An 83,273-nucleotide genomic window follows, 5' to 3' on the forward strand; every position below is an offset into this window, starting at 1 on the left:
TCGCCCGACGCGAGCAATGGCAGGCACGCAGCGGGGGATTTGTGGTGCAGGGCTACGGGCAATTGTGGCGGCGCAATGGATTCAGGCCGATCGACAGCCCACGGCATCCGTTCCACTGAATGTTTGAGAATCACCGAGTTTCCGGGGGAGTGGGCCAGTCCCTCCCACAAGTGGAGCTGTGTAAGGAATTAGTGCATGACCCGACACCACGCCGAACTCCTGATGTACGTCGCCCCCGAGCCGATCCGCGCCGCCAACGAGCGCTGGCTGGCACGGATCCTCGAGTTGCTGGGCCACACTCGCCTGAGCGCCGAGGGCCTGTCGCTGCCTGAACTCTGGCGTTCGCCTGACCTGCTGCTGACCCAGACCTGCGGCTACCCGCTGATGACGGCGTTGCGCGAGCAGGTACGGATCGTCGGGCGTCCGCGCTACGAGTTGCCCGACGCCAGCGCCGGCAATCATTGCAGCCTGATCCTTGCACGCGCCGATGATCCGCGCTCAACCCTGGCGGACTTTCGCGGCAGTCGCGGGGTGATCAACAGCGAAGATTCGAACAGCGGCATGAACCTGTTGCGTCAACGCCTGGCGCCGCTGCATCAGGATGGGCAGTTCTTCGCTTCGGTCGCGCTCAGTGGCGGTCACCGCGAGAGCCTGCGCTGGCTGCGGGAGGACCGCGCCGATCTGGCCGCCATCGACAGCGTGACCTACGCCTATCTGGCGCAGCATGCGGCGGCGGAAGTCGGCGGACTGCGGGTCATCACGCGCAGTGCGTTCAGCCCGACGCTGCCGTTCATTACGGTTGCCCGTGCAACGGATGCACAGGTCGAGCAACTGCGCGGAGCAATGAACCAAGCGCTGCGGGAACTGCCGGACGTGGGGCAAACCCTCGGACTTGTCGAAGTGCTTGCGGCCAGTGAAAACGATTACCGGATCGTTCTGGATTATGAGCGTGAGGCCGCAGGCCTGGGGTTTGGTCGCTTACGTTGACCGTTGTTTTTTATATTTCAATGTGGAATATAAAAATAAGATTTAAATATTATTAATGCATAAGGCTCCTTGCTAGGATCGCGCCACCGGACTACCGGACATTCAGCGACCCTCACCCAGGAGCCCTTATGTCCGGCGCCCACTCATCCCATTGCAAGTCTGTGGACGCGCTGTTCCGCGCCCACTACCGCTGGTTGTGCGAACGCCTGCGCCGGCACACCGGTGACGCGGCCAGCGCCGAAGACATCGCCGCCGAAACCTTCGCCCAACTGCTTCAGGCCCCGGGCCTGACCGCCATTCGTGAACCCCGCGCGTTGCTCACCACTATCGCTCAACGCCTGCTGTACCAAGCCTGGCGGCGCGGCGATCTGGAGCGGCGGCACCTGCAACAACTGCAACTCGACGGTCCCGATCACGCCACTTCACCGGAAGAACTGGCGCACTTGGCCCAGACCCTGAACCGTCTGGATCACAGCCTGCAACGCCTGCCGGGCAAGGTGCGTTCGACCTTTCTGCTGGCGCGGATCGATGGCCTGACCTACCCGCAAATCGCCGCCGAGCTGGGCATCTCCCAGCGCTCGGTCAGCGTGTACATGACTCGTTCCCAGGCCTTGTGCGACCGCCACAGCGCCAACCAATCCGTGACTCGTCCCCAACTCCAAAACAAGAGGTCTGCATGAGATCGATCAAAAAACTGCTCGGCGGCTCGCTGCTGGCCCTGACGCTGACGCTGACGCTGACGGCCGGCCATGCCATGGCGGCGGCGGAAAAAACCGCGCCGATCCACTTCGGTGACATCACCTGGGAAAGCGGCAGCTTCATCACCGAAGTGCTGCGCCTGATCGTCGAAAAAGGCTACGGCTACCCGACCGACACCTTGCCGGGCAGCACCGTCAGCCTGGAAGCGGCGCTGGCGAAGAACGACATTCAAGTGATCGGCGAAGAGTGGGCGGGGCGCAGTCCGGCGTGGGTCAAGGCCTCCGCCGAGGGCAAGGTGTTCGGCCTCGGCGACACTGTGAAGGGCGCCACTGAGGGCTGGTGGGTGCCGGAGTATGTGATCAAGGGCGACCCGGAACGTGGCATCAAACCGCTGGCGCCGGAACTGAAATCCGTCGCTGATCTGCCGCGCTACAAGGACGTGTTCCGCGATCCTGAAGACCCGAATCGCGGACGCTTCCTCAACAGCCCGACCGGCTGGACGTCGGAGATCGTCAACAGCCAGAAGCTCAAGGCGTATGCCCTGACCGACAGCTTCGTCAACTTCCGCACCGGCTCCGGCGCGGCGCTGGATGCCGAGGTGGCGTCGTCGATCAAACGCGGCAAACCGGTGCTGTTCTACTACTGGTCGCCGACGCCGCTGCTCGGCCGTTTCAAACTGGTGAAGCTGGATGAGCCGCCGTTCGACGCCGAAGCCTGGAAGACCCTGGCCGATGCCAACAACCCCAACCCGAAGGGTACTCGCTCGATGCCGGCGAGCCTGGCGATTGGCGTGTCGGCACCGTTCAAGGCGCAATATCCGGAACTGGTGACGTTCTTTGAAAAGGTCGACCTGCCGATCGATCTGCTGAACCAGACCCTGGCCGGGATGAGCGAAAAGCGCCAGCAACCGCGCCAGGTCGCCGAGGCGTTCCTGCGCGATCAGCCTCAGGTGTGGAAAGCCTGGGTGCCGGGGGAAGTGGCGAGCAAGGTGTCCGGGAGTCTGTAGTTCTTTTCTGAAATTTTCGTAGTGCTGTTCTGATGCCTTCGCGGGCAAGCCGCTTCCACATGGGTTTTGTATGTACACAAACATCCAGTGTGGCAGTGGGCTTACCCACGAAAGCGTCCGCCGTCTCGACACGCATTCGCTGAACCGTTTCTTGTCCGAAAACCCCGCCGTACTGGCCGACTAGTGGCCTTGCGCAAGGCTTTGCGCTGTCTATGCTCACTCATAACTAACCATGTCGACCGCCATATCACGGCGTCTTGCTTCAACTTGGTCAGTTGCCAATCAAAGCTGCCAGAGTGCGCAATCCAAGGCACCGACACTTAACCGGCAAGGAGCATGTTTTTTTAAATGGAAGTTCTTCTGCATGTTAGGGCTGGCCCGCCACCGGGCTATCAAGAGACGGATGTCTTGATTAGAGCGTCGTTACATGGACTCTCCGATTAACCATCGTTTATCACCTGACAACTTCCTCCTGTGGAGGAATGCGTGTGCCTGTTCTGTGGACCGTCGTTTTCGATCTTTGAAAGACCTGAACTTTCATCCAATCAAAAGACCGCACGAAAGGTGATAGAGACATGTTCAACCTACATCACAAGGCTGACTTGCAGGAAATCGAGCGTTTCAGCTGTGCCTTGACCGAAACCAACGCCAAGCTGGCGGCGATCAGCCGTTCGATGGCGATGATCGAATTCACCCCGGACGGCATTGTTCTGGATGCCAATGACAACTTCTGCAAGACCATGGGGTACACCGCCGAAGATGTGCGTGGCAAACATCACCGGATCTTTTGTGAAGAGGTGTTTTACCGCAGCGAGGAGTACGCAAAACTGTGGCGCGACCTGGCCCGTGGCGATCCCATCAGCGGCACTTTTCTGCGCCTGGACAAGAGTGGTCGGGAAATCTGGCTGGAAGCCAGTTATATGCCGGTGTATGACCAGGACAGGCAAGTTCGCAGCGTGATCAAAGTGGCCTCGGACATCACTGCACGGGTCAACAAGGAACACGAAGAGGAAAGTATGCTGGCGGCGATCGGTCGTTCGATGGCGGTGATCGAGTTCACCCCGGAAGGCAATGTGATTACCGCCAACGAAAACTTCCTCAAGACCATGCAATATTCGCTCGGCGAAATCGTCGGGCATCATCACAGCTTGTTCTGCCATCGTGTCGAAGCCGAGTCGGCGCAATACAAGGCGTTCTGGGCCTCGCTCAATCGCGGCGAATATCACTCCCACCGTTTCGAGCGCAAGAACAAGTCCGGGCAGACGGTTTACCTCGAGGCCTCCTACAACCCGCTGTTCGACGCCAAGGGTCGCTTGTACAAGGTGGTGAAGTTCGCCAGCGACATCACCCATCAGATGACCACGTTGCAGACCGCTGCCGAATCGGCCCACAGCACTTCGGTACAAAACGACGCCTGCGCGCAAAAAGGCTCACAGGTCGTGCAGCAAACGGTGCAGATCATTCAGGACATTTCCCGCGATCTGAACGAAGCGGCGCTGAGTATCGATGCGGTGAGCAAGCAGTCGGACATCATCGGCACCATCGTCCAGACCATTCGCGGAATCGCCGACCAGACCAACCTGCTGGCGCTAAACGCAGCCATCGAAGCGGCGCGGGCCGGCGAGCATGGGCGTGGGTTTGCGGTGGTGGCGGACGAAGTGCGCAGCCTGGCGGCACGTACCAGTCAGGCGACCGTGGAAATCGTCGAGGTGGTGCGCAAGAACCACGATCTGTCGTTGAGCGCGGTGTCGAGCATGCAATCGAGTCTGAGCCGCACCGGGCTGGGCGTGGAACTGGCGAACGAGGCGGGGGATGCGATCCGCGAAATCCAGCAGGGCTCGCGGCATGTGGTGGATGCGATCAGTCAGTTCAACGAAACCCTGCAACTGAACTGAATACGCCTGGACACCGAAGCGAATGAGGGAGCAGATCGGCTCCCTCATTCGCAAGGGCGAGCTCAGAGAGACGCGAGAAACTTCTGCGCGACCTTGTCGCTGTCCTTGGCGTCGTTGGCGTTCGGGTTCTGCTTTTGCGCCTCCGCCAGTTTCATCTTGTCCTGCAAGCGCTCGGCGATCTCTTTGCCGATGGCCAGTTGTTTCTCCGGCGGCATGGCTTTGATGTCGTCCTCGGTCAGGCCCATTTCCTTCAGGATACTGTCGCGCAAACGCTGTTCCGGCGTTTTGCTCATGTAGTCCTTGAATTCTTCGGTGGCCGTGGTGCCGGTGGTTTTGCTTTGAGAGGCATCGGCGGTTTGCAGACCGACGCGGGTCTTGGCGAACGCTTCGTCGACGTTGTCGCTGATGCGCGTGGCTTCGCTGACTTGCTGGGTCGCCAGTTGCGTCGCCGATTCCTGCACTTTGGAGGTGGCTTCGGCGGTTTGCGCCTGGGCCTGGTTTTGCAGGGTTTGCAACATCGCGCCATGCAGGCCGCTTTGCAGACCGGCAGCGGCGGTGGTCGTCGCGTCGTCATTCAGATGCTTGGGCAGGTGAATGATGGGCTGTTGTTTTGCACTGACCAACATGATGAGTAGACCTTGTGGTAATGACTGTCAGGGCAACCGCAGCAATTACCGTGCCTTTTTAATAATTGCTTTTATTTCAATGAGTTAAATTTCGGTAGGCGAGGGCGGAGCGGTCATCTCTTGCCGATGGGCGGCAGGCGATGACCGTCGCCCGTCACACCACCGGGTCCGGCAGCGCCGACGCCGGCAGACCGAACACCCGGTCGAACAGCCAGTTGAAGGCGAAGGTGTAGCAGGGGATGAACACGATCAGCGCCAGATCCAGCAGGAACGCCTGCACCAGGCTGATGTTCATCCACCAGGCGATCAGCGGGATCAGGAACACGATCAGCGTCAGTTGGAAACCGACGGCGTGGGCGATGCGTCGTTTGACCGTGCGGGTGCGCGATGTCTGGCGAATTTCCCAGCGTTCGAACAGCGAGGTGTAAATGAAATTCCAGGTCACGGCGATGGTGGTGATGATTACCGCCAAGGGGCCGGTGCTACCGGGCGAAGTGCCGGACAACAGCGCCAGGCCGAGGGCGGAGAAGGTCATGCCGATCACTTCATAGAGCGACACGTAGACCAGTTTGCGTTTGACGCCTTGCATGGGGTTTGCCTCTTTCGTATGACGGGGGTGGCGAAGGCGGCGAAAGATAGCTTCAATAGTGATGACAGAAAAAGTCAGAAGCTTTCAGATTTATTGACAGGTTGATGAAGTGAATTTCAACAGCGACAGCATCGAATTGTTCCTCGCGGTCATCGAACGTGGATCGTTCTCCGCCGCTGCCCGAGCCTTGGGCAAAGTCCCTTCGGCGGTGAGCATGGGCATTGGCAACCTGGAGGCCGAACTCGGCTATCCGTTGTTCGACCGAAGTCATCGCGAACCGCAACCCACGGCGATGGCCCTGTCATTGCTGCCTCACGCGCGGCTGATTGCCGGGCAGCTCAAGCAATTGCAGGTGCATGCGGTGGAGCTGTCGTCGGGGCTCGAGAGCAAGCTGTCGATCGGGGTGGTTGCGGACATCGACCGGCGGCGTTTGATGGCGGCGATCAAGGTGATTGCCGAGCGTCACCCCTTGCTCGATATCGAGGTACTGACCGCGCCCCAGGATGATGTGCTGGGGCTGTTGCACAGCGGTCGGGTCAGCCTCTGTCTGGCGTTCGCCGGTTTGAGCATGAACGCGCTGGAGCGGTTTCAGTTCGTCGGCAGCGAACGGATGATTGCCACGCTGGCGGCGGACAGTCCGCTGTTGCAGGGGCAGAATCTGTTTCTTGAGGATCTGGTGCATGTGCGGCAGATCATTGTCGCCAGTCGGGACTTGCCGATCAGCGAAACCCGGCCGCTGGTGGCCGAATCCCATTGGCGTACCGATAATCTGGAGACGGCGCTGGAGATGGTCGAGGCGGGGTTGGGCTGGGGCAATTTTCCGCTGTCGGTGGTGCAGTCGCGGCTGGATTCGGGGCGGCTGAAACGACTGAATTTTCGCAACATCGAGAACGGCCTGATCCTGCCGGTGCATGCGGTGTGGCTCAAGCGCCAGCCGTTGCAGAAAGGCGCGTTGGCGCTGGTCGAGTGCCTCGGTCGCTGAGATTCGATTGAGCGGGGAGCGGACAAGCCCGCTCCCGTCAGGGTCAGCTGCTTTCGCGTACCTTCAATTCGAAACCCATGTCCTCCACCGGCCGCGCCACGCTGTTGCCGGCCATCAGCGTCAGCATCTGCTCCGCCGCGCGCCGGCCAATCGCCTCGCGCGGGGTGTTGATGCTGCTCAGGCGGGGGACCATGTGCTCCGACATCGGCAGGTCGTTGAAACCGAGGATCGCCACCTGCTCGGGAATCCGGATGCCGTGGCGCAAGGCTTCGAGCAGCGCGCCCTGGGCCAGGTCGTCGTTGCCGAAGAAGATCGCGTCGACATCCGGATGCGCCGCCAGCAGTTGCAGGAACAACTCGCCACCCAGGCCCACCGACGAAGCGCGCGGCGTCAGCACTTCGAGATCCGGGTCATAGCGACCGGCCTTCTGCAAGGCTTTGCGGAAACCTTCGCCCCGCAGCAGGGTGCGCTGATCGAGTTGCGCGCCGATGTAGGCCAGGCGCTGGCGGCCACGGGACAGCAAATGCTCGGCTGCCGTTTCACCGGCGCTGAGTTGGGAGAAGCCGACGCAGTTCACACCGGCGGCGCTGTCCAGCTCCATCATGTAGACGCAGGGAATATTGCTGGCCTCGATCATCCGCCGCGAACTTTCGGTGCGGTCGAAGCCGGTCAGCAGCAGGCCGCGCGGCTGGTAGGCCATGTAGTTGCGCAGGAGTTTTTCTTCTTCATCGCGCGAGTAGTGGAAGTTGCCGATCAGCACCTCGAAGCCCTTGGGCGTCAGGACTCGATGGATGGCTTCCAGGGTGTCGATGAACAACAGGTTGGACAACGAAGGCACCAGCACCACCACCGAATGGCTCTGGGCCGAGGCCAGGGCGCGGGCGGCGGGGTTGACCACGTAGTTGAGTTCAAGGGCGGCTTTCTGGACTTTTTCCACCAGTTCGGTGGCGACCGTACTCACCCCACGCAACGCGCGCGAGGCGGTAATCGGGCTGACTCCGGCCAGTCGGGCGACTTCGTTGAGAGTGGGACGGCCGGTGGTGCGGGTATTTTTATCGTTTTTAGGGGTGGTCATCGGGCGGCTTGCCAAACAAAAATCAAGGCACTAAGGTAGCGCTGTCCAGATGCAGCTGCAAATGCGTGAGCGGGGTCCTGCCTGATCCTCGCTTTTTGGCGTCCGGAGCGAACCTGCTGCAACCCAAAAAAACGACAAGAAGGCGTCGGCAACTTCTGCCTGTGCACTAGAGTCATAGCTAGCAAAGGTAGCGCTGTCTGCGCGCTGAGGTGTTACATGAATCATCCCATCACCGCCCTGGTCATCATGGGCGTTGCCGGTTGCGGCAAGACGTGCGTCAGCGAGGCCCTGTGCCAATTGAGCGGCGCCACTGCCATTGAAGGCGATACTTTTCATCCGGCCGCCAACATCGAAAAGATGAGCGCGGGGATCCCCCTGAACGACGAAGACCGTGCCGGCTGGCTCGACAGCCTGTGCGACGAACTGCGCCGCGTCGACGCCCGTGGCGAACGCCCGGTGCTGACCTGCTCGGCCCTCAAGCACATTTACCGCGAACGCCTGCGCAGTGCCTTGCCGGGCCTGGGTTTCGTATTCCTTGAGCTGACGCCCGAAGTGGCCGCCGAGCGTGTGTCCCACCGCCCCGGCCATTTCATGCCGGCCACGCTGATCGAAAGCCAGTTCGCCACCCTCGAGTCGCCCAAGGGCGAGCCGCTGACCCTGGCATTGAACGCTTCGGTCCACAGCGTCGAGGAACTCGCGGCCCAGGCTCACCAATGGTGGCAGGCCAACGGCCTGAAACAGGCGGTATGAGTGTGCTTGTGAAGATAGCGCTGTCCTTTCGGCTTCTGTTCAACCCGCTTTAATAACAACAACAAACCAGGAGACACCCCCAATGTTTGGCATGTCCCATGACGCCTACCTGCTGCTTGACGCAGTGGTCACGGTGATCGGACTCATCGTCCTGATTACCAAGTTCAAGCTCCATCCCTTCATTGCCCTGACCATTGCCGCCGCGTTTCTCGGCCTGACGTCCGGCATGCCGATCGGCACCATCATCAAGGCGTTCCAGGACGGCTTCGGTGGCGTGCTCGGTTTCGTCGGCATCATCCTCGCGCTGGGCACCATGCTCGGCAAAATGATGGCTGAGTCCGGCGGGGCGGATCAGATCGCCCAGACCCTGATTCGCGCGTTCGGCAAGGACAAGGTCCAGTGGGCCATGATGTTCGCTGCGTTCCTGGTGGGCATTCCGTTGTTCTTCGAAATCGGCTTCGTGCTGCTGATTCCGCTGGTGTTCATCGTCGCCCGGCGTACCGGCGTGTCGATCATCAAGATCGGTATCCCGCTGCTGGCCGGTCTGTCCGCCGTACACGGCCTGGTGCCGCCGCACCCGGGTCCGCTGCTGGCGATCGGCGTGTTCGGCGCGGACATCGGCAAAACCATTCTCTACGGCCTGATCGTCGCCCTGCCGACCGCCATCATTGCCGGTCCGATCTTCGGTACGTTCATCGCCAAGCACATTCCGGGTCACCCGAACCAGGAGCTGGTGGATCAACTGGCCCGTGAATCGGACTCCAGCGATCTGCCAAGTTTCGGCATCACTCTGGTCACCGTGCTGCTGCCGGTGTTCCTGATGCTGCTGAAAACCTTCGCTGACGTGGCGCTGCCGGACGGCCATTTCTTCCGCACCTGGATGGACATGATCGGTCACCCGATCTCGGCGCTGCTGCTGGCGTTGCTGCTGTCGCTGTACACCTTCGGCTACAAGCAGGGCATCGGTTCGAACCAGATGCTCAAATGGCTCGACGCGAGTCTGGCGCCGACCGCTGCGATCATTCTGATCATTGGCGCCGGCGGCGGCTTCAAGCAGATGCTGGTAACCAGCGGCGTGGGCGACGTGATCGGCCACATGGCGGTCAGCGCGCAGATCTCGCCGATCCTGCTGGCGTGGCTGGTGGCAGCGGTGATCCGCATCGCGACCGGTTCGGCCACCGTGGCGACCATCACTGGCGCAGGCATCGTGGTGCCGGTGGTCGGGATGATTCCGGGCGTCAACCGTGAACTGCTGGTACTGGCCACCGGTGCCGGCTCGCTGATCCTGTCCCACGTCAACGACGCCGGTTTCTGGCTGGTGAAGCAGTACTTCAACATGACCGTGGCGGAAACCTTCAAGACCTGGACCGCAATGGAAACCATCCTGTCGGTGGTCGGCCTGGGCTTTATCCTGTTGCTGTCGCTGTTCGTTTAAGCGATTGCCAGGCACAAAAAAACCGCAGCGATGCGGTTTTTTTGTGCCTGATGATCAGGCGCTGGTTTTGGCGACCAGGCCATCCGCCCGGAACATCCCGCGAATCCCGCGCACGGCCTGGCGAATCCGGTCCTGGTTCTCGATCAGCGCGAAGCGCACGTGATCGTCGCCGTACTCACCAAAGCCGACACCCGGCGAGACGCAGACCTTGGCTTCGGCCAGCAGCTTCTTGGCGAACTCCAGCGAACCGAGGTGCGCGTAGGCGTCGGGAATCTTCGCCCAGACGTACATCGAGGCTTTCGGGTTCTCGACCATCCAGCCCAGTTCATGCAGCCCTTTGACCAGCACGTTGCGGCGCTGGCGATACTGTTCGGCGATGTCGCGCACGCATTGCTGATCGCCTTCCAGCGCGGCAATCGCGGCGACTTGCAGCGGGGTGAAGGTGCCGTAGTCGTGGTAGCTCTTGATCCGCGCCAGAGCGCTGACCAGTTCCGGGTTGCCGACCATGAAGCCGATCCGCCAGCCGGCCATGTTGTAGCTCTTGGACAGGGTGAAAAACTCCACCGCGATGTCCTTGGCGCCCGGCACCTGCATGATCGACGGGGCTTTCCAGCCGTCGTAGACGATGTCGGCGTAGGCCAGGTCATGCACCACCAGCACGTCGTACTGCTTGGCGAGGGCGATCACCCGCTCAAAGAAATCCAGCTCCACGCACTGCGCGGTGGGGTTGGACGGGAAGCCGAGAATCATCATCTTCGGTTTCGGGATCGAACCGCGAATCGCCCGCTCAAGCTCAGCGAAGAAGTCCACGCCCGGCACCAGCGGCACCGACCGCACCTGGGCGCCGGCAATCACGGCACCGTAGATGTGAATCGGGTAGCTCGGGTTCGGCACCAGCACGGTATCGCCCTGATCCAGGGTCGCCAGCATCAGGTGCGCCAGGCCTTCCTTGGAGCCGATGGTGACGATGGCTTCGCTTTCCGGGTCGATATCGACCTCGTAGCGTTCCTTGTACCAGTTGGAAATCGCCCGGCGCAGGCGCGGAATGCCCTTGGAGGTGGAGTAGCCGTGGGTGTCTTCGCGCTGGGCCACCGTGACCAGTTTTTCGACGATGTGCGGCGGGGTAGGGCCGTCGGGGTTGCCCATGCTCAAGTCGATGATGTCTTCGCCACGACGTCGGGCGGCCATCTTCAGCTCGGCGGTGATGTTGAAAACGTAAGGGGGGAGTCGATCAATGCGCGCAAAGCGGCGCGGCGAACCTTGTTCAGCCATTGTTGCCTCGGATAACGTAAGCGCCCGGAACCGTCCGAGCGACGCTGGTCACTGCGGTGACCTGTGGCGGAAGATAAGGGCAGTGATGGCGAACTGTCCAGCGTGCAGCTAAACAATTTTTTCCCAAGGAATGTGGTTGATGGAATTCACCAGTGGCTTCTTGCTGAGCCTGTCGCTGTGCCTGGATATCGGCGTGGCCAACATCGCGATGATTACCCTGGCGATGCAGCGCGGTTACTTCCAGGGCTTTGCCCTGGGGCTCGGCACCTGCGTCGGCGACCTGATCTACGCGGTTCTGGCCCTGGCCGGGATGACCGTTCTGCTGCAATACGAAACCGTGCGCTGGGTGCTGTGGATCGGTGGTTCGGTGCTGCTGATCTATTTCGCGGCGAAGATGGTTTATTCGGCGATCCACCATGAGGCGCTGCTGGCGGAGACGGCCGAGGTCGGCCAGAACTCCCACCGCAAGGAATTCTTCCGAGGGATTTTTCTGGCGATGTCGTCACCCAGCGCGATTCTCTGGTTTGCGGCGGTGGGTGGCACCCTGATCGCGCGCTCCGGCGGAGGGGGCCCACTCAGTTCGGCGCTGTTCCTCGGTGGCTTCCTGAGTGCCGGGCTGCTGTGGTCGGCGGGCCTGTGCTTCGCCGCCAGCCACGGCGGCAAGCTTTTGGGTGACAAGTTGTTGCGCTACTCCTACATGGCATCGGCGGCGATCTTCTGCTATTTCGCGATCTACGTGATCGTATCTGGCTATAACGAGTTCATCGGCGCGGCTGCCGTCGAGCAGTTGCACACGTTGTGACGTTGCGAATCGGGTTTGGCTTCTATACTCCAGCCGAACCCTCTTCTTTTGCTTCAGGAGTCGCGTCATGGATGAGCAGAAACGCGTCGAAGTGGCTGAACCTCGCTTCGAACATGGACACTTCCTGCTGATTGCAGGTCTGGGCGGTCGATTCACTCAGGAAACCACCCACGGCATCCCGGCGTTATGGGAAAAATTCCTTCCCCATCTGGGCCATATTCCCGGCCAGAAGGGCGATGTCACCTACGGCGTCTGCTGCAATTTCGACGGCAAGGGTGGCTTCGACTACATCGCCGGGGTGGAGATCAAGAACCTCGACGATCTGCCGCAGGACAAGTACCGCTGGATCGAGGTGTTGCCCCGGCAGTACGCGGTGTTTGAACACAAGGGTTCGCTCGAACACCTGCCGCAGACCCTGCAATACATCTACAAGACGTGGCTGCCGGCGTCCCACTACGTTGAACTCAACGCTCCGGAGATCGAGCGCTACAGCGCGGATTTCAACCCTGTTCGGCAGACAGGCACGCTGGAAATCTGTGTGCCGGTCCAGACCCGTGACTGAACGGCAACCGGCAGCGCGAAGCCCTCTCGCGCTGCCGGTTGGACCCTATTTGCCCTTGCCGATCCGGCGCGCCCGCAACAGGTCGATGGACAAGGTAATGAAGCCGAAAACACTGATGCCCAACACCATCAACAAGCCGATCTGAATGCTGCTCATAAGCGGTTTCCCCCAAGGATGATCTGAGACGGGCGTCAGCAATAGCCCCTCCCGCTATCGAAGAAAAGCGCTTATACGCAGGCTTTACGCACCGCGCGTGGATCGATATGAACACCTTATTCCTTTATCCTTGGCGCTCTTGTTTTCGCTGATTTCGAGCCGCCATGAACACTGTCATCCGCCACGTCACCGCTGCTGACCTGGATCGCTGCTACGCCATTGAAACCCTTGCCTACGAAGGCGATGAAGCCGCAACCCGGGAAAAAATCGCCACGCGCATCGCCACCTGGCCGGACGGGTTCATCGTCGCTGAAGTGGATGGCGAAGTGGCCGGGTTCATCAACTCCGGCGCGGCGTTCGATGTGCAGATGTCCGACGAAGCCTTCAAGGAACTGATCGGCCACGACCCGGCCGGCCCCAATGTGGTGATCATGTCGGTGGTGGTCCATCCGGACTATCAAGGGCTGGGCCTGGCGAAGCGCCTGCTCGGCGAGTTCATCGAACGCATGCGCGCCCAGGGCAAGGCGACCATCCACCTGATGTGCAAGGAGCGGCACATCCCGCTGTACGCCGGGTTTGGCTTCGCCTACATCAAGCCGTCCGAGTCCGACCACGGCGGCATGGCGTGGCACGAGATGATCCTGACCCTCTGAAGAACCGTGGGAGCCGGGCTTGCCCGCTTGTTAGTAGAGAGAGTTTTGCACTCGGGCCGGGGCTTCGCGGTCGTAAGTCTCGGCATCGAACTGGCCGTCGTTCAGGCGCTTGTGAAAAGCCCCGGCGCTGGGCAATGCCGAGCGGGGAACGTGGCTCTCGGGGTTCCACGCATCCGAGCGCACAAACGCTTTCGCACAATGGAAAAACGCCGCTTCCACGTTCACCAGCAACACCGTGCGCGCCGGTTTGCCGTTCACCGCGAAGCTTTCCAGTAGCTCGGGATCGGCGCTGATGGTCGCGGTGCCATTGACCCGCAACGTTTCACCGATCCCCGGAATGATGAACAGCAGCGACACGCGCGGATCGTGCAGCACGTTGCGCAGGGTGTCGATGCGGTTGTTGCCCGGGCGATCCGGCAGCGCCAGGGTGCGTTCGTCGATGATCCGCACGAATCCCGGCGTATCACCGCGCGGCGAGTTGTCGAGGCCATCGATCCCCACCGAGCTGACCACCAGCAAGGGCGAGAGCCGCACCATCGCCTGATAGTCCTCGTTGAGGAAATCGATCTGTTTGCGTACCGCGCGTTCATGGGGCTGGCCGTAGATGGCTTCCAGCGCTTCGATTGAGTCGATCATCTGCGTCCCTCGATTCTTTGCAAGGCAGCCTCAGAAAAACAGCCCCATGCGCCGTTCGTAACCGATCCGGCCCTTGTACGCCTCGCCGCTGTCGACGAAGCCGTGTCTGGCGTACAGCGCAATCGCCGCGTCGTTGTCGGCATCCACCGACAGCTCCAGCCCCTTGATCTCTGGCCAGGCCTGGCGCGCGACCTCGGGCAGCGCTTGCAGGCAGGCCTTGCCGTAACCCCGGCCCTGGGCACGATGATCGACCTGCAACGCGTGCAGCGTGGCGCTGTGTTCATTGGCCCAGGCCGGCAGCACCGGCGGTCGCTTGAGCAGCAGGAAGGCCACCGGCACGTCCTCGGCCAGCAGGGCGAAACCCTTCACGCCCAGGCCAGGTTTCGACAGCAGGGTGTGCAAGGCACCATGGATGTCACCGGAGAATTTGATCTGCTCGGGGTGGATTTCAATCGCCTCGACCTGCTGCCGCTGGGTGGCATTCAGGCTGTCGTAGGGTACGAGTCGGGCTGTCACTGGAGTGTCCTTGTTCCAACGCAAAATGAGCCTCGGATTCTAACGATTCCAGCGGATGCAGATTTTTTTATTTCGCCTGTCGATCCATGCAAACGGCAAACGACTAAGGGTGTCTTCAAACAAAAACAACGGAGAACACCATGAACGCTAAAACTCAAATCCAGACCCTGATCGACACCTATCGCGATGCTGTCATGACCAAGAACGTGGACAAGGTCATGGCCCTGTACGCCGATGACATCGTGTCCTTCGACGCGATCAAGGCCCTGCAATTCAAGGGCAAGGAGGCCTACCGCGCCCATTGGATCGCCTGCATGGAAATGTGCCCCGGCCCGCACATCTTCGAGTTCCATGAAGTCGCCATCGAGACTTCGGAAACCCTCGCCTTCGCCCACTGGGTCGCCAATTGCGGCGGCACCAACGAGAAAGGCGAGACCCAGAGTTGCTGGATGCGCGCCAGCGCGTGCTACCGGCAGATCGGCGGGACGTGGAAGATCGTCCACGAACACTGGTCGGCGCCGTTCGATCCGATGAGCGGCGCAACTTTGTTCGACGTCACGCCCTGAGCACTGCGCGGTTCGCCAAAGTGCCGATCTGCGGCCATAGTTGATCCGTCCGATGCAGGAGAAAGCGATGAAATATCTATGCCTGGTCTACAGCGACGAGCGTCTGTTGCACACGTCGCCCGACAGCCCGGAAGACGCCGAGTGCTGGGCCTACGCCGAGTCGATCCAGGGCAGCGGCCGGATGGTCGCCGCCGAAGCGCTGGAGTCGGTGCAGACCGCCACCACCGTGCGGATGCGCAACGGCAAGCTGTCGATCACCGATGGCCCGTTCGCTGAAACCAAGGAGCAACTGGCGGGCTTCTATCTGATCGACGCCCGGGATCTCAACGAAGCGATACAGGTCGCCGGCAACATTCCGGCGGCCCGGGTCGGCAGTGTCGAAGTGCGCCCGGTGCGCCAGTTGAACGTCTGACCGATGACGGATGCAGCGATCCAGGCGCAGGTCGCGCAGGTCTATCGCGACGACTCGCGGCGGATTCTGGCGACGCTGATTCGTCTGCTCGGCGATTTCGACCTCGCCGAAGAAGCCTTGCACGAGGCGTTCTTCGTCGCGGTCGAGCGCTGGCAGCGCGACGGCGTGCCGGACAATCCGCGCACCTGGCTGGTGTCCACCGGACGCTTCAAGGCCATCGACGTGTTGCGCCGCCGCGCGCGGTTCAAGGCTTCGCAGCCGTTGTTGCTGGCGCAACTGGAGGAACTGGAGCAAACCGAGTGGAGTGACGAGGATTTGGAAGACGACCGCCTGCGGCTGATCTTCACCTGTTGTCACCCGGCGCTGGCGGCGGATGCGCAAGTGCCGCTGACCCTGCGTGAAGTCTGCGACCTGACCACGGAGGAAATCGCCCGGGCATTTCTCTCGGCGCCGGCGGCGATTGCCCAGCGCATCGTGCGGGCCAAGGCGAAGATCCGCGACGCGAAAATCCCTTATCAGGTGCCCAGCCTGAGCGAGTTGCCCGAACGCCTCGACAGCGTGCTGCGGGTGATTTATCTGGTGTTCAACGAAGGTTACTCGGCGTCGGTCGGCGCCCAGGTCACGCGTGAAGACCTGACGCGTGAGGCGATTCGTCTGGGGCGGCTGTTGATGGAGTTGCTGCCGGAGCCGGAGGTCATGGGCCTGCTGGCGCTGATGCTGTTGCACGAGTCGCGACGCCCGGCGCGGACGTCGCCGCAGGGGGAGTTGATCTTGCTGGACGATCAGGATCGCCGGTTGTGGGACGCGCAACTGATTGCCGAAGGTTGTGCGCTGGTGGAACGGGCGCTGACCACCCGGCGGTTCGGGCCGTATTGCCTGCAAGCGGCGATTGCGGCGGTGCATGCCGAGGCGGCGACGGCGGGGGATACGGATTGGGAACAGATCGTCGGGCTGTACGACGTGCTGTTGCGGGCGGTGCCGTCGCCGGTGATCGAACTCAATCGCGCGGTGGCGGTTGCCAAGCGGGACGGGGCGCTGGCCGGGCTGGAACTGATCGAAGGGATTCTGCAGCGCGGGGAGTTGCAGGATTACCACCTGGCACATTCGGCGCGGGCGGAGTTTTGCCGGCAGTTGGGGCGGGTGGAAGAGGCGCGGGAAGCGTATCGGCGGGCACTGGAATTGACGCGGCAGGAGCCGGAGCGGCGGTTTATCGAGGGGCGGCTATCGGCGCTGGATCGCTTGCCCTCACCCTAGCCCTCTCCCGGAGGGAGAGGGGACCGATCGGGGGATATTGGCGAAATCCGCCGACCTGAGCGATTGGCGGTGAATCGGTAATCGATCAGGTATTTCAGGCCGACGCATACTGAAAGTCCCCCTCGGTCCCAATCCTGCAATCAACTCAATCTCTCGGGTCGACGCATACCGCAAGACACCACGGTCAGCGCCCTCTCGCCCCGTGAGAGGGCCGGGGTGAGGGGCTCTTGCTTTTACCGGGAGGCGGCTCAAGCCTGCTGGCGGGTCGCCGCCATGACAATCTCGCGAATGCACACGCCCTGCGGCTGCTCATAGGCATAGGCAATCGCCGTCGCCACGTCCTCGGCGCCCAGCACCGTGCCACCCATCTCCTGTTTCCACGCCTGATAGCCGGTCTTGATCGCCTCATCCGTGGTGTGGCTCAGCAACTCGGTCTCCACCGCCCCCGGCGCGATGGTGGTCACCCGCACGTTATGCGGCGACAACTCTTCGCGCAGGTTTTCCGACAAACCATGCACCGCGAACTTGGTGCCGACATACGCCACATGGTTCGGGAACGTCTTGCGTCCGGCCACCGAGCTGACGTTGATGATCGTGCCGTGCCGGCGCTCGATCATCCCGGCCACCACCGCATGCACGCCGTTGAGCAGTCCCTTCACGTTGACGTCGAGCATCTGCTCCCACTGCGCCGGGTCCTGTTTGCTCATCTCGCCGAGCAGCATCACCCCGGCGTTGTTGATCAACGCATCGGCCGGGCCGAACCGGGCTTCAGCCTCGGCGACAGCGGCCAGCAACGCGGTGCGGTCGGTGATGTCGACCTGGCGGCTGAGGGTGTCCGGCAGCTCCAGCGCTTGCAAGCGTTCGATGCGTCGGGCCAACAAAAGCAGCGGATGACCGGCGGCGCTCAAACGGCGGGCGGTGGCTTCGCCGATGCCCGAACTGGCGCCGGTGATGATGATCAATGGCTTGCTCATGACTGCACTCCTGAAATAAGAAAAACAAATAACCAGATACGGAGCGCAGTATATTTAGCGTCTCCGAGGCTGAAAAATGCCTTATTTCTCTGTCTGCTATCGGAATCTCCTATGGATATCCGCCATCTCAAGGCCTTTCTCGCGGTGTTCGAGGAGCGCAACATCACCGCCGCCGCGCAACGGTTGTTCATCAGCCAGCCGACGCTGTCGGTGACCATCAAACAGCTTGAAGAGGAACTCGGCGCGACGCTGTTTGTGCGTCAGCCAAGGGGGGTGGAGGTCAGTGCCGAAGCGCGGTTGTTGTACCCGCAGGCGCGGCGCATGGTGGCCGAATCCGAGGCGCTGAGCCGGATGTTTCGCAGCCGCGAGGACCGCGTGCCGCTGACCCTCGGCATCGAAGGCGATATCGCCGCCCGTCATATCGAAGCCTTTGTGCGCATGGCCCGGCAGGCGCTGCCCAACCTGTTGCTGACCCTGGAGGAGGGCTGTCACGGCGACGGTCGCCTGGCGGTCGAGGACATGTGCTGCGAGGACGAACTGTTCCTGCCGCTGTGGGAAGAGTCGTATGTGATGGCGTTGCCGGTGGATCACCCGATGGCGATGGCGGGCGCCGGATGGACGCCGATCGAAGACTGGATCACCTGTCCGCAGCATCCGTCGCACCAGCGGTTGATGGCGTTGTACGGGCGCTCACCGGCGGCGGTGGCGGGGCATGCCGGGTCGTTGCAACAGGCGTTGCACATGGTTGCGGCGGGGGTTGGCGTGGCGATGTTGCCGCAGTCGCTGGTGCACGGGCAGACGCGGGTGGTGGAGCGCGCGTGGCACTTGCCAGCACCGACCCGGCGGGTCGGATTGTGTTACGCGGCGCAGGCGCTGGAGTTGCCGGCGCTGCGTGGGTTGCATGAGTTTTTCCAGGTGAATCGACCGGCGGCGATCGAGGCGGCGTGAGCCCGAGGGGCATGGGGGAGGCGGGCGAACGTCTTCGCGGGCAAGCCCGGCTCCCAGAAGCTCGGCTGTTGTCCCTGAACAAGGGAACAACACCAAACCGGTGGGAGCCGGGCTTGCCCGCGAATGGCCGCGCCGCTATTCCAGCATCTTGCTCAACAACCAGCTCCCCGCCGGCCCCGGCGGGTACAGCCGCGACCACAGGGCATCGACAAACACTGGTTTCGGCCAGCCGCGCACCTTCAACTCGACCAGCGTGCCGTTGCCGAAACGCTCCACCAGCCAGCGCGGCAGTGGCGCCCAGCCGAAGTTCTTTTCGGCCATCTCCAGCAGCATCAGGTAACTCGGCGCCGACCACACCCGGCCCTTGGCGCGGCTGTCGTAGGGATTGACGATGGTTGCCAGGCGTAATTCACGATGCTGCTCCAGCACGGTTCGATCGATGTGCCCGAGCGTCGCCAGCGGATGCCCGGCACTCGCGAACAGGGCGATTTCCGTGCGTTCGGCGACGGTCGAGGTCACCAGGTCTGGCGGATAGCTGTCGCGCATCTCGGCGAAGGCCAGGTGCGTGCGGCCGCGTTGTACCAACTCGATCAGGTCGTCGCACTCGGCGATCAGGCATTCCAGTTCCAGATCCGGATAGCGCTGCTCGAACTCCACCAGCGCCGCCTCGAAACGGTAGGACTGATAGGTGTCGGAAATCGCCACCGTGAGCTTCGGCTCGACGCCCTGGGCCAGTTGCCGCGCGGTCATTTCCAGACGACTGGTGGCCGACAGGATCGCCTCGGCCCGCTGCAACATCACATGGCCGGCCGGGGTCAGGGTCGGTTTGCGGCTGCTGCGGTCGAACAGGATCAGATCCAGGTCGATCTCCAGGCTCGCCACCGCCGCGCTGATGGTCGACTGACTGCGCCCCAGTTTGCGCGCCGCCGCCGAAAACGAACCCTGAGTGGCGGCCTGCACGAACGCCAGCAACACTTCCTGAGAAGCCATGAACTATCGCCTTGATCGATGGTTATTGGTTATGAAGTATCGGCAGGAGGCTGGATCATGGCAACCATCTTCAACGCGTCTCTTTAACCAGGAGCCTGGCCATGAGCGCCAACAAATCCATCACTGAACGTATTTTCCAGGCCATCGGTTTCGAACTGCTGGCAATTCTGATCTGTACGCCGCTGCTGGCGTGGATCATGGGCAAACCGTTGCTCGACATGGGGGTGGTCACCCTCGCCGTGGCGATTCTGGCGCTGGCGTGGAACGTGGTGTTCAACGGTTTTTTCGACCGCATGCTCAAACGCTGGAACATCGCGCACAACGCCTGGGTGCGGGTCGTGCATGCGCTGCTGTTCGAGGGCGGATTGATCGTGATGGGCGTGCCGTTGATTGCCTGGTGGCTGTCGGTCAGCCTGTGGCAGGCGTTCCTGCTCGACATTGGCGTGCTGCTGTTTTTCCTGCCGTACACCTATGTTTACCACTGGGCGTATGACGTGGTGCGCGAGCGCTGGATGATGCGCAACGTCTGTCAGAACTAAGGGCAAAAAATCGCAGCCTGGACAGCTCCTGCAGGGTTCAGGTGCAGGAGTCGGCACAGGCTGCGATCTTTTCAGCGTTTAGAGAAACATCCCGCCCGACGCTTCCACCCGCTGGCCATTGATCCACTGCGCCCCCGGCGACAGCAGCAGTGCCAGTGCCCCGCCAATGTCATCCGGCTGTCCGGCACGGCCCAGCGCGGTGTTGCTGGCGACCATTGCATTGAGCGCCGAGTTGTCGCGCACCGCGCCACCGCCGAAGTCGGTCTCGATCGCGCCCGGCGCCAGGATGTTCACCGAAATCTGCCGCGCGCCCAACTCCTTGGCCTGGTAACGGGTCAGCACTTCCATCGCGCCTTTCATCGCCGCGTAGGCGGCATAACCGGGCAGGGTGAAGCGTGCCAGACCGCTGGAGATATTGATGATCCGCCCGCCATCGTTGATCAGCGGCAACAGTGTCTGGGTCAGAAAGAACGGCCCCTTGAGCTGAACATTCATCAGCAGGTCGAACTGCGCCGGGGTCGTCTCGGCGAAGGACGCATGCACGCCAATCCCGGCGTTGTTGATCAAGAAATCGAAGCGCTGACGATCAAACAGCTGCAATGCCTGCTCGATCTGCACGGCGAAATCGGCAAAGCCTTCGCTGCGGCCGACGTCCAGTTGCAGCATCACGGCTTTGGCGCCGAGTTTTTCCAGTTCCAGCACCAGCGCCTGGGCTTCATCGGCGCGGCTGTTGTAAGTGCCGATGATGTCCACGCCCTGCGCGGCGAGGTGCAGCGCTGCGTTCTTGCCAAGGCCACGGCTGGCACCGGTGATCAATGCGATTTTGCGGTTCATAGGGGCTTCCTCGATTGCAGTGATGAGTGGATGACGCAAAGTTTATTTATCCGCTGGATGGTGATAAACAGAGCGAAACCGGAATCACTGGTCGGTATATCCGAACAATACCGAGGCTATCCATGAACAAACTGGAACTGCTGCGCACCTTCGTCCGGGTCAGCGAACTGTCGAGTTTTACCCTCGCCGGAGAGAGCCTCGGGCTGCCGCGCTCGACCGTGTCCGAGCATGTGCAGGCGCTCGAAAGCCTGCTCGGTGCGCGCCTGTTGCAACGCACCACGCGCAAGGTCCAAGCGACGCAGGACGGCCTGGCGCTGTATGAGCGGAGCAAGGATCTGCTGTCGCACATGGACGAAATCGAAAACCTGTTCCGTCAGGACGAAGCCTCGCTGACCGGGCGGATTCGCTTCGACATGCCGAACATCCTCGCGCGGCGCGTGGTGATGCCGCGTCTGCCGCAGTTCACTGATCGGCACCCGAATCTGGAGCTGGAAATCAGCAGCACCGACCGCCGCGTCGATTTGCTCAGCGAGGGTTTCGATTGCGTGTTGCGGGTCGGCGCGCAGCCGGATCAATCAGTGGTGGCGCGACATGTGTGCGACTTCGCGATGGTCAATTGCGCAAGCCCGGCGTACCTGGCGCGCTACGGCGTGCCGCAGAGTCTGGAGGATCTGGCCCGGCATCGGCTGGTGCATTATGTCGGGGTGCTGGGATCGCGCTCGGAAGGATTCGTCTACGAGGAGGCGGGTCAGGTTCGCCGTCTGGCCATGGCCGGCAGTGTGACGGTCAACAGCACCGACGCTTATGAGTCGGCGGCGCTGGGCGGCTTTGGTCTGGTGCAGGTGCCGCGAACCGGCATGCACGGCTATTTGCACAATGGCGAACTGGTGGAGGTCTTGCCGCAACACAACGCCCCGGCCATGGGCGTTTCACTGCTGTACGCGCGGCAACGGCATTTGCCCTTGCGGGTGCGGGTGTTCATGGACTGGCTGACGGAGGTGATCCGCTCCAGCCTCTGAACCCTGCACAAAACGATGATTGTGGGAGCGGGCACGCCCGCTCCCACAGGCCGGGTCAGAAGATCTGGGTGAACAACCAATACAGGCTGCCCGACAGCAGGATTGCCGCCGGCAATGTCAGCACCCAGGCCATCAGCAGGTTGCGGATGGTCTTCATCTGCAAGCCGCCACCGTTGGCGACCATGGTCCCGGCCACGCCGGATGACAGCACATGGGTGGTCGACACCGGCAAACCGAACATGTCGGCGGCGCCGATGGTCAGCATCGCCACGGTTTCCGCCGAGGCGCCCTGGGCGTAGGTCAGGTGGGTCTTGCCGATCTTTTCACCGACCGTGACCACGATGCGCTTCCAGCCGACCATGGTGCCCAGTCCCAGGGCAATCGCCACGGCGATCTTCACCCACAGCGGAATGAACCGCGTGGCGTTGTCGATCTGTTGCTTGAACAGTTGCAGCTTGTTGGTGGTGTCGGCGTCGAAAGTGCCGACCTTGTTCTTGTCCATCAGGCGAATGGTTTCACTGGCCAGGTACATGTCGTTACGCACGTTGCCCATGGCTTCGGCCGGCACCTTCGCCAGCGAGCCATAACCCTTCACTTCGTCACCGATGTGCCCGGTCAGCGACGCGAGGGCCGGGATCAACTGCGGCGTGACTTCCTTGCTGCGCACGTAATCCGAGAGCACCGGACGCGGATCGGCCGGGGCCGGCAGCGGTGCACTTTTCACCAGCGCTTGCTGGGTGACTTCGGCCACGGCGGCGAACTGCAACGCCTGATCGGCAGGCATGGTGCGGTTCAGGGCGTAGGCCATTGGCAGGGTGCCGACCAGAATCAGCATGATCAGGCCCATGCCTTTCTGGCCATCGTTGGAGCCGTGGGCGAAGGACACGCCGGTGCACGTCAGGATCAGCAGGCCGCGAATCCACCATGGCGGCGGGGTGTTGCCTTCGGGCGCCTTGTACAGCGAGCGATTTTTCACGAACGCACGCAGGGCCAGCAGCAACAGCGCCGCGCAGCCGAAGCCCACCAGCGGCGACAACAGCAAGGCGTAACCAATCTTGGTTGCCTGCGCCCAGTCCACGCCGCTGGTGCCGTCGCGACCGTGCATCAGCGCGTTGGCCACGCCGACGCCGATGATCGACCCGATCAGCGTGTGCGACGAAGAGGCCGGCAGGCCCAGCCACCAGGTGCCGAGGTTCCACAGGATCGCGGCGATCAGCAGGGCGAAGATCATCGCGAAACCGGCGGACGAGCCGACCTGCAGAATCAGCTCCACCGGCAGCAGGGCGATGATGCCGAACGCCACCGCGCCGCTGGACAGCAGCACGCCGAGGAAGTTGAAGAAACCCGACCACACCACCGCAAAGTGCGGCGGCAGCGAGTGGGTGTAAATCACCGTCGCCACGGCGTTGGCGGTGTCGTGGAAACCGTTGACGAACTCAAAGCCCAGGGCAATCAGCAGCGCCACGCCGAGCAGCAGGAACGGCGTCCAGGTGGTGACCACCGTGCCCAGTTCGTGCATGTCGTGCATCAGGCTGTAGGCGGTGAACAACAGCCCCATCGCCAGCACCGCGAAAAACACCACGTAGGTGAACGGGCCGGTTTTTTTATCGAGGGCCGGCCTGCCACTGGCAGCAGAGGCCTGGCTGGCGGTCAGGGAGGGAGTAGCCATGAGGGGACAATCCTGAGCGAGGGAAGGAGTGTCGCTCATGATCGTTTCTAAATATTACAGAAAGGCTGCGGCAGATCAGTGTTTGGCGGATTAGCCGGTTCATTGATCCGAATCCACGGCTGCATGCGCGGTCCTTGGTTGTCGCAGGAGCCCTCAGTAATCCCCGCGCTTGCGGAACGCCCAGCGCCCGGCAATCACGGTGAAGGTCGCCACCAGTGCCACCAGAATCCAGAACCCTTCCGGATCCTGCGCCAGCGGCACGCCGCCGACGTTCATGCCGAAGAAACCGGCAATGATGTTGATCGGCAGCGCCAGCACCGTGACCACGGTCAGGGTGAACAGCGTGCGGTTGCTCTGTTCGTTGAGGTTGGCGGCGATCTCTTCCTGCAACAGCTTGATCCGCTCGCCGAGGGCGGTGAGGTCGTTGATGATCAGCGCAAACTCCTCGGTGGACTTGCGCAGTTCCTTGACGTCCTCCTTCTGCAACCACGACGGCGGGCGGTTGAGCAGGCGCAGCAGCGAACCCGGTTCCAGCGCCAGCAGCCGTTGCAGGCGCACCAGCACCCGACGGTTGGCACCGAGTTCGGCGCGATTGGTCGACAGCCGTGAGGAGAGCAATTCGTCCTCGACCTGATCGACGCTCTGGCTGGTCTTGCGCACGATCTGGGTCAGCACTTCGCCCTGGTCGCGCAGCAGATGCACGAGCAATTCCGACGGCGAACGAAAGCGCTCGCCGGCCTTCACCGAAGAGCGCAGTTTGTCCACCGAATGCAGCGGTTGCAGGCGTGCGCTGACGATCAACTTGTTACGCACGCAGACCCACAGTGTCGATACATCCGACGACACCATGCTGCTGAGGTTGAACACCACATCGTTGACCACCGCCAGCAACGCCGAGTCGACGTGCTCGATGCGGGTCGAACGCGAACCTTCGTGCAGCGCCTCGAAAAACTCCTCGGGCAATTGCAGATGGCTTTTCATCCAGCGCTCGCACGCGGCGTGGGCCAGGTTCAGGTGCAGCCAGAGAAACTCGTCGCTCTCGCTCTCGCTTTCGTCCTGCAAGCAGCGCAGGGCGGTTGCCGAGTCGACTTCGCGGCCACGCTCGCCGGGGCGGAAACGGAAGCCGTAGAGCAAGCCAAACAGGTCAGGGTCGCGATGACTGATATCGAGGCTGTGGTTCATGAAGGCTCGCTGCAAGGAGGGCGGCTGGGGCGGGATCGACAGATTCACCTGAGCCGCATCATCGCAATGTCACATGACCGTTGTGTGACAGCAAAGTGACGTCAAATCAGCCACTTACCGGCTGTCGGAGAATTCTCAAGAAAGGCTCTGGCACGCCGATCTCAGGTGCGTTAGGTTGCTCGCCTCTGGCCATGAGCCAGAGGTTCGCCGACACGGATGTCCGGCCATAATCCACGTCTTACCGGACGTGCTCATCCCTGTCTCGAGTACCTGCGATGTCTTTGCAAAAATCCCTGAGAGCGCAAATTCTGGCCCTGTTGAGCGGCAGCCTGCTGGCGATGCTGCTGATCGCGCTGGCCTGCTTTCACTTCCTGTCCAACGGCGTGCAGAACTACAGCCAGTTGATCGGCGGTCCGCTGCACACCTCGCAGTTGATCGACGAAGCCAACCTGCAATTCAAGGTCCAGGTACAGGAGTGGAAAAACGTCCTGCTGCGCGGCAAGCAACCGGCTGACCTGGGCAAATACTGGGGCCAGTTCGAAGATCGTCAGCGCGATGTGCAGGGGATTCTCGGCGAGCTGGCGAATCAGCAAGGCCTCGAGCCGGCGCTGAAAACCCGCATCGAGCGGCTGCGTGACGAGCATCGTCAGCTCGGCGCCGCGTACCAGAAGGGCCGTGACGCCTTCGTCGCTGCCGGTGGTGACCCGACGGCCGGTGATGTGGCGGTCAAAGGTGTCGATCGCGCCACCAGCGATCAGATGAGCGAACTGGTGGCCGAATTGCGCAAGCAGGGCACCGAGCAATCGGCGCTGATCAGCGCCAGTGCCGAGCGCACCGTATGGCTGGGGCTGCTGGTGATGCTCGCCTCGGGCCTGTTGATCGGGCTGTTGAGCCTGTGGCTGGTCAACCGCAATCTGGTCGAGCCGATCCGCAAACTGATCGACTACGTGACCCAGTTGAGCCGTGGCCGACTGGCCGAGCGTGTGGTCAGCCATCGTCAGGACGAGTTGGGTAACCTGGCCGCTGCGGCCAATACCCTGCGCGATTTCCTTGCCGAAACCTTCACTCATCTGCAACGCAGCGCCAAGGATCTGGACAGCGCCAGCGGCGAATTGAACGCCATTGCCACGCTGATGGCCGGTGGCACCAACGAGCAGTTCAGCCGCACCGATCAAGTGGCGACGGCGATGAACGAAATGTCCGCGACCGCCCAGGAAGTCGCCCGCCATGCGGCCGATGCCGCGCGTGCCGCCGACGATGCCGATCAGTCTGCCCAGCAAGGTGAGACGGTGATGCAAAGCACCATCCACAGCATCACCCAGATGCGCGGCGAAATCGCCAATACCGCCACGGTGATCCGTCGCCTGGAAGCCGACAGCGGCCGTATCGGCAAAGTGCTGGAAGTGATTCGCGGCATCGCCGAACAGACCAACCTGCTGGCGCTCAACGCCGCCATTGAAGCGGCGCGGGCCGGTGAAGCCGGGCGTGGTTTTGCGGTGGTGGCCGATGAGGTGCGCAACCTGGCGCAACGCACGGCGGAGTCGATCATCGAGATCAACCAGATCATCCACAGCGTACAGACCGGCGCGGTGGACGCCGCCCAGGCCATCGACAGCGGCCAGACCCGCAGCGACGAAAGCGTCGAGCAAGTGACCCAGGCCGGCGCCATGCTCGAGCGCATCACCCTCGCGGTAGAAGCGATCCGTGACATGAACCGCCAGATCGCCACTGCCGCCGAAGAGCAGACTTCGGTGGCCGAAGACATCTCGCGCAACCTGACCGAGATCACGGCGATCGCCAGCACCAACCTCGACAACGTGCAGCGCACCGAAAGCGCCAGCCAGAATCTGCATGGTCTGTCGGGGCAGTTGAACGAAGTCACCGCACGCCTGAGCGCCTGATGCCCTGGCTGTGTACCGGCGCGGATACCGAGTCGGTACACAGTCGATCTCAATTCATCGCACCTGCCGCCGATGGCCGGTGATCTATAACCGGCATTGGAGATTTCCCATGGTCAGCATCACGTCCGTTTCGATCAACCAGACCCTTACCACGTCGACCAGCAAGACCTCGATCAGCGATACCGGCGAGGACACCTCGGCCAGCGCGACGGCCAGCACGGGTGTGAGCGCAGACACCAGCAAAGTGGCAGCAGGCGGCGCGGCTGCGGCGGGGGACAGCAGCTCCAGCAGCAGTGGCGAGTCGGACACGGTGAAAGAGCTGCGCAAGCAGATCGCCGAATTGCAGAAACAGTTGCAGGAGCAGCAGCAAGCCCTGCAAGCGGCCCAGGCCAAGCAGGAAAGCCAGGATGCCAAGGCTGCCGAGGTGGCGGCGGCCCAGTCGCAGATCGCGGCGACCTCGGCGTCCTTGCAGACGGCGACGGCGGCGTTGTTGCAGGCGTTGCAGGATTCGGACAGCAGCACTTCGGGAGCGTTGGTCAGCACTTCCGCGTGAGGCGTTTTCCCCTCACCCTGACCCTCTCCCGGAGGGCGAGGGGACTGACCAGACTCCAGACGCAAAAAACCGCACGACTCAACCAGAGTCGTGCGGCTTCGTTTTAACAAAAATCAAGTGTCCTGCTTATTGCTCAACACCTTGCCGGTCGTTGCATCAAAGTCCACGTCGAACTCTTTGCCATCGGCTGTTTTCAATTCAACTTCATACTCATAACCATTGAAGTGGTTATCCAGATCGGTGTCCGTAATGGTCGCCCCCGGATGCAGTTTCAGGGCTTCGGCGTTCATCGACTCCAGCGACTTGATCTTGCCGGACTTCACCAGTTCGGGGATCTGGTCGACGCGAACGTCAGCCTGAGCCAGGCCAGCGGTGAGGGTCAGGGCGGCAGCGGTAAACAGGGCAGTCAGGGTTTTCATCGGTTATTCCTTTGGGTGGCTCGTTCAAGTGCGTTCAGGTTAATCACCGCAACTTAATTCACCCTTAAAAAGCGCTACGAGTGTTTGCGTCGTTTGTTCAATCGCCGTTCGCGAGCAACTTTCATGCTCTGTCTTCGATTAATGGAGGTAGGCATGAAACGCATCTTTTCGTGGCTGTACGCGCCGTTGTTCTGGGGCGGATTCATCGGCGGCGCAATAGGCTTGGTGGGGTATTCGACCTGGTGGCTGTTGCCGCTGTTTGCTGTGGCGCTGGTGGTGTCGTTCAGCGCCGAATGGCTGTTGCCTTATGAGGTGAACTGGAATCGTCCGGCCGGCGATCGTCTTCGTGACATGCTCCACGCGTTGGTCAACGAAGCGCTGAATGCCGTCGGCCTGCTGGCATTGCCGGCGCTGGTGACACTGTTGTCGATTGAAGGGGCATGGCCGTCGAACTGGCCGCTGTGGCTGCAAGTCGGCCTGGCGATTTTCATCGCCGATGCGGGCGTGAGCCTGATGCATTACGCCAGCCATCGCGTGTCGTGGTTGTGGCGGCTGCATGCGATTCATCACAGCGTCGAGCGGCTCTATGGTTTCAACGGTTTGATGAAGCATCCGCTGCATCAATTGCTGGAGGCGACAGCGGGACTGCTGCCGTTAATGGTGCTGGGTATTCCGTCCGAGGTGGCCGTGTTGCTGGCATTCGCCATTGCGATCCAACTGTTATTGCAGCATTCGAACGTCGACATGCGCGTCGGCCCGTTGCGCTGGATCTTCGCCTGGGCGCCGCTGCACCGCTTTCATCACATGAAGTACGGGCGCGCTGGTGACGTCAATTTCGGGCTGTTCCTTACCCTGTGGGACTGGCTGCTGGGCACTGGTTTTTACACGGAGCATTACCGGATCGGCGCGGGCGACCTGGGCATCGGCAGTCGCCTGGATTTTCCCCGGGACTATGTGGCGCAGTTGCTCGATCCCTTCGAAACGGCAACGCTGGGCAAGGAGCCGAAAGTACCCGACGGCTTGAGACGTTGAGTCAGTCCAGCAAGCGCAGTTCGATGTGTTGCAGCGCCTGGCGGGCGGTGACGCCGAAGAGTTTTTTCAGGCTGCGGGAGAAGTGTGCGGAGTCTGCAAACCCGGCGGCGTGGGCGGCGTCGGTGACCGCATGGCCCACCAGAATCGCCGCGATCGCCAGTCGCAATCGCCGCCACAGCACCAGTCGTCGTACCGGCAGGCCGACCTGACTGACGAACAATCGCTGCAATTGGCTCATGGACAGGTGCGCCGCCTCGGCGACGGCGCTGGCGGCGACTTTGCTCGACAGCGATGCATCGACGGTGGCGAGCGCTCGTTCGATTCGCGGATCATTCAGCGTGCGGCGTGGGCATTGGCTCATTGCACGATCCAGGGCCGTCAGCGACAACTCAATGTCGAACAGTGCATCGCGCAACGCCCAAGCCTCAAACCGCAACGGTTCGGCGTACACCGTGAACACGGGGTCCGGCGCTTCGAGAATCGCATGGCGGGTCTGCGAGGCAATCAGCAGGCGTGAGGTGGTGACGGGTGTGTCCTCGACCAGAACCGTCATTGGCCGGTCGGGCGCGAGTATCAGTTGGTGTGCGTAGTGGGAGTGGGGCGCAGTGCGCCCCGACATCCCGTGGATCAGGCCATAGTCGTGCCCCAGCCAGAGGCGGCCTGTCCACGGGGTGTCCGGTTGCATCAGAAACCGTTGTTCTTCAACACCTGATCCACACTGGCGGCGGCCGGGCGTTTAAAGAATTTCAGCAGTTCGCTGGCGCGGTTGGTGAAAATGCCGTCGACACCTGCGTCCATGACCTTCTTGTAGTCCACCGGCTCGTCGACGGTGTAGACGTGAATCAGCAGGCCCTGGTCGTGGGTGTACTTGTTCATCCACGGCTGCACCAGATCCGAATAACTCTGATCGCCGCCATGGGTCAGCTTGGCCGACGGGCCGGTGCCGATGGCGCCCTGGGCCTTGGCGTAGTCGATCCATTGCTTGAATTCAGCTTCGGATTTCGGCTCCTGTTTGCCGTAGAAGGTGTTCTTGTCTTTCTCACCGGAGTCGGCAAACGACACGCTGGATTTCGGCTCGATGCTGCCTTCACCGACCCACAGCAACAGGATCTTCGGCACCTGCGGCATTTCCTTTTGCAGCAGTTCGAGGCTGTTCTTCTCGAAGGTTTGCAGGATCACCTTGCCGTTGCCCTGACCGACCGCGACTTTGCCTTTCGTCGGTTTGGCATCGGCCGGGATCAGCCAGCCGCGCGCCTGGAGTTTTTCCTTCAGGTCATGCTCGATGCCAGGGAACAGTTGTGGTTCCTTGGTTTCGATGTACAGGCCGGGCTTGTGCTTGGGACTGGCCTGGGCGATGTCGATGATTTCATCGAGGGTGAGGATTTTCAGCCCGGCGTAGGACGGGCGCGCGCGATCCGGGTAGGCCTTGTTGTACCAGCTACCGGCGTCGAGGGTTTTCAGTTCGGCCATGGTGAAGGCGTTGGCCGGGCTGTCCTTGCGCTCCGGGAACTTGGTGGCGACGTCGGTGGTGCGTTGCAGGTTGTTGTCGTGCAGGGCGAACAGCACGCCGTCCTTGCTGCGTTGCAGATCCATTTCCAGATAGTCGGCGCCGAGGTCGCGGGCCAGTTTGTAGGATGCTGCGGTGGATTCGGGGGCATCGAAGGACGCGCCACGGTGGGCGATCACCGCCGGGTGCGGAATGCCATGGGCCTTGGCCAGCGCGTCGGGACCGGACTGGGCGGCGTGGGCCTGACCCAGACCGAGCATCAGGCTCAGCAGCAGGGCGCTTTTGGTGAAAGTGGCGGGCATGTCGAGGTCCTTTCGCAGGTATTTTCGAAGATGTACCTTTTAGCAACTCAAACGAAAACGTGCTATCGCGATACCGACATAAACGTACTGAAAGCGAAAATTTCCGCACTTTTGTGCGTTTGTTTGCAGTACGCTTGGCCACGGCAATCACCCCGGCAGAGGGTGTGCCTCACCGCCCTGCGTGTAGACCATCGATCTTTTTCGTGAGGTTTACCATGCGCATCACTTCCCAACTCATCTGCCAGGCTGCCGACGACCTCAAGGGTTTTGTCGGCCTCAATCGCAAGACCGGCCACTACATCGTGCGCTTCAGCGAAGACTCGTTCGGCATGGACGTGGCCGATGACGGCATCATTCCCACCAGCGAATTCGTCTGGACGCCGGTCACCGAGCAGACCATGACCTTGAGCCGCGAGCGGATTCAGTTGCTGCTCGATCAGAACATCGATGAGCGGATCAACATCAGCGAGCCGTTGCGGGTTTACATGAGCAAGCGGGAAGTGCCGGAGATTGAGGCGGTGCGCAGTCTGCTGAAGGGATGACGGTTCGGGCCTTTTTGCGGGCAAGCCCGACTCCCACATTGGTATGTGTTGCCCCTGTGGAAGCCGGGCTTGCCCGCGAAGGCGATCTGATGGGCACCGCCGGATCTCAGCCAAACCGATAATCCCGCTCAACCCGGCACACCCGTGTGTGACAGGTCGCATACCACGTCGAACGCCCGCGCTCGCGAATCAGTCGATGTTCGGGATGTTCCTTCCACGCCAGAATCGCCGCTTCACTGGCCCAGTACGAAACCGTGATCCCCACGCCATCCGTGCCCCGTACCGATTCAACGCCGAGAAACCCCGGCTGCTCGCGAACCAGTTCCAGCATGCGCTCGGCGGCTTCGGCGTAACCCTGATCACCCTCGGTGCGGGTCGAGGTGAAAATCACCGCGTAATACGGCGCCTCGGGTGTCTCGCTCATCATGACCGGCGCTCTGCACAAGCGTCGACAAACGCCCGCACCAGCGGTGGCATCTGCCCCTTGAGAGCCGCGCGTTCCGGCTGAAACAGGGTGGCGACAAAAAACGGGTGACCCTTGAGTTCGATGGCGCGCAGGTCACCCGCCGAATCGTGGCCCACGGCGTGCAGGCCGTGGCTCAGCAGTGGTTGCTCGAACTGCGGATTCACACCGAAGCGGCAGCGATAGCCTTCTCGAATCTCCGACGTTTCGTACGCCTGGGCGATCAACGAGCCGGGCAGCAGATGAATGTTGTCCACCGCTTCCACCAGCGCACAGGTCAATGGCGTGAGCACGGCACGTTCGGCGTTGGGCGCAACTTCGCCATGCTCGGCATCGGTCCAGCCAAGGACGTTGCGGGAAAACTCCAGCACCGCATGCTGAAAGCCACCGCAGGTGCCGAGGAAAGGTCGCTGCTGCTCGCGGGCAAAACGAATCGCCCGCAACGCGCCGTCTTCGCTTTTGTAAGGGGTGGCCGGAACACCCCAGAATCCGTCGTAATTCTCCAGCGGCGTGTCGACGTGAATCTGTTCCGTTGCCAGCCATTCAAATTGCATGTTGCGACCAGTGAATTCAGCCACCAGGCCGAGGGCGACGGGAATGGCCTGGTGGGCGGTGACGTGCGGATCGTGATCGCCGATCAGGGCGATGCGCAGGGCTCTGGATTCCATGAGGACTCGCTGTGCTTGTTGAGGGATGGAAGCCACTATAGATTGGCGTTCACGCACTCAATATTGGCGTTTGCCCAAGTGATCAATGCATCGACGCACTATCAACTCGACTACCCGGATCTGGCGCTGATTCTCGCGCTGGTGCGTGGCGGCGCTCTGGCCCGGGCTGCGCAGCTGTTGAAGGTGGATGTGTCGACGGTGTTTCGTGCGGTGCGTCGACTCGAGGCGGCGCTCGGCCAGCAATTGTTCGAAAAAAGCCGCGCCGGGTATCTGCCCACGAGCCTTGCGCGGTCGCTGGCGGAGCAGGCCGAGCGCGCCGAACAGGCGCTGGAAGCGGCGCGCATTGGCGTGGAGCAGGGCGGCGAAGTGGTCAGCGGCACGGTGCGCCTGACCTGTACCGATTCGGTGCTGCAAGGTCTGCTGCTGCCGGCGCTGGCGCAGTTCATGCCGAACTACCCGGCGCTGACCCTTGAGCTGAGCACTTCCAACGATTTCGCCAACCTCAGCCGCCGCGATGCCGACATCGCCCTGCGTCTGACGCGCTCACCGCCGGAGCATCTGGTCGGACGCCAATTGGCGAAGGTTTCCTACCGGGTCTGCGCCAGTGCCCGCTACCTGCAAGGCGTCGATCCTACGGATCTGGCGGCGTTGACCTGGATCGCCCCGGACGATTTCCTGCCGGATCACCCGACCATCGCCTGGCGCCGCCAGCATCTGCCCGGGGTGACACCGGGTTATCGTTGCAACAGCATGTTGTCGGTGACTGAACTGGTGCGGGCCGGGCTCGGGGTGGCGGCGTTGCCCGACTTTCTGATCAACGAGGATTTACAGGCCTTGAGTGAGCCGCTGCATGGCTACGACACGGCGTTGTGGCTGCTGACCCGCCCGGATTGCCGGGCATTGCGCTCGGTGGTGACGTTGTTCGATGAATTGGGGCGGGCGTTGCGGTTGGCGTGATACGGGTAGCCCGAGAAGGGGGCGGGCCGATCCAGCGGCCCGACACAAATTTGATCCCCCCGTTAACCGGGCATCACCCCGGCGCCCGCTCATTGGCAAACATGCTCACCGCCTCAACCGCTTCACCGGCGCCATCACGAATCTGCAAAATCACCGTCCCCGCCTGATCCGCCAGTTCCACCCCCTGTGCCGCCCGGCCACGGGTGCCGTCCATGCTTTTGATCGCCTGACGGGTTTCGCTCTGGATCAGACCGATCATGTTGGAAATCTCCGCCGTCGAACCGCTGGTGCGCGCCGCCAGTTGCCGAACTTCGTCCGCCACCACGGCAAAGCCGCGTCCCTGTTCACCGGCACGAGCTGCCTCGATGGCGGCGTTGAGCGCCAGCAGATTGGTCTGATCGGCAATCGAGCGGATGGTGTTGACGATGGCGGTGATCTGTTCGGAGCGCTCACCGAGTTGTGCGATCAGGGTTGAAGATTCGGCGATGTCATCGGCGATCTCGCGCATTTCGCTGGCTGCCTGCTGGATCACTTGAGTGCCTTGTTCGGCGACTTTCCGGGTCGCCACCGAGATGTGATAAGCGGCGCTGGCGCTACGCGCATCCTGCTCGTGCTGCTCGACCCTGGCAGTGACGTCCGAGGCGAATTTCACCACTTTGCTCAACCGGCCCGAGGCGTCGTAGACCGGGTTGTAATTGGCCTCCAGCCATACCGTGCGCCCGTGTTTGTCCACGCGTTCGAACTGGCCCTGGAACAACTCGCCCTGATTCAGTCGGCGCCAGAAATCCTGATAGGCGCTGCTGTTGACCAGTTCCGGGGTGCAGAACAAGCGGTGATGTTTACCCTTGAGTTCGGCCAGGGTGTAACCCATGCGCGTCAGAAAATTCTGGTTGGCCGTAAGAATGTTGCCGTCGAGATCGAATTCGATCACGGCCATGGCACGGTCGATCGCCTGCAGCTTGGCGTTGGCTTCGCTTTCCTGCTGCACCTTGGCGGTGACATCCATTGCGTACTTGACCACTTTCACCACGCGGCCCGAGGTGTCCTTGATCGGGTTGTAACTGGCTTCGAGCCAGATCGGCCGGCCCTGGCTGTCGACGCGTTCGAAAGTGCCGGACTGGAACTGGCCGTTTTTCAATCGTGACCACAGCTCGCTGTACTGGCTGCTGCGGGAAACCTCCGGCGTACAGAAGCGGCGATGGGACTGACCGATCACCTGTTCGGCGGTGTAACCCATGGTCTTCAGGAAGTTGTCGTTGGCACGCAGCACCACCGCATCGAGATCGAATTCAATCACCGCCATGGAGCGGTCAATGGCATCGAGCAGGCTGGCTTGCTGGGCGACGGTCTGTTGCAGGTCGTCGAGGGCGGACTGGTGACGGTTGAAGAACATCTTGGCTGCGCTCCGGAAATAGGGCTTGAGGTGTTGTCCCTGTTCCCGCACTGGCAGGCCGAACGTGGATGGCGTTCGACGTGGACTGCATAATGCCAGCATCCTGGTTGGCGAGCAGATCTTATACAAACTGTTTGTTCATGTACAAGAAAGCGTATGCGACAGCTTTTGTACAAGTTTTGTCAGACGCTGGAATGGCCCAACGCTACGCTGATTGTGTTACGGCCCGTGTGTTTGGCGGTATACAACGCTTTGTCGGCATCGTCCAGCCAGTCGAGTGCGTCGGGGTAAGCGCGTTGATAGCGCGCCAGTCCGATGCTCAGGCTGACCCGTAATTCGGGTACATCGGGGTGGCGGTATTGGTGCAGGGCCTGGCGCAGTTGCTCCATCAATGCTTCGGCCTTGGTCAACGGCAGGTTGGGCAGGATCACGCAGAATTCGTCGCCGCCATAGCGGCCGGCCAGATCACGCTGGTCCAGCAGGGATTTCAGTTCACGGCTCAGCTGGCGCAGTACCGTGTCGCCGACGATATGGCCGTAACTGTCGTTGATCACCTTGAAATGATCGATGTCGATCAGCGCCAGTGTGGCCTGGCTGTTGTGCTCGTGGCATTGCTGGAATTTCAGGTGCAGCAGGTCTTTCCAGGCGCCGTGGTTGAGCAGACCGGTCAGGCTGTCGGTGCGACTGAGGGCGCTGAGGGTGCGTTTGTGTTCCCCGAGTTTTATCGCCAGACGGTAACAGACCATGCCCAGGGCCAGCGGGTAGAGCGTCAGCATGGGCAGGCATGCCCAGACCTGAATCGGTGTGGTGGTGAGGCTGAACTTCACCCCGAAAATCGACCAGCCCAGCAGCACGCCAATCAGCTGAGCGAGGGCGCCAAGCATGCACAGTCGCTGACCGCCGGCCGCCACGTTGTTCATGGTCATCATCGACAGGATGGTGACGGTGGTCAGCGGATTGAATTGAAAGCTCGCGGCCCAGAAACCACCGAAGACCGAGTCATACAGCAGGTTGCGGCGTTCGGCGCGATAGGGAAATGCCGAGCGGGTCGACACCTGATAGGCCACATGAGGCCAGGCCAGACCATTGAACAGCAACAGAGCCCAGAGCCAGGCCGGCGGGTTCAACGGGTACAGCGCGGCACCGACACTGAACATGCCAATGCCCAGGCCAATGGCCCGTGGAAGGTAGATGCGCCTGGCGAATGACAAGCCTTTGCCGCGTTGGTTTTCCATGATGTTCTGCGCCAGATTCATTCTGAAACACTTTGCAGTGTAAAACTCTGACTGACCGGTCGTCGGCCAATTGGCAGACATTGTCATTTATTCCAGCGGGAATATTCAGTGTCCTTGTGAGCCATTTAACCGGGATAAAGGCTCGCGCAGTCCCGGTCTAGAGCTGGTAGCAGGCCAGAAACATGTCCAGCGCGGCCTCGACCACGGTGCTTTGCGTGGCGCTGTCGAGGGTGGGTTGGCCCATGGAAATCTGTGGCCAGAAGGCGAAGGCTTTCAGCAGACCTTGTACCTGATGCGCGGCGAATTCCGGGTCGACCGGTTTGAGTCGGCCAGCGGTCTGGGCGGCGCGGATCCACACAGTCACGCTTTCTTCGCGTTCGCGCATGCGCGCCACCATGTTCTGCGCGCGCTCCGGGGAGTGAATGGTGGCGGCGATGGCAACCCGCGCCAGGTTGAGAAAGTTTTCGTCGGCCATCAGCTGCAATTTGGCCAGCAGGATCTGGCGCAGTTGGTCGCGCAAAGGTTGCTCAGGTTGATAGGCCAATGATTGCTCGGTGCTGATCCGTGCCCACAACTGGCCGAGAATTTCGGCGAACAGCTCCTCTTTACTCGGGAAATGGTTGTAAACGGTGCGCTTCGATACCCCGGCGGTCGCCGCAATCCTGTCCATGCTGGTGATGTCGAAACCGTTGGCGCGAAACTCGGTGATGGCCGCCTGAATGATGGCTTCGCGTTTACGGTCGGTGAGGCGCTGTGGAGCTGTCATAAATTCGATTCGGCAGAAAAAAGAGGAAATTACACTCGGCAGTTTACTTGTCATCCGGTTTGATGCAACCTAGAAACTACACCGATCAGTGTAATGTTGTCTTAATCGGTGCACCCTAAAACCAGATGTCCGGCTGATGCGTGCGTGCCTTGGCCCTTTATCGTCCCACCGTGGAAAACCGTGAATTGTTCGGTTTTTCTGGAGTCATTCATTCATGGCCAATTCAATTTCCTCCGCGAATCACGACTCGACAAACGCGGCATCCACGCCTGAAGCGTCCCGGCAGGATCAGGGACTGTTCCGCAACCATGCCCCGGTGCAACGGGAAGGCGTACGCAAGATGCTACGAATCATGTGGAACATGATCTTCCACAAACCCCACAACACCCGCCCCGCAGGGGCCATCCCGGTGCAGCCCCTGACCCGCGAAGACCTGCTGGCGGCGCCCAACCACAGCGTCTACCGCCTTGGTCACTCGACCCTGCTGCTGAAGATGCAGGACAAATTCTGGATCACTGACCCGGTGTTCGCCGAGCGCGCTTCTCCGGTGCAATGGGCCGGCCCGAAACGCTTCCACCAGCCGCCGATCAGCATCGATGAGTTGCCACCGATCGAAGCGGTGATCCTGTCGCACAACCACTACGACCATCTCGACTACGAGGCCGTGCTCAAACTCGCGGCCAAGACCAACGTCTTCCTGACCCCGCTGGGCGTCGGCGACACCCTGGTCAAATGGGGCATCGACGCCGACAAAGTCCGCCAGTTCGACTGGTGGCAAGGCACCGAAGTCGCCGGCATCCGCTTCGTCGCCACCCCGTCGCAACACTTTTCAGGGCGTGGCCTGTTCGACAGCAACGCTACCCTGTGGGCGTCCTGGGTGATGATCGACGGCGACAAGCGCATCTTCTTCAGCGGCGACAGCGGCTACTTCAACGGCTTCAAACGCATCGGCGAACAATACGGCCCGTTCGACCTGACCCTGATGGAAACCGGCGCCTACAACGTCGAATGGCCCCACGTTCACATGCAGCCCGAAGAAACCCTGCAAGCCCACATCGACCTCAAGGGTCGCTGGCTCTTCCCGATCCACAACGGCACCTTCGACCTGGCCATGCACGCCTGGCACGAACCTTTCGACCGCATCCTCGCCCTGGCCTGGGAGCGCAGCGTCTCCATCACCACCCCGCAAATGGGCGAGGCCTTCAACCTGGCGCAACCGCAGCGGGGGAGTACGTGGTGGCTGGCGGTTGAAGGGGAGGGTGAGGTTGTTGTTCAGAGCGCTTGAGGCTTTGACCTGATTCGCTCTGCGGAGCGAATCAGGTCACTTCCGTCGCCGGTTCCCGACAACCGATTAATGTAGTGCTCAATCGTGATTATCGGCACCTCTCGAAACTTGCCACGAAGGATCTCTTTCAGCTTTACCAAAGAAAGCTCAAGCTTGCGTGCTGCCTCTGCTTCACAGGTGCCAAGCGTTTTGATGAGCTCGGCCAGTTGGCTAACGCGTTCCGATTTACCTCGCATATCCTCGGCATCGGCAAGTTCTAAAGACTGATAAACATCACGTTCGCTTTCTTCAATTTTGATCATGTCCTTGAGCCTTCATTCAGCCATCGCAAAATCCCCACGCTCCACACTCTCCGTTGTCACCCCCTTCAAACTCGCACTGCGCCCCGGCGCAAACCCCGGGAAGAACACCAACCCCTGTGCCTCAAACCGATAGGCCAGCGCCAACCGTGTCGCGTCCGCCACGTCTTGCTGCGCTTCAAACCGCTGAATGTCGTCTACCGATACCTCCGCCTCCCGCGACAGCTGCTCGACGCTCCAGCCGAGCATTACCCGGGCCTGCACGCAATGGGTCGGGGTGAACTGGAAGAGGGCGATACGTTCGAGAATGAGGTTCATCGCTAAAGAGGCCATGGTGTGCTCCGGGCTCGAGAGTGCTGATGGAAAATGTACTGTGTTTTTGTACAGTTGTTTTTGGCCGGGATCAAACGCATTTTTTGATTTGCCCTGCTTCGCCGCCTTCAACCAGACGGACGGTGCCTGACCGAGGATGCGGCGGGACATGGTCGAGAATGCCGCCGGGCTTTCGTCGCCGAAATCCAGGGCGATTCGCGTCACGGCTTCCCCCGCCGCCAGCCGTGCCAGCGCCTGTACCACGCAGGCTCGCTGGCGCCATTGGCTGAAACTCAGGCCGGTTTGCTGTCGGAACGGTCTGTTGAAGGTGCGTAAGCTTACGTGTAAGTCAACCGTCCATTGCAGGGGTGGCAAGTGGGCATTCGGCTGATACAGAAACTTCTGACACCGCTCCCAGTAATTTTCCGTCAGACGGAAGGGGGATATGCAAGGGCAACGGCGCACTGCGCGCCAATTCGTGCAGCAGCAAATCCATCAGCGTTCCATTGCGGCTGGTCTGGTCTCCGTTTATCGCGTTGGAGTCGAGCCTCGATTCCTTCATGCAGTGCAGTCATAATCCGCCCCGAATTTCCCAGCGTCGGTTTTCATGCCCCGACGCTGCCCCCACTCCATTCAAGGATCGATCAATGCTCAAGGGACTGATGCGCCTCGCACCCTGCGCCGCTGTGTTGTGCTCTCTGATTTCCACCGCTCACGCCGACGAGGGCAAGCGCGTATTCACCGGCACCTTGGGCAAAACGCCGATCGTCGTCGAACTCAATACCGCACAGCAGGACGAAGTGACCGGCCGTTACTTCTACGAGAAGTACCATCGTGACCTGCCCCTCAGTGGCGCGTTGCTGGACAGCACGCTGACCCTGGTTGAAGGCAACAATCGTTATGGCGACGACAAACCGCTGCCGACCTTGAAGCTGGAAGAAACCGCCGATGGCTGGCAGGGCGAGTGGCAAAGTCCGCAGGGCAAGAAGCTCGCCGTACAACTGTCTGAAGCCAAACTTGCCGCGCCGTCATCCAATGCGCTGCCTTTTATTGCCGCGCTGCCGGCCAGCGATCCGTACGAATATTTGCGTGTCCAGGGGCTCAAGCTCAAACCGCTGAAGAAGCAGGACTTCATGGGCTACACCCTGCAATGGTGGACGGAGCCGGACTCGAAGATTTCTTTGTTCAGCGTGGAATCCGGTCTACCGAAAGATGACCTGCAACGGGTCAATCAGCAGTTGCTCGGGCGCTTGTGGAGCGAGGTCATCAGCTATCACGGTTGTCAGTTGATGGGCGGGGAAAACGTCGAGTTCATGCAACAGGCGGAACCCAAGCTGATTTCGCCAGCGGTGGTCAGCCTGAACATCTCCACCAGTTATTACTGCGGCGGCGCGCACCCGGACTTCGGCGATTCGCCGCTCAACATCGACGTCAACACCGGCCACCCGTTGTCGCTCGAAGATGTGCTGTGGGTCGGCAAAGGACAGCCGCTGCTCCATGCCGAGCGCGACAGCCTGGGAGACAAACCGTTGAACGAAAGCGAAAGTGCCGCGCGCTCGACTTATCAGCGCGAAGTCCTGGTGCCGTGGCTGATCAAACAATTCACCGCGTTGTACCCCGAAGAAATGAAGAAGCCGACTCAGGAAGACGACTGCGACTTCACCGATGAAAGCATCTGGGGTTATTCGTCCTGGCACTTCACCGCGAAAGGCTTGTACCTGGGCCCTTACTTCGCCCGCGTACAACGCTCGTGCGATTCGCCGGACTGGTCGATCCTGCCGTATTCGGTGGTCAAACAGCATCCCGGCGCGGTCAAACTGCAACTGCCGCAGAACTAAGCGTCACGCCAGCCCCGGTGCCTCGCGCACAATGAAGTGGTCGAGGTTCTCGATATTCACACTGAACACCCCGAACGTCTGTTCGGGGTTTTTCTTGCTCGGCACTTGCTTCAACTCCGGCGTCACGCCGTAGAAGAAACAGAACAACTCTTTATCGCTGTCGATCGCGTGCTTGATCTCTTCGAGAAACGCCTTGCGCTTGCGGTAGTTGTCGATCAGCTTCTTGCTCAAATAGACGTTCACCGAATACGGCTTCTTCTTCGCCTCATCCGCCTGCTTGAACCAGACCTTCTGCTCGAAATCGATGCGAAAACTCTGGGTGTAATCCTTGATCTCCTTGATCTTGCCCCAGTAAATCAGCCCCTTGTTATCCAGCAGATACTCGATCTTCTTGAAAAACGAGCCATAAGGCGCCGTGTGCTCGCCGACCTTCAACGGCATGCGCTTGAGCAATTCCTTGTCGGCGAAGTTCGACACAAAACACTCCACCGGGTGGGCGAAGACACTGGTCTTGTCCGGCGCCGTCTCACGGCTCGCCGACTCTTTAGCACTTACCCCAGCGACCCGAACCGGATCATCGCGCAACACATCCGCTTCCACATTGGGCGCCGCAGGCTTGCGCACATACTCACGCCGAGTCAGCAACAACTCCGACGGGAAATGCTCCTCCGGCCCGCCATCCCCCTCACCATCAGACGCCTCAACGCCCGACCCCGGAGTCTTCAAACTCACATACGGACAGCCCGCCACATGCTGCGTAGTGGGCAGGTTTTTGAAATGCGGGGTGCGCACGTAATTCACATTCTTGGCGTTGAACGTGCCCAACTCGTTGGACGCCTCGAATGCCGAGCGACAGGCATCGTTGGGGCACTGGAAGTGCTCTTTCGCGGAATCGAACGCCACCGTCTCATCGAAATTCAGATCGCGAACGTCATAGATCGACAACTTGTCGTCGAGGCCGAGGCAGTAGGCGAGGTCGAATTTCATGGTGGGGCTCGGGTCCTTGAGTGGGGGATTAATAGCGGGAGGCAAGTTATGCCGCACGTGTGGGGGATTATAAATAGTGGCTTTTCGCCCTGTTACGTATTGAAACCCTTTTGTACTTTGGGGATTATAGGAATTTTCCTACATCCATAGTCGATAAAGGGCAGCATTCGTGGTGATCAAAGCAGTTTCGAAGGAACGAATAAGCAAAGCGATGCTGGAGTTTGATCATAAATTTCGGAGCAAGCGCGAGTGGCACGGTTGGGAAAATAACCAAGCTCATCGCTATGCTGTTCACGCGGGTGGCGAACTGTATCCGGCAAAGAAAATCGTTTCATTGGCAACTGGTATTGCTGTAGGAGCTTTTTCCGGGGGGCATCCGACCAACAGCTACCTAGAAAGGCGAGGCTTCACCGTTGTTGAATTACCGCGTGGGGAAGGCAAGCCTATATTGCAGTTCGTACCTAAGGCGGTTTACGACCGAAAAACCGAGATCAACGGACCATTTGGCGGAAGCAGACAAAATGGTATTGCAGGATCCACTACCTACCCGGTGATCTTTTTGTTCACGGGCGATAGCGGTGAGCAATATGGGTACGCTGACGATTGGGACGATGACGGGGCATACCTTTACACCGGCGAAGGACAGCGCGGACCGATGACTTTGACTCGTGGAAACCGAGCCATTGCTGAGCATGCGGAGGATGGCCGAGCTCTGCATATGTTCAGGTCACTTGGTAAAGGAAATGGCTACGTTTATGTGGGCGAGTTTTCTTGTGCCGACATGTTTGAGCGTACCCAACCGGATGTGAGCGGCGCCGCTCGGACGGCGATTGTTTTTCGGTTAGTTCCCGTCGGGATTCCGAATGGAGTGATCGAGGTTGAAGCAGAGGATGAGGACAAAACTGACCTCCCAGCCTCTCTAGCAGCCGCGCGTCTGGCTGCACTAGCTGCATGCAAGCCAACCAGTGATGATTTAGCACAATCTGCTCCGCGTAAGATCTATCAGCGCAGCCGAAAGGTTGCACACTATGTGCAGATGCGCGCCCAAGGAGTATGCGAGAGTTGTGAGCGGCCTGCTCCCTTTATGAAAAAAGATGGCACACCCTACTTGGAACCGCATCATGTAAACCGGGTCTCCGATGGCGGGTTAGACCATCCACGTTATGTGGGGGCCGTGTGTCCAAGCTGCCACCGGGAAATTCATTCTGGAGTGCACGGAGCATTGGTGAATGAGAGGCTAAAGCAGCGGTTGGAAGTAATCGAACGCTGATTAATTGTAGCTATGCCCAATCGCAGGCTGAGTTTTTAGCGTTGCCCCATTGCTTCGTCTTTTTCCCTACTTATTCGAATGCCGAGGGTTGAAAACCCTCGGATTTACTAAGTTGCCTTTACGATTTTTGCGAAAGTCGAGTCGTGATTGGCGACAATTTAGCGAGTGCGTGCATTTTCTGGAGTTCTAGCCAATCGACCGCGTCGATGACTGTAGTATTTGCGCGATCTTCCGCCACCACGGTTGAACCATCAGCGTTCTCTGCTGTGTCTGACCGTGTAACAAACACGGCATATCCCGCAGCCGAATCCAGCCTTCATCCTGCCAATGCAGCAGACTCAACGACATCTCTGGCCAGTTCAACAGGCTCAATGTTGGTCGATCTGAGCTCTCCGAAGGATCAGCATCTCGCAAAGCAGTTACTACCTGATTGGTCAACCACTCACGTAGCAAACGATTCTCGGGGATGTAGTGATACACCAACAATGCATATACGCCGGATTCGCTGAGCATCAGTTGCTTTTCAGGTTGTCGGTAGTACTCGATCCACAACAAGCGGTGTTGATCGTTGTCCAGTTTGTTGATCATTCGATCACTCAGATGTACGCCCATCAATCGGCCAATATCGCGAGCGCAGAACCATGCTTGGTTTTCGATTAGAACAGCATGAAGGGCCAGATTGTGGCGAGAGAAAACTGTTATAGAAAATGGATCAGACACGACCGACTTCCATATTTTGGTGCCGGTGTGAAACGTTGCTTCTGGCATATCGATGACCTCTACGTTTGAATTTTTGGAGGGCCGGCTCCAACGTAGAGTGGACTTAAGAAATCCCAACGAGCGGGGCAACCACACGCTACGCGGATCAATCATCAGAATGATCGTGCGTTTGTGTCATTGGCCAAGCTTTCTACGTTGGGCGTTTCTTAGGCACCTGCGATAGAGCTTAGAGGTGCGGATATCGAGCAGCAATGCGGAAGAGGCTGCGCGTTCTGTAGGAGATTTTTTGCTGTGGCGTAGGGGTTAAAAGGATTATTCATCGCCCACTAAAAAGCCCCGATCAAATCGGGGCTTTTTACTTTCTCAATTCGACGACTCAAAAGGCAATCGTCAAATCGTGGCGAGCGAGACGATTAGTCCCAGCTCAGAGCACCACCAGTTTGGTACTCGATCACGCGAGTCTCAAAGAAGTTCTTCTCCTTCTTCAAGTCCATAATCTCGCTCATCCAAGGGAACGGGTTAGTCGTCCCTGGATACTCTTCCTTCAAGCCGATCTGCGACAAACGACGGTTAGCGATGAACTTCAGATAGTCCTCCATCATCGCCGCGTTCATGCCCAGTACGCCGCGAGGCATGGTGTCGCGGGCGTATTCGATTTCCAGTTGAGTGCCTTGCAGGATCATCTGAGAGGCTTCTTCCTTCATTTCGGCATCCCACAGGTGCGGGTTTTCGATTTTGATCTGGTTGATCACGTCGATGCCGAAGTTCAGGTGCATGGATTCGTCGCGCAGGATGTACTGGAACTGCTCGGCGACGCCGGTCATTTTGTTGCGGCGGCCCATGGAGAGGATCTGGGTGAAGCCGCAATAGAAGAAGATGCCTTCCAGGACGCAGTAGTAGGCGATCAGGTTGCGCAGCAGCTCTTTGTCGGTTTCGACGGTGCCGGTGTTGAATTCCGGGTCGGAGATGGCGCGGGTGTATTTGAGGCCCCAGGCGGCCTTTTTCGCGACCGACGGGATCTCGTGGTACATGTTGAAGATTTCGCCTTCATCCATACCCAGCGATTCGATGCAGTACTGGTAGGCGTGGGTGTGGATCGCCTCTTCGAAGGCCTGGCGCAGGATGTACTGGCGGCATTCCGGGTTGGTGATCAAGCGGTACACGGCCAGGGCCAGGTTGTTGGCTACCAGGGAGTCGGCGGTGGAGAAGAAGCCGAGGTTGCGCATCACGATGCGGCGCTCGTCGTCGGTCAGGCCTTCCGGGTTTTTCCAGAGGGCGATGTCGGCGGTCATGTTGACTTCTTGCGGCATCCAGTGGTTTGCGCAGCCGTCCAGATATTTCTGCCAGGCCCAGTCGTACTTGAAGGGCACGAGCTGGTTGAGGTCGGCGCGGCAGTTGATCATGCGCTTTTCGTCAACGGCGACACGGGCGGCAGAGCCTTCGAGTTCGGCGAGGCCTTCGGCGACGTCGAGCGAATCCAGTGCAGCCTTGGCGCGGGCCACAGCGGCCGAGTCTTCGGCGGTCACGGCGCGGGCTTCGAGGGCGGCGGCACCGCCGGCGCTGTCGAGGCGGTCCATGTTGGCTTCAGCGGCGTGGCCGGCGTTGGCGCCTTTCACTACGGCTTCTTCACTGTCTTCTTTGTCGAATTCGTCCCAGCTCAGCATGACGTGTCGTCTCCTGCGTGAGGGCCAGATGCCCGTGTGAAACCTGATGGTTGGTTTTTCACACGGCCGTACTGGCCGCGTTGGATAGCGTTTTTTGCAGCGATGCGACGCAGGCAATAAACATGGATTTTGTACGGGGTTCCGAGAGCCTCTGATGGGCGCAATCAGCGTTGGACGCTGCTGCGGGGCTTCAGATTGGCTGTTGATCCCTGTAAGGGAATATTGCTGACCCGATTAGGGCGGCATTATAGGGAAAAAAATATGCTTGTGGGGGGAGGCGAATCGGCGCAGGTGCGTGAAACGGGAGGGTGATTTCAGTCGGAGCGAGGGTTTACAGGGCTTTGATCGAGATTGGCTGTGCGGGATTTTTTTTCAATTATTTTTCTGCCGGGCGACGATTGTTCAAGAAACGATCAAAAAAACACCATTTTCACTACATGTTGTGTTTCGCAATCCTTTTTTACGTCTCTAGACACAACTGAGCCCGACCGAAGCCGGGCTGGAATCGACGCTCAGCGAGGCGCTGAAATGATCGATTCGGTGCAGTCTGAATCATCAATTGGTGCAGCCGTTGCCCATGATGCTGTAACGCAGGATGTGACGCTGGCCGGTGGAGTCGTCGTACTCCATTTTCATCGGAACCACTTCGCAGACATTGGGTACTTCGCTCATGGATACAACTTTGGCGATGTCCAGATGAGTGGAGTAAGTGTATTCCTCGATGGCCGGTTGTTGCTGTGCGACATCAGTCGGGACCTCGTCTGCCATGGCGGTTGCGCACAGACTGCTGAGGGCCAGAACCAATAAAGCTTTCATTTCAAAGTTACCTTCTTGAGGTCGAGTGGGGTCACGCAACCTTTTTGGGGTTGCGTGTGGAACTTCATTGCTTTGATTCATTACTTGGAGCGCTGGATTAACGGCCTTCGTGGGGGCTGTAACGTTGTTAATCGCTTTGCCTTGTCGGCGAGGTGAATTTTAGGGAGGCGGGGGAGGGGTAAACAGCCGTGGTTTTGATAAACACCTTTGGCAGATTTGGTAACAATCGCGCCGCAGAATGAAAAAACGCCGCTTCGCCAGTGCCGGCGGGGCCGTGGATGTTGGGGCTGGCGGGTATGCCCACGTTTTGCAGGGGCTTGTTACTACCATCGTCGAATGGTTCTATACGGTCGCCCCGGCTACAACAGGGTCATACAAAAACAACTATTACACCGAGGTAGGAAAGATGAGTGCGGCTTCCCTGTATCCCGTTCGTCCCGAGGTAGCAGCCAATACGCTGACCGACGAGGCGACCTACAAAGCCATGTACCAGCAGTCGGTCGTCAACCCTGACGGCTTCTGGCGCGAGCAGGCCAAGCGCCTCGACTGGATCAAGCCTTTCACCACGGTGAAGCAGACGTCGTTCGACGATCACCATGTCGATATCAAATGGTTTGCCGATGGCACCCTGAACGTTTCCTACAACTGCCTCGACCGCCATCTGGCCGAGCGTGGCGACCAGATCGCGATCATCTGGGAAGGTGACGATCCTGCCGAAAGCCGCAACATCACTTATCGCGAACTGCATGAACAAGTGTGCAAGTTCGCCAACGCCCTGCGCGGTCAGGACGTGCACCGGGGTGACGTGGTCACCATCTATATGCCGATGATCCCCGAAGCCGTGGTCGCCATGCTGGCCTGCACCCGGATCGGCGCGATTCACTCGGTGGTGTTCGGTGGTTTCTCGCCGGAAGCCCTGGCCGGTCGCATCATCGACTGCCGCTCGAAAGTGGTGATCACCGCTGACGAAGGCATCCGCGCCGGCAAGAAGATTTCCCTCAAGGCCAACGTCGACGACGCCCTGACCAACCCGGAAACCAGCAGCATCCAGAAAGTCATCGTATGCAAGCGCACCGGTGGCGACATCAAGTGGAACCAGCATCGCGACATCTGGTACGAAGACCTGATGAAAGTGGCGGGCACCGTTTGCGCGCCAAAAGAGATGGGCGCCGAAGAAGCGCTGTTCATCCTTTATACCTCCGGCTCCACCGGCAAGCCGAAGGGCGTGCAGCACACCACCGGCGGCTACCTGTTGTACGCGGCGATGACCCACGAGCGCGTGTTCGACTACCGTCCGGGCGAAATTTACTGGTGCACCGCCGACGTCGGCTGGGTCACGGGGCACTCTTATATTGTCTACGGGCCACTGGCCAACGGCGCGACCACGCTGCTGTTCGAAGGCGTGCCGAACTATCCGGACATCACCCGGGTGGCGAAGATCGTCGACAAGCACAAGGTCAACATCCTCTACACCGCACCGACCGCGATCCGCGCCATGATGGCCTCCGGCACTGCCGCCGTTGAAGGTGCCGATGGCAGCAGCCTGCGCCTGCTCGGTTCGGTGGGCGAGCCGATCAACCCGGAAGCCTGGGACTGGTATTACAAGAATGTCGGCAAGTCCCGTTGCCCGATCGTCGATACCTGGTGGCAGACCGAAACCGGCGGCAACATGATGAGCCCGTTGCCGGGCGCGCATGCGCTGAAACCGGGTTCGGCGGCGCGTCCGTTCTTCGGCGTGGTGCCGGCACTGGTCGACAACCTCGGCAACATCATCGAGGGCGAGGCCGAGGGCAATCTGGTGATTCTCGATTCGTGGCCGGGCCAGGCGCGCACGCTGTACGGCGACCATGACCGCTTCGTCGACACCTACTTCAAGACTTTCCGTGGCATGTACTTCACCGGTGACGGCGCGCGCCGGGATGCCGATGGCTACTACTGGATCACCGGGCGCGTGGACGACGTGCTCAACGTTTCCGGCCACCGCATGGGCACCGCCGAGATCGAAAGCGCGATGGTCGCCCACCCGAAAGTCGCCGAAGCGGCGGTGGTGGGTGTGCCGCACGACATCAAGGGACAGGGCATTTATGTCTACGTCACCCTGAAGAATGGCGAGGAGCCGACCGAGCAACTGCGTCTGGAGCTGAAGAACTGGGTGCGCAAGGAGATCGGCCCGATTGCTTCGCCGGACGTGATCCAGTGGGCACCGGGGCTGCCGAAGACCCGTTCGGGCAAGATCATGCGCCGCATCCTGCGCAAGATCGCCACGGCGGAGTACGAAGGCCTGGGCGACATTTCCACCCTGGCCGATCCGGGTGTGGTGCAGCATCTGATCGATACGCACAAGACCATGAACGTCGCGTAAGCAGCGGGTCTGCAGCCTGAAAAGCCCCGTCCGGCATCACGCCGGACGGGGCTTTTTGTTTTCCAATAATTATCGGTTTCGCCCGTCAGACCTTTCTCGCTGTTACCTGTCAGCCTTCAAGTAACTGAATGTGTAACCGCCCGCTGCGCAACGGGGCGATGGGAAACGTCGCGCCCTGTTTCGGGGCCGGGAAAATCCCTGTGAAAAATAAGACATCACCCCGCGCTTGCCGGATTAGAAGGGTTTGCGAATAATAGGCCCGCAATTTGCAGCGTAGATCGGTTCACTGTCTTTTGCTCTTGCATGAAATTGCAGGGCTGTCAATGTGCTCAAGCGGGTTTCTCGATGCATCTGTAATTAGTTGTCGCATTGAAGAAATATCGGCTTCGGGCCTGTCGTTAGAATGCCGATCACTCGCTCGCCGTGGCTCGTGTTGAAATCGCATCCGGTTTCAACGGGAAAAATCCTACGGACGCAGCAACGCTTTTCAGTTCCACCCATTCGCATATTGGGCTGTCGCTCACTCTGCCGTTTTTGCCCTTTACCGATGGAGTTCCAAGATGAAGAAACTCGTGCTGCTTGGCGCCCTGGCACTGTCCGTGCTGTCCCTGCCATCCTTCGCGGATGAGAAGCCCCTGAAGATCGGTATCGAAGCGGCTTACCCTCCATTCGCTTCCAAAGCCCCGGACGGCAGCATCGTCGGTTTCGACTACGACATCGGCAACGCCCTGTGTGAAGAAATGAAGGTCAAGTGCCAGTGGGTCGAGCAAGAGTTCGACGGTCTGATCCCGGCCCTGAAAGTGCGCAAGATCGACGCGATCCTGTCGTCCATGTCGATCACTGAAGACCGCAAGAAGTCCGTGGACTTCACCAACAAGTACTACAACACCCCGGCCCGTCTGGTCATGAAGGAAGGCACCGCAGTCAGCGAAGGCCTGACCGAGCTGAAAGGCAAGAACATCGGCGTGCAGCGTGGCTCGATCCACGAGCGTTTCGCCCGCGAAGTCCTGGCCCCGCTGGGTGCCGAGATCAAGCCATACGGCTCGCAGAACGAAATCTACCTCGACGTGGCCGCCGGCCGCCTCGACGGCACCGTGGCTGACGCTACGCTGTTGAATGACGGCTTCCTGAAAACCGACGCCGGCAAAGGCTTCGCGTTCGTCGGCCCGGCCTTCACCGACGTCAAATACTTCGGCGACGGCGTAGGCATCGCGGTTCGCAAGGGCGACGCCCTGAAAGACAAGATCAACACTGCCATCGCGGCCATCCGCGAGAACGGCAAGTACAAGGCTATCCAGGACAAGTACTTCGACTTCGATATCTACGGCAAGTAACACGTCGCAGCGACAAGTCAGAAATGGCGCAAGCAACAGGATCTCTGCGGTTTGCGCCATTTTTTCATCCCAACTTTCGAGGACCTGAATCATGTTGAAAGGCTACGGGGCTGTCATCCTCGATGGCGTATGGCTGACGCTTCAGCTCGCCTTGTCGTCCATGGCTCTGGCCATCGTTCTCGGGCTGATCGGTGTCGCGCTGCGCCTGTCGCCGGTGCGCTGGCTGGCCTGGCTGGGCGACCTGTACGCGACGGTGATTCGCGGGATTCCCGATCTGGTGCTGATCCTGCTGATCTTCTACGGCGGCCAGGACATGCTCAACCGCGTCGCGCCGATGCTCGGTTATGACGAATACATCGACCTCAACCCGCTGGCCGCCGGTATCGGCACCCTCGGTTTCATTTTCGGTGCGTACCTGTCGGAAACTTTCCGTGGCGCGTTCATGGCGATCCCGAAAGGCCAGGCTGAAGCCGGCATGGCCTACGGCATGAGCAGTTTCCAGGTGTTCTTCCGGGTGATGGTGCCGCAGATGATTCGTCTGGCGATCCCCGGCTTCACCAACAACTGGCTGGTACTGACCAAGGCCACCGCGCTGATTTCCGTGGTCGGTCTGCAAGATATGATGTTCAAGGCCAAGCAGGCGGCCGATGCCACCCGCGAGCCTTTCACCTTCTTCCTTGCAGTGGCGGCGATGTACCTGGTCATCACCAGTGTTTCGTTGCTGGCACTGCGTCACCTTGAGAAGCGCTACTCGGTAGGCGTAAGGGCGGCTGATCTATGATCTTCGACTACAACGTCATTTGGGAGGCCCTGCCGCTGTACCTCGGCGGCCTGGTGACCACCCTCAAACTGCTCGCGCTGTCGCTGTTTTTCGGTCTGCTGGCGGCGTTGCCGCTGGGCCTGATGCGCGTCTCGAAGAACACCGTGGTCAATGGTGCCGCGTGGCTCTACACCTACGTGATTCGCGGCACGCCGATGCTGGTGCAACTGTTCCTGATCTATTACGGTCTGGCCCAGTTCGAAGCCGTGCGCGAGAGCTTCCTCTGGCCGTGGCTGTCCAGCGCAACGTTCTGTGCGTGCCTGGCGTTCGCGATCAATACCAGCGCCTACACCGCCGAAATCATCGCCGGCAGCCTCAAGGCCACGCCGAACGGCGAGATCGAAGCGGCCAAGGCCATGGGCATGTCGCGGGTCAAGATGTACAAGCGCATCCTGCTGCCGTCGGCCCTGCGCCGAGCGCTGCCGCAATACAGCAACGAAGTGATCATGATGCTGCAGACCACCAGTCTGGCGTCCATCGTGACTCTGATCGACATCACCGGCGCGGCCCGCACCGTCAACGCGCAGTTCTATCTGCCGTTCGAGGCGTACATCACCGCCGGCGTGTTCTACCTGTGCCTGACCTTCATTCTGGTGCGCCTGTTCAAGCTGGCCGAGCGTCGCTGGCTGAGCTACCTGGCCCCACGGAAGCACTGATATGGAACGCATCGACCACGTTTTGCCGTGGAGCCACCTGGGCAGCGAGCGCCGAATCTCGGTATTCCGCTTCGGTAGTGGCGAGCGCAAGGCCTACATCCAGGCCAGCCTGCACGCCGATGAGCTGCCGGGCATGCGCACCGCCTGGGAACTGAAAAAACGCCTCGGCGAACTCGAAGCCCAAGGCCGGCTCAACGGCGTGATCGAACTGGTGCCGGTGGCCAACCCGTTGGGTCTGGGGCAGTTGCTGCAAGGCAATCACCAGGGCCGTTTCGAGGCTGGCAGCGGCAAGAATTTCAACCGTGATTTCGTCGAGCTCAGCGCGCCAGTGGCCGCCGAACTGCAAGGCCGGTTGGGCGACGATCCGCATGCCAACATTGCGCTGATCCGTCAGACGATGGCCGCGCATCTGGCGGCATTGCCCGAGGCGAGCAGCCAGTTGCAAGGCATGCAGCGGGTGCTGCTCAGTCATGCCTGCACCGCCGATGTGGTGCTGGACCTGCATTGCGATGCCGAAGCCGCGCTGCACATGTACGCGTTGCCGCAGCACTGGCCGCAATGGCGTTCGCTGGCTGCACATCTGGATGTGAAGGTTGGCCTGCTGGCGGAAGACTCCGGCGGCAGCTCCTTCGACGAAGCCTGTTCGTTGCCGTGGCTGCGTCTGTCGCGGCTGTTTCCGGACGCGCAGATTCCGCTGGCCTGCCTGGCGACTACCATTGAGCTGGGTGGTCAGGCCGATACCGACCGCGCCGATGCCGAGGCCTGGGCCGAGGGCATTCTGGCGTTCCTCGCCGAACAAGGCCTGATCAGCGGCGAGTGGCCGAACCCGGCGCACGAACCCTGCGAAGGCATGCCGTTCGAGGGCACCGAATTGCTGCTGGCGCCGCACCCCGGCGTGGTGAGCTTTTTGCGCAAGCCCGGCGAATGGGTCGAGGCCGGCGCCGAGATTTTTGAAGTGATCGATCCTGTATCCGATCGGGTCAGCACGGTATGTGCTGGTACGTCCGGGGTGCTGTTTGCCATTGAACGGCTGCGCTATGCCCAACCCGGTTTCTGGCTGGCCAAGGTGGCGGGGCGCGAAGCGCTGCGTCACGGGCGCTTGCTCAACGACTGACTGACTGTTTTTGTGAGAACCGACCGCATGTACAAACTTGAAGTCCAAGACCTGCATAAACGCTATGGCAGTCACGAAGTGCTCAAGGGCGTGTCCCTGAAAGCGGCAGCCGGCGATGTGATCAGCATCATCGGCTCCAGTGGCTCCGGCAAAAGTACCTTCCTGCGTTGCATCAACCTGCTGGAGCAGCCGCACGCGGGCAAGATCCTGCTCAACAACGAAGAGCTGAAACTGGTGGCGAACAAGGACGGCGCGCTGAAGGCTGCCGATCCGAAACAGCTGCAACGCATGCGTTCGCGCCTGTCGATGGTGTTCCAGCACTTCAACCTGTGGTCGCACATGACCGCGCTGGAAAACATCATGGAAGCGCCGGTTCACGTGCTGGGTGTGTCCAAGGCCGAAGCCCGCGAGAAAGCCGAGCACTACCTGAACAAGGTTGGCGTGGCCCATCGTAAGGACGCGTTCCCCGGCCACATGTCCGGTGGCGAGCAACAGCGTGTGGCGATTGCCCGTGCGCTGGCGATGGAGCCGGAAGTGATGCTGTTCGACGAGCCGACGTCGGCCCTCGACCCTGAATTGGTCGGCGACGTGCTGAAAGTCATGCAGGCCCTGGCCCAGGAAGGCCGCACCATGGTGGTGGTGACCCACGAAATGGGCTTCGCCCGTGAAGTGTCGAACCAGTTGGTGTTCCTGCACAAAGGCGTGGTGGAAGAGAGCGGCAACCCGCGCGAAGTGCTGGTCAATCCGCAATCGGAACGTCTGCAACAATTCCTCTCGGGCAGCCTCAAGTAAACGCTCCCGTTATGCACCAAATTAGGTCATGCTGCGCAGCGCGCCAGATGGTCTAATTTGGTTGCAGCCGTTTTCGGTTTTTTCCTCTGTTTATGTTTCGGATCGCCCGCCATGACTGCCCATCGAATTGGTTTCCTGATTTGGCCCAGCACTAAAGCCTTGACGCTGGCGCTGGCGGAGGAGGCCTTGCGTGTTGCTCAGCGGGTGCATCCGGATGTGGTCTACGAGTTGTCGTTCCTGCAGGCCGAGCCGCCGAGCGAAGGCGAGTGGCAACTGCCCGGCGAGCCCTGGGCCGGCAAGCTGGAAAACTTTCAGAAGCTGTTTCTGCTCGCCGATGAGCCGCCGGCCACCCTGGCGCCAGCCCTCAGCAGCGCGCTCAAGCAAGTGGTGCGTGCCGGGTGTGTGATCGGTGGTTTGTCGGCCGGTGTGTATCCGTTGGCGCAACTCGGTCTGCTCGACGGTTATCGCGCCGCCGTTCACTGGCGCTGGCAGGACGATTTCGCCGAGCGCTTCCCGAAAGTCATCGCCACCAGCCATCTGTTCGACTGGGATCGCGATCGCCTGAGCGCGTGCGGCGGCATGTCGGTGCTGGATCTGCTGCTGGCGGTGCTGGCCCGGGATCACGGCGCCGAACTGGCTGGTGCAGTCTCTGAAGAGCTGGTGGTGGAGCGCATCCGCGAGGGCGGTGAGCGTCAGCGCATTCCGTTGCAGAACCGCCTCGGCTCCAGCCATCCGAAGCTCACCCAGGCCGTGTTGCTGATGGAGGCCAACATCGAAGAGCCGCTGACCACCGACGAAATCGCCCAGCATGTGTGCGTGTCCCGTCGCCAGTTGGAGCGGATCTTCAAGCAATACCTCAACCGTGTGCCGAGCCAGTACTACCTGGAGCTGCGCCTGAACAAGGCCCGGCAGATGTTGATGCAGACCAGCAAGTCGATCATCCAGATCGGCCTGTCCTGCGGTTTCTCCTCGGGGCCGCACTTCTCCAGCGCCTACCGCAACTTCTTCGGCGCCACGCCACGGGAAGACCGCAACCAGCGACGCAGCAGCAGCCCGTTCGAATTGTCGTCGGTGCCACCCGAGCGCGGCTGACCTGACACGCAAAAGCCATGGCATCACTGCCATGGCTTTTTTCATTGCGGGTTATCTCAATCTTCGATATCGCCCCCCGGACGGTTCACCGTGCCCGGTTGGCCGGCGATGTCGTCGACGTTCAATGTGAGCCCGGTTTCCTCGTAATAGGTCCGGATCCGTCGGCGGGCCTGTTCGGAGAGCGGGTTGTTCTGCAGGTCGTAGCGGTCGCCGACATACGCCGGGACGTCCATCAATTCATCGGCGATGTCAGTGATGAGGTTGTTCGACAGATCGACTTCGCTCCAGTTGTGGTTGGTCAGCACACCGGGCGGAATCTCGCTCAGGCCGGCATTGCTCAGATCCAGATCGGTCAGGCTTTGCAGGTTGCTCAGGTCGGGTGTCAGCGCCAGCGGGTTGTCGTGCAGATGGAGGATTTGCAGGTTGTCCATGCCGGCCAGGCTGGTCACCGATTGCGCTGTCAGCGTCAGGTCGCAATCGGGCAGGCTCAGCGAGGTCAGGCGCCCCATCGAGAAAACCGCCTCGGGGATGTCCGGCAGGAAATAACCGCGAATATCCAGGCTGTCGAGGTTAGGGAACGCATCGAGGAATTGCCCGATCCGTGGCGTGTGATCGCCGTAGCCGAGCAGGAACAGCTCCGGGACGTGGCTGAAGTCGGCATTGAGACTCGGCAACTCGCCCATGATCGACAGACGCGAGGCGAACCCATGACTGGCGACCTCGGAACCCTCGACCGGAATATTGCGCCAGCACCTGAGCAGCGCGTCCCTGAAGTTGTTGCGCTTTTGCGCTTCGAGCAACAGTTCGGCATCGGTAAGTGCTTGCAGGGAGTCTGGGTTGATGAGCGGGACATCGTTGCTCCAGGTGTCGAGACCGAAGATCAAACCCTGCAACTCGGCTTCCCGTCGCGTCAGTTCGTTGCGTCCTTCAACCAGCGTGCCGGGCAGGTCATAGATGAATCGGCTGGCCTGCTCGTCGCTCAGTTTCGGGTACAGCGATTGGGCGCGCGTGAGGTCGCTGCGATCGGCCAGTACGCCGAGGTCTTCGCCGAGCTCCTGATAACAGACCTTGATCCGCTCACGCGTGGCCTGGGTCAGCGGATTGTTGCCGAAGTCGAAACCGAAGGTGGTCGTGGCCGGCAGTTTGAAGATCTGTTCGGGAATGGTGGTGATCCAGTTGCTGTGGAGGATCACGGTTTTCAGCGCGGGATGGTCGGTGAGTCCGACGGGGATCTCGGAAATCCCGGTGCTCGACAGGTCGACCAGTTCCAGCTTCGGCAGGCCGCGCAGGTCGGGTGCCATACCCAGCGGGTTGTTGTAGAGATCAAGTGCCGTCAGGGTTTTCAGCGTGGTCAGCGTCTTGTTGCCCGCCGCATCCAGTACCGTGCCGCAGTTGCTCAGGGCCAGCGTTTCCAGCGCTGGCATGCGAGTGATTGACGACGGAATCCGGTCCACCGCCAGGTTGCGCAGTTCGAGGACTTTCACGCCGGTGAAGCATTCAAGGAAGCGCTCGTTCATCCGCAGCCTGGCGTGGCCGTCGAGGCTGAGTATGGAGACATGACTGAAGTCGGCGCTCAGGGCTGGCAGCTCACCGTTGAACGGCATTACTTGTCTGAATTCATTGTTGCGGATTTCGGGACTCGCCGAGCGTCGGCTGCGCCAGAACGCTTGCAGTTCCTCGCTGAACAGCTTTCTGGCCGCCGATTCCGTGGCTTTTTCTCTCTCGTTGAACGACTCGCCGGTGGCCGGATCGCGTTCAGGCACTTCACCGACCCAGCGTTGCAGGTCGCCGCTCAGTTGGCGGATCTCCGCCTCCCATTGCTGGAGCTGGGTCTGGGTGTCCTCCAGTGTGCCGGGCAGCAGATAGAGCACGCGGTTGGCGGCTTCATCGTTCAGATCCGGGAACAGGGCGATGGTGCGGTCGATGTCTTTTTGGGCGAACCACACGCCAAAGTCCTGGCCGTTCACGCGAAAGCGTTGCCTGATGCGCAGGCGACTGGCCGATGACAGCGGGTTGCCGGCAAAGCTGAAGTGCTTGTGAGTGACCGCCGGGGTGTTGAACAGGTCGTCGGGCAGTTCGCTGATCAGGTTGTCATCGAATGTGCCGCTGGCAATGTGCAGGTGATCGAACAGCCCATCCGGCAGGCTGGAAATGCCGGTGTCGGTCAGCCGCAGGTGTTTCAACAGTGGCAAGCCATCCAGTTTGGGTGCGCTGCCCAGCGGGTTGTTGCTCAGGTCCAGGTATTGCAGTTGCCCGAGGGATGAAAGCGTCGCTTGCGATTCGGGCGTCAGTTTCAGCGCGCAACTTCTCAGCAGCAGATGGCCCAGTTGCGGCATGCGACGGGTGGCTGTCGGTAGTTGGCCCAGGCTGAAGTTTTGCAGTTCCAGTTGATGCAGTCCGGTAAACCCTTCGAGGAAGGCATCGACTCCACTCACCGCCGCGTTGCCGTGCAGGGTCAGGTTGGACACATGGCTGAAGTCCGTCGACAGCGCCGGCAGGTCGCCGATGAACGGCACCTTCCATTGCATGTTCTGCGCCCGTTGCCTTGGCGAGTCCGCCGATCGGGCGCGCCACAGCTCTTCCAGGTGATCGGCGAATTCCTGTCTGGCCGCGTGCTCGGCGATCAGTTGCGGCGTATTGAGGGGTTGCCCGGACAGCGGATGGGTTTCGGGGATGGCGGTTTTCCAGGCCGCCAGATCGCTGGTCAGTTGCTCGATCTCGGCTTTCCAGTGCCTGAGCTGGCTGCGCCCGTGCTCCAGATCGCCGGGCAAGCCGTAAAACACGTCGCTGGCTTCTTCGTTGTCGAGGCTGGGGAACAGCGCTTTGGTCGCGTCGATGTCGGCCGGGTCGGCGAGTACGCCGAAGTCCTTGCCGTGCTCGCGGGAATACACCTTGATCCGTTCCAGGGTACTGGCGGTCAGCGGGTTGTTCGAACAGTCGAAGTTTTCGCTTTTGCGTCCGGGCAGCTCAAAGAAGGCCTCGGGCAGTTCGGTCAACTGGTTGTCGCTGACGATGACCGTTTGCAGTTTCGGATGCGCGGCCAGTTCGGGCGGGGCTTTGCTGATCCCGGTATTCGACAGGTCGAGGTAGGACAGCTCGGGCAATGTCTCGACCTTCGGCGCCTTGCCCAGCGGATTGTTCGGCAGCTCAAGCGATTCCAGGTTCGGCAAGGCTTCAAGCGCGGTCTGCAACTCGCTGTCGAAAGAAATGCCGCAATCGTTCAGGACCAGCGATTCGAGGCGCGGCAGATCACCGAGTGTTTGCGCCAGTTGATCGAGCGCGAAATTGCGCAGGGTCAATTGGCGCAGGCCGGGGAAACTGCGCAGGAACGGCGAGGTGGCGCGCAGGCCCTTGTTGCCACCGAGGGACAGGCCGGTGACGTGATCGAAGTTCACGCTCAGTTGCGGCAGGTCACCGGTGAAGCCTGGGTCTGCGCTGAACACCTCGGCCCGGTTCAGCGGGTTATCGCTGGAGCGCTGGCGCCACAGTCGTTGCACCTGCCAGGCAAAGGTTTCCCGCGCGTGCAGCTCGTTGAACTGCTCGTTGGCATTGAGGGGTGTGCCGCTCACTGTGTCGCGATCCGGGATGTCACCGCTCCAGGTGTTCAGCTCGTTCGCAAGCCGGGCGAATTCCTCCTCCCACTGGCTCACCTGCAAACGGCCCTGCAGCAGCGAGCCGGGCAGGCGATACAGCAACGCGTTGGCCTGGCGGTCGTTGAGATCCGGAAACAATGTTTTGATCCGGTCGATATCCGCACGGTCAGCCTGCACACCAAAGTCTTTGCCGGTCTGGTTGAAGTGGACTTTGACCTGTTCCCGGGTGGCGGTGGACAACGGGTTGCCGGAAAAATCGAACCCGGCGGAACGCTCGACAGGCTGCTGGAACAGGACGTCCGGCAGGGCGGTGATTCGGTTGTTGCGCAGCCAGACGCTTTTCAATTGTGGGTGTTCGAACAGCCCGACCGGCAACTCGGAAAGGCCGGTCTTCGACAGGTTGAGGTGGTGCAGTCCCGTCATCGCGCGGATGTCCGGGGTGGCGCCCAGTGGGTTGGCCTGCAGATCGAGCGCGGTCAGTTCGGGCAGCGATGCCAGCAGCGTCTGGTTCGTCGGCGTCAATGCAATCTGGCAATTGCGCAGGCGCAGTTGGCGCAGGGACGGTGTCGTCGCCACGGCCTCGGGCAGGTTACGCAGATTGAAGTGGCGCAGATCCAGGCGCAGCAATCGCGGGAAATGGGCGACGAACGCATCCACCGAACCGGAGCCGCCGGTGCCGGCCAGTTCCAGGCTGGCGACATGGCTGAAATCGGCGCTCAGCTCGGGCAGGTCGCCCAGCAGCGGCTCGGGGAAGCGCATCCGGTAGCCGTAGGCTTCGCGGCTTTCCCGGCGCCAGCATTTGCGCAGCTCCCTGGCGAACAGGTCGCGGTTGCGGCGGGCGGCTTGGAATTGTTGCGTCGTCAGTTGCTGGCCGGTGACGGGATGGATTGGCGGGGTATTGATCCGCCATTGGTCCAGGTCGTTTTCCAGCTGGGCATATTCCAGGCGCAGGCGAGCCAGCTCGGCTCGGGCGCCATCCGGATGATTGAGTAATGTGTACTCCATGGCCGCCAGACCTTCTTCGGTGATGCCGGGAAAGACCTCCCTGATCAAGTCCTCCAGCTCCCGCGAGTCGCCGCGTCTGATCAGCGGGTAGCCCTCCGAACCGATCAGGCGCAGCGTGTCGTTGACCACGGGTTTTGCGGGTTCGGAGGACATCAGCAGACGCAGCTCGCCGCGCTCGTGCGGATTGTCACGAATGGCGTGTTTGAGTTTGTCGCCTTCACCAATCTGTAAACCCAGTGCCTGGCGTTCGCTGTCGGGCAGGGCTTGCAGGACGCTGTTGTAGAAATCCATCGAAGCATTCAGCTCCTTGCCCTGATCGTCGTACGCCTGCCAGGTGCCATCGGTTTTGCGCACCAGCACTTTCTGCACGCGGGCCTGGGTTGGGCCGGTGCTGTCGACGAGTTTGCCTTCGGGGGATTGTTCGCGAACTTCCAGGCGAATGTCGTTCGACCAGCCCGGCAAGCGCTGCAGGCTGTGCAGCGCCAGGGTGTCGCTGTCGGGGTTGTGGACCGAGTCCAGTTCAAGCCCTTCGTAGGCACGGGTAATGCGCAATTGCTCGCGGGCCTCGCTGGCAAGCGCCTGCTGGTGCTGCGGCCAGCGCCCGTTGTCGATCTCCAGCAGCTCGTCACCGGTGGCGGTTTTCAGCAGCTCCTCGGTGATGCGGATGGGGAGGCCGGGTTCATGCCGCAAGACTTTCGCCACCCGTGGATCGTCACTGCGTTGCTGCGTGGCATAACGGCGGTTGAACAGATCGGCGCGATGCTGCCGGGCGAATTGCGCGAGCCTGGCCCGGAGTTGGCGGACGCGAGCCTCAAGGGCAATCTGCTCACCCTGGCTCTCGCCAAGTAACGTGTTGATTTGCGATTCGTCGAGCGATTGCAGCAGCGTCTTGAGCAGGTCGCCGTCGGTCAGTTGACTCTGCCGGAGGTCCGTCAGCGGCAGGTTTTCGGCCGTGGAGGATTCCCAGAGCGTTTCGCCCTTGGCGTTGAGCAGGCGCAGTCGCCGGGTGTCCGGCAACAGTTTCTGCTCCTTGAGCAACTGGAGTTGGGTCGGTTGATCTGCGCCGAGGTATTGCTCGGGGCTGTCACTGGCGATCCGCTCGATGAAGCCTTGCAGCTCCTGATCGATCCGAAAGCGCTGGATGCTGTCGGCGAGCAGGGGCGGCACCGACTCGCGATTCACATGCATTTTGCGCAGGGCATTTTCCGGGTAGCCGCTGACCTTGAGAATGCGTTCGCGCTGAGCGGGGGAGAAGGGTTCGACGCTGTGGCCGATGCGTTTCAACGCGGTGGCGGTATCCCATTGCAGAGGTTGCTCAAGCTCGGTGTGGAAGGCGCCTTCGCCGTTATGGTGCGCGATGGGTTGGTAGGCGTCTGTACGCCTGGGATGTTGGATCCGGTACTTTTCCGGGTGAGGGTGATCGGTCAGCGCGAAGTGCGCGTCATGGTTGGCGAGCAGTGTCTTGCCGTCGTGCCGGAGCAAGCCCTGGGCGTCGGGCTCGACGACCTCTGCCGGCGGGGCGGGATGCTCGTAGGGTTTCAGATCTGGCTTCCAGTATAGGGTTTTGCCATTGCGCAGTTTCACCGGTTGGAAGCGGTCGGCCAGTGAAAGGATCTCGGCGGGCAAAATCTTCGGCAGCTCTTGCATGGCAATGGCGCCGCCGACGCCGAACGCCCCAAGTTGAATCAACGACTCCAGCGCACTGAAGAGATGCCCGGAGGCCTCATCGGTCAAACCTTCAGCCCAATCGACAATGCCCTCGAATACGTCGTCGAGAAACTGATACGCCATGTAGGCCATCATCACCTGGCCCAGGAACGGTACGAAGGGCATCAACACGAACGAAGCCAGTTCAACGATCGCGGACGCGACCTTGACGAAAGAGTCCCAGATCGCCCAGCGCGCATTGCGGTCGACGGTGGCGGTGGGGACGGCGATTGCCGCTGCGTCGTTGAGGATCTTGTTCAGTTTGCGCTGATAGAGATGCTCCAACAGCTCGCCGCGAATGGGCGTGGCAACCAGTTGCAGCCTGGGATTTTCGATGGGGGTATCGCGCCAGGGTGGCAACGAACTGCCGGCCTGCGGCTCGTGGAACGTCACTTCGCTGAGGCGGCGTCCGAGGTCGGCGAAGAAGTGCCCGCGCTGGTCATGGTCGACGAAGCGGCTGAAAAACTGCTGATATTCCGGCGCGCGCAGCTGGCGGGTCAGTTCCTTCAGCATTTCGCGGCTCGAGGCGTATTCCTTGATCGGATGTTCGGGATCGTCCGGCACATAGGCCACGACCCTGATCGACTCGCGATCCTGCTCCAGGTCCGGGGCGAACACGAGAATGCCGGTCAGCGTCTTCGACATCATCGTCAGGTCGTGGCACAGCAGCGCCTGGCCGTCGACGCGCATGCCTTGCAAACCATCGAGCAAACCACCGATCAGGCGCACGTACATTTCACTGACGTCACCGCTCAGTTGCGCCATGTGCAGGGCCGCCTGAATGGCGGCTGTTTCGCTGGCGTCGATGTGCAGGCGCAAAACGGCGGCGGCGACCGGATTTGTGAAACCGAGGTTTTCTTCGAGCGAGGCCTTGAAGCTGGCGCCGATATCGAGCTCGCGGCACAGCCGGGCGAACGCCGCGATGCTGATCTTCGCCTTGATCTGCGGCAGCGTTTCGAACTGACCTGACGCGGACGGTTTGCTGATGAACGTGGATTCGGGCGCGTAGGCATCTGCCTCGGTTTCGCTAGCTTCGAAGTTATGCAGTGCCGCATCCAGCAGCGACACCGTCCAGGTCTGCGCACCGGTGGTGATCGGGATGCCAGAGGTTTTCAGCGGAATATAAAGACGCAGGAAAGTGTTCCTGACATCCAGGTCCAGGCCGAATCTGTTTTTCAATGCCTGGGTGAGCAGCGGTTCGGCGTAGGCAGCGGCGTCCTGCAGGTGTTCGAGTTTTTGATCGAGGGTGTTTTGTGCGGCCATGCGCCGGGCAATGACGCCCCGCAGCTCGTCGTTCCGTTCCCTGGGTGCGTTCTTGAGTTTTTCGGAAAGCGGGTGGCGGGCACTCTTCAGCGCCGCGCGGCGCTTGGCCGAAGCCTTGCCGAGCCATTCGGGGAAGGCATGTCTGAGCGGTTCGTAGTGTACGGCGGGGTTGAGCGGTTTGACGGCGGAGGGGGAGCCGGGGACTGCGTGCATCGAGTGCATCCTTGTACGTCGGAAAGACCCCAGCAAATCAGAGATCGGCAGCGCGGATGCGGTACATATGTATGACCGTCGGCCGCTGCGCAATTGATATGCTCCCGGGTCTGCTGCAAATGCCGGCGGCAGTTTAAACTGCGCCTTTGCGACGCTATATGTCGCATTGCCGTAAACCCGGGAAAATCCGGGGTTTGCGCTATAAGAAGTTGTCGCTTGGCGACAAGGCCGGGCAGAAAACTGTCCTTACAATCCCCCCATCGCTCGCCAGTTTCAGGCGAGTGTTCGTCTTCAGGAGACTCCGATGTCCGTTGAGCACGCTGCGGTACAACGCGCCGATTTCGACCAGGTAATGGTTCCCAACTACGCGCCTGCCGCTTTCATTCCGGTGCGTGGCGCCGGTTCCCGCGTCTGGGACCAGGCCGGCCGCGAGCTGATCGACTTCGCCGGCGGGATTGCCGTTAACGTATTGGGCCACGCGCATCCGGCGCTGGTCGGTGCCTTGACCGAGCAGGCGAACAAGCTGTGGCACGTGTCCAACGTGTTCACCAACGAACCGGCCCTGCGCCTGGCGCACAAGCTGATCGACGCCACGTTCGCCGAGCGCGCGTTCTTCTGCAACTCCGGCGCCGAAGCCAACGAGGCCGCGTTCAAGCTGGCCCGTCGCGTGGCGTTCGACCGTTTCGGCAGCGAGAAATACGAGATCATCGCCGCGCTCAACAGCTTCCACGGCCGTACCCTGTTCACCGTGAACGTCGGCGGTCAGTCGAAGTACTCCGACGGTTTCGGCCCGAAGATCACCGGCATCACCCACGTGCCTTACAACGATCTGGCAGCGCTGAAAGCCGCCGTTTCCGACAAGACCTGCGCCATCGTGCTGGAACCGATCCAGGGCGAGGGCGGCGTGCTGCCGGCCGAACTGGCTTACCTGCAAGGCGCCCGTGAACTGTGCGACCAGCACAACGCGCTGCTGGTGTTCGACGAAGTGCAGACCGGCATGGGCCGTACCGGCAAGCTGTTCGCCTACCAGCACTACGGCGTGACGCCGGACATCCTGACCAGCGCCAAGAGCCTGGGCGGCGGTTTCCCGATCGCGGCGATGCTGACCACCGAAGCACTGGCCAAACATCTGGTCGTCGGTACTCACGGCACCACTTACGGCGGCAACCCGCTGGCGTGCGCCGTGGCCGAAGCGGTGATCGACGTGATCAACACCCCTGAGGTGCTGAGCGGCGTCAACGCCAAGCACGACAAGTTCAAGACCCGCCTGGAGCAGATCGGCGAGAAATACGGCCTGTTCACCCAGGTGCGTGGTCTCGGTCTGCTGATCGGTTGCGTGCTGAGCGATGCCTGGAAAGGCAAGGCCAAGGACATCTTCAACGCCGCTGAAAAAGAAGGCCTGATGATCCTGCAAGCCGGCCCGGACGTGATCCGTTTCGCCCCGAGCCTGGTGGTTGAAGACGCCGATATCGACGCCGGCCTGGAGCGTTTCGAACGCGCCGCCGCAAAACTGACGCAAGCCTGATAGACATTTCGACGCCTGACTGTTCAGGCGTCGGACCCAATTTTTTGTTTCGGGCAAGAACAAAAATGTGGGAGCGGACTTGCTCGCGAAAGCTGTAGGTCAGACAGCGATTCTGTTGACTGACACGCCGCCTTCGCGAGCAAGTTCGCTCCCACAGTCTCCTGCGGAGACGGCCCGGGATTTTTCTTCTGTAAGTTCTGAGAGAAAGGAGTGACACCATGCTGGTGATGCGCCCCGCGCAAATGGCTGATCTGGGCGAGGTACAGCGTCTGGCTGCGGACAGTCCGATTGGTGTCACTTCCTTGCCGGATGACGTGGAACGTCTGAGCGACAAGATCGCCGCCAGCGAAGCCTCGTTCGCCGCCGAAGTGAGCTTCAACGGTGAAGAGAGCTACTTCTTCGTGCTTGAGGACAGCACCACCGGCACGCTGGTGGGTTGCTCGGCGATCGTCGCTTCGGCCGGTTATTCCGAGCCGTTCTACAGCTTCCGCAACGAAACCTTCGTGCATGCGTCCCGCGAGCTGAAGATCCACAACAAGATCCACGTGCTTTCGCAGTGCCACGATCTGACCGGCAACAGTCTGCTGACCAGCTTCTATGTGAAGCGCGAATTGGTCGGCTCGCCATGGTCGGAGCTCAACTCCCGTGGCCGTCTGCTGTTCGTTGCCAGCCATCCCGAGCGTTTCGCCGATTCGGTGGTGACCGAGATCGTCGGCTACAGCGATGAAAATGGCGACTCGCCGTTCTGGGACGCCATCGGCCGCAACTTCTTCGACCTCAACTACGCCGAAGCCGAGCGCCTGTGTGGCTTGAAAAGTCGCACCTTCCTCGCCGAGCTGATGCCGCATTACCCGATCTACGTGCCGCTGCTGCCGGATTCCGCTCAGGAAGCGATGGGCCAGGTGCATCCGCGCGCGCAGATCACCTTCGACATCCTGATGCGTGAAGGCTTCGAGACCGATCACTACATCGACATTTTCGACGGTGGCCCGACCCTGCATGCACGGGTTTCCGGGATCCGCTCGATCGCCCAGAGCCGTGTGGTGCCGGTGAAGATCGGTGAACCGGTCAAAGGCATCGGTCGCCAGTATCTGGTGGCGAACGGGCAATTGCAGGATTACCGCGCGGTACTGCTCGAGCTCGATTACGCGCCGGGTAAACCGGTGACCCTGGATCTGGAAGCGGCCGAAGCCCTGGGCGTCGGTGAAGGTGCCAGCGTGCGCCTGGTGGCGGTTTAACGCCTTAGCGAGTTTCACGGGTGGCGAAGGCGGCCCGTTTGAGGAGATAGCATGATTGTTCGTCCCGTACGCAGCAGCGATTTGCCCGCTCTGATCGACCTGGCCCGCAGCACCGGCACCGGTCTTACGACCCTGCCGGCCAACGAAGAGCGCCTGACCCATCGGGTCGGCTGGGCCGAGAAGACCTTTCGCGGTGAAGCCGGCCGTGGCGATGCGGACTACCTGTTCGTGCTCGAAGACGACAACGGTCGCGTGGTGGGGATTTCCGCCATCGCCGGCGCCGTCGGTCTGCGTGAGCCGTGGTACAACTTCCGTGTCGGCCTGACCGTCAGCGCGTCGCAGGAACTGAGCATCTATCGCGAAATCCCGACGCTGTTCCTGGCCAACGACCTGACCGGCAACTCCGAGCTGTGCTCGCTGTTCCTCCACGCCGATTACCGCACCGGTCTGAACGGCCGCATGCTGTCCAAGGCGCGGATGCTGTTCATCGCCGAGTTCCCGGAGCTGTTTGGCAACAAGATCATCGCCGAGATGCGCGGTGTCTCGGATGACGCCGGACGTTCGCCGTTCTGGGAAAGCCTGGGCCGCCATTTCTTCAAGATGGAATTCAGCCAGGCCGATTACCTGACCGGCGTCGGCAACAAGGCGTTCATCGCCGAACTGATGCCGAAATTCCCGCTGTACACCTGCTTCCTTTCCGAAGGCGCGCGCAACGTCATCGGCCAGGTTCATCCGGACACCGAGCCGGCGCTGGCGATGCTCAAGAGCGAAGGCTTCAGCTATCAGGGCTATGTCGACATCTTCGACGCCGGTCCTGCCATCGAATGCGAAACCGGCAAGATCCGCGCGGTGCGTGACAGTGAAGCGCTGGTGCTGGCTGTCGGTACGCCGGGCGACGACGCAACGCCGTTCATCATCCATAACCGCAAACGCGAAGACTGCCGGATCACTGCCGCTGCGGCGCGTCTGGCCGCCGGCACGCTGGTGGTCGATCCACTGACCGCCAAACGTCTTCAACTCAACGCAGGCGATCAGGTTCGCGCCGTGGCGTTGTCCGCTGCTCGGGAGTCGAAATAATGAATTCGCTATACATCGCAGGTGAATGGCTGGCCGGTCAGGGCGAAGCCTTTCAATCGCTGAACCCGGTGACCCAGCAGGTGCTGTGGTCGGGGGAGGGCGCCACCGCCGCGCAGGTCGAGTCCGCCGTGCAGGCCGCGCGTCAGGCGTTTCCGGACTGGGCGCGCCGCACCCTGGACGAGCGCATCAGCGTGCTCGAAGCCTTCGCCGCCGCCCTGAAGAATCACAGCGACGAACTGGCCCGCACCATCGGTGAGGAAACCGGCAAACCGCTGTGGGAGGCGGCGACCGAAGTCACCAGTATGGTCAACAAGATTGCGATCTCGGTGCAGAGCTACCGCGAGCGTACCGGCGAGAAGAGCGGCCCGCTGGGCGACGCCACCGCCGTGTTGCGCCACAAGCCCCATGGCGTGGTCGCGGTGTTCGGCCCTTACAACTTCCCGGGGCACTTGCCGAACGGTCATATCGTGCCGGCGCTGCTGGCCGGTAACAGCGTACTGTTCAAGCCGAGCGAGTTGACCCCGAAAGTCGCCGAACTGACGGTCAAGTGCTGGATCGAGGCCGGTCTGCCGGCCGGCGTGCTCAACCTGCTGCAAGGCGCCCGCGAAACCGGGATCGCCCTGGCGGCCAATCCGGGCATCGACGGCCTGTTCTTCACCGGTTCCAGCCGTACCGGTAACCACCTGCACCAGCAATTCGCCGGGCGCCCGGACAAGATCCTCGCGCTGGAGATGGGCGGCAACAACCCGCTGGTGGTCGATCAGGTCGCTGACCTCGATGCGGCGGTCTACACGATCATTCAGTCGGCGTTCATTTCCGCCGGTCAGCGTTGCACCTGCGCCCGCCGTCTGCTGGTGCCGCAAGGGGCGTGGGGCGACAGCCTGCTCAAGCGTCTGGTGGAAGTCAGCGCGACCATCGAGGTCGGTGCGTTCGATCAGCAGCCGGCGCCGTTTATGGGTTCGGTGATTTCCCTTGGCGCGGCCAAAGCGCTGATGGATGCCCAGGCGCATCTGCTGGCCAATGGCGCGGTGTCGCTGCTGGCGATGACACAGCCGCAGGCGCAGTCGGCGTTGCTGACGCCGGGCATCGTTGATGTGACGGCGGTTGCCGAGCGTTCCGACGAAGAGTTTTTCGGCCCGCTGCTGCAAGTGATCCGCTACGCCGATTTCGCGGCGGCGATTGCCGAAGCCAATGACACGGCGTTTGGTCTGGCCGCTGGCCTGCTGTCGGATTCCGAGGCGCATTACCAGCAGTTCTGGCTGGAAAGCCGTGCCGGTATCGTCAACTGGAACAAGCAACTGACCGGCGCCGCGAGCAGCGCGCCGTTCGGCGGCGTCGGCGCCTCGGGCAACCATCGCGCCAGTGCTTACTACGCGGCGGATTACTGCGCATACCCGGTAGCCTCGCTGGAAACCCCGAGCCTGGTGCTGCCGGCGGCCCTGACGCCGGGCGTGAAGATGGCGTGATGCCCTTCGCAGGCAAGCCCGCTCCCACAGGATGTGTGCTGGATACACCATCCCGACCTGTGGGAGCCGGGCTTGCCCGCGAATGCCGCGACGCAGTCTCGAAACTTAGTAACTGAAGCCTATAACAACAGATTCTCGTGGAGCCTCGCTGATGAAATCCTATGAAGTCAATTTTGACGGTCTAGTGGGGCCGACCCATAACTACGGTGGTCTGTCCTACGGCAACGTGGCGTCCCAGAGCAACAGCCAGCAGTCTTCCAACCCGAAGGAAGCTGCGCTGCAAGGCCTGGCGAAAATGAAAGCGCTGATGGAAATGGGCTTTCAGCAGGGCGTGCTGGCACCGCAGGAGCGCCCGGATGTGGCTGCCTTGCGCCGTCTGGGCTTCAGTGGCACCGATGCTCAGGTGATTGAGCGCGCCGCGAAAGAAGCGATGCCGCTGCTGGTCGCCAGTTGCTCGGCGTCGAGCATGTGGGTGGCCAACGCCGCTACCGTCAGCCCGAGCGCCGACACCGCTGACGGCCGCGTGCATTTCACCGCTGCCAACCTCAACTGCAAATATCACCGCAGTATCGAGCACCCGACCACCAGCCGTGTGCTGGGCGCGATGTTTGCCGATCAGCAGCACTTCGCCCACCACGCCGCACTGCCGGCGGTGGCGCAGTTTGGCGATGAAGGCGCAGCCAACCACACGCGTTTCTGTCGTGAGTACGGTGAAGCCGGCGTCGAATTCTTCGTGTTCGGTCGCAGTGCGTTCGACACCCGTTACCCGGCGCCGCAGAAATACCCGGCGCGCCAGACCCTCGAAGCGTCCCAGGCGGTTGCCCGTCTGCACGGCCTGCGTGATGACGGCGTGGTCTACGCTCAGCAGAATCCGGCGGTGATCGATCAGGGTGTGTTCCACAACGACGTGATCGCGGTGGGCAACGGCGAGGTGCTGTTCTATCACGAGGACGCGTTCCTCGACACCGACAACATGCTGGCGGAACTGGCGAGCAAACTCGCCAAGGCCGGCGGGAAATTCCAGTCTGTCTGCGTACCGCGTTCGGCGGTCACCGTGGATGACGCGGTTCGTTCCTACCTGTTCAACAGCCAGCTTCTGTCGCGTCCTGACGGCTCGATGCTGTTGATCGTGCCGGAAGAATGCCGCAGCAACGAGCGTGTCTGGAATTACCTGCAAGGCCTGACCAGCTCTGGCGGAGTGATCCGCGAGGTGAAGGTCTTCGATCTCAAGCAAAGCATGCAGAACGGCGGTGGCCCGGCCTGCCTGCGACTGCGCGTCGCGCTCAACGAGACCGAGCTGGCGGCGGTCAATCCAGGCGTTATCATGACGGCCCCGTTGTACGGTTCGTTGACCGCATGGGTTGAAAAGCACTACCGCGACCGCCTGAGCGAAAACGATCTGGCGGACCCGCAGTTGCTGCTTGAATGCCGGACGGCACTGGATGAACTGACGCAAATCCTTAAACTGGGCGCGGTTTATCCATTCCAGATCAATTGATGGCCGGCGCGCCGCCCGAGCGCGGCGCGCGGTTCGTCTACCCCAGAGAGTAAAAGACATGAGCGATTCCCTGCAGCTGATCCTTGAAGACACCGACGGCACGCAGCTGCAAACTTCCTGCACCCGCTTCGCGGTCATGTGGCAAGGCAAGGAAGTCTGGATTCAGCAGGACGGCCGTGGCCAATTGCTGATCGGCGTGGACGTCGAAGAAGATGATGCCGAGTATGCCAACCTGCTGTTGCGCCCATTGGCGACTAATCTGGTAAGTCTGCAACTGGAAATGGAGCCGGCCGACCTCGGCGACGACGAGGGACATGTTCACGGCCCGGACTGCAAACACGATCACTAAGGAAACCGCTCTATGCTCGCCCTCGGCAAACTGCTTGAACTGACCCTCGCCGGCCGCGAACCGGCGGAGAAGACTCAACTGACTGTCGAAGGCGTGCGCATGCGCTGGTTGAGCGAAGGCGCGCTGGAAGTCCGGCCGCCGGAAGTACGCGACAATGGCCTGGATCTGCTGCTGTCCGCCGGGATCCATGGCAACGAGACAGCACCGATCGAACTGCTTGATCGGCTGTTGCATGACATCGCACGCGGCGATTTGAAGCCGCGCGCACGCATTCTGTTCCTGTTCGGCAATCCCGAGGCGATTCGCAAGGGCGAGCGTTTCGTCGAGCAGGACGTCAATCGGCTGTTCAATGGCCGTCACGAGCAAAGCAGCGGTTCCGAAGCCCTGCGCGCCTGTGAGCTCGAGCGCCTGGCTGCGAGCTTCTTCAGCGTGGCGGACCGCCAGCGCCTGCATTACGATCTGCACACGGCGATTCGGGGTTCGAAGATCGAGCAGTTCGCCCTGTATCCGTGGAAAGAGGGACGTCAGCATTCCCGTCGCGAACTGGCGCGCCTGCGCGCCGCCGGGATGGAAGCGGTGCTGTTGCAGAACAAACCGTCGATCGTGTTCAGCTCCTACACCTACGACAAGCTCGGTGCCGAGTCCTTCACGCTGGAATTGGGCAAGGCGCGGCCGTTCGGGCAGAACGCCGGGGTCAACGTCTCGCTGCTGGAAACCCGTCTGAAGCAGATCATCGAAGGCAACGAGCCGGATCCGGCCCAGGAAGGCCTGGACGGTTTGCAGCTATTCAGTGTGGCGCGGGAAATCATCAAGCACAGCGATGCGTTCCGCCTGAACCTGCCGGCGGACATCGAGAACTTTTCCGAACTGGATGAGGGCTATGTGGTGGCCGAGGACCTGGCAAGCACGCGCTGGGTCATTGAAGAGCAGGGCGCGCGGATCATCTTCCCCAACCCCAAGGTCAGGAACGGCTTGCGCGCAGGCATCCTGATCGTGCCGGCGACTGACGAAGGCCTGGCCTGAGCCGATTTTTTAGCTGGCATATATCGAATGTGGGAGCGGGCTTGCTCGCGAAAGCGGTCTGACTGACACACCGCCTTCGCGAGCAAGCCCGCTCCCACATCGGGGTTTGAAACTAGACCGCTACCGCGCGCGGCTCGCTACGACGCAGCGCACGCACCTTCATCAGCGTATCGGCGCAGGTTTTCGCCGCTTCCTGACCCTTGTGTACGAAATGCTCGAAGAAGAACTTCTGGTGTTCTTCGCCGGCGTGGAAGTGATGCGGGGTCAGGGACACCGAGAACACCGGCACTTCGGTTTCCAGTTGCACTTGCATCAGGCCGCTGACGACCGACTGAGCGACGAACTCGTGACGGTAGATCCCGCCGTCCACCACCAGGGCTGCCGCAACGATACCGGCATAACGACCGGTCTTGGCCAGCAACTTGGCGTGCAGGGGCATTTCAAAGGCGCCGCCGACTTCGAAGAAGTCGATATCCGATTCCTGATAACCCTGGGCGAGCATTTCGGTGACGAAGCCGTGACGGCTCTGGTCGACGATTTCTTTGTGCCAGCAGGCCTGGATGAACGCGACGCGCTCGCCCTGAGGGTGTTTGATCTTGCTGTCGATAGCGGTGGGTTGCATGTTCTGACTCCTGTTTGTGTGAAAAACAGGGCATTTATGAATCGAAAGGGATTCGAGGGTACGCACGCGCACAACACACGCGGACGGCCCTTTGGCGTCAATCCCGTTCTCTCTTCATCCGGACTATGACCGTCGGCCCCGGAATCACACCGGGTCTGCTGACCTTGCCGCTGACCACGGGTTGACCCGTGCCCATCGCCAAGCGCTCGCGGGCTATGCGCATTGCGCGCAATTACCGCCGGTGGGGAATTACACCCCGCCCTGAGAACGTTTGTGCCGCCCGTTCTTGGGCGGCGCAGCGTTTTTAACACAGATTGGCGAGCCGTGCATTGCGCCTTTACGATGATTGCCATCGAGTTTTTTGACGTAAGGAAACGACTTTTCCTCGAAGCGGGGTTGATTAATCGGCGCTGTGGCCGCAGTAATTCCCCTTCGAAAGGGATTTCCCCTGCTGACTTTGAGGCCAGGTTCATGAGCGTTATCGATCTTCGCAGCGACACCGTCACCCAACCGACCCCGCAAATGCTCGACGCGATGACCCGCGCGGATACCGGTGACGATGTGTACGGCGAAGATCCGACGGTCAATCGTCTGGAGGCCGAACTGGCAAAACGGCTGGGTTTTGCGGCGGCGCTGTTCGTTCCGACCGGCACCATGAGCAACCTGCTGGGCCTGATGGCGCACTGCGAGCGCGGTGACGAATACATCGTCGGGCAACAGGCGCATACCTATAAATACGAAGGCGGCGGCGCGGCGGTGCTGGGCTCGATCCAGCCGCAACCGCTGGAAGTGCAGGCAGACGGCTCGCTGGATCTGGACCAGGTGGCGGCGGCGATCAAACCCGACGATTTCCACTTCGCCCGTACCCGTCTGCTGGCCCTGGAAAACACCATGCAAGGCAAGGTGCTGCCGCTGGAATACCTGGCCCGCGCCCGGCGTTTTACTCAGGACAATGGCCTGGCCCTGCATCTGGACGGTGCCCGTTTGTATAACGCGGCGGTCAGGCTCGGCGTCGATGCCCGGGAAATCACCCGGTATTTCGATTCGGTTTCGGTGTGCCTGTCCAAAGGCCTCGGCGCCCCGGTCGGCTCGGTGTTGTGTGGTTCGGTCGAGTTGATCGGCAAGGCGCGCCGCTTGCGCAAAATGGTCGGCGGCGGCATGCGTCAGGCCGGGTTGCTGGCGGCGGCGGGGCTGTATGCGCTGGATCATCACGTCGAGCGTCTGGCGGACGACCATGCCAACGCGCAGTTTCTGGCCGAAGGCCTGCGCGGCGCCGGTTTTTCCGTCGAGCCGGTGCAGACCAACATGGTCTACGTGCAGATGGGGGATCGCGCGGAAGCGATCAAGGCGTTTGCCGCCGAGCGCGGGATCAAATTGAGCGCTGCCGCCCGTCTGCGGATGGTCACGCACATGGACGTCAATCGCTCGCAAATCGAGCAAGTGATCGCGACATTCGTCGAGTTTTCGCGCAAGTGACAGCGTTAGCCGTCCAATTGACCGTATCTATCGTATAAACACGCTGTACCCCGCGCGCAGGGCCGATATAATGCGGCCCTTTGCCGTCGTTTCGTCTGTTGACGTTTCGCACAGGCCTTTGGCCGCAGCCTCCGTGGAAGAACCTAATGAAAAGCGCAGAAATCCGTGAAGCCTTCCTTCGCTTCTTCGAAGAGCAAGGCCACACCCGTGTAGCCTCCAGCTCTTTGATTCCGGGCAACGACCCGACCCTGCTGTTCACCAACGCGGGGATGAACCAGTTCAAGGACTGCTTCCTGGGTCAGGAAAAACGCGCGTACACCCGCGCCGTCAGCAGCCAGAAATGCGTGCGCGCCGGCGGCAAGCACAACGACCTGGAAAACGTCGGTTACACCGCCCGTCACCACACATTCTTCGAAATGCTGGGTAACTTCAGCTTCGGCGACTACTTCAAGCGCGACGCCATCACTTACGCCTGGACGTTCCTGACCTCCGACAAGTGGCTGAACCTGCCGAAGGAAAAGCTTTGGGTCACCGTCTACGCCAGCGACGACGAGGCGTACGACATCTGGACCAAGGAAGTCGGTGTGCCGGCCGAACGCATGGTGCGCATCGGCGACAACAAAGGCGCGCCTTACGCGTCCGACAACTTCTGGACCATGGGCGACACCGGCCCGTGCGGCCCTTGCACCGAGATTTTCTACGATCACGGCGCCGACATCTGGGGTGGCCCACCGGGCTCGCCGGAAGAGGACGGCGACCGCTACATTGAAATCTGGAACAACGTATTCATGCAGTTCAACCGCACCGCCGATGGCGTGTTGCACCCGCTGCCAGCGCCGTCGGTGGACACCGGCATGGGCCTGGAGCGGATCAGTGCCGTGCTGCAGCACGTTCACTCGAACTATGAAATCGACCTGTTCCAGAGCCTGCTGGCCGCGTCGGCCAAGGCCATCGGTTGCACCAACGACGAACAGGCTTCGCTGAAAGTCGTGGCTGACCACATCCGTTCCTGCGGCTTCCTGATTGCCGACGGCGTGCTGCCGTCCAACGAAGGTCGTGGCTACGTGCTGCGCCGGATCATCCGTCGTGCCTGCCGTCACGGCAACAAACTGGGCGCCAAGGGCAGCTTCTTCTACCAGATCGTTGCCGCGCTGGTGGCCGAGATGGGCGAAGCCTTCCCGGAGCTGAAATCCCAGCAGGCGCACATCGAGCGCGTGTTGAAAGCCGAAGAAGAGCAATTCGCCAAGACCCTGGAGCAGGGCCTGAAGATCCTCGAGCAGGATCTGGCCGAGCTCAAGGGCGACGTAGTACCGGGCGACGTAGTGTTCAAACTCTACGACACCTATGGCTTCCCGATGGACCTGACCGGCGACATCGCTCGCGAACGCAGCCTGACCATCGACGAAGAAGGTTTCGAGCGCGAGATGGAAGCGCAGCGTGTGCGCGCACGCTCCGCCAGCTCGTTCGGCCTGGACTACAACAGCCTGGTCAAGGTTGATGTCGACACCGAGTTCACTGGTTATCACGCCACCAGCGGTGCGGCGAAAGTCGTTGCGCTCTATAAAGATGGTCAGTCCGTTGACGTCTTGAGTGAAGGGCAGGAAGGTGTGGTCGTGTTGAACACCACGCCGTTCTACGCCGAGTCCGGCGGCCAGGTGGGCGACTGCGGTTACCTTCAGGCCGGCAGCAGCCGTTTCGACGTGCGCGACACCACCAAGACCGGCGGCGCGTTCCTGCACCACGGCGTGCTGGCGTCGGGCAGCCTGATCGTTGGCGCACCGGTGGAAACCCATGTCGAAGCCGACGTGCGTCACGCCACTTCGCTGAACCACTCGGCCACCCACTTGCTGCACGCTGCATTGCGCAAAGTGCTGGGCGATCACGTTCAACAGAAGGGCTCGCTGGTCGACAGTCAGCGCCTGCGTTTCGACTTCAGCCACTTCGAGGCCATCAAGCCTGAACAACTGAAGGCGCTGGAAGACATCGTCAACGCCGAGATCCGCAAGAACTCGGCGGTGGAAACCGAAGAGACCGACATCGACACTGCCAAGAAGAAAGGCGCGATGGCACTGTTCGGCGAGAAGTACGGCGACAGCGTGCGCGTGTTGAGCATGGGCGGTGATTTCTCCGTCGAGCTGTGCGGCGGCATCCACGCCAACCGTACCGGCGACATCGGTCTGCTGAAAATCATCAGCGAAGGCGGCGTGGCCTCGGGCGTGCGTCGTATCGAAGCCGTGACCGGCGCTGCGGCGCTGGCGTACCTGAACGCGGCGGAAGAACAACTCAAGGAAGCGGCCAGCCTGGTCAAGGGCAGTCGTGACAACCTGATCGACAAGCTGTCGGCTGTGCTGGAGCGCAACCGTCTGCTGGAGAAGCAACTCGAGCAGTTGCAGGCCAAGGCGGCCGCCGCTGCGGGCGACGATCTGTCGGCTTCGGCAGTGGACGTCAAGGGCGTGAAGGTTCTGGCCACGCGTCTGGACGGCCAGGATGGCAAGGCGCTGCTGGCGCTGGTCGATCAGCTGAAAAACAAACTCGGTCGCGCAGTGATCCTGCTCGGCAGTGTCCATGAGGAAAAGGTCGTACTGGTCGCAGGCGTGACCAAGGACCTGACTGGCCAACTCAAAGCCGGTGATTTGATGAAACAGGCTGCTGCGGCAGTGGGCGGGAAGGGCGGTGGTCGTCCGGACATGGCGCAGGGCGGCGGTGTCGACGCCGGCGCACTGGATGGCGCGCTGGCGCTGACCGTTCCATTCGTCGAGCAGGGTTTATAAGACGGCCCGTCGGGTCCGCAGTCTAGTGGCGGGCCTGACGGCTGTTCGAGTGATTATTGGGCGCCCTTCATGGGCAGAGGCGGCTTTGAAATGGCTTTGATCGTACAGAAATTTGGAGGCACCTCGGTCGGCACTGTCGAGAGAATCGAGCAGGTCGCCGACAAGGTTAAGAAATTCCGCGATGCCGGCGACGACCTGGTGGTTGTGCTGTCTGCAATGAGCGGCGAAACCAACCGTCTGATCGATCTGGCCAAGCAAATCAGTGGCGAAGATCAGCCGGTTCCGCGCGAGCTGGACGTGATCGTCTCCACCGGTGAGCAGGTGACGATTGCCCTGTTGGCCATGGCGCTGATCAAGCGCGGTGTGCCGGCGGTGTCGTACACCGGCAACCAGGTGCGGATCCTGACGGACAGTGCGCACAATAAAGCGCGTATCTTGCAGATTGATGACCAGAAGATCCGTGGTGACCTGAAAGCCGGTCGCGTGGTGGTTGTCGCCGGTTTCCAGGGCGTCGACGAGCACGGCAACATCACCACCCTCGGTCGTGGCGGTTCCGATACCACCGGTGTGGCGTTGGCCGCCGCGCTGAAGGCTGACGAATGCCAGATCTACACCGACGTCGATGGTGTCTACACCACCGACCCGCGCGTGGTGTCCGTGGCGCAGCGTCTGGACAAGATCACCTTCGAAGAGATGCTGGAAATGGCCAGCCTCGGTTCCAAGGTGCTGCAGATCCGCGCCGTGGAGTTCGCCGGCAAGTACAACGTTCCGCTGCGCGTACTGCACAGCTTCAAGGAGGGTCCGGGCACCCTCATTACTATTGATGAAGAGGAAACCATGGAACAGCCGATCATTTCCGGCATCGCCTTCAACCGCGATGAAGCCAAGCTGACCATCCGTGGCGTGCCAGACACCCCGGGCGTGGCGTTCAAGATTCTCGGCCCGATCAGTGCCGCGAACATCGAAGTCGACATGATCGTGCAGAACGTCGCGCACGATAACACCACCGACTTCACCTTCACCGTGCACCGCAACGACTACCAGTCCGCGCAGACCGTGCTGGAAAATACCGCTCGCGAGATCGGTGCCCGTGAAGTGGTTGGCGACACCAAGATTGCCAAGGTCTCGATCGTCGGCGTCGGCATGCGTTCCCACGCAGGCGTGGCCAGCCGCATGTTCGAATCCCTGGCCAAGGAAAGCATCAACATCCAGATGATCTCGACTTCGGAAATCAAGGTTTCCGTGGTGATCGAGGAGAAGTATCTGGAACTGGCTGTGCGCGCCCTGCACACGGCTTTCGAACTGGACGCTCCGGCCCGCCAGGGCGAGTGATGCGTTGTCCGAAGGGCGCGGTCTGACCGCGCCCTTTATTTTTGAATGGCGCGAAGTGCAGAACTGTTCTTTTGCTCGCGCTGGTCAATACTCAGGCATGTAGGGCTACGATCGCTCCGGTTGTAGGTCGGGTGCCTTTTTTTTGCAGACTGTTGTCCCTGAACTGAATTGCGTGAGGAGAAAGGTATGCTGATTCTGACTCGTCGGTGCGCAGAAAGCCTGATTATCGGTGATGGCGAAATCACCGTGACCGTGCTCGGCGTTAAAGGAAATCAAGTGCGTATCGGCGTCAACGCCCCGAAAGAGGTGGCCGTGCACCGTGAGGAAATTTACCTGCGTATCAAGAAAGAGAAGGACGAAGAACCAAGCCATTAATTTTTATCGTTTTTTATGTTTGCAAACGGGGAAGAAGCTGGTTAATATACGCCCCGTGTTGCGGAGAGCTGGCCGAGTGGCCGAAGGCGCTCCCCTGCTAAGGGAGTACACCTCACAAGGGTGTCGGGGGTTCGAATCCCCCGTTCTCCGCCATTATTTGCTTAGTACGTCGTAATCTGGCTTTTTCTGTAAGTTGTTGAATTTATTAGAAAAAGTGGTTGGAATAGAGATTAGACGGGCTATAATGCGGCGCAACAAATGCACTCGTAGCTCAGCTGGATAGAGTACTCGGCTACGAACCGAGCGGTCACAGGTTCGAATCCTGTCGAGTGCACCATTTAAGAGTTAGTTGCAGCGATGTAAGTAACTCGGCTTCAACCAGTTGTGATCTGGTCTAAAAACACAAAATGCACTCGTAGCTCAGCTGGATAGAGTACTCGGCTACGAACCGAGCGGTCACAGGTTCGAATCCTGTCGAGTGCACCATTTAAGAGTTGGTTGCAGCAATGCAGTTGACTTGGTTTCAGCCAGTTGTGGTCTGGTCTAAAAACACAAAATGCACTCGTAGCTCAGCTGGATAGAGTACTCGGCTACGAACCGAGCGGTCACAGGTTCGAATCCTGTCGAGTGCACCATACATCAGAAAGCCCGCGTTTAACGCGGGCTTTTTGCTGTCCGGGATTTGGCTTTTCCCGTGACACATCCTTTCTCGTCAAAATCGATTTGTGCGCTGCGGCCTCGTTTGAGGTCGTATCGATAGGTCGTGCTCGAATTGCGCAGGCTGACCTTGTCCGGTTTGCCCAGTGCGCTTTCAACATCCTGCTGGCTCATGCCGACGATGATTCTGCGATTGATGATGGCTTCGCGGCGTTGTCGGGCGTCGATCAGATTTCCACATTTATCCTGCGCCTGACCCGCGACGTTCATTTCCCGGCTTCTGGTTTTCATTCCGGATGTTTCTTCATGTTGGGCTTCGGGCAGCAGCGTGATGATCGAGCCCGGCGAGTAGGGATGTACCTCGTGCAGCGAGAGATGCTCGTCGTTCGCGCAACTCAGCGTGGTGAAGGTGATGCCGCCGTCCGCAGCCTGGCAGCGGTGCAGAGTGGTTGCATTCGCAGCGAGCGGCAGGCAGAGCAGGGTGGTCAACGTAATCCGGGGTGTGATTGATGGCATTCGGCGTCCTCCATGACGATCCATGCACAAGGGTAGTCGCTACATTTTTCGCTGCCGGTGTGTTTTCTTTTCAGGATAAGTCGTCGCACTTGCATGGGTCAGGACAGCGCTCAGGTTTGTCTCGCAAGCGCTTGTTTCAGCCACGATTTTTTAACGTTTAAAACCGTCAGGCGGTGTATCATTGCGCCCGTCAGCCCCGCCGGGGCTTATGGAAAACCTCCATGGACTTACCCAGTAGTTACTCAGTACCCCGTTTTACCAATCATGAATTGACTGATTGATCCTTCCGGCGTGCCCCGCTGCTGGGAGTGGAGTTCGCCTATGTCCGAAATCGAAGTAAAGAAAACACAGGAAAGCCTGCAGGATCGCCTGGCTCAGGTCGTCGAGTTGCTGCAGCGCCAGCGGGTCGTCGAAGACCTGACTCACCGCCAGGAAGGCCCGCATCATGACCGGGTCGAGAACCTCGTCCACCGGCAAAATCTCGTCGAGCTGCAACGCAAGCTCGATGATCTGCACTCCGCCGACGTCGCCTACATTCTTGAAGCCTTGCCGCTGGACGACCGTCTGACGCTCTGGCAACTGGTCAAGGCCGATCGCGACGGCGACATTCTTCTCGAAGTATCCGACTCCGTCCGTGAAACGCTGATCGCCGACATGGACGATCACGAGCTCCTGGCTGCGGCCAAGGACATGGATGCCGACGAACTTGCTGACCTGGCTTCCGAGCTGCCGCGAGACGTCGTCCATGAGCTGATGGAGACGCTGGACCAGCAACAACGCGAGCGCGTGCGTTCGGCCCTGTCCTATGACGAGGAGCAGGTCGGTGCGCTGATGGACTTCGAGATGGTGACCATCCGTGAGGATGTCAGCCTCGAAGTGGTTCTGCGTTACCTGCGGCGTCTCAAGGAGCTGCCGGGCCATACCGACAAATTGTTCGTGGTCGATTACGACGGCGTGCTCAAGGGTGTGCTGCCCATCAAGCGCCTGCTGGTCAACGATCCGGAAAAACAGGTTTCGGACGTCATGGCCAGTGATCCGGTGAGTTTTCACCCGGATGAAGACGCTTATGACGCCGCTCAGGCGTTCGAACGTTACGACTTGATCTCGGCCCCGGTGGTCGACAAGAACGGCAAGCTGATCGGCCGTCTGACCATCGACGAAATGGTCGACCTGATTCGTGAAGAGAGCGAAACCGAAGTCCTCAACATGGCGGGTCTGCGCGAGGAGGAGGATATCTTCGCCTCGGTCTGGAAATCCCTGCGCAACCGTTGGGCGTGGCTGGCGATCAACCTGATCACCGCATTCGTCGCTTCCCGGGTGATCGGCCTGTTCGAAGGTTCGATCGAGAAACTGGTGGCGCTCGCGGCATTGATGCCGATCGTGGCGGGTATCGGTGGCAACTCCGGCAACCAGACGATCACCATGATCGTTCGCGCCATGGCGCTTGACCAGGTCAGCACCGGCAACACGTCGCGCCTGATGCGCAAAGAGCTGGCAGTGGCGTTGATCAATGGTCTCGTGTGGGGCGGGGTGATCGGCGTGGTGGCCTACATGCTCTATGGCAGTTGGTCGCTGGGTGTAGTGATGACGGCGGCGATGACCTTGAACCTGCTGCTGGCGGCGCTGATGGGGGTATTGATCCCGATGACCCTGGCAAAAATGGGGCGCGACCCGGCCATGGGGGCCAGTGTGATGATTACGGCGATGACCGACAGCGGTGGCTTCTTCATCTTCCTGGGGCTGGCGACAGTCTTCCTGCTCTGACCGAACTCGTTTATGAAAAAGCCCGCCAATTGGCGGGCTTTTTTACGCGAGGCAAAAAGCAGCGAGGTCAAATTCCGGGCAAAAAAAAGCCAGCATTCATGCTGGCTTGAGATGTTCGGGTCGAATCAGGATGCGTCTGCGGCCATTTCGGCGTCGTGGGCAATCAGCGACACCAGCGCATTCTGCTGACGATGGGAAAGCTGACGGAAGCGTTGCAACAGCTCGCGCTCGTGCAACGACAGCTCCGGACTGTCCAGACGCATGCTGAGCTCTTCGCCCAATGCGCCTTCCTGAATGAGACTCTGCTCGAGGCGAGCAATGATCTCGGAGTTCATGCTGCGATGATGATTGCGAGCCACCTCGGCAATGCGTTCACGCATTCCGTCTGGCAGGCGTACGACAAACTTGTCAGCCGTGCGGCTGGAATAAATTGCCTGTTTCAATGGGCGCATATATTTAAACCGGTTAGTTCAGGGGAGCGGTTCTCGGGATTGGCCGCAGGATGTGTGGTAGGACAAGCATCCGGACCAAATGGTTCAACCTGAATTGTTAAGAGGCCCGCATCATGCCTCAAAATTGCCAGATCATTGGCGTCAATTCTGTGACAAATATTGAGCTGGGTAAAGGCGTAATGCCAGCACCAATTATCAGAAATGCGGACTGGTTTGAAAAGATTGCCTTGGCCCGTATGACTGACCGCGTCCAAGTGCGCGTCCGTTGATGCCCAAAGGCGTCAGAACGTGCATGCTATGCGGCTTCGATCCTTGTTCCTTACCTTGTACAGGATAGTGGCAAATGGCCGATTTACTAGGGCAGACACGTGCTGGAGGGCGTTTTCAGGATGGATGGCAGGCTTGTTTATCTGATGGGGCCGTCGGGGTCGGGCAAGGACAGCCTGATCGAAGCTGCACGTGAGCCATTGCGTGGGTTGAACTGCGAAATCATCCGACGGGTGATCACTCGCTCAGCGGAATCGGTGGGCGAAGACGCAATCGGTGTCACGCCTCAAGAGTTCGAGCGTCGCCAGCACGCCGGCGATTTTGCCCTGGCCTGGCAGGCCAATGGCCTTGCCTATGGCATCCCGACAGACATCGACGAATGGTTGAAAAGCGGTCGTCATGTGCTGGTCAACGGCTCTCGCGCCAATTTGCGGCAAGCACTCGATCGCTACCCGACGCTGTTGCCGGTTTTGCTGACGGTCAAGGATGAAGTGTTGCGTGAGCGCCTGCTGAAGCGGGGCCGAGAGACGCCTGAGCAAATCGATGCAAGGCTCGCCCGCAACGCTCTGTTCAAGGACAGGAGGTCAACTGACAAGCCTGTGCATTTGATCGATAACTCCGGCGACCTGGCGGACGCCGTCACGCAGCTTCTGGACTTGATTCGGCTCAACGCAGTAGCGGATCGAACTTGATTTTGCGCCCGGCCACCAGTGCCAGCACGAACAGCATCGCAAACACACCACAGCCAATCAGGGGCAACGTGACCTGGGTTTCCTCGAACAGCCAGAAATGCGAGGCGCCGCTCAACAGGGCAAGGATCAGAAATCCTGCGGCCGACTTGGACATGTTGTACTCCTGAAGATGATTCAAAAAACCAGACGTTCGGTGGAACCCGTCGACATGGCCTGCGCAGGCTCATTGACGGTCTGCGGCGCGAAACCGCTCTGATCGCTCAATACCGCCCATTGCGGCGCTTTCTGCACTTGCAGGTAGTGCGGCATGCGCTGGGCCACCGGCTCGGCCTTCTCGGGAACAAAGTGAAAGCCAACCAAAACCGCCAAAGCCAGGGCATTTGAGAGCAAGAGAGTGCTGTTCATGAGACGAGTCTCCGTTTGTTCTTTTATAAGAACCGGAGAAGCAGCCGACGTGCCAACAGTCTAACCGCTGTTAAGTCCTTTAAAAACAAGCATTTAGAATGGTTTTTCGGTGTCGTCGGATTGCATTCTGCAATGATGGCTTTTCGGGCTAGTGCAAATTGCACGGTAAATGATCCCGCAACATTGCAGGCCGCCTGCCTACACTTAAAAAGCCCTACGGACGACATGACAAATCAGGGGCCTGCCGTTAACATGCACGCCGTCTGTCGTACCGACAGTCCTGTGTCCCAGTAGCTCAATTGGATAGAGCATCCCCCTCCTAAGGGGAAGGTTGGCAGTTCGAACCTGCCCTGGGACACCATATTTTTAAGGCTTTGCCATCCAAAACCCTGCTTCAGAAAATATTCATGGGTGCATAGCGGGTGCATTCAACTCAAAGAACTTGGCCAAGGAAAGGTTATGCATCCCACACTTGCGAAGCTTGTAGCTGAGTTGAATCTGGCATACGCAGATGTAGTCGACCTCATCCCGGATAATGCACTCAATCTCGCGACGTCTAACGTGGGCATGGGTGCTGTCACTCGAACTGATTTACTGCGCCGCATCACCAAGATTACAGACAGAATTGAGGCTGCTGATCCGCCAGATATTGGTGACGAGGACGCGCATCTGCATCAGCTAGGGTCTGGATTGCAATGGCTGCGAACTAACACCCTCCAGCACATAATGGGCGGAAATCCAGCTGCACTCCCTGCTTATTACCTCACGATGGACGCCATCGAAAGGGCGGTAGAGCCTTTCACAGAAAGTGATAAGGGTCTCGCTGTAGAGAGCGCTAAGGCCCTAAAGAGGGTAACAAGCCAAATTCGTGGGATGGAAAGCCGTCTAAGAGACCTCTCACCTAAAACCTCTTCTGTTCAATCAATGGTTGAACGCATTGAGCGGGCTTATGAAGCCGCTGATCAGCTCCCTGCCGATCTTGAAACCTTGAATGAGGCAAGGCAGCGCATCAGCGCGATTTCCGTAGACGCGGAAAAAGACCGAGCACAGATAGTCGTCGCAAAAGAAAACGTTGAAGCCGCACACGATAGTCTGCATTCGATTGCGGAAGAAGCTGCGTCGATTCTGAAACAGTGTGAATCTGTCTATTCGTCTGCAACCAGTGTCGGGTTGGCAGCGGCATTTGCTGAGCGCTCAAAGAGTCTTAGTAATTCGATGTGGTTTTGGGTCGCAGGCTTGGTTACAGCGCTCGTAGTTGGCGGCGCATTTGGGAGCAGTCAACTCAAATCGCTTTCCAGCCTTTTGTCTCAGTCCGATGCACCCGTCGCGTTGATCGGGTTGAACATTATGCTTTCGGTACTCTCTGTGGGAGCACCCGTATGGTTCGCTTGGTTAGCTACTAAGCAGATTGGACAAAGATTTAGAATCTCGGAAGACTACGCTTTCAAAGCGGCCGTTTCTCGTGCTTACGAGGGATACCGTAGAGAGGCTGTTCGCATAGATTCAGAACTCGAGGGTCAATTGCTTCGATCCGCGCTACAGAGGTTAGATGAACAGCCGCTGCGCCTTGTGGAGCCGACAAGCTACGGAAGCCCTTGGCATGAGTTGCTGGCTTCGGATTCAATAAAGGATGCCCTCAAATCCGTGCCAGGATTTGCAGAGAGTCTTTCTAGGTTCACGAAAGAGGCGTTGGATGGGATCAAGGTGAAAAAAAACCTCCCCCCTGCTGCTAATAACGCTATAAATTCCGTGTTAGATGCATCCGAAAAGTCAGCGGGGTAGGGCATCCCTAATTCTTAGAACTGTCGTGGTTGAGCAGTTGGCGTGTAGTGGTCTAATGAAACCGGACACCCATTTAGG

Annotated in this window: 76 protein-coding genes, 5 tRNA genes, 4 pseudogenes and 1 riboswitch (1 of these 86 cut by a window edge); of the genes and pseudogenes, 53 read left to right on the plus strand and 32 right to left on the minus strand. The window is 60.4% G+C overall.

The annotated features are described in order from the left end of the window. From KVQ74_RS20035 to KVQ74_RS29640, 6 genes and pseudogenes are all read left to right on the plus strand, one after another. A protein-coding gene (locus tag KVQ74_RS20035; protein ID WP_217832891.1) for a fatty acid desaturase crosses the window boundary here: on the plus strand, nt 1-119 show its end. Its footprint begins 823 nt before the window's first position; the window shows 119 of its 942 coding nt (coding positions 824-942); its start codon lies beyond the left edge, outside the window; its stop codon occupies nt 117-119. A 76-nt stretch (nt 120-195) separates the two neighbouring features. Continuing rightward, nucleotides 196-987: a phosphate/phosphite/phosphonate ABC transporter substrate-binding protein gene (locus KVQ74_RS20040; protein ID WP_217832892.1), complete on the plus strand. Its 792-nt coding sequence runs from the start codon at nt 196-198 to the stop codon at nt 985-987. Nucleotides 988-1,115: 128 nt separating this feature from the next. Then, nucleotides 1,116-1,667, plus strand: a complete 552-nt coding sequence (locus tag KVQ74_RS20045; RefSeq protein WP_217832893.1) for a sigma-70 family RNA polymerase sigma factor — start codon at nt 1,116-1,118, stop codon at nt 1,665-1,667. Further along, the gene (locus KVQ74_RS20050) at nt 1,664-2,692 is read left to right on the plus strand and encodes an ABC transporter substrate-binding protein (RefSeq protein ID WP_217832894.1); all 1,029 of its coding nucleotides are present in this window, start codon (nt 1,664-1,666) and stop codon (nt 2,690-2,692) included. Before KVQ74_RS20045 ends, KVQ74_RS20050 begins: the two co-directional genes overlap by 4 nt. A gap of 575 nt (nt 2,693-3,267) precedes the next feature. Then, a pseudogene (locus tag KVQ74_RS29635) lies at nt 3,268-4,038 on the plus strand (PAS domain-containing protein); the annotation flags it as partial. A 117-nt stretch (nt 4,039-4,155) separates the two neighbouring features. Continuing rightward, nucleotides 4,156-4,587, plus strand: a pseudogene (locus KVQ74_RS29640) (methyl-accepting chemotaxis protein); the annotation flags it as partial. A gap of 62 nt (nt 4,588-4,649) precedes the next feature. On the opposite strand, the gene KVQ74_RS20060 reads toward KVQ74_RS29640, so the two are convergent. Together KVQ74_RS20060 and KVQ74_RS20065 are read right to left on the minus strand one after the other, a co-directional pair. Continuing rightward, nucleotides 4,650-5,213 carry a hypothetical protein gene (locus KVQ74_RS20060; protein WP_217832896.1) on the minus strand — a complete coding sequence of 188 codons (564 nt, stop codon included), beginning with the start codon at nt 5,211-5,213 and terminating at the stop codon, nt 4,650-4,652. Between the two features lie 154 nt (nt 5,214-5,367). Beyond that, entirely contained in the window at nt 5,368-5,802 is a 435-nt protein-coding gene (locus tag KVQ74_RS20065; RefSeq protein ID WP_217832897.1) for a PACE efflux transporter, read from the minus strand. Between the two features lie 109 nt (nt 5,803-5,911). On the opposite strand from KVQ74_RS20065, the gene KVQ74_RS20070 reads away from it, so the two are divergent. Next, nucleotides 5,912-6,784, plus strand: a complete 873-nt coding sequence (locus KVQ74_RS20070) for a LysR family transcriptional regulator (RefSeq protein WP_217832898.1) — start codon at nt 5,912-5,914, stop codon at nt 6,782-6,784. A gap of 43 nt (nt 6,785-6,827) precedes the next feature. On the opposite strand, the gene KVQ74_RS20075 is transcribed toward KVQ74_RS20070, so the two are convergent. Further along, nucleotides 6,828-7,859 (minus strand): HTH-type transcriptional regulator GntR, encoded by a 1,032-nt coding sequence (locus KVQ74_RS20075; RefSeq protein WP_217832899.1) that lies wholly within the window; start codon nt 7,857-7,859, stop codon nt 6,828-6,830. A 216-nt stretch (nt 7,860-8,075) separates the two neighbouring features. Here KVQ74_RS20075 and KVQ74_RS20080 point away from each other — a divergent pair, with 216 nt between their 5' ends. Both KVQ74_RS20080 and KVQ74_RS20085 read left to right on the plus strand, forming a co-directional pair. Next, nucleotides 8,076-8,609 (plus strand): gluconokinase, encoded by a 534-nt coding sequence (locus KVQ74_RS20080; protein ID WP_217832900.1) that lies wholly within the window; start codon nt 8,076-8,078, stop codon nt 8,607-8,609. 82 nt (nt 8,610-8,691) lie between these two features. Continuing rightward, complete coding sequence (locus KVQ74_RS20085; RefSeq protein WP_217832901.1) at nt 8,692-10,044, plus strand: GntP family permease; 1,353 nt, start codon at nt 8,692-8,694, stop codon at nt 10,042-10,044. Nucleotides 10,045-10,098: 54 nt separating this feature from the next. On the opposite strand, the gene alaC is transcribed toward KVQ74_RS20085, so the two are convergent. Beyond that, nucleotides 10,099-11,316, minus strand: a complete 1,218-nt coding sequence (gene alaC, locus KVQ74_RS20090; protein WP_217832902.1) for an alanine transaminase — start codon at nt 11,314-11,316, stop codon at nt 10,099-10,101. Nucleotides 11,317-11,455: 139 nt separating this feature from the next. Between alaC and KVQ74_RS20095 the strand changes: the two genes are divergently transcribed. The 3 genes from KVQ74_RS20095 (at nt 11,456) to KVQ74_RS20105 (ending at nt 13,489) form a co-directional block, all read left to right on the plus strand. Further along, nucleotides 11,456-12,118 (plus strand): LysE family translocator, encoded by a 663-nt coding sequence (locus KVQ74_RS20095; RefSeq protein WP_217832903.1) that lies wholly within the window; start codon nt 11,456-11,458, stop codon nt 12,116-12,118. A gap of 67 nt (nt 12,119-12,185) precedes the next feature. Then, nucleotides 12,186-12,680, plus strand: a complete 495-nt coding sequence (locus KVQ74_RS20100; RefSeq protein ID WP_217832904.1) for a GyrI-like domain-containing protein — start codon at nt 12,186-12,188, stop codon at nt 12,678-12,680. 320 nt (nt 12,681-13,000) lie between these two features. Next, entirely contained in the window at nt 13,001-13,489 is a 489-nt protein-coding gene (locus tag KVQ74_RS20105; protein ID WP_217832905.1) for a GNAT family N-acetyltransferase, read from the plus strand. 30 nt (nt 13,490-13,519) lie between these two features. Here the strand turns inward: KVQ74_RS20105 and KVQ74_RS20110 are convergent, their stop codons facing one another. Both KVQ74_RS20110 and KVQ74_RS20115 read right to left on the minus strand, forming a co-directional pair. Further along, nucleotides 13,520-14,125: a pyridoxamine 5'-phosphate oxidase family protein gene (locus KVQ74_RS20110; RefSeq protein ID WP_217832906.1), complete on the minus strand. Its 606-nt coding sequence runs from the start codon at nt 14,123-14,125 to the stop codon at nt 13,520-13,522. A gap of 30 nt (nt 14,126-14,155) precedes the next feature. After that, complete coding sequence (locus KVQ74_RS20115) at nt 14,156-14,641, minus strand: GNAT family N-acetyltransferase (protein WP_217832907.1); 486 nt, start codon at nt 14,639-14,641, stop codon at nt 14,156-14,158. A 140-nt stretch (nt 14,642-14,781) separates the two neighbouring features. Between KVQ74_RS20115 and KVQ74_RS20120 the strand changes: the two genes are divergently transcribed. The 3 genes from KVQ74_RS20120 to KVQ74_RS20130 all read left to right on the plus strand — a co-directional run bounded on the left by KVQ74_RS20120 (nt 14,782) and on the right by KVQ74_RS20130 (nt 16,873). Beyond that, complete coding sequence (locus KVQ74_RS20120) at nt 14,782-15,207, plus strand: YybH family protein (RefSeq protein ID WP_217832908.1); 426 nt, start codon at nt 14,782-14,784, stop codon at nt 15,205-15,207. 67 nt (nt 15,208-15,274) lie between these two features. After that, nucleotides 15,275-15,619, plus strand: a complete 345-nt coding sequence (locus tag KVQ74_RS20125) for a YciI family protein (RefSeq protein WP_217832909.1) — start codon at nt 15,275-15,277, stop codon at nt 15,617-15,619. 3 nt (nt 15,620-15,622) lie between these two features. Further along, on the plus strand, nt 15,623-16,873 hold the full coding sequence (locus KVQ74_RS20130) for an RNA polymerase sigma factor (RefSeq protein WP_217832910.1): 1,251 nt from the start codon (nt 15,623-15,625) through the stop codon (nt 16,871-16,873). Between the two features lie 248 nt (nt 16,874-17,121). On the opposite strand, the gene KVQ74_RS20135 is transcribed toward KVQ74_RS20130, so the two are convergent. After that, nucleotides 17,122-17,847, minus strand: a complete 726-nt coding sequence (locus KVQ74_RS20135; protein WP_217832911.1) for an SDR family oxidoreductase — start codon at nt 17,845-17,847, stop codon at nt 17,122-17,124. 111 nt (nt 17,848-17,958) lie between these two features. Here KVQ74_RS20135 and KVQ74_RS20140 point away from each other — a divergent pair, with 111 nt between their 5' ends. Further along, nucleotides 17,959-18,795: a LysR family transcriptional regulator gene (locus tag KVQ74_RS20140; protein WP_217832912.1), complete on the plus strand. Its 837-nt coding sequence runs from the start codon at nt 17,959-17,961 to the stop codon at nt 18,793-18,795. Between the two features lie 135 nt (nt 18,796-18,930). On the opposite strand, the gene KVQ74_RS20145 is transcribed toward KVQ74_RS20140, so the two are convergent. Then, a complete protein-coding gene (locus KVQ74_RS20145) occupies nt 18,931-19,785 on the minus strand; it encodes a LysR family transcriptional regulator (protein ID WP_217832913.1) in 855 nt (284 codons plus the stop codon). A 101-nt stretch (nt 19,786-19,886) separates the two neighbouring features. On the opposite strand from KVQ74_RS20145, the gene KVQ74_RS20150 reads away from it, so the two are divergent. Beyond that, nucleotides 19,887-20,324: a multidrug/biocide efflux PACE transporter gene (locus KVQ74_RS20150; RefSeq protein WP_217832914.1), complete on the plus strand. Its 438-nt coding sequence runs from the start codon at nt 19,887-19,889 to the stop codon at nt 20,322-20,324. Nucleotides 20,325-20,402: 78 nt separating this feature from the next. On the opposite strand, the gene KVQ74_RS20155 is transcribed toward KVQ74_RS20150, so the two are convergent. Next, entirely contained in the window at nt 20,403-21,158 is a 756-nt protein-coding gene (locus KVQ74_RS20155; protein ID WP_217832915.1) for an SDR family NAD(P)-dependent oxidoreductase, read from the minus strand. A 122-nt stretch (nt 21,159-21,280) separates the two neighbouring features. Between KVQ74_RS20155 and KVQ74_RS20160 the strand changes: the two genes are divergently transcribed. Continuing rightward, nucleotides 21,281-22,177, plus strand: a complete 897-nt coding sequence (locus KVQ74_RS20160; RefSeq protein ID WP_217832916.1) for a LysR family transcriptional regulator — start codon at nt 21,281-21,283, stop codon at nt 22,175-22,177. A gap of 55 nt (nt 22,178-22,232) precedes the next feature. Here KVQ74_RS20160 and KVQ74_RS20165 read toward each other — a convergent pair whose 3' ends face one another. Beyond that, nucleotides 22,233-23,846, minus strand: coding sequence for an inorganic phosphate transporter (locus KVQ74_RS20165; protein WP_217832917.1), 1,614 nt, complete (start codon nt 23,844-23,846; stop codon nt 22,233-22,235). Between the two features lie 153 nt (nt 23,847-23,999). After that, nucleotides 24,000-25,028: a transporter gene (locus KVQ74_RS20170; protein ID WP_217832918.1), complete on the minus strand. Its 1,029-nt coding sequence runs from the start codon at nt 25,026-25,028 to the stop codon at nt 24,000-24,002. A gap of 857 nt (nt 25,029-25,885) precedes the next feature. On the opposite strand from KVQ74_RS20170, the pseudogene KVQ74_RS29645 reads away from it, so the two are divergent. The 3 genes and pseudogenes from KVQ74_RS29645 to KVQ74_RS20180 form a co-directional block, all read left to right on the plus strand. After that, nucleotides 25,886-25,996, plus strand: a pseudogene (locus tag KVQ74_RS29645) (hypothetical protein); the annotation flags it as partial. 228 nt (nt 25,997-26,224) lie between these two features. Next, entirely contained in the window at nt 26,225-26,929 is a 705-nt protein-coding gene (locus KVQ74_RS29650) for a methyl-accepting chemotaxis protein (protein WP_404822710.1), read from the plus strand. A gap of 109 nt (nt 26,930-27,038) precedes the next feature. Beyond that, a complete protein-coding gene (locus tag KVQ74_RS20180; protein WP_217832920.1) occupies nt 27,039-27,482 on the plus strand; it encodes a hypothetical protein in 444 nt (147 codons plus the stop codon). Nucleotides 27,483-27,595: 113 nt separating this feature from the next. On the opposite strand, the gene KVQ74_RS20185 is transcribed toward KVQ74_RS20180, so the two are convergent. Next, a complete protein-coding gene (locus KVQ74_RS20185) occupies nt 27,596-27,901 on the minus strand; it encodes a PepSY domain-containing protein (protein WP_007917758.1) in 306 nt (101 codons plus the stop codon). A 153-nt stretch (nt 27,902-28,054) separates the two neighbouring features. On the opposite strand from KVQ74_RS20185, the gene KVQ74_RS20190 reads away from it, so the two are divergent. Further along, nucleotides 28,055-28,933 carry a sterol desaturase family protein gene (locus KVQ74_RS20190; protein WP_217832921.1) on the plus strand — a complete coding sequence of 293 codons (879 nt, stop codon included), beginning with the start codon at nt 28,055-28,057 and terminating at the stop codon, nt 28,931-28,933. A 1-nt stretch (nt 28,934) separates the two neighbouring features. Here KVQ74_RS20190 and KVQ74_RS20195 read toward each other — a convergent pair whose 3' ends face one another. Beyond that, on the minus strand, nt 28,935-29,618 hold the full coding sequence (locus KVQ74_RS20195; RefSeq protein ID WP_217832922.1) for a helix-turn-helix transcriptional regulator: 684 nt from the start codon (nt 29,616-29,618) through the stop codon (nt 28,935-28,937). Further along, a complete protein-coding gene (locus KVQ74_RS20200) occupies nt 29,618-30,742 on the minus strand; it encodes a glycerophosphodiester phosphodiesterase (RefSeq protein WP_217832923.1) in 1,125 nt (374 codons plus the stop codon). The genes KVQ74_RS20195 and KVQ74_RS20200 overlap by 1 nt, the downstream gene beginning before the upstream one ends. A gap of 215 nt (nt 30,743-30,957) precedes the next feature. Between KVQ74_RS20200 and KVQ74_RS20205 the strand changes: the two genes are divergently transcribed. Beyond that, nucleotides 30,958-31,284: a DUF2025 family protein gene (locus KVQ74_RS20205; protein WP_217832924.1), complete on the plus strand. Its 327-nt coding sequence runs from the start codon at nt 30,958-30,960 to the stop codon at nt 31,282-31,284. 106 nt (nt 31,285-31,390) lie between these two features. Here KVQ74_RS20205 and KVQ74_RS20210 read toward each other — a convergent pair whose 3' ends face one another. Then, entirely contained in the window at nt 31,391-31,711 is a 321-nt protein-coding gene (locus KVQ74_RS20210) for an antibiotic biosynthesis monooxygenase family protein (protein WP_217832925.1), read from the minus strand. Then, nucleotides 31,708-32,415 (minus strand): CTP synthase C-terminal region-related (seleno)protein, encoded by a 708-nt coding sequence (locus tag KVQ74_RS20215; RefSeq protein WP_217832926.1) that lies wholly within the window; start codon nt 32,413-32,415, stop codon nt 31,708-31,710. Before KVQ74_RS20215 ends, KVQ74_RS20210 begins: the two co-directional genes overlap by 4 nt. Before the next feature lie 15 nt (nt 32,416-32,430). Between KVQ74_RS20215 and KVQ74_RS20220 the strand changes: the two genes are divergently transcribed. Next, nucleotides 32,431-33,372 (plus strand): LysR family transcriptional regulator, encoded by a 942-nt coding sequence (locus KVQ74_RS20220; RefSeq protein WP_217832927.1) that lies wholly within the window; start codon nt 32,431-32,433, stop codon nt 33,370-33,372. 73 nt (nt 33,373-33,445) lie between these two features. Here KVQ74_RS20220 and KVQ74_RS20225 read toward each other — a convergent pair whose 3' ends face one another. The 3 genes from KVQ74_RS20225 to KVQ74_RS20235 all read right to left on the minus strand — a co-directional run bounded on the left by KVQ74_RS20225 (nt 33,446) and on the right by KVQ74_RS20235 (nt 36,766). Further along, the gene (locus tag KVQ74_RS20225) at nt 33,446-34,765 is read right to left on the minus strand and encodes a methyl-accepting chemotaxis protein (RefSeq protein WP_217832928.1); all 1,320 of its coding nucleotides are present in this window, start codon (nt 34,763-34,765) and stop codon (nt 33,446-33,448) included. 182 nt (nt 34,766-34,947) lie between these two features. After that, nucleotides 34,948-36,000: a diguanylate cyclase gene (locus tag KVQ74_RS20230; protein WP_217832963.1), complete on the minus strand. Its 1,053-nt coding sequence runs from the start codon at nt 35,998-36,000 to the stop codon at nt 34,948-34,950. 157 nt (nt 36,001-36,157) lie between these two features. After that, nucleotides 36,158-36,766, minus strand: a complete 609-nt coding sequence (locus KVQ74_RS20235) for a TetR/AcrR family transcriptional regulator (RefSeq protein ID WP_217832929.1) — start codon at nt 36,764-36,766, stop codon at nt 36,158-36,160. Between the two features lie 214 nt (nt 36,767-36,980). On the opposite strand from KVQ74_RS20235, the gene KVQ74_RS20240 reads away from it, so the two are divergent. Beyond that, on the plus strand, nt 36,981-38,051 hold the full coding sequence (locus KVQ74_RS20240; RefSeq protein ID WP_217832930.1) for an MBL fold metallo-hydrolase: 1,071 nt from the start codon (nt 36,981-36,983) through the stop codon (nt 38,049-38,051). Here the strand turns inward: KVQ74_RS20240 and KVQ74_RS20245 are convergent. The 3 genes and pseudogenes from KVQ74_RS20245 to KVQ74_RS20255 all read right to left on the minus strand — a co-directional run. After that, on the minus strand, nt 38,039-38,353 hold the full coding sequence (locus KVQ74_RS20245) for an XRE family transcriptional regulator (RefSeq protein WP_217832931.1): 315 nt from the start codon (nt 38,351-38,353) through the stop codon (nt 38,039-38,041). The two genes, KVQ74_RS20240 and KVQ74_RS20245, sit on opposite strands and share 13 nt — an antisense overlap. Nucleotides 38,354-38,365: 12 nt before the next feature. Beyond that, nucleotides 38,366-38,683, minus strand: a complete 318-nt coding sequence (locus tag KVQ74_RS20250) for a helix-turn-helix domain-containing protein (RefSeq protein ID WP_217832964.1) — start codon at nt 38,681-38,683, stop codon at nt 38,366-38,368. A gap of 96 nt (nt 38,684-38,779) precedes the next feature. Next, nucleotides 38,780-39,173: pseudogene (locus KVQ74_RS20255) on the minus strand (helix-turn-helix domain-containing protein); the annotation flags it as partial. 136 nt (nt 39,174-39,309) lie between these two features. Between KVQ74_RS20255 and KVQ74_RS20260 the strand changes: the two are divergent. Next, nucleotides 39,310-40,500 carry a hypothetical protein gene (locus KVQ74_RS20260; protein WP_217832932.1) on the plus strand — a complete coding sequence of 397 codons (1,191 nt, stop codon included), beginning with the start codon at nt 39,310-39,312 and terminating at the stop codon, nt 40,498-40,500. A 3-nt stretch (nt 40,501-40,503) separates the two neighbouring features. Here KVQ74_RS20260 and KVQ74_RS20265 read toward each other — a convergent pair whose 3' ends face one another. Continuing rightward, nucleotides 40,504-41,487 (minus strand): hypothetical protein, encoded by a 984-nt coding sequence (locus KVQ74_RS20265; RefSeq protein WP_217832933.1) that lies wholly within the window; start codon nt 41,485-41,487, stop codon nt 40,504-40,506. A 169-nt stretch (nt 41,488-41,656) separates the two neighbouring features. Between KVQ74_RS20265 and KVQ74_RS20270 the strand changes: the two genes are divergently transcribed. After that, on the plus strand, nt 41,657-42,757 hold the full coding sequence (locus KVQ74_RS20270; protein WP_217832934.1) for an HNH endonuclease: 1,101 nt from the start codon (nt 41,657-41,659) through the stop codon (nt 42,755-42,757). 186 nt (nt 42,758-42,943) lie between these two features. Here KVQ74_RS20270 and KVQ74_RS20275 read toward each other — a convergent pair whose 3' ends face one another. The 3 genes from KVQ74_RS20275 to KVQ74_RS20285 form a co-directional block, all read right to left on the minus strand. After that, complete coding sequence (locus KVQ74_RS20275) at nt 42,944-43,525, minus strand: BRO-N domain-containing protein (protein ID WP_225930115.1); 582 nt, start codon at nt 43,523-43,525, stop codon at nt 42,944-42,946. A 365-nt stretch (nt 43,526-43,890) separates the two neighbouring features. After that, complete coding sequence (locus KVQ74_RS20280; protein WP_217832935.1) at nt 43,891-45,141, minus strand: ribonucleotide-diphosphate reductase subunit beta; 1,251 nt, start codon at nt 45,139-45,141, stop codon at nt 43,891-43,893. Between the two features lie 555 nt (nt 45,142-45,696). Further along, nucleotides 45,697-45,957, minus strand: a complete 261-nt coding sequence (locus KVQ74_RS20285; protein ID WP_007951066.1) for a DUF2790 domain-containing protein — start codon at nt 45,955-45,957, stop codon at nt 45,697-45,699. A gap of 406 nt (nt 45,958-46,363) precedes the next feature. Here KVQ74_RS20285 and acs point away from each other — a divergent pair, with 406 nt between their 5' ends. From acs to argR, 7 genes are all read left to right on the plus strand, one after another. Continuing rightward, nucleotides 46,364-48,319: an acetate--CoA ligase gene (gene acs, locus KVQ74_RS20290; RefSeq protein ID WP_217832936.1), complete on the plus strand. Its 1,956-nt coding sequence runs from the start codon at nt 46,364-46,366 to the stop codon at nt 48,317-48,319. 560 nt (nt 48,320-48,879) lie between these two features. Beyond that, nucleotides 48,880-49,653 (plus strand): ABC transporter substrate-binding protein, encoded by a 774-nt coding sequence (locus KVQ74_RS20295; protein WP_217832937.1) that lies wholly within the window; start codon nt 48,880-48,882, stop codon nt 49,651-49,653. A 91-nt stretch (nt 49,654-49,744) separates the two neighbouring features. Beyond that, entirely contained in the window at nt 49,745-50,434 is a 690-nt protein-coding gene (locus tag KVQ74_RS20300; protein ID WP_217832938.1) for an ABC transporter permease, read from the plus strand. Beyond that, on the plus strand, nt 50,431-51,129 hold the full coding sequence (locus tag KVQ74_RS20305; RefSeq protein ID WP_217832939.1) for an ABC transporter permease: 699 nt from the start codon (nt 50,431-50,433) through the stop codon (nt 51,127-51,129). The genes KVQ74_RS20300 and KVQ74_RS20305 overlap by 4 nt, the downstream gene beginning before the upstream one ends. A 1-nt stretch (nt 51,130) precedes the next feature. Further along, the gene (locus KVQ74_RS20310) at nt 51,131-52,243 is read left to right on the plus strand and encodes a M14 family metallopeptidase (protein ID WP_217832940.1); all 1,113 of its coding nucleotides are present in this window, start codon (nt 51,131-51,133) and stop codon (nt 52,241-52,243) included. A 27-nt stretch (nt 52,244-52,270) separates the two neighbouring features. Beyond that, complete coding sequence (locus tag KVQ74_RS20315; RefSeq protein WP_003227281.1) at nt 52,271-53,035, plus strand: ABC transporter ATP-binding protein; 765 nt, start codon at nt 52,271-52,273, stop codon at nt 53,033-53,035. A 111-nt stretch (nt 53,036-53,146) separates the two neighbouring features. Continuing rightward, entirely contained in the window at nt 53,147-54,127 is a 981-nt protein-coding gene (gene argR, locus KVQ74_RS20320) for a transcriptional regulator ArgR (RefSeq protein WP_217832941.1), read from the plus strand. A gap of 56 nt (nt 54,128-54,183) precedes the next feature. Here the strand turns inward: argR and KVQ74_RS20325 are convergent, their stop codons facing one another. Next, nucleotides 54,184-61,908, minus strand: coding sequence for a dermonecrotic toxin domain-containing protein (locus KVQ74_RS20325; protein WP_225930101.1), 7,725 nt, complete (start codon nt 61,906-61,908; stop codon nt 54,184-54,186). A 304-nt stretch (nt 61,909-62,212) separates the two neighbouring features. On the opposite strand from KVQ74_RS20325, the gene KVQ74_RS20330 reads away from it, so the two are divergent. The 7 genes from KVQ74_RS20330 to astE all read left to right on the plus strand — a co-directional run bounded on the left by KVQ74_RS20330 (nt 62,213) and on the right by astE (nt 70,084). Then, nucleotides 62,213-63,433, plus strand: coding sequence for an aspartate aminotransferase family protein (locus tag KVQ74_RS20330; RefSeq protein WP_217832943.1), 1,221 nt, complete (start codon nt 62,213-62,215; stop codon nt 63,431-63,433). A 218-nt stretch (nt 63,434-63,651) separates the two neighbouring features. Then, nucleotides 63,652-64,671, plus strand: coding sequence for an arginine/ornithine succinyltransferase subunit alpha (gene aruF, locus KVQ74_RS20335; protein ID WP_217832944.1), 1,020 nt, complete (start codon nt 63,652-63,654; stop codon nt 64,669-64,671). Between the two features lie 51 nt (nt 64,672-64,722). Beyond that, a complete protein-coding gene (gene astA, locus KVQ74_RS20340) occupies nt 64,723-65,748 on the plus strand; it encodes an arginine N-succinyltransferase (RefSeq protein WP_217832945.1) in 1,026 nt (341 codons plus the stop codon). After that, nucleotides 65,745-67,214 (plus strand): succinylglutamate-semialdehyde dehydrogenase, encoded by a 1,470-nt coding sequence (astD, locus tag KVQ74_RS20345; protein ID WP_217832966.1) that lies wholly within the window; start codon nt 65,745-65,747, stop codon nt 67,212-67,214. Before astA ends, astD begins: the two co-directional genes overlap by 4 nt. Before the next feature lie 151 nt (nt 67,215-67,365). Then, nucleotides 67,366-68,712, plus strand: coding sequence for an N-succinylarginine dihydrolase (gene astB / locus KVQ74_RS20350; RefSeq protein ID WP_217832946.1), 1,347 nt, complete (start codon nt 67,366-67,368; stop codon nt 68,710-68,712). Nucleotides 68,713-68,770: 58 nt separating this feature from the next. Continuing rightward, the gene (locus KVQ74_RS20355) at nt 68,771-69,061 is read left to right on the plus strand and encodes a topoisomerase II (RefSeq protein WP_217832947.1); all 291 of its coding nucleotides are present in this window, start codon (nt 68,771-68,773) and stop codon (nt 69,059-69,061) included. Nucleotides 69,062-69,073: 12 nt separating this feature from the next. Beyond that, nucleotides 69,074-70,084 carry a succinylglutamate desuccinylase gene (gene astE, locus KVQ74_RS20360; RefSeq protein WP_217832948.1) on the plus strand — a complete coding sequence of 337 codons (1,011 nt, stop codon included), beginning with the start codon at nt 69,074-69,076 and terminating at the stop codon, nt 70,082-70,084. A gap of 112 nt (nt 70,085-70,196) precedes the next feature. Here astE and KVQ74_RS20365 read toward each other — a convergent pair whose 3' ends face one another. Then, a complete protein-coding gene (locus KVQ74_RS20365) occupies nt 70,197-70,706 on the minus strand; it encodes a 6,7-dimethyl-8-ribityllumazine synthase (protein ID WP_217832949.1) in 510 nt (169 codons plus the stop codon). 101 nt (nt 70,707-70,807) lie between these two features. Beyond that, nucleotides 70,808-70,979, minus strand: a riboswitch (FMN riboswitch). Nucleotides 70,980-71,177: 198 nt separating this feature from the next. Between KVQ74_RS20365 and ltaE the strand changes: the two genes are divergently transcribed. The 8 genes from ltaE (at nt 71,178) to KVQ74_RS20405 (ending at nt 77,295) form a co-directional block, all read left to right on the plus strand. Continuing rightward, nucleotides 71,178-72,182, plus strand: coding sequence for a low-specificity L-threonine aldolase (gene ltaE, locus KVQ74_RS20370; RefSeq protein ID WP_217832950.1), 1,005 nt, complete (start codon nt 71,178-71,180; stop codon nt 72,180-72,182). A 146-nt stretch (nt 72,183-72,328) separates the two neighbouring features. After that, the gene (gene alaS / locus KVQ74_RS20375) at nt 72,329-74,953 is read left to right on the plus strand and encodes an alanine--tRNA ligase (protein ID WP_217832951.1); all 2,625 of its coding nucleotides are present in this window, start codon (nt 72,329-72,331) and stop codon (nt 74,951-74,953) included. Nucleotides 74,954-75,043: 90 nt separating this feature from the next. Then, nucleotides 75,044-76,285: an aspartate kinase gene (locus tag KVQ74_RS20380; RefSeq protein WP_007951048.1), complete on the plus strand. Its 1,242-nt coding sequence runs from the start codon at nt 75,044-75,046 to the stop codon at nt 76,283-76,285. A gap of 186 nt (nt 76,286-76,471) precedes the next feature. Beyond that, entirely contained in the window at nt 76,472-76,660 is a 189-nt protein-coding gene (csrA, locus tag KVQ74_RS20385; protein WP_002554426.1) for a carbon storage regulator CsrA, read from the plus strand. Nucleotides 76,661-76,722: 62 nt separating this feature from the next. Continuing rightward, a tRNA-Ser gene (locus KVQ74_RS20390) sits at nt 76,723-76,813 on the plus strand. Nucleotides 76,814-76,920: 107 nt separating this feature from the next. Continuing rightward, nucleotides 76,921-76,997: transfer RNA gene (locus tag KVQ74_RS20395), tRNA-Arg, on the plus strand. 72 nt (nt 76,998-77,069) lie between these two features. Beyond that, nucleotides 77,070-77,146: transfer RNA gene (locus KVQ74_RS20400), tRNA-Arg, on the plus strand. 72 nt (nt 77,147-77,218) lie between these two features. After that, nucleotides 77,219-77,295, plus strand: a tRNA-Arg gene (locus KVQ74_RS20405). Nucleotides 77,296-77,314: 19 nt separating this feature from the next. Here KVQ74_RS20405 and KVQ74_RS20410 read toward each other — a convergent pair. Continuing rightward, nucleotides 77,315-77,833 (minus strand): UPF0183 family protein, encoded by a 519-nt coding sequence (locus KVQ74_RS20410; RefSeq protein ID WP_217832952.1) that lies wholly within the window; start codon nt 77,831-77,833, stop codon nt 77,315-77,317. Nucleotides 77,834-78,154: 321 nt separating this feature from the next. On the opposite strand from KVQ74_RS20410, the gene mgtE reads away from it, so the two are divergent. Beyond that, complete coding sequence (gene mgtE / locus KVQ74_RS20415) at nt 78,155-79,597, plus strand: magnesium transporter (RefSeq protein ID WP_217832953.1); 1,443 nt, start codon at nt 78,155-78,157, stop codon at nt 79,595-79,597. 125 nt (nt 79,598-79,722) lie between these two features. Here mgtE and KVQ74_RS20420 read toward each other — a convergent pair whose 3' ends face one another. Then, complete coding sequence (locus KVQ74_RS20420; RefSeq protein WP_003178899.1) at nt 79,723-80,049, minus strand: Arc family DNA-binding protein; 327 nt, start codon at nt 80,047-80,049, stop codon at nt 79,723-79,725. Between the two features lie 389 nt (nt 80,050-80,438). On the opposite strand from KVQ74_RS20420, the gene phnN reads away from it, so the two are divergent. Further along, on the plus strand, nt 80,439-81,008 hold the full coding sequence (gene phnN, locus KVQ74_RS20425) for a phosphonate metabolism protein/1,5-bisphosphokinase (PRPP-forming) PhnN (protein ID WP_217832954.1): 570 nt from the start codon (nt 80,439-80,441) through the stop codon (nt 81,006-81,008). Here the strand turns inward: phnN and KVQ74_RS20430 are convergent. Together KVQ74_RS20430 and KVQ74_RS20435 are read right to left on the minus strand one after the other, a co-directional pair. Then, the gene (locus tag KVQ74_RS20430; RefSeq protein ID WP_217832955.1) at nt 80,983-81,162 is read right to left on the minus strand and encodes a PA3371 family protein; all 180 of its coding nucleotides are present in this window, start codon (nt 81,160-81,162) and stop codon (nt 80,983-80,985) included. The genes phnN and KVQ74_RS20430 overlap by 26 nt on opposite strands. A 20-nt stretch (nt 81,163-81,182) precedes the next feature. Further along, nucleotides 81,183-81,413 carry a hypothetical protein gene (locus KVQ74_RS20435; RefSeq protein ID WP_217832956.1) on the minus strand — a complete coding sequence of 77 codons (231 nt, stop codon included), beginning with the start codon at nt 81,411-81,413 and terminating at the stop codon, nt 81,183-81,185. A 284-nt stretch (nt 81,414-81,697) separates the two neighbouring features. Here KVQ74_RS20435 and KVQ74_RS20440 point away from each other — a divergent pair. Further along, nucleotides 81,698-81,774 (plus strand) — tRNA-Arg (locus KVQ74_RS20440). Nucleotides 81,775-81,872: 98 nt separating this feature from the next. Continuing rightward, on the plus strand, nt 81,873-83,195 hold the full coding sequence (locus tag KVQ74_RS20445; RefSeq protein WP_225930103.1) for a hypothetical protein: 1,323 nt from the start codon (nt 81,873-81,875) through the stop codon (nt 83,193-83,195). Nucleotides 83,196-83,273 lie beyond the last annotated feature (78 nt).

It is taken from the genome of Pseudomonas botevensis (assembly GCF_019145475.1).
Classification (GTDB): domain Bacteria; phylum Pseudomonadota; class Gammaproteobacteria; order Pseudomonadales; family Pseudomonadaceae; genus Aquipseudomonas; species Aquipseudomonas botevensis.

Coding starts and splice junctions, on each gene's coding strand:
- KVQ74_RS20040 (WP_217832892.1), top strand. CDS start 196: ATGACCCGACACCACGCCGAACTCCTGATGTACGTCGCCCCCGAGCCG.
- KVQ74_RS20045 (WP_217832893.1), top strand. CDS start 1,116: ATGTCCGGCGCCCACTCATCCCATTGCAAGTCTGTGGACGCGCTGTTC.
- KVQ74_RS20050 (WP_217832894.1), top strand. CDS start 1,664: ATGAGATCGATCAAAAAACTGCTCGGCGGCTCGCTGCTGGCCCTGACG.
- KVQ74_RS20060 (WP_217832896.1), bottom strand. CDS start 5,213: ATGTTGGTCAGTGCAAAACAACAGCCCATCATTCACCTGCCCAAGCAT.
- KVQ74_RS20065 (WP_217832897.1), bottom strand. CDS start 5,802: ATGCAAGGCGTCAAACGCAAACTGGTCTACGTGTCGCTCTATGAAGTG.
- KVQ74_RS20075 (WP_217832899.1), bottom strand. CDS start 7,859: ATGACCACCCCTAAAAACGATAAAAATACCCGCACCACCGGCCGTCCC.
- KVQ74_RS20080 (WP_217832900.1), top strand. CDS start 8,076: ATGAATCATCCCATCACCGCCCTGGTCATCATGGGCGTTGCCGGTTGC.
- KVQ74_RS20085 (WP_217832901.1), top strand. CDS start 8,692: ATGTTTGGCATGTCCCATGACGCCTACCTGCTGCTTGACGCAGTGGTC.
- alaC (WP_217832902.1), bottom strand. CDS start 11,316: ATGGCTGAACAAGGTTCGCCGCGCCGCTTTGCGCGCATTGATCGACTC.
- KVQ74_RS20095 (WP_217832903.1), top strand. CDS start 11,456: ATGGAATTCACCAGTGGCTTCTTGCTGAGCCTGTCGCTGTGCCTGGAT.
- KVQ74_RS20100 (WP_217832904.1), top strand. CDS start 12,186: ATGGATGAGCAGAAACGCGTCGAAGTGGCTGAACCTCGCTTCGAACAT.
- KVQ74_RS20105 (WP_217832905.1), top strand. CDS start 13,001: ATGAACACTGTCATCCGCCACGTCACCGCTGCTGACCTGGATCGCTGC.
- KVQ74_RS20110 (WP_217832906.1), bottom strand. CDS start 14,125: ATGATCGACTCAATCGAAGCGCTGGAAGCCATCTACGGCCAGCCCCAT.
- KVQ74_RS20120 (WP_217832908.1), top strand. CDS start 14,782: ATGAACGCTAAAACTCAAATCCAGACCCTGATCGACACCTATCGCGAT.
- KVQ74_RS20125 (WP_217832909.1), top strand. CDS start 15,275: ATGAAATATCTATGCCTGGTCTACAGCGACGAGCGTCTGTTGCACACG.
- KVQ74_RS20130 (WP_217832910.1), top strand. CDS start 15,623: ATGACGGATGCAGCGATCCAGGCGCAGGTCGCGCAGGTCTATCGCGAC.
- KVQ74_RS20135 (WP_217832911.1), bottom strand. CDS start 17,847: ATGAGCAAGCCATTGATCATCATCACCGGCGCCAGTTCGGGCATCGGC.
- KVQ74_RS20140 (WP_217832912.1), top strand. CDS start 17,959: ATGGATATCCGCCATCTCAAGGCCTTTCTCGCGGTGTTCGAGGAGCGC.
- KVQ74_RS20145 (WP_217832913.1), bottom strand. CDS start 19,785: ATGGCTTCTCAGGAAGTGTTGCTGGCGTTCGTGCAGGCCGCCACTCAG.
- KVQ74_RS20150 (WP_217832914.1), top strand. CDS start 19,887: ATGAGCGCCAACAAATCCATCACTGAACGTATTTTCCAGGCCATCGGT.
- KVQ74_RS20155 (WP_217832915.1), bottom strand. CDS start 21,158: ATGAACCGCAAAATCGCATTGATCACCGGTGCCAGCCGTGGCCTTGGC.
- KVQ74_RS20160 (WP_217832916.1), top strand. CDS start 21,281: ATGAACAAACTGGAACTGCTGCGCACCTTCGTCCGGGTCAGCGAACTG.
- KVQ74_RS20165 (WP_217832917.1), bottom strand. CDS start 23,846: ATGGCTACTCCCTCCCTGACCGCCAGCCAGGCCTCTGCTGCCAGTGGC.
- KVQ74_RS20170 (WP_217832918.1), bottom strand. CDS start 25,028: ATGAACCACAGCCTCGATATCAGTCATCGCGACCCTGACCTGTTTGGC.
- KVQ74_RS29650 (WP_404822710.1), top strand. CDS start 26,225: ATGTCCGCGACCGCCCAGGAAGTCGCCCGCCATGCGGCCGATGCCGCG.
- KVQ74_RS20180 (WP_217832920.1), top strand. CDS start 27,039: ATGGTCAGCATCACGTCCGTTTCGATCAACCAGACCCTTACCACGTCG.
- KVQ74_RS20185 (WP_007917758.1), bottom strand. CDS start 27,901: ATGAAAACCCTGACTGCCCTGTTTACCGCTGCCGCCCTGACCCTCACC.
- KVQ74_RS20190 (WP_217832921.1), top strand. CDS start 28,055: ATGAAACGCATCTTTTCGTGGCTGTACGCGCCGTTGTTCTGGGGCGGA.
- KVQ74_RS20195 (WP_217832922.1), bottom strand. CDS start 29,618: ATGCAACCGGACACCCCGTGGACAGGCCGCCTCTGGCTGGGGCACGAC.
- KVQ74_RS20200 (WP_217832923.1), bottom strand. CDS start 30,742: ATGCCCGCCACTTTCACCAAAAGCGCCCTGCTGCTGAGCCTGATGCTC.
- KVQ74_RS20205 (WP_217832924.1), top strand. CDS start 30,958: ATGCGCATCACTTCCCAACTCATCTGCCAGGCTGCCGACGACCTCAAG.
- KVQ74_RS20210 (WP_217832925.1), bottom strand. CDS start 31,711: ATGATGAGCGAGACACCCGAGGCGCCGTATTACGCGGTGATTTTCACC.
- KVQ74_RS20215 (WP_217832926.1), bottom strand. CDS start 32,415: ATGGAATCCAGAGCCCTGCGCATCGCCCTGATCGGCGATCACGATCCG.
- KVQ74_RS20225 (WP_217832928.1), bottom strand. CDS start 34,765: ATGTTCTTCAACCGTCACCAGTCCGCCCTCGACGACCTGCAACAGACC.
- KVQ74_RS20230 (WP_217832963.1), bottom strand. CDS start 36,000: ATGGAAAACCAACGCGGCAAAGGCTTGTCATTCGCCAGGCGCATCTAC.
- KVQ74_RS20235 (WP_217832929.1), bottom strand. CDS start 36,766: ATGACAGCTCCACAGCGCCTCACCGACCGTAAACGCGAAGCCATCATT.
- KVQ74_RS20240 (WP_217832930.1), top strand. CDS start 36,981: ATGGCCAATTCAATTTCCTCCGCGAATCACGACTCGACAAACGCGGCA.
- KVQ74_RS20245 (WP_217832931.1), bottom strand. CDS start 38,353: ATGATCAAAATTGAAGAAAGCGAACGTGATGTTTATCAGTCTTTAGAA.
- KVQ74_RS20250 (WP_217832964.1), bottom strand. CDS start 38,683: ATGGCCTCTTTAGCGATGAACCTCATTCTCGAACGTATCGCCCTCTTC.
- KVQ74_RS20260 (WP_217832932.1), top strand. CDS start 39,310: ATGCTCAAGGGACTGATGCGCCTCGCACCCTGCGCCGCTGTGTTGTGC.
- KVQ74_RS20265 (WP_217832933.1), bottom strand. CDS start 41,487: ATGAAATTCGACCTCGCCTACTGCCTCGGCCTCGACGACAAGTTGTCG.
- KVQ74_RS20275 (WP_225930115.1), bottom strand. CDS start 43,525: ATGCCAGAAGCAACGTTTCACACCGGCACCAAAATATGGAAGTCGGTC.
- KVQ74_RS20280 (WP_217832935.1), bottom strand. CDS start 45,141: ATGCTGAGCTGGGACGAATTCGACAAAGAAGACAGTGAAGAAGCCGTA.
- KVQ74_RS20285 (WP_007951066.1), bottom strand. CDS start 45,957: ATGAAAGCTTTATTGGTTCTGGCCCTCAGCAGTCTGTGCGCAACCGCC.
- acs (WP_217832936.1), top strand. CDS start 46,364: ATGAGTGCGGCTTCCCTGTATCCCGTTCGTCCCGAGGTAGCAGCCAAT.
- KVQ74_RS20295 (WP_217832937.1), top strand. CDS start 48,880: ATGAAGAAACTCGTGCTGCTTGGCGCCCTGGCACTGTCCGTGCTGTCC.
- KVQ74_RS20300 (WP_217832938.1), top strand. CDS start 49,745: ATGTTGAAAGGCTACGGGGCTGTCATCCTCGATGGCGTATGGCTGACG.
- KVQ74_RS20305 (WP_217832939.1), top strand. CDS start 50,431: ATGATCTTCGACTACAACGTCATTTGGGAGGCCCTGCCGCTGTACCTC.
- KVQ74_RS20310 (WP_217832940.1), top strand. CDS start 51,131: ATGGAACGCATCGACCACGTTTTGCCGTGGAGCCACCTGGGCAGCGAG.
- KVQ74_RS20315 (WP_003227281.1), top strand. CDS start 52,271: ATGTACAAACTTGAAGTCCAAGACCTGCATAAACGCTATGGCAGTCAC.
- argR (WP_217832941.1), top strand. CDS start 53,147: ATGACTGCCCATCGAATTGGTTTCCTGATTTGGCCCAGCACTAAAGCC.
- KVQ74_RS20325 (WP_225930101.1), bottom strand. CDS start 61,908: ATGCACGCAGTCCCCGGCTCCCCCTCCGCCGTCAAACCGCTCAACCCC.
- KVQ74_RS20330 (WP_217832943.1), top strand. CDS start 62,213: ATGTCCGTTGAGCACGCTGCGGTACAACGCGCCGATTTCGACCAGGTA.
- aruF (WP_217832944.1), top strand. CDS start 63,652: ATGCTGGTGATGCGCCCCGCGCAAATGGCTGATCTGGGCGAGGTACAG.
- astA (WP_217832945.1), top strand. CDS start 64,723: ATGATTGTTCGTCCCGTACGCAGCAGCGATTTGCCCGCTCTGATCGAC.
- astB (WP_217832946.1), top strand. CDS start 67,366: ATGAAATCCTATGAAGTCAATTTTGACGGTCTAGTGGGGCCGACCCAT.
- KVQ74_RS20355 (WP_217832947.1), top strand. CDS start 68,771: ATGAGCGATTCCCTGCAGCTGATCCTTGAAGACACCGACGGCACGCAG.
- astE (WP_217832948.1), top strand. CDS start 69,074: ATGCTCGCCCTCGGCAAACTGCTTGAACTGACCCTCGCCGGCCGCGAA.
- KVQ74_RS20365 (WP_217832949.1), bottom strand. CDS start 70,706: ATGCAACCCACCGCTATCGACAGCAAGATCAAACACCCTCAGGGCGAG.
- ltaE (WP_217832950.1), top strand. CDS start 71,178: ATGAGCGTTATCGATCTTCGCAGCGACACCGTCACCCAACCGACCCCG.
- alaS (WP_217832951.1), top strand. CDS start 72,329: ATGAAAAGCGCAGAAATCCGTGAAGCCTTCCTTCGCTTCTTCGAAGAG.
- KVQ74_RS20380 (WP_007951048.1), top strand. CDS start 75,044: ATGGCTTTGATCGTACAGAAATTTGGAGGCACCTCGGTCGGCACTGTC.
- csrA (WP_002554426.1), top strand. CDS start 76,472: ATGCTGATTCTGACTCGTCGGTGCGCAGAAAGCCTGATTATCGGTGAT.
- KVQ74_RS20410 (WP_217832952.1), bottom strand. CDS start 77,833: ATGCCATCAATCACACCCCGGATTACGTTGACCACCCTGCTCTGCCTG.
- mgtE (WP_217832953.1), top strand. CDS start 78,155: ATGTCCGAAATCGAAGTAAAGAAAACACAGGAAAGCCTGCAGGATCGC.
- KVQ74_RS20420 (WP_003178899.1), bottom strand. CDS start 80,049: ATGCGCCCATTGAAACAGGCAATTTATTCCAGCCGCACGGCTGACAAG.
- phnN (WP_217832954.1), top strand. CDS start 80,439: ATGGATGGCAGGCTTGTTTATCTGATGGGGCCGTCGGGGTCGGGCAAG.
- KVQ74_RS20430 (WP_217832955.1), bottom strand. CDS start 81,162: ATGTCCAAGTCGGCCGCAGGATTTCTGATCCTTGCCCTGTTGAGCGGC.
- KVQ74_RS20435 (WP_217832956.1), bottom strand. CDS start 81,413: ATGAACAGCACTCTCTTGCTCTCAAATGCCCTGGCTTTGGCGGTTTTG.
- KVQ74_RS20445 (WP_225930103.1), top strand. CDS start 81,873: ATGCATCCCACACTTGCGAAGCTTGTAGCTGAGTTGAATCTGGCATAC.